This window comes from Pantoea sp. S-LA4, from assembly GCF_054482835.1.
The window spans coordinates 1,894,228-2,009,164 of sequence record NZ_JBTLRC010000002.1 but is presented as its reverse complement, the minus strand read 5'-3'; the positions used below and the strand labels follow the sequence as shown (position 1 = coordinate 2,009,164).

Genomic DNA, 114,937 nt, shown 5'->3' with positions numbered 1-114,937 from the left:
TCTCGCCCACCGGGCATTTTACCGTCAATCCTGAGATTCAACCGGGCGCTCAGCGTTTACACCAGATACGAACACAGTTGGTTGAGCAAAAGGCGGTCTGCGTCTTTGCTGAGCCACAATTCAGGCCAGCAGTCATCGATGCTGTCGCCCGCGGAACGCAGGTGCGTAAAGGTACGCTCGATCCGCTGGGAACAGACATCAGCTTAGCTAAAGATAGCTACGTGAAATTCCTCTCACAGCTGTCGAGCCAGTATGCAAGCTGCCTGAATGGAGCATGAGGAATAGGTAAAAGTGCAGCAGATAGCCCGCTCTGTCGCCCTCGCATTTAATAATTTGCCGCGCCCCCACCGCGTTATGCTGGGTTCTTTAACTGTTGTGACACTGGCCGTCGCCGTCTGGCGGCCTTACGTCTATCACCCCACCGATGATGTGACGCCTATCGTCAAAACCATCGAGCTGGATAAAAACGAACTCCGCACGCTGCTGCCGGAAGCCAGTGAGCCGATTGATCAAAGCACACCGGAGCCGGACGAAGAGCTGCCTGCAGACGACGTCGATACCGGCGTGCCTGACACCCCAGGCGTTCATGAATATACGGTCTCCTCTGGCGATACGCTGAGCAGTGCGCTGAATCAGTATGGCATCGACATCGGCGACATCAATTCGCTGGTGGTCAGCGACCGTGATTTACGCAACCTGCAGGTCGGACAGCAGCTGAGCTGGACCCTGGCCGACGATGGCAGCCTGAAAACCCTGAGCTGGGAGATCTCCCGCCGCGAAACCCGTACCTATGAGCGCACCCCAAAAGGTGGCTTTAAAATGGACGCGGAGTTGCAGAAGGGCGAGTGGCGCAACAGCGTGCTGCAGGGCGAAGTGCGCGGCAGTTTTGCCGCCAGTGCCCAGCGCGCCGGGTTAAGCCGTGCCGAAGCCAGCGGCGTGATTAAAGCGATGCAATGGCAGATGGATTTCCGCAAGCTGCGGGCCGGCGATCAGTTCAGCGTGTTAATGTCACGTGAAATGCTCGACGGCAAAAGCGCCCAGAGCCAGCTGCTGGGCGTACGCCTGCGCAGCGGAGGTAAAGATTACTACGCCTTCCGTGCTGAAGATGGCAAATTCTACGATCGCAACGGCTCCGGCCTGGCGCGCGGCTTCATGCGCTTCCCGACCGTGAAGCAGTATCGCGTCTCCTCTAACTTCAACCCGCGCCGTCTCAACCCGGTGACCGGACGCATCGCGCCGCATAAAGGCGTCGACTTTGCGCTGCCGATCGGCACGCCAGTGCTGGCAGTGGGCGACGGGGAGATCGTAGTGGCGAAGAACGGCGGGGCCGCCGGTAACTACGTGGCGATCCGTCACGGTCGTCAGTATATGACGCGTTACATGCACATGAAGAAAGTGCTGGTGAAGCCGGGACAAAAAGTGAAACGCGGCGATCGCATCGGGCTGTCAGGCAACACCGGCCGCTCAACCGGGCCGCATCTGCACTTTGAAATCTGGATTAACAACCAGGCAGTCAACCCGTTAACGGCGAAGCTGCCGCGGATGGAAGGCCTGACCGGCAAAGATCGCAGCCAGTATATGGCGCAGGTGAAATCCTGGCTGCCGCAGCTGGGGCTGAAATAAGCGTATTTCGCCAAATCGCGCAGAAACCGACGGCAATCCCGTCGGTTTTTTTCTATCTGGCGCACGATGATTGCAAATTTGCCCGTCGTCACTATCATTAGCCGGTCATTGCTTGAGGCGAGTGCATGGAAACCCGAAAAAAAAATAACGCTGAATTTATTCCTGTTTTTGAACGTTCATTTCTCAAACCTAAATACTGGGGAAGCTGGCTGGCGATTGCTGGACTGGCCGGTATGGCGATGTTACCGCCCAAAGTGCGCGATCCGCTGCTGGGTCGTTTAGGCCGCTTTGCCGGCAAGCTGGCGAAAGGCGCACGTCGTCGTGCCCTGATCAATCTCTACTATTGCCTGCCGGAACTGAGTGAGACCCAGCGTGCCGCGCTGGTTGACGAGATGTTCGCCACGGCACCGCAGGCGATGGCAATGATGACCGAGTTAGTGCTGCGCGATCCGGCCCGTATTCGCGAGCGCGTAGAGTGGCATGGCCGTGAGATTATCGATCAGATGCAGGCTGAGCAGCAGAACGTCATTTTTCTGGTGCCACACGGCTGGGCAGTGGATATCCCCGCGATGCTGCTGGCATCGGAAGGGCAGAAAATGGCCGCGATGTTCCATAACCAAAGCGATCCGCTGCTCGATTATGCCTGGAACACCGCGCGTCGCCGTTATGGCGGCCGGTTACATGCCCGCAATGACGGTATCAAACCCTTTATCAGTTCCATCCGTCAGGGCTACTTTGGCTACTATCTGCCCGATCAGGATCATGGCCCGGAGCACAGCGAGTTCGTGGACTTTTTCGCCACCTATAAAGCGACGCTGCCGGCACTGGGCCGTTTGATGAAGCTGTGCCGCGCCCGCGTGGTACCGCTGTTTCCGGTCTATAACAGCGACACGCATAAGCTGGAAATCTATGTGCGGCCACCGATGGACGATCTGCTGGAAGCGGATGACCATCAGCTGGCGCGCCGGATGAATGAAGAAGTCGAAATTTTCGTGCGCCCGCATCCGGAACAGTACACCTGGATACTGAAGCTGCTGAAAACGCGCAAAGGCGACGATATCGAACCCTATTCGCGCAAAGAACTCTACCCGCGCAAATAGCAAAAAGGCCGCGCAAGCGGCCTTTTTCTTACAGTGCTTCCAGCTTACTGCGCCGTTTGCGCTCCCGCATAAACACAATTACCAGACCAAACCACAGCACACCGCTGATAAAGTTAATCAGACAGAACCACAGCGTGCCGCCACTGAAGTAGCCACTTTTCGCCAGTTCAATGCCGATAGCCAGCGTCAGAATGCTGATCATTCCCAGCATCGCCGCCACGCTGCCTTTGCCTTCATCGCTGGCGTAAAGCGTCAGGCGATAGAGTCCGGCATTGACCATGCCCGCGCCAAAGGCGTACAGGCTGAGCCCGGCGGTAATCAGCAGATAGCCGTGACTGTTCATCAGGCTCGCCACCAGCGCCAGGCTCAGCCCGATAAGGATCGGCCAGGCGGCAAACTTCACCGGCTGCTCAATCGGCACCCGTCCAGCCAGCTTACTCAGCGTCAGATTACCGGCGATCATCGCCAGGAAGACCGGCAGCTGCAGCAACGCATACTGCATACGCGACAGCCCTTCGTCATGCATCAGGATCACCGGCGACAGCGCCACCCAGGTGAGGATCGGGATAAATACCAGGCCGATAGCGAACGATCCCGTCATCACCAGCCGATCTTTCATCAGACGACCGTAGTTACGCGCCAGATTCGGCAGCGCAATCGAATGAGTGCGATCGCCGGCGGTTTCCGGCATCACTCGCCACAGCACAACGAAGGCCAGCAGGCTACAGGCAGCGAACAGCCAGAACATGCTGCGCCAGCTGCCGACGGTGAGCCAGGCGGCGCCCGCCAGCGGACCGGCCAGCGGGGCCAGCAGCGCGACGTTGGCCATCAGCGCCATCATTCGTACCGCCAGCGCTTCATCAAACGCCTCCTGAATTGCGGCATAGCCGACCGCACCGATAAAGCACAGGCTGATCCCCTGCACAAAGCGCAGGCTGACAAACTCTTCGATAGAGCTGACCCAGTTAGTCAGCAGACAGGCGGCAGCAAAAAACAGGATACCGAACAGCATGACCGGACGGCGGCCAAACTTATCGGAGAGCGGGCCCAGCAGCCATTGCAGCACCACGCCGCCAATCAGGTAGGCGGTCAGCGAGGTAGAGACCCATTCCGGGCCGACGTTAAATTCTGCCGTGACGATCAGCATACCCGGCTGGATCATGTCATGGGCAATGTAGGTAGCAAATTCGAATAACACTAATGCCAGAGGAAATAACAATACCCGGCCGGTGAGCTGGCTGATGGGGTGAAAACGGGCCATCTGGCCTCCTTGTCAGAAAAGAAAACGCGACTGGCAGGCAGTCGCGTCTTTTATTCTACACTGGCAATCTCAACCCGGTGTCAATTAATCCACGCGCAGCACGCGAGTGGTATTGGTGGTGCCGGTGGCGCCCATGACGTCGCCCTGAGTAACAATCACCAGGTCGCCTGAGACCAGGAAGCCTTTATCACGCAGCAGGTTAACCGCATCGTGCGCGGCCGCCACACCGTCGTTGTTGCTGTCAAAGAACACCGGCGTCACACCGCGATAGAGCGCGGTCAGGTTCAGGGTGCGCTCATGACGTGACATGGCGAAAATCGGCAGGCCGGAGGTGATACGGGAGGTCATCAGCGGCGTACGGCCCGATTCCGTCATAGTGATGATGGCGGTCACACCCTGCAGGTGGTTAGCGGCATACATCGACGACATCGCAATCGCTTCTTCTACGTTGTCGAACTGCACATCCAGACGGTGCTTCGAGACGTTAACGCTGGGGATCTTCTCTGCGCCAAGGCAGACTTTAGCCATCGCCGAAACGGTTTCTGCCGGATACTGACCGGCGGCGGTTTCAGCCGACAGCATCACGGCATCGGTTCCGTCCAGCACGGCGTTGGCCACGTCCATGACTTCTGCACGGGTCGGCATCGGGTTGGTAATCATCGACTCCATCATCTGGGTGGCGGTGATGATGGTGCGGTTGAGCTGGCGGGCGCGACGGATTAAGGCTTTCTGAATCCCGACCAGTTCCGGATCGCCAATTTCCACGCCGAGATCGCCACGCGCGACCATCACCACATCAGAGGCGAGAATAATGTCATCCATCGCTTCCTGACTGGCCACCGCTTCGGCACGTTCTACTTTCGCCACCAGTTTGGCATCGCAACCCGCTTCACGGGCCAGACGACGCGCATAGTTCATGTCTTCGCCACAGCGTGGGAACGAGACCGCCAGATAGTCGACCTTGATTTTCGCCGCGGTGATGATGTCTGCTTTGTCTTTTTCAGTCAGCGCTTCAGCCGACAAGCCGCCGCCGAGCTTGTTAATCCCTTTATTGTTCGACAGCGGTCCACCGACGGTCACTTCGGTGAACACTTTCATCTCCTGCACTTCCAGCACTTTGAGCTGCACGCGACCATCATCCAGCAGCAGGATGTCGCCAGGCACGACGTCGGCTGGCAGACCTTTATAGTCGATACCAACGCGCTCTTTGTCGCCTTCGCCTTTACCCAGGCTGGCATCCAGCAGGAAACGATCGCCGATGTTGAGGAAAACTTTGCCTTCTTTAAAGGTAGAAACGCGAATTTTTGGACCCTGCAGGTCACCGAGGATCGCGACATGGCGACCCAGTTTTGCCGCAATCTCGCGCACTTTATCTGCACGTAGCTGGTGATCTTCTGGCGTGCCGTGGGAGAAGTTGAGTCGAACAACGTTAGCGCCAGCCGCGATGATTTTTTCGAGGTTATTATCACGATCGGTAGCCGGGCCGAGGGTTGTTACGATCTTGGTTCTTCTGAGACGTCTTGACATGAAGGACTCCGTTAACAAATAAGCCGGTCCTGATCTCCGGACGCGGCATGGTTAGCTATTCTATATGATCGATGGGTTGTGATACGACTCACATTGTAAATGTGATGTTAATTATTTTGTTATGTATCTTGTTCCCGAATGGCGTGCTTTTCGTAACGCGACGCTTTCAGCGCCTGTTTAACGCGCTTGAGGTTTTCCCGGAAAGGCGTTCCGCGTTCCAGAGTGAAACCGGTCGCCAACACATCGATCACGGTCAACTGCGCCAGGCGCGACACCATCGGTAGATAGACATCAGTATCTTCCGGTACATCAAGCACTAAAGCCAGCGCGGCTTCGTCGGCAAGGGGCGAGTCGGGAGAGGTGATGGCAATAACGGTGGAACCGTTTACACGGGCCAGGCGAGCCAGTTCTACCATATTTTTTGTGCGGCCAGTATGTGAAATGAGAACAAAAACGTCACCGGCTCGACTATTTATACAACTCATGCGCTGGATCACAATATCGTCCGACCAGAAGACCGGCAAATCAAAGCGCAGAAATTTTGTGAAGGCGTCATGCGCCACCACCGCTGAAGCGCCCAGACCAAAAAAAGCGAGTTTATCCGCCCCGGTCAGCAGCGTGACTGCCTGCTGCAGACTCGCGGCGTCCAGCTGGTTGCGGACCTGTTGCAGGCCAGCCAGCGCCGAATCAAAAATTTTATGGCTGTAGTTTTCCACATCGTCATGCTGCTCTACGCCACGACTGACCCAGCTGCTGCCTTTCACCAGGCTTTGCGCCAGCTGCAGTTTGAAGTCCGGAAAACCGCGCGCGCCTAACCGATGGCAAAAACGGTTGACCGTGGGTTCGCTGACGCCCGCTGCGCGCGCCAGCGTGGCAATGCTGGAGTGCATCGCAGCCTGCGGCGCTGCCAGAATCTGCCCGGCCACTTTCTGTTCCGCTTTACTCAACGCAGCCTGCTGCGCCTCAATCTTTTCCAGCATATTCATAAGTGGATGACCATTATCACTTTTATCGATTTCAATTATTGCTGTCGCTGGCAGCCATTAACAGAGACTATATCGCGTTAGCGCGGGTCGGGCGCAAGGGCGGATAAGCCGGACGCGCTTTTTTTTGGCATACTTTGAGCGGTGCCGGATTTTGCCTGACAACATCAGACACAGAAAAAAGCAGAAATGCGCACGCGTCATCACACGCGCTGACACTATCCGGTACAGAGTTAATGCGGTTGACCCGGCGTGTCGGTTTACCTGGCGCGGGGAAAAAAGTACATTGTGCTGAAAGAAAATAACAACCTGGACCCGGTGGCAGAGGATGCATCACCATCGGATTATCCTGCAACGAGGAGAGGAAAATGGCGGTTACACAAACAGCCCAGGCATGCGATCTGGTGATTTTCGGTGCCAAAGGCGATCTTGCACGCCGTAAACTGTTGCCTTCACTGTATCAGTTAGAAAAAGCGGGTCAGATTCACGAAGAGACCCGCATCATTGGCGTAGGCCGCGCCGAGTGGGACAAAGCGGAATACACCAAAGTGGTACGTGAAGCGCTGGAAACCTTCATGAAGGAGAAGATTGACGAAGCGCTGTGGGATAAGCTCAGCGGCCGTCTCGACTTCTGCAACCTCGATGTGAATGACACCACGCACTTCCCGAAACTGGGCAAGATGCTGGATCAGAAAAAACGCACCACCATCAACTATTTTGCCATGCCACCGAGCACTTTCGGCGCCATCTGTCAGGGGCTGGGCACCGCGAAGCTGAATGCCAAACCGGCGCGTGTCGTCATGGAGAAGCCGCTCGGCACCTCACTGGAAACCTCACAGGAAATCAACGATAGCGTCGGTGAATATTTCGATGAGAGCCAGGTGTTCCGTATTGACCACTATCTGGGCAAAGAGACGGTACTGAATCTGCTGGCACTGCGCTTTGCCAACTCGATTTTCGTCAATAACTGGGACAACCGCACCATCGACCACGTACAGATCACCGTGGCGGAAGAGGTCGGGATTGAAGGCCGCTGGGGTTACTTCGACAAAGCGGGCCAGATGCGTGACATGATCCAGAACCACCTGTTGCAGATTCTGACCATGATCGCCATGTCGCCGCCTTCCGATCTCAGCGCTGACAGCATCCGTGATGAAAAAGTGAAGGTGCTGCGTTCGCTGCGTCGCATCGATCAGACCAACGTGCGTGAGAAAACGGTACGTGGTCAGTACACCGCGGGCTTCGTGCAGGGTAAAAAAGTGCCGGGCTACCTTGAAGAAGAGGGTGCCAATAAATCCAGCGCCACCGAAACCTTCGTCGCCATCCGGGTGGATATCGACAACTGGCGCTGGGCGGGCGTGCCGTTTTATCTGCGTACCGGCAAACGGTTACCGACCAAATGTTCAGAAGTGGTGGTCTACTTTAAAAACCCTGAGATGAACCTGTTTAAAGATTCTTATTCAGAGCTGCCGCAGAACAAGCTGACCATTCGTCTGCAGCCGGATGAAGGGGTGGATATCGAGATCCTGAACAAAGTGCCAGGCCTCGACCACAAGCACAAGCTGCAGACCACTAAGCTGGATCTGAGCTACTCCGAAACCTTCAACCAGTCGCATCTGGCGGATGCCTATGAACGCCTGCTGCTGGAAAGTATGCGCGGCATTCAGGCGCTGTTTGTCCGCCGTGACGAAGTGGAAGCGGCCTGGACCTATGTCGATTCCATCATTGAAGCCTGGGCGGCGGATGGTGATTCTTCCAAACCGTATCAGGCCGGCACCTGGGGCCCGGTTGCCTCGGTGGCGATGATCACCCGCGATGGCCGTTCGTGGAACGAATTTGAATAACGGAACCTCTGAGGCCCGCACTGTGCGGGCCTTTTTTTTGTCCGACGCAAAGGCAGAAAAGTGAACTGGCGTTTCAAAAATCGCGTCGGGCGATGGACGCTCAGGAACCGGATCATGTATGGTAGTGGCGCAATTGACAGGGCAGGAGCCGAGGCTCCATGACCGGGCCGCTAATCCCGGTGTTATCAAGCAAGGGGAAGTGATGAAGAACTGGAAAACAAGTGCTGAACAGATTCTGACCACCGGACCGGTCGTGCCGGTGATCGTGGTAAACAAGCTGGAACACGCGGTCCCGATGGCGAAAGCGCTGGTCGCGGGCGGTGTCCGGGTGCTGGAAGTAACGCTGCGTACGCCGGTGGCGATGGATGCGCTGCGTGCGATGATCAAAGAAGTGCCGGAAGCGATTGTCGGTGCGGGTACAGTGATTAATCCTCAGCAACTGCAGGAAGTGACCGAGGCGGGCGCGCAATTTATCATCAGCCCTGGCGTCACGGAGTCGTTACTGAAAGCTGCCGTTGAAGGCCCGGTTCCGTTGATTCCTGGCATCAGCACCGTTTCAGAACTGATGACCGGCATGGACTACGGCCTGCGTGAGTTCAAATTCTTCCCGGCGGAAGCCAACGGCGGTGTGAAAGCGCTGCAGGCGATTGGCGGGCCTTTCCCGCAGGTGCGTTTCTGCCCGACCGGCGGTATCTCTCCGGCCAACTACCGTGACTATCTGGCGCTGAAAAGCGTGCTGTGCATTGGCGGTTCGTGGCTGGTGCCTAACGATGCGCTGGAAGCGGGCGACTGGGATCGGATTACCCGACTGGCGCGTGAAGCGGTAGAAGGGGCGAAGTAAGTTCTGGCGGTGAGCCGAGGCTCACCGCCTTGATATTATCCCTCGACCTTCACCGCTGCCGCGCTGGCGACCGCACGCGCAATCGCCTGAGTGGTGGTGTCACCGCTGGCCAGCGCCACGCCCAGCCGGCGCTGTCCGCTGATCTCTGGCTTGCCGAACAGACGCAGTTGCAGACCGGCACCCAGCGCCGCCCCGACATTCACGAACTGCACATTCTGGCTGGTCAGCTGCGGCAGGATCACCGCCGACGCAGCCGGACCATACTGGCGAATGCCGCCAATTGGCAGACCGAGGAAGGCCCGGACGTGCAGCGCAAATTCTGACAGATCCTGTGAAATCAGCGTCACCATGCCGGTGTCATGTGGACGTGGCGACACTTCGCTGAAGATCACCTCATCACCGCAGACAAACAGCTCAACGCCAAACAGTCCATATCCGCCCAGCGCCTCAACCACCTGCGCTGCAATCGCCTGCGCCCGCTGCAGCGCCAGATCGCTCATCTGCTGCGGCTGCCAGGATTCACGGTAATCGCCATCTTCCTGACGATGACCAATGGGTGCGCAGAAATGAATGCCGTCCACCGCACTGATGGTCAGCAGGGTAATTTCAAAATCAAAGGTCACGACGCCTTCGACGATCACCCGACCGGCACCGGCACGGCCGCCTTGCTGCGCGTATTCCCATGCGCTGTCCAGCTGGCTGGCATCACGGATAAAGCTCTGGCCCTTGCCGGAGGAGCTCATCACCGGTTTCACGATGCAGGGAAAGCCAATCTCCGCGGCAGCCTGGTCGAAACGCGCTTTGCTGTCGGCGAAGCAGTAACGGGAGGTCGGCAGTGACAGCTCTTCGGCAGCCAGACGACGAATACCTTCACGATTCATGGTCAGCTGTGCCGCCCGGGCAGTCGGCACCACGCGCTGTCCCTGCTGCTCCAGCGCCACCAGGGTGTCGGTGGCGATGGCTTCAATTTCCGGCACCACGAAGTCAGGTTTTTCCTGCGCGATCAGCGCGGCCAGCGCCTCGCCATCCAGCATGTTGATCACATAGCTGCGATGCGCCACCTGCATCGCCGGGGCATCGGCGTAGCGATCAACGGCAATCACTTCCACACCCAGACGCTGACACTCCAGCGCCACCTCTTTACCCAGTTCACCTGAACCTAATAGCATCACACGCGTGGCCGCAGGGCGCAGCGCAGTTCCGAGAGTCGTCATAAATTCACCTAAGCAGTCACAAAATGCGCGCGCAGTATAAACGAAAACGATTGCGTACTCATCTTTCTTACCGAACGCTCCGCCGTTTGCCTTACTTTTCCCGCTCTGACGTTTCCTGACATCTTTTTCGTCAGGATGACGGACTACCATCTTAAACAGGAGTGGATGATGAACAACTGGTTGCAACAAATTCAGTCGGTACTGGCGAAGAAGGGCGGCGACAGCAAGTCTGGCGGTGGTTTAAGCGATATGCTGGCACCGGGCGCGTTGGGCGGCCTGGCGGGTATGCTGATTTCCAGTAAATCGTCGCGCAAACTGTTAACCAAATATGGCGGCAAAGCGCTGATCATTGGCGGCGGTGCTGCCGCAGGCGCGGTGCTGTGGAACAAATATAAGCAGCGGGTCAGCGAAGCGCACCAGAATGAACCTGACTTTGGCGCAGCGCAGACGCCCATTGACCTGCGCGCCGAACGTCTGGTCACAGCGCTGGTATTCGCCGCCAAAAGTGATGGTCATATCGACGATCAGGAACGGGCAGCGATTGAGCAGAATATTCATCAGTCTGGTTACGGTCAGGAGGCGGAACAGCTGATTCAGAAAGCGATGAACCGCCCACTCGATCCGCAGTGGCTGGCCGCCGACGTAAAGAACGAAGAGGAGGCGCTGGAGCTTTACTTCCTGAGCTGCGCGGCAATCGACGTCGATCATTTTATGGAACGCAGTTACCTGTCGGCGCTGGGCGATGCGCTAAAAATCCCGCAGGATGTCCGTGACGGTATTCAGCAGGATATCGTGGCAGAGAAGGCCCGCTTACCCGCCAGTTAATCCCCCACTGGCCACCTCCGGTGGCCAGCTTGCTGTTTCCGTACCAGTTGAAGCTTGGCTTCCTGCGCCTTTGGTGCCACGCTTACAGATCATTACTTTCACGGAGACGGATGTCATGAAAGCACCCATCGCAAAGAAAATACCGCATGAGATGACGCTGCATGGTGAAACGCGCGTCGATAACTACTACTGGCTACGCGACGACAAACGTGAAGATAACGAAGTTCTCGATTACCTGCGGGCTGAAAATAATTATGGCCGTAAAATCATGGCCTCTCAGCAACCGCTTCAGGAGCGGGTACTCAAAGAGATCATCGATCGTCTGCCGCCGGAAGACCATTCGGTGCCCTATGTGAAGAACGGGTATCGTTATCAGAGTCGCTATCAGAGCGGCAATGAATATCCGGCTTACTATCGGCAACCCGCCGACAGCGCGGAGTCTGATGAATGGACCTTGCTGCTCGATGCCAATCAGCGCGCCTCGCACAGTGAGTTTTACACCATGGGCGCGCTGCACATCAGCCCGGATAACCAGGTGATGGCGATGGCAGAAGATTTTCTGTCGCGGCGGCAATATGGCATTCGCTTCCGCAATCTGCACAGCGGCAGCTGGTATCCGGAAGTGCTGAGCAACGCCTCCTCCAGCTTTGCCTGGGGCAACGATTCCCGCACCGTCTACTATGTGCAGAAGCATCCACAGACGCTGCTTTCTTATCAGGTCTGGCGGCATGAGCTGGGAACGCCGCAGTGCGACGATCAGCTGGTGTATGAGGAGAAGGATGATACGTTTCACCTCAGCGTGCATAAAACCACCTCAAAACAGTTCATCCTGATCGCGCTGTACAGCACGACCACCAGTGAAATTCAGCTGATCGACGCTAACTTCCCGGATGCGCTACCGCATGTGTTCCTGCCGCGCCGCCGCGATCATGAGTACAGCCTCGACCATTACGATCACCAGTTCTTTATCCGCTCGAATCGCGACGGCAAGAACTTCGGGCTTTATCGCACCCGATATCTGCCTGAGTCCCGCTGGGAGACGTTGATCCCGGCGCGGGATCATGTGGTGATGGAAGATTTCCAGCTATTCCGTGACTGGCTGGTGGTTGAGGAGCGCCAGCGCGGCCTGACCAGCCTGCGCCAGATTAACTGGGCCAGCGGCGAAAACAGCGGCATCGCGTTTGACGATCCGACCTATGTTACCTGGCTGGCCTATAACCCGACGCCCCGCACCAGTAAACTGCGCTACGGTTACTCGTCAATGACCACCCCGACCACGCTGTTTGAGCTGGATATGGATACCGGTGAACGCCGCATTCTGAAACAGACGGCGGTAAAAGGCTTCGACGCGGACGACTACAAAAGCGAGCATCACTGGATCAAAGTCAGCGATGGCACCGAAGTGCCGGTTTCGCTGGTCTATAACCGTAAATACTATCAGCCGGGCCAGAACCCGATGCTGGTCTACGGCTACGGTGCGTATGGCAGCAGTATGGATGCCGATTTCAGCGTCAGCCGTCTGAGCCTGCTGGATCGTGGCTTTGTCTATGCGCTGGTTCAGGTTCGCGGCGGCGGCGAGTTAGGCCAGCAATGGTACGATGCGGGCCGCCTGCTGAATAAGATGAACAGCTTTACCGATTTTATCGACGTAACCCATGCGCTGGTGGCGCGTGGCATCGGGCATCCCGAACGGCTCTACGCGATGGGTGGCAGCGCCGGTGGCCTGCTGATGGGCGCGGTGATCAATATGGCACCGCAGCGTTTCCACGGCGTGGTGGCGCAGGTGCCGTTTGTGGATGTGGTGACCACCATGCTCGATGAGTCGATCCCACTGACAACCGGCGAATATGATGAGTGGGGCAATCCCAATCAGGCGGAATACTATCACTACATCCGCCAGTACAGCCCTTACGACAATATCGAAGCCAAAGCCTATCCCCATTTGCTGGTGACGACCGGCCTGCACGATTCGCAGGTCCAGTACTGGGAACCGGCAAAATGGGTGGCGAAGCTCAGATCAATGAAAACCGACAATAACCTGTTGCTGCTCTGTACCGACATGGATGCCGGTCACGGCGGCAAGTCCGGTCGCTATAAAGCCTACGAAGGGGTGGCGATGGAGTACGCCTTTATCCTCGGACTGGCGCAGGGGACGCTACCCCCGACCGGAGACTACTGAGCCTCGCTGAGGCATTTCCGCAGCGCCTGCCGTAATGGCGGGCGCAGATCGGCCACGTTATCCAGCATCCATTTCAGGTAGCCCGGATCTTTACGGGCGATCACTGCAATCGCCTGACCACGATATTTGCCGAACGGCAGAACATCGTCGCGCTGCGCCGCCGGTTGCGAGCGCACAATCATCTCGGATGCGCTCCAGCCTGAGGTTTCCATAATGCGTATTAACAGCGCGGCGGTGACATAACAGTCATAGAGCGCGCGGTGCGCATGCAGGTCGGCGGGCGGCGTGACGTCCAGCTTCAGCGAGTGCCGCAGCGCCTGATTGCCATATTTGATGCCCGGCCACAGCTGACGCGCCAGCTGCATGGTGCAGATCCACTCACCGTACATCTCTGGCAACATGCGACGATCGAAGCTGGCGTTATGCGCCACGTAGAAGGCGCTGCCGTGGTAGCGGGAAATCGCCTGTTCAATGGTCGGCTTGTCGGCCACCATCGCTTCGGTAATGCGATGCACCGCCATTGCCTGCCGGCTGATAGGGCGGTCAGGCCGGATCAGATCGCTCATCGGGTTAACAATCTGGCCGTTGATCACATCCACCGACGCCACTTCCACCACGCCGCCCTGCAGGCCGCAGGTTTCGGTATCAATTACGCGTAACATCATTATTTCATCTTCGGTTCATAAGGCAGGCGCGACAGGCTGAGTGACGCCTGGCGATAGTGCATCAGTCGCTGACGAAACCAGTCGCGTAGCGCCTCGGGCTGTTCCTGAGCGACCATCTCTGCGACCACCGGCATATTATAGCGCTCTTTGAACGCCACACCCGCTGCCGCCAAATCGACATTGATTTTGTCTTTCTCTTCCCGGGACAGCCGGGCAAGGTTATGACTCATAGTGTTCTCCTGATGATGTGGGGCAAAAGTAATGTTTTCCCCGGCCTGAATCAAGGGTTAAGGATCGCATCGCTGGCCTCGACACCATAAAACGAGCAGCGTATCCTTTCGCCACGTTTGTCGCGTCAACGGTTGTTAAAAGGATGATCTTATGCAGAAAAAAGCGGTTTCCCGCATGATCGCTGCGCTGGCGGTTGTCGCTGGCCTGAGTTTCAGTCAGTTTGCGCTGGCCCATGCTCATCTTCAGTCATCAAATCCGGCGGCTAACGCGCAGGTGACCTCTTCAGCGGATGTGCTGACGCTGAATTTTAGCGAAGATATTGAGGCGGCATTCAGCGGCGTGACCTTGCTGGATGCGGCACAACAGCCGGTAGCGACCGGCAAAGCGCGAGTCGCGGCGAAACAGGCCAGTCATCTGATTATTGATCTGCCGCAGCCGCTTAAAGCCGGTGACTATCAGGTTAACTGGCATGTGCTGTCGGTTGACGGGCATAAAACCTCAGGAAGCTACCGCTTCAGCGTGAAATAATCGTGGTGGAGACCCTGTGGGTAAGCCTGCGCGGGCTGCATTTTGCCGCCCTGATGCTGCTGACCGCGAGTGCAGGTTACTCTGCGCTACTGGCACCGGCACGCTACCGTCCACGGCTGGCGATTGGCTTAAACCCCTTGTTGCAGTGGAGCGCGTGGCTGGCGCTGCTGAGCGCACTGGCGATGCTGGCCTGCCAGAACGTCTTGATGAGCGGCGACAGCGCCAACCTGGCCGAGGGTGCCATCTGGCTGGCGGTGCTGGGTACCCGCTTTGGCGTTGTGTGGCAATGGGAGATGCTGTTCAGCGTTTTAGCCGTCGCAGGGCTGTGGCTGAACGGGCGACTGCGAGCGCAGACGTTACTGCTGACTGGCGTGCTGCAACTGGCTTCTCTGGCCTTCACTGGACATGCAGCGATGCATGAAGGCTGGCCCGGCCTGTTACACCTGATCAATCAGGCTTTGCATCTGATTGCGGCGGCGTTCTGGGCCGGTGGTTTGTTACCGCTGCTGTTATTGATGCGCGAGGCGCGGCAGATTGAGCGCCGCACGGATGCTATCCGTACCATGATGCGTTTTTCCCGTTATGGTCATCTGGCCGTTGCGTTAACGCTGCTCACTGGCGCGATCAACAGTCTGATGATCCTCGGCTGGCCGCTGACGTGGCCCGATTCACCTTATGTGATATTACTGCTGTGCAAGGTGTTGCTGGTGGCGTTAATGGTGCTGGTGGCGCTGATCAATCGTTACTGGCTGGTGCCACGCTTTCGTCTGGCGGGCAGTGGGACGCAGCAAAAATTTATCCGCATGACCCAGCTGGAACTGCTGCTGGCGTGTGGAGTGGTTGGGCTGGTCAGCGTTTTTGCCACGCTGTCGCCAGCCTGAATATTATTTAAGAGATGCGTAAAGGTAAGTTATGTTGCTGAAGAAAGTGATTCCCGCAGTCCTGTTGTTATCCCTATGCGGCCAGGCGCTGGCGGCGCAGATCATTACCGTCAGCCGTTTTGAAATCGGTAAAGACAAATGGCCGTTTAACCGTGAAGAGGTGATGCTGACCTGTGAAAAAGACGGTTCGCTGTTTGCCATTAACCCCAGCACCCTGATGCAGTATCCGCTGAATGACAAAGCAGAGCAGCTGTTTAAAAACAAACAGGTGAAAGCACAACCGATCAGCGTGATTCAGAGTGAAGATAAAGCGAATCCGGGCCATATGATGAGCCTGCAGCCGATTGTTGAGCGCACCCAGGCGTTGTGCGGTAAATAAACCCGCCGGGTACAGTGCCACGCTGTACCCGAATTCCACTGTTTTCTGCCGTTGCGATCACAAACTGTTCCAGATTCCGGCCTCCAGCCTCGCGCTGACTGGCAAATCCTGTGCGCTGATCTAATCTTAACGTGTAAGGCGAAACCGCCTTCATGAATGCCAACTTTTAGCGCACGGCTCCTTGAGAGCCATTTCCCTGGACCGAATATAGGAATCGTATTCGGTCTTTTTTTGTTTAATTATCAAGATAAAAATCAGATCCACAAGATTCCCTATCCGATATTGTCCTTTCAGACCATCGCAGATTTTCCTCTCCGGAATGGAGATACTTTTCAGTCATCATTTCTGGCTGATGTCCTGCTGTGTTTAGCGAATAATTTGTCACATTCACTTTCAACGGTCGCACCGGCAGTTAACTGATTCCAGAAAAGATGAGGGGATTAATGATTAGCCCGATATCGGCATTGTTCCGCGTTTTAACGAACCCTTCAGCCAGACTATCGGAGTAAAAAAATCATCAGGGCTGATCATACAGATGCTTACGAGACGGCAGGATCAATGCCGGGTATTATGATTTTATCAGAATGAGCTTTATCGGGTCTGACATACAATCGGGTTAAAATCCTTTACAGATTATTGAATTGATCAATTCAAAGGTGTCATGGTAATCCATTATTAATACAATTAATTGCTTATCTCAGGAGGTCAGGTTTATTTGCGTGGGGTTGTGATGCAGACAGGAATTTATAGTCATAAAGGGTTCGTCACACCCATCCTCCCTGACAACTTAACTCAGTTTAAGGCGAATAAAAAAAGAGCAACGCGCACGCAAAAGCCACCTTAACTTTGTTCAGAACGGTCTCCCCGAAAGTTAACTTGAACCTCGGAATTCCAACCGTTAGCGAGTTTTTTTGCTCAATAGATAGCCGTACTTCAGGATACCGTAGCCAGCAGGTTGTGGTTTCTATCACGGTTAAATAAATGCAGATACAAGAAATTTTATCATCCTGTTGCTACGGCGAATCCCCTGTTCAGCAGAGATCAATCTGATAAGTAATTTGAAAAGCCAGGTTACGTCGATAGGCCTTAATTGGTGTTATCCCATTATGATGATTGAGTTCACTATCTATCCTAAGTAACAATTAAGAAGTTGTTGCCAAATATCGCGGTGAAAAATTTGTTACATAAAGCGGTTAATTAAATGCCTGATCATCAGGTGTGCGTCAGGTCTCATTATTTTAGAAGTAATAGGATAAAAATGGTTTTTTTTGTCGCCATTTGAAATTTATTTTTTCCTGTAAATTATTTAATTTCCTTTACTATCAGAGGCTTTACTGGCTTTTATTAAAGCAGGGTTTGATTTTGAGGTCGGTTTGCTTAAATGGTATAAACAACCTGCAGCGCTGCTTCCTTTAAGCTTGATACTTCTTTGGGAGATTTAAAATATGGAAATTTTAAACATTAAGCAGTCAACCTTTGTTGCTGGTACAAGGGGTGCCTGTGGTCCTGCCTATGCTGGTGCCGGCGCCCGACAAAGCCAACAGAGCAGTGGCAATCGCACCGCTGGCAGTAATGGAAATGATGACATTTATGCAGGTACCGATGACTGTGTGATATCAATTGGCTCAGGCGCGTTGGGCGGTATAAAAGGCGAGCCAGCGGGAGCACTCATAGGTGACCTGTCAAACGGGTATGGCGCATGTATTGGTAGCTCAAACAATGGTACTGGGGGAGGGGCATCTCAATCAGGGGCCGGAAACTGCTCTGGTGGAATAGGTGGCGTATGCAATTAGAAAAGCATGCAAAAAAAATCACCTGCCTTATAGATTTTGCGGTAATGGCCCTGTGCATCGTTTTTAATGTGTCTTTTCTGCATGGTGTTTGCCTGTGGGATTCGACGTATTTTGACATACCGAGAGATATTTCCAGATATGCATTATACCTCACTAGCCTTATCGGGGCTGTGACGATAAGTAAAAAGGTCGCTGACTTTTTAATACGATGTATTATAAAATCCTGATGGGCTGAATTTAAAGTCCACCCCGGTGGACTTTTTACTACTTTTTCTCTCACTATTCATAATGCTGAGCCATTAAGCTGGTCGCGGTTATCTGCTCACTAGATATACCATTGGTCGATTTTGCCATTTGGCAAAAATTGAGAGGAGAGTATTTATTGGCGGCGCTGAACGGTCAGGCCTGTTAGTACCAGGCGTTATCGTGATCGGAGAGCCTATTAAAATGTCACCTGACTGCATTTTCTTCTGGAACGAGAGCAATACCAACCCGGCATCAAATTAGGCGGACAGACCAGAGTCCGGCATGCAGCCAAACGCTACTCAGAGCAGTTTGTCACCTGTTGAACAGGTGACAATCGGCATTGGATCGCCAACACTCATAACTTAATCATCTGTGATGCCAACGGTTTCTTCACCGTACTTTATAACCTCTTCGATCAGCTGATACTCACTAAGCAAGCCGCGCTCAACAAGGCACATACATGGCCCGACCTGCGTATCATTCTGATTGATCGGGTTGGCGTCATCTGCAACGTCATGACTGGCCACAAACAGACTCAGCCGGATAGTCAGTACAAAACCATCACATCGCCATCCTCAGCCCGCCAATAAACTTGTTATCACTCGCGTTTGGCTTATCCTTACAGCTCAATCAAAGGGAGGTATGTTTATGAAAGCTGCAATTGCTAACAGTGAGCACCAGGTTGATGTTGTAGAAAAAACTCTGCGCCCGCTGAAGAATGGCGAAGCACGGCTGCGGATGGAGTGCTGCGGAGTTTGCCATACCGATCTGCATGTGAAGAACGGTGACTTTGGCGACAAAACGGGCGTAACGCTCGGGCATGAAGGTATCGGTATCGTGGAGGAAGTGGCGCCCGATGTTACCTCGCTCAAGCCTGGCGATCGCGCCAGCGTGGCGTGGTTCTTTAAGGGCTGCGGACACTGCGAATATTGTAACTCGGGTAACGAAACGCTCTGCCGCGACGTAGTCAATGCCGGTTATACCGTTGATGGTGGCATGGCTGAAGAGTGTATCGTGGTAGCGGATTATTCGGTCAAAGTACCGGAAGGGCTCGACCCTTATGCGGCCAGCAGCGTGACCTGCGCTGGCGTCACCACCTATAAAGCGGTGAAGGTGTCAGAAGTGAAACCCGGTCAATGGATTGCTATTTACGGGCTCGGCGGGCTGGGCAACCTCGCACTGCAATACGCGAAGAATGTCTTCAACGCCAAGGTTATCGCCGTGGATATCAGCGAAGGTCAGCTTGAACTGGCGAAACAGATGGGTGCCGATCTGGTAGTCAACTCCGCTACGCAGGATGCGGCTGCAGTTATTCAGGAAAAAACCGGTGGCGCACATGCGGCAGTGGTGACCGCCGTCGCTAAAGCGGCGTTTAACTCGGCTGTTGACGCGGTCCGTGCCGGTGGTCGGGTTGTCGCGGTCGGGCTGCCGCCTGAAGAGATGAGCCTGAATATTCCGCGACTGGTGCTGGACGGCATTCAGGTAGTGGGCTCGCTGGTCGGAACCCGTAACGATCTGGCTGAGGCTTTCCAGTTTGCTGCAGAAGGGAAGGTGGTGCCTAAAGTCACCAAACGGAAAATCGGCGAAATCAATACCATCTTCGATGAGATGCTTCAGGGAACCATTCGCGGCAGGATGGTGATCGATTTTACCGGTCAGTCAGCCTGATAGCGGAACGTTCGAATCTGTAGCCCGCGCTATGCGGGCTTTTTTACGCCCCAGCACCGCCACAACTGGATGCCAGCAAAGGAAGAGAGTACCAGGTAGGCTTCAACTGCGGGCTGATTCTGCCAGTAAAGCAGAAGTGCAGGTCGGTGCATCTGCTGAACGATAAGAAAAAACCTCGCCGTAGCGAGGTTAATGCGTCAGGCTGCCTTACACCAGGCTGACCGAGAGCAGGGTAATCTCTGCGGTTTGCAGCGACATGTCCTTCTTAATCTCAAACATATAGGCTTCCAGCGCCTCTTCGACATCATGGCCTTCGATGAAAGCATGGGCGGTAACGTGATCTTCGCCTTTCGGCTTTATTACATAAGAAACGAACCACTTCTTATTCTGCATAATCAGCTTCCTTCTCTGTCTTAAATCATTTACCACGTGACCAGCGATGCTGGCTACTCAATCGGGGCGGGATGGAGCAGGTCAATCACGTCATCGATCTCATTGCTGGCCGCGTGGCGATCAAGTGCGACAGCGTAGTAGCGGCCTTTACAGTAGTGCCGCGTCACGGTTACCCGATGACCGGTATCACCATCAGCCTCATCGCCGGTTGCGGTTCGCAGATGCGGCGGGATCACCAGCTCCGTTTCGAGTTCATCAGCTTCGATAATCAGATGACCACCGTCGCTGGAAAGTAGCAGATGCTGAACGCTCATTGTCTCTCCTCTGTTGATCTCATGGGTACCGGAAAAGTGTAGCGCAAGGCTGTGAGGGCGCAGTGGGTGCGGCAAAGGCTTTTGCTGACCAATAAAAAAGCCCCGCTGACGGGGCTTAATGCAGAGAGGGGCACAACGCTGAGATCAGCCAGGCTGGTTGGCCAGTTTAGGTTTCAGCACCCGTTTGCCGATCTGGATACCTGGCTTCTCGACATATTTATACAGCAGCGACGCCAGCGCATAGGTGACCGGAATAGCGGTCACGCAGACGATCAGAAAGCGCACCAGATCGCTTTTAAATTCGATGTCGGTATGGTTAAGCAGCAGAGCGATCAGTGGAATCACAATCAGCAGATGCAGCAGGTAAACCGAAAACGACACGTCGCCCAGCCAGGTGCTCAGGCGGTTATTGAGCAGCTTACGCGGCAGCATAATCAGTCGTGCCATCACGCTGTTTTCGCGGTACTGCCACAGAATCGCGGTCATCCCGACAATCATCAGCGCTTCCATAATCACCTGCAGCTTAATCGCTTCCAGACCAATCGCCACGCTGGCGACCGGGCCCAGTAGCGCATAGGCCACGTAAAGCAGGGATTTACGGCGAATCGCTTCGGCCAGCAGCATTCCCGACAGGAACATGTTGAGCTTAATCAGGATCATCGACGGCATCTCAAAGGCTTCGTAGTAATCCGCCAGCAGATAACGTCCGGCGCAGCACAGCGCCATAATACCAATCAGTGAAGTCGCATAGCCGAATCGCAGCGTCACCAGCATGATGAACGGGAACAGCAGATAGAACTGCATCTCCAGACCAATGCTCCAGTCCGGCAGCACGGTATTGAAGCCATATTCAGGCAACAGGCCAAACAGGAAGCTGAAATGAGTGAGAATATTGGTCAGTGACTGATCGGTGTAACGGGATGACTCGGTCGCGGTGCCTGAGTAGAAATGGGCAATGGTATCGCGCATCTCACCGAACCACGGACCGTAAATCAGGGCGATAATTAGCAACAGGTAATAGAGCGGGGCGATACGGAAAAAACGACGGATCCAGAATTTTTTAATGGTTTCAGCGTGCTGCCACGGCTCTTTTTGCTGGCGCTCAACGTAGTTTTTCGCCATCAGATAACCGGAAAGCAAAATAAACAGATCGACCCCAATCCCCGGTGACGAAATCAGCGTGATATGACAATGCACCAGCAGACTGATATGGCCGACCAGTACCCAAAGAGAGGCGATACCGCGTAACCCCTCCAGCTCCGTTGACCATCCTCGTGTTGCAGACATGAAAAATTCCTCGGTTTCCGTTTTATCCGTCTTTGGGCGCTCACTTAGCCTCAAGGCTGTGATTAAGTAAACGGGGCGACAACAAAGTGGGAAAATTCCGAGCGGAGTTTAACCGGAAAATCGAGGAGAAACAGGCAACAGTCAGCAGTCGCTTAACGACGAGCGACTCGCTGTCGTTAAGCGACGTTAATCATTCGTCAGGCCGCATCAGGCCAGCTTTAACAGGATCATACCGGCCAGCAGCAGGGTTAACCCGGCCCAGCCTTTTCTGTTGAGACGCTGGCCAAATAAGACCCAACCGGCCGCGACCGTGGCGATAATCCCAAAACCACCCCAGACCGCATAGGCCACCGATAATTCGATGCCTTTGACGGCTTGTGCCAGCGCACTAAAGGCCAGCAGTACCGATGCCAGTGAGAGCGCACCAATCAGCGGTTTCTTAAAGCCATTGGAGTATTTAAGAAAAATATTAGCGGCAATTTCCAGCACGATCGCCAGCGCCAGCCAGGCGGGATGAACCAGATCAGCGATGACCATGGCTCACCTCCGGCGTGGCCAGGGTGCCGGTTTTGATCAGCACAATGCCAGCCACCAGCGTCACCAGGCCACCGAGTTTCAGTAGGGTCAGGGTTTCGCCAAACAGCTGCACGCTGAACAGGGTAATCAGCATAATGCCAATCCCTTCCCACAGCGCATAAGCCACGCCTAACGCAATGCGTTTAATGGCGAAGCTCAGCAAGATATAGGAGCAGGTAATCATCCCCAGCATCATCAGGTAGCCCGACTGGCTGCCGCTCAGGCTGGACCATTTCATAAACAGGGTGCCGATAATTTCAGTAGCAATAGCGAGTGATAATATGATCCATGCACGCATGGTTTTTCTCCAGCAACGATAACTATTCCTGCCATCACAACGGTGTCAGCAGACGCAGAATTTAGTCGAAGTGGAAAGGGGACTACAGGGCGCTGCGCCAGTGCCGATCGGCGGCGTTCCAGCCAGAGAGGAAAGGGGTAAAAGTGACAGGGATTGAAATGAACATTCTGCTCATAATATTCACGACGCATCCACTTTGTTGCTTCTCATCAGTGGACGAAGCAGGCCTCCGGTTATAAACACGCCAGATTTATAGCATTTTGCCTGATGGGTAATCAATAGCAGGATATGCTTCGTTTTGGGTTGATTTAGGTTTATCACAATGAAAAGTGATCGCGATAAGGAGGAATATGTTAATCAGAGGTGAAGGTAAAAAACAGCCGGGCAACAAGGTACCCGGCCGGAATTACGTGACAACGTCACTGATTACTCAGCACGCTGCGGTACCTTACGCACCGGGGCATCGCCGGCAACGTAATAGCGGGCGGTGCTACGCGGCAGCGGATCGCGACCACGGATGATATCGGCAATCTTCTCGCCAATCATAATAGTGGTGGCGTTGAGATTGCCGGTGATGATCAACGGCATGATCGACGCATCGACCACGCGTAAGCCTTCGAGGCCATGCACTTTGCCTTCCCCATCGACCACGGACATCTCGTCGTAACCCATCTTACAGGTGCCGCACGGGTGATAAGCGGTTTCGCCGTGGTTACGCACGAACTCATCCAGCTGCTCGTCAGTCTGGCACTCCAGCCCCGGACTGATTTCACGGCCGCGGTATTTATCCAGCGCCGGCTGGTTAATGATCTCACGGGTGATACGAATCGCATCACGGAACTCGTGCCAGTCCTGCTCATGCGACATGTAGTTGAACAGAATGGCCGGATGCCGGCGCGGATCGCGTGACTTCAGGCGAACGTGACCACGGCTCGGTGAGCGCATTGAGCCGACGTGACACTGGAAACCGTGTGCATCGACCGCATTCGAACCGTTGTAGTTAATCGCCACCGGCAGGAAGTGATACTGAATATTCGGCCAGCTGAACTCTTCACGGCTGCGGATAAAGCCACCCGCTTCAAACTGGTTGCTGGCGCCAATTCCGCTGCCGTTGAACATCCATTCGGCACCGATTTTCGGCTGATTCCACCATTTCAGGGCCGGATAGAGCGACACCGGCTCTTTGCATTCATACTGCAGATACATCTCCAGATGGTCCTGCAGGTTTTCACCCACGCCTGGCAGATCGTGCACCAGTGGGATATCAAACTGCTTCAGCAGTTCAGGCGAACCGACGCCGGAACGCTGCAGGATCTGCGGCGAAGCGATGGCGCCAGCGCACAACAGCACCTCGCGACGCGCGGTCACTTTGTTGATGCTGTTGCTGTCACCCTGCAGATACTCCACGCCGACCGCACGTTTGCCGTCGAACACAATCCGATCGGTGGTGGCATGGGTAATGATTTTCAGGTTTGGCCGGCCTTTAGCCTGATCCAGGTAGCCGCGCGCGGTGCTGGAACGGCGTCCCTGTGGCGTCACGGTGCGGTCCATCGGACCAAAACCTTCCTGCTGGAAACCGTTGAGATCGTCGGTGCGCGGATAACCCGCCTGCACACCGGCTTCAATCATCGCTTCAAACAGCACGTTATTGCCCGCTTTTGGCGTCGCCACACAAACCGGACCGTCACCGCCGTGGAACTCATTCGGGCCGATATCGCGGGTTTCCGCTTTACGGTAGTAAGGCAGGCAGTCGGGATAGCTCCAGTGCTCCAGACCGGGCGCGGTGGCCCAGTTGTCGAGATCCATCGCATTACCGCGGATATAACACATGCCGTTAATCAGCGACGAACCGCCCAGACCTTTGCCGCGACCACACTCCATGCGGCGATTGTTCATGTAAGGCTCAGGTTCGGTTTCGTACGCCCAGTTATAACGTTTTCCCTGCAAGGGATAGGCCAGCGCCGCAGGCATCTGGGTCCTGAAATCAAATCGATAATCCGGGCCGCCCGCTTCCAGCAACAGCACATTCACGTTGCTGTCCTCGGTCAGACGGGTGGCCAAAACGTTCCCTGCGGATCCGGCTCCAATAATGATGTAATCAAATTCCATTCATCGTTCCTCAGGTTTTAATGATTAAAATACGGACTGAAAACGCGACAGCTCAACCTGCACTGACTTCACCTGGGTATAGCTTTGCAGCGTCATCAGGCCATTTTCGCGTCCAATGCCGGAGTGCTTGTAGCCGCCGACCGGCATTTCCGCCGCTGATTCGCCCCAGGTATTAATCCAGCAGATGCCAGCTTCGATCTGGTGGATCACGCGGTGCGCCCGGTTCAGATCCTGGGTCACCAGACCGGCAGCCAGACCAAAGTCGGTGTCGTTGGCGCGGCGGATCACCTCTTCTTCGCTGTCGTAGCTCAGGATGGACATCACCGGTCCGAAGATCTCTTCACGGACGATCTTCATCTCATCGCGGCAGTCGGTGAACACCGTTGGTGCCACCCAGGCACCCTGATCGAATTCGCCACCGGTCAGGCGTTTACCGCCGCACAGCAGCCGCGCGCCTTCAGCAATGCCGGATTCGATGTAGCGCATCACGTTATCGCGATGGCTGAAGCTGACCATCGGGCCAAAGTTGGTCTCCGGCTGGCGCAGATCGCCGGCCCGGATGCGGGCGACGCGCTCGCTGATTTTGGCTTCGAACGCCGCCTGCAGTTTTGTCGGAATAAACACCCGGGTACCGTTGGTGCAGACCTGGCCGGAACTGTAGAAGTTCGCCATCATGGCGATGTCAGCCGCCAGATCGAGGTCCGCGTCGTCGAAGATGATCAGCGGCGATTTACCGCCCAGCTCCATGGTGACCTCTTTCAGCGTCGATCCCGCCGCGTTAGCCATTACTTTTTTGCCGCTAACTACGCCGCCGGTAAACGACACTTTATCGATGCCCGGATGTTCGGTCAGCAACTGGCCGGTGACCGAGCCGATGCCCGGCAACACGTTGAATACGCCGTCCGGCAGGCCCGCTTCGGTGTAGATTTCCGCCAGTTTCAATGCGGTCAGTGGCGTGACTTCGCTGGGTTTGAAAATCATCGCGTTGCCGGCCGCCAGTGCGGGTGCGGATTTCCACAGCGCGATCTGAATCGGGTAGTTCCAGGCACCGATACCGGCGACCACGCCCAGCGGTTCACGGCGGGTATAGACGAAAGAGGTGTCACGCAGTGGGATCTGCTGACCTTCCAGCGCCGGTACCAGACCGGCGTAATATTCCAGCACGTCCGCGCCGGTGACGATGTCGACGCTGGCGGTTTCGCTCAGCGGTTTACCGGTATCCAGCATCTCCAGCTCAGCCAGTTCATCGTTACGTTGACGCAGAATATCGACGGCGCGGCGCAAAATGCGTGAACGCTCCATGGCGGTCATCGCGGCCCAGATTTTCTGGCCTTTTCTGGCTGCGGCAACGGCGCGATCAACATCCTGCTGACCGGCAGCGTGAACCTCGGCCAGCACCTCGCCGTTGGCCGGATTGATGGTCTGGAACGTTTCGCCAGACGTCGCGGCAACGTAAGCGCCATCGATGTAGAGTTTCTGCTCGGTAAATCGGGACATGTTATCTCCTTCCGTTATTCGTGCTCGCCAGCCAGTTGCTGACGGATGAATTGGGTAGTCAGTGTGCGGGCTACCACCGGCTTAAACGGCTTCCCGCTCAGCGCGGCGCGTAACCATAAGCCGTCGATCAGGGCGGCCAGCCCATGTGCGGCGAGACGCGCCTGTTCCAGCGGCAGTTCGCGGCGAAATTCGGCGACCAGCGTCGAGTAAAGTCGTCGACTGCTGACCCGCTCAAGTCGATTCAGCTGGGGCTGATGCATACTGCTTGCCCAGAAATCGAGCCAGGCTTTCATCGCGGCGCTGTGCACCTGGGTTTCATCAAAATTGCCGTCGACGATTGCCCGCAGACGCTGCTCTGCCGGGGCATCAGCCAGCGGCTGCAGCCGGGCTGAAACCGCATCGCGCAGCTGGCGCGTCACATCACGCATCGTCGCTTCCAGCAGGCCGTTCTTATCTTTGAAGTAGTGACTGATGATGCCGGTCGACACACCCGCACGGCGGGCAATCTGGGCGATGGTGGCATCGTTAATCCCCACTTCGTTAATCGTGCTCAGGGTCGCATCAATCAATTGCCGACGTCGTATCGGCTGCATCCCCACCTTTGGCATAGCTCCAGCTCCACCCTCAAATCGAGTGCCTATTAAAACTTTTTTTGATTGCACGTTCAATATAAAAAGAAAAGTTGTTAGGATGCTGTTCTTTAAATGTAGCGAAAGCGCAACGGCATTGAGTGCTAAAATAGACTCGTTTGCCGAAGCGGCAAATCAGGAAAAGAGAGTACAACAACAGGCCGCACGGCGCGTCAGCCGCAGGCGGCGACATTTACCCATTGCATATTTTCAGGAAAACTAACCAGAGGTAATCGATGAATAATCCACCTGCCGGTGAAAAAGACAGACTCAATCCCGTTGTGTTCTACACCTCTGCCGGATTGATTCTGACGTTTTCACTTGTGACGATTCTCTACAGCGATCTGGCCGGCGGCTGGATCCTCTCGGCGGTGAACTGGGTCTCAGCGACCTTCGGCTGGTACTACATGCTGGCTGCTACGCTCTACATCGTGTTTGTGCTCTACATGGCCTGTTCACGGTTTGGCTCGATCAAACTGGGGCCGGAGCAGTCCAAACCCGAATTTAGCGTGCTGAGCTGGTCGGCAATGCTGTTTGCCGCCGGTATCGGTATCGACCTGATGTTCTTCTCGGTCGCCGAACCGGTGACCCAGTACATGCAGCCGCCGGAAGGGGCGGGGCAGACGCTGGAGGCCGCACGCCAGGCGATGGTCTGGACGCTGTTCCACTACGGCCTGACCGGCTGGTCGATGTATGCGCTGATGGGCATTGCGCTCGGCTACTTCAGCTATCGCTATAACCTGCCGCTGACCATTCGTTCGGCGCTCTATCCGATATTTGGTAAACGTATCTACGGCCCGATTGGACATACCGTGGATATCGCTGCGGTGGTCGGCACCATTTTTGGTATCGCCACCACGCTCGGCATTGGGGTGGTACAGCTCAATTACGGGCTGAAAGTGCTGTTTGATATTCCGGAAGGGCTGACCGCGCAGACGGCGCTGATTGTGCTGTCGGTGGTGATCGCCACGATTTCAGTGACCTCCGGCGTCGACAAAGGGATTCGTATCCTGTCAGAGCTGAACGTGGTGCTGGCGCTGGGCCTGATCCTGTTTGTGCTGTTCTTCGGTAATACCGAATTTCTGCTGAATGCACTGGTGCTGAACGTCGGCGATTACATCAACCGCTTCATGGGCATGACGCTCAATACCTTTGCCTTTGATCGACCGACGCAATGGATGAATAGCTGGACGCTGTTCTTCTGGGCATGGTGGGTCGCCTGGTCACCGTTTGTCGGGCTGTTCCTGGCGCGTATCTCCCGGGGTCGTACTATCCGCGAGTTTGTGCTCGGTACGCTGATCATTCCGTTTACCTTTACGCTGCTGTGGCTGTCGGTATTTGGCAACGCCGCGCTCTACCAGATCATTCACGGTAATGCCGGTTTTGCTCAGGAAGTGATGGCCCATGCCGAACGCGGTTTCTATAGCCTGCTGGCGCAATACCCGGCGTTTAAACTCAGTGCCTCGGTCGCGACCATTACCGGGATGCTGTTTTACGTCACCTCGGCCGACTCCGGTTCGCTGGTGCTGGGTAACTTCACCTCAAAACTGAAGGATATCAACAGCGATGCGCCAAACTGGCTGCGTATTTTCTGGTCGATTGCGATCGGGGTACTGACGCTGAGTATGCTGATGACCAACGGGATCTCTGCGCTGCAGAACACCACGGTGATCATGGGGCTGCCGTTCAGTTTCGTCATCTTCTTTGTGATGGCCGGACTGTATAAATCGCTGAAGGTGGAGGACCACCGTCGCGCCAGTGCCACGCGTGATACGGCACCTTATCTGGCCCATGCCACCGATCGTCTGACCTGGAAAAAGCGGCTGTCGCGCCTGATGAATTATCCTGGCTCGCGTTATACCCAGCAGATGATGGAAAACACCATCTATCCGGCGATGCAGGAAGTGGCGAAAGAGCTGGAGCTGCGCGGTGGTGGCGTCACGCTGGAAAAAGTGGCACCGGATGATAACAATCCGATTGGCTATCTGGACCTGCGCGTCCACCTTGGCGAAGAGCAGGATTTTGTCTATCAGGTCTGGCCGCAGCAATACTCGGTTCCGGGCTTTACCTATCGCGCCCGCAGCGGTAAATCGACCTATTACCGGCTGGAAACCTTCCTGCTGGAGGGCAGCCAGGGTAACGATTTGATGGACTACAGCAAAGAGCAGGTGATCATCGATATTCTCGATCAGTATGAGCGCCACCTGAACTTTATCCATCTCAACCGTGAGGCGCCGGGCAGTAATATCACCTTCCCGAGCATGTAACTGTCAGCCCGTAAACTCTGTTGTTTACGGGCTTTTTTTATCGCCGGTGCGGCGATCCTGCGTCGCATCGGTGACAAATCGGCTATATTCAGGGCTTACTGGCCTGATGCCTGCCAGCTGTAGACAGGGAGTCGTATGCGTAAAATATTCAGTACGTTTCTGCCGTTGTACACCACCACGCTGCTGATGCTGCTGGGGTCGGGCCTGTTAACCACCTATGTTTCACTCCGGCTCGCCAGTGAGCAGGTCAATGGCGCGCTGATCGGTGCGATTATCGCCGCTAACTACATCGGGCTGGTGATTGGTGGCAAAGTCGGGCACAACCTGATCGCCCGCGTCGGTCATATTCGCGCTTACGTTGCCTGTGCCGGGATTATTACCGCCTCGGTCATTGGTCACGGGCTGACTGATTTTATTCCGCTGTGGGTCTTCCTGCGCCTGATTATCGGGCTGTGCATGATGTGTCAATACATGGTGCTGGAGAGCTGGCTCAACGATCAGGCGGAATCGTCGCAGCGCGGCGTGATTTTTGGTTTTTACATGGTCGCCACCTATCTCGGCCTGAGCGGCGGGCAGGTGATCCTCAGCCTGCAAAGCGGCTTTGACGTCAGCACGCTGCTGATTGTGGCGCTCTGTTTTGCTCTCTGTCTGGTGCCGATTGCGCTCACCACCCGTACCCATGTTCAGCCAATGTCGCCCGCGCCGATGGAGCTCGGCTACTTCATTCGCACCATTCCTAAACTGCTCGGGACCACGCTGGTGACCGGCATGGTCATCGGCGCTTTTTATGGTCTGGCGCCGGTTTACGGCAGCAGTAAAGGCTTTACCACCAGCCAGACCGGCTACTTTATGAGCCTGACTATCTTTGCCGGGCTGGTGTCGCAGTTTCCGCTCAGCTGGCTGTCGGATCGTTATGACCGTCAGCGGCTGCTGTTCTGCATGGCTATCCTGTTTGCCGTGGCCTGCGTGCCGCTGGTGCTGTTGCCGCATCTGACCTTTAACTGGATGATCGGCATCGCCTTTGTCGCCAGTATGATGCAGTTTTCGCTCTATCCGTTGCAGGTGGCGCTGGCGAACGATCAGGTCGCTGCTGAACGGCGGGTCTCGTTAACCGCCTGTCTGCTGATGGCGTTTGGCATTGGTGCCAGTATTGGCCCGCTGGTGATCGGGGCGCTGATACAGCCATTTGGCAGCAATATGCTCTACCTGTTCTTTAGCCTGTGCGCGCTGGTGATTGCCGGACTGAGTTATGTCAAAGCCCCAGGACCGCTGCCCACTACTGAAGTGCCATTGCCGCATGTGGTGATGCCGGATAGCCTCGCCACCTCACCGCTGGGTGCGGCGTTGATCCCCACGCTGGAAGAGGAGGTGATCCAGGCATCAATGGGCAACAGCGAGCCTGAGCCGGACGAAGAGCAGGAAGAGGGGGAAGATCAGCGCGAAGATGCGCCGTTAAAATAACCACAGTCGGGGCGTGGCGGCACCGGTCGCCGCCAGCGCTCCCGGTAAGTTCCAGTGATTGCTCAGATGAGAGGCTCGACAATCGCGCCTCGCCAGGCGAAGCTGGTGAACTCGTCTTCGTCTGGATAAACACCATGCTGGAACTTCGCCCCAACTGTGAACGCTGTGACACCGATTTGCCGCCAGCCTCGACCGAGGCGCGCATCTGCTCGTTTGAATGCACCTTCTGCGCGGCGTGCGCCGAACAGTCACTGAACCATCTCTGCCCCAACTGTGGCGGTGAACTGGTGCGGCGGCCGATTCGTCCGGCAGAAAAGCTGGTAAAATTTCCGGCTAAAACCCGCGCCTGAGCCGTTTCTGGCCCAAATGACACGGGTTATTTTCTGTACAGAATAGTCTTAAGGCGGCGATATCGCTATGATGCAGGTCGTCCCTGACAGAGCTACCACCTTTACTGAGTGCCGGAGATAAGCGCCGGAAGGGACAATCCTTTTCTGGCGCCTGACTGGCTCTCTGTTGCCGCGCAGCCCATCGCCCCGATCTATACTTCAGCTATCGTCCTTAATCCTCCGCTGAAGGTCACACTATGCACTATCACTATCTCAACGGTGAAAACTGGGACAGGATCTGGATTGTCGGCGATCTGCACGGCTGTCGTCGCGAACTTGATGCGCTGTTATTGCGTCATCAGTTCAATCCGCAACAGGATTTACTGCTGTGTACCGGTGACTTAATCGATCGGGGTGAAGAGAGCGCGGGTTGTCTGGCACTGCTTGACGAACCCTGGTTTCGCTGTGTGCGCGGTAACCATGAGGAGATGGCGCTGTCGGCGTTACAGGGTCACGACGTGGCGCTCTGGCAGATGAACGGCGGTGACTGGTTCTGGCAACTGCGCGGTGCGGCACTGATCAGTGCGCGTCACGCTCTGCTGCGCTGTCGTGAACTGCCGCTGATTCTGCATCTGCAGCTTGAGCAGCGTATTATCGTGGTGGCCCATGCCGATTATCCTTCAGCCCGCTACGGCTGGGAAAAACCGCTTAACTGGCAGGATGTGGTGTGGAGTCGCCGCCGGCTGCAGGCGATAGAATCGGGTCAGCGGGGCGCGATTGAAGGCGCCGACGCTTTTTACTTCGGACACACGCCCCTCCAGCAGCCGCTGGAGGTGGATAATCTGCATTACATCGATACCGGCGCGGTGTTTGGCAATCACCTGACGCTGATTCAGCTACAGTGACCTAGCGGAACAGACGCCCGTCACGCACCAGCTCGCGCGGATAACTGTTTTTAATCCGGCTCCCGACTTTTTTCGCCAGCCCCAGCGGTTGCCGCTGCCAGGTGACAATCATCTCATCACGCGTTACCGCCGTTTCCGGATAGATATCGCGGCCGCGATACCACTCTTCAGCTTCTGCGGCGCTGAGTTCAAACGTTTGTTCCGGTGCGGGTTGGGCCAACGCGATCACCGCTTCATGTTGCCAGCGATAGCCTTTAGCAAAGGTTTCGGCCAGTTTCAGGCCAATCCGCGAGAAGCGCACTCTACCCAGCAGCGGTGTCACGGCGGCGGGGAACAGCCAGATCTCTTTATCGCGTTGCCACAGTTCCAGTGAGTCATCCCATTTGATCGAGACAGCGGCAGCGGCCTGCCGGATTTCGCTTTCCAGCTTGCGGCTGAGGTGGGAGAACGGCAGCTTACCGACTTTGTAAGTCGGCGCAGGCAGCGGCTCAACCGGGGCGGTTTTGCGCAACCGCGCCACGAAAAAGCCCTCGCTGTCGAACAGTTGCGGAAAGACGTGCAGATAGCCCTCAGGCGTTGCAGCCTGCGCGGCACCCTCAAACAGCTGATCGAGCGGCATCACCTCGACGGCGTCAGGATAGCGCTGTAGCAGCCAGGCGATGACCTGCTGATTCTCGATCTGATTGAGCGTACAGGTCGAATAGACCAGCGTCCCGCCGGGCTTCAGCGCATGAAAGGCGCTGTCGATCAGGTCGCGCTGGGTCGCGGCTAGCTGTGCGGTACTCTCCAGCGTCCAGTTTTTCAGCGCATCAGCATCCTTTCGCACCACGCCTTCGCCAGAGCAGGGCGCGTCGAGCAGTATCGCGTCAAACTGTTCCGGCAGCGCCGGGCCGAAAACCCGGGCATCAAAGTGGGTCAGGGCGCTGTTGCTGACGCCGCAACGGCTGATATTGGCGTGCAGCACTTTAACCCGGCTGGCGGAAAACTCATTCGCCAGAATGACGCCCTGGTTATTCATCCGCGCGGCAATCTGGGTGGTTTTCGATCCGGGCGCGGCGGCCATGTCCATCACTGCCGTGACCTCAGGCTGTGCATCAAACAGCGCGGTAACCGGCAGCATCGAACTGGCTTCCTGAATATAGAACAGGCCGCTGAGGTGTTCAGCTACGCTGCCGAGCGGCAGGCTCTCATCTTCACGGCTGATCCAGAATCCTTCGCTGCACCACGGCACCGGCGTCAGTTGCCAGCCATAGGGCGCGGTCTGAGTAAGGAAGTCGGCCACGCTGATTTTCAGGGTATTGACGCGCAGGCTGCGGCGCAGCGGTTGCTGGCTGATGGCGATAAATTGTTCGAAGCTGGCATCATCAGGCAGGTTCTGACGCATTAACGCGAGAAAATCAGCGGGGAAAAGCGAAGAGGAGTCTGACACGGGCACATTCCAGTTAAGGCAAAGGCGGCAGTGTAGCATGGAGAATGGAAACGGGCAGCCAGGCTGCCCGTTTCAGGCTAGCTTAGCGTGGAGAGGGGATCGCCGTTCCCCAGTTCCGCCACTCTTTCGGCGCTTCATCCTGCAGCAGGAAATGTTTATCCGGATTCGCCTGTGGTGCCAGCGGCACGGTTGGCGGTGTGGCAAACTGGATGCCGCCCTGAATAAACTGCTGGAAGGTGCCGGTTTTCACCACGCCGCCAATCAGACCAAAGTCGAGGTTATAGCCTGACGCCAGCCAGAAGACCGAGTTGTTACGCACCAGATGCTGATATTTCTTACTGATACGCAGCGCAATCTGCACCCGGTCAGCCATGTTACCCAGCGAGGTGCCGGTCACGGTACCCACTTCCACCCCACGGAACAGCACCGGCGTTCCCAGCGACAGCGATCCGGCTTCGGTAGCATCGACGTAAATGTTCAGACCGTTCAGATAGCGCGAATCGGTAATGGTGCTCTCCTGCAGTTCAAAAGTGCGCGCCGCGCGTCCTTTGCCGGGATCGACGTTGACGTAAGGCTGCAGCAGCGTTTCCAGATGATTCACGCCGGTCGCGGAGATCTCCGGTGATACCACCGAGAAACGGCTGCCGAGGCGGGCGAAATCATCCACATATTCCGGATAGAGCACCGCTTTCGCCACCACCTGATTTTTATCGCTGCTCAGCGACAGCGACTCCACCTGGCCGACATTAATGCCGAGATAGCGAATCGGCATACCGGCCGACAGCTTGCTGGCATCGAAGGTATGCAGCGTGATCTGGCTACCCACTGCGCGCGCCGCAGTTTCCGACGGATAGAGGATGCGTTTGTCGCCTTTGGCTGACAGCGCACCGCTCATATTATCGAAGCTGATCGCGCCTTTCAGCGCGCGGTTAAGCGGCGAAGCCTGTACCGTCAGGCCGCTGCCGTTCAGCTGTACCCGCGCGCCGCCTTCCGCCCAGAAGACGCTTTCGCTGGTCAGCAGCTTGCGGTACTCCGGCTGAATATGCACCGCAATATCAAACGCATCGGCGCGTGGCGTCACCTTCACAATCTCACCGACCTGATACTTGCGGTAGAGCACGATGGAACCGGCCTGCACGTCGGGCAGGCTGGTGGCGGTCAGCGTAAGGGTGGTTGACGGTGCGTCACCAATAATCCCTTCTTTGGCTTTTTCCGCATCGGCAAACAGCGGATAGCGGGTTTTCGGCTGGCCTTTCTGACCGGGCTCAAGGCGAATACCGCCATCAACCCACTCACGGGCGCTGGCTCCCAGCACCTGCATCCCATCCAGTCCGAATTTCACATCCAGCCGGCTGTTAACGATAAATTTGCTGTCGCCATGCACCAGTTCGCGGTTTTCCGGATTGACCGCCACTACGAAGTTGACGCCATTTTCATCCAGCGAGCGCGACATCACCTGGCCAATCTGCATCCCGTGCAGCATCAGCGGCTGGCCCTGATCGATGCCGTAACTTTCCGGCGCGCTGAGTTTTACCGTCAGCACGTCGGGCCTCTGCAGCAGCGACTCATTCGACGCCAGCACGGTATAGTGCTGCTGCGGCGGGCCTTCGCCCGGCACCAGTTCAAAGGTGTTACCGGTCAGCAGCGCGCTGAGGCTGGTATCAGTCAGGCTGATTTTCGGGCTACGCATCTCAATGCGGGTGCCGCTGCGCATCAGGCCCACCACGGAAGGATCGATGGTCAGCTCGCCAGTGACTTTACCGCCGTCCTGCAAATTGAGTTTGGTCAGGGTGCCGACTTCCAGGCCCTGATACATCAGCGGCGTACTGCCCGCTTTGAGATTTTTTCCGTCAGGCAGGTCGAGGGTGATCAGCACCCCGCGCTGGCTGTGGGCCAGATCGGGATAGAGCTGGTAATTCTGATCCGCTTTAGCCGGTTGCGCATCGTCAGGTGAGTCAAAGGCCACCGCACCGTTAACCAGCGCCGCCAGACTCTCCAGCTGCACTTTGGCGCCGCTCAGGCTGACATCAGCATTGACGCCCGACACGTTCCAGAAGCGACTGGTTGTTTTCACCAGATTGGTAAAGCGACGATCGATTAACACATCAATCGCCACGCCATCGGTTTTGTTGTTGATGCTGTAGTCATAGACCCGACCCACCGGAATTTTCCGGTAATAGACCAGCGAGCCGGTGCTCAGCGATCCTAAATCGGGGGCATGCAGGTGGATCAGCAGTTCGCCGGTATTCACCCGATATTTGGGTTGGGTATCCAGGGCGGTAAAGGCTTCGCTCGGCTTGCCTTTGCCCGGCATCATGCCGATATAGTTACCGCCGACCAGCGCATCCAGCCCCGATACGCCCGCCAGAGATGCCTTCGGCGTGACCAGCCAGAACTGGGTATCTTCACGCAGCGCATCACGCATGTCGCTCTTGATGCTGGCTTTGATCTGAATGCTGCGATAGTCATCGCTCAGATTAATGCCCTGCACGGTACCCACTTCCACACCCTGATAGCGAATCGGTGTGCGGCCCGGCACGATACCATCCGCCGTCTGGAAATTGATGGTGATGGTGGTGCCGCGCTCCTGATAATTGGTCCACAGCAGCCAGCAGGCGATCAGCATCGCAATGATCGGCAGCAGCCAGAAGGGCGAAATTTTACGCTTGTTGCGCAGCGTGGCGTTAGTCGGTGTAGTCGGCGTTTCCTGTTGCATGTGCATCCCAGAGCAGGCGGCTGTCCAGCCACTCAACAGACATAATGGTCAGGATCACGGCGGCACCAAAAAACAGCGCTGCCGGTCCCATGGTAAAAGCCAGCAGCTGGTCACGGTTGACCAGCGACATGGTTAACGAAATCACGAACAGATCGAGCATTGACCAGCGGCCAACCCAGTTGACAAATCGCAGTAACCGGATTCGGGTTTTCAGCCCCTGTTCGCAGCGGAAGTGGATGCTTAGCAGCAGCGTCAGCATCACCAGCACTTTGGTGAACGGCACCAGAATACTGGCGATAAATACGATCGCCGCGATGGGAATATTGCCGGAGCCCAGCGAAACGATACCGGAGAAAATGGTGTCTTCGCGCCGTGAACCATTGAGGTAAACCACTGAAATCGGCATCAGGTTGGCAGGGATCAGCAGCACGATAGAGGCAATCAGCGCCGCCCAGGATTTTTGCAGGCTGTGACGGCGGCGGAAGTCGAGCGGCGTGTGGCAGCGCGGACAGCGACCCCGCGCATCCGGCACGCCGGTGTGGTGGCAGTTGAGGCAGACCTGTAGGTCAGCGCGTGCAACATTGCCGGGGCTTTGCGGATAGAAATGATCCCACAGCTGCTCAATGTTGAGATGGATCAGCGTCAGCACACTCAGCACCGTCAGGGCAATATAGGCGGCGAGGCCGTAGCCGAGCTCCAGCGAAGCGTAATCCTGCACTTTGATCGAAGCAACGGCGATACCGATCAGGTAGATATCCAGCATCACCCACTCTTTGAGCTTCTCCAGCATCAACAGCACCGGACGTAAGTTCATTCCCAGCCGATGACCGATACCGAGGTAACAGATGCCCGCCACCAGCGTGACCGGTGCGCCGATGGTGCAAAACGCCACCATTGAGGCGGTCAGCACATCACCCTGCTGGGTCATCTGGATCACGCCTTCCAGCACGCTGGCGTTAATCCGCATGCCAAGCAGCCGGATATCCACCAGTGGCAGAGAAAAAGCGAATGGCATCAATACCATCATCGTGGCGGCCATCGCCATTAATCGGGTCATTGACCAGTCGCGGCCGCTGAGAATTTCTGCATTGCAGCGCGGGCAATGGGCCGACTGATGCGATTTCACATCCGGTAAGGAAAAAAGGGTATCGCATTGCGGACAACGCTGATAACGTGCGTGAGGCAATGTCTGGCTGATAGCGTGAATTTTCATAGGGTGATGCAATCTTCGCTCATCGTAAGTAACACATATCGGTCGTTAAGACAGCGCCTGTGTGCCTGTCTCGGGCATCACGCTTCGATCCACAGAATGCTAAGGGTATAGTAACTAACGCTATGATTCACCTTGTGGCTCTGGATATTTAGTGCTTATTTTTAACGAGCGGGAAATAACCCTGCTCAGATGTCATTGGTAACGGTCAAATAATGAACAAAACTGCCTTTTACGCCGATTTGAATCGCGATATGCGCGCCTTGCTGGCGGGAGAAACGGCGTTCCTCGCCGCAATGGGTAACTTTAGCGCGCTGTTGTATGAACGTCTCGAAGGCGTGAACTGGGCAGGTTTCTACCTGCTGACGGAAGCGGATACGCTGGTGCTGGGGCCGTTCCAGGGCAAAATTGCCTGTGTGCGTATTCCGGTCGGTAAAGGCGTATGCGGTACCGCGCTGGCCGAAGAGAAAGTGCAACGCGTAGATGATGTGCATGCTTTTCCGGGACACATCGCCTGCGACGCAGCCAGTAATGCTGAGATTGTGATTCCTCTGAAAGTGAATGGCACTGTGGTTGGGGTGCTGGACATCGACAGTGTGGAATACAATCGCTTTGACAGCGACGACGAATCGGGGCTGGTCACACTTACTGATGGGCTTTGTGAAGTGCTTGCGAACAGCGACTTAGAAAAATATCTGCAGCTGACGCGCAGCTAATCGACTGGATCACATGGCATTTAGCGATGTTGTCATTATAATGTCGCCTGTTCATGCCTGCGCTGGTCGGCAAACCCGTTGTAATCAGGAAATTTCATGGAAAATCAACCTAAGTTGAATAGCAGTAAAGAAGTCATCAGCTTTCTGGCGGAGCGCTTTCCGCACTGCTTTAGCGCTGAAGGTGAAGCGCGTCCGCTCAAGATCGGTATCTTTCAGGATCTGGTCGAGCGTGTTCAGGGCGAAATGAATCTGAGCAAAACGCAGTTGCGTTCTGCCTTACGCCTTTATACCTCCAGCTGGCGCTATCTGTACGGCATCAAAGCCGGTGCGACCCGTGTCGATCTTGACGGTAACGCCTGTGGCGTGCTGGATGAGCAACACGTAGAGCATGCACGTAAGCAACTGGAAGACGCCAAAGCGCGTGTTCAGGCGCAGCGTGATCAGCAGCGTGCCGCACGTCGTGAAGCAGGCGAAAGCGAAGAGGGCGCCGCACCGCGTCGTCCACGCAAGCCGGCTGCGCGTAAACCTGCCGAAGGCGACGCCGCGCGTAAACCGCGTCCGCAGACCGCAGCAGAACGCCCGACCGTCTCACAGCACCGCAAACCGGCCCCACGCCCGGAGCAGCAAGCCCGACCCATCACTGATACCTCAACTTTGCAGCCCGGCCAGAGTATTAAAGTTAAAGCAGGCAAAAGTGCGATGGACGCGACCGTTCTTGAAGTATCGAAAGACGGCGTTCGGGTCCAGCTCGCTTCCGGCATGGCAATGATTGTGCGCGCAGAACACTTGCAGTTCTGAAACGGAGGCTGACCCCGGCATGAACACCCTTTTTAAAATTGGACTTATTGCGGGCCTGCTGTTGTCAGGCCCTTCCTTTGGCGCGGAGAATATTACCCGCGCCGACCAGATCCCCCAGTTACATGAGGATGCGCAGGACCCGACGGTCAGTGAGCGCGTCACGTCACGCTTTACCCGTTCCCACTACCGCCAGTTCGATCTGAATCAGGACTTTTCAGCGAAAATTTTTGATCGCTACCTGAACATGCTCGATTACAGCCATAACGTGCTGCTGGCCTCGGATGTGGCCCAGTTTGCCAGCAGAAAAACCACCGTCGGCGATGAGCTGCGCAGCGGTAAGCTGGACCTGTTTTACGATCTCTACAATCTGGCCCAGAAACGCCGCTTTGAGCGCTATCAGTATGCGCTGACGGTGCTGGCTCGCCCGATGAATTTTAGCGGCAACGACACCATCGACATTGACCGCGCCAAAGCACCCTGGCCGAAAGATCAGTCTGAGCTGAACGCGCTGTGGGATGCCAAGGTTAAATATGACCAGCTGAGCCTGAAGCTGGCCGGTAAAGACGAGAAAGAGATTCGCGATGTGCTGACCAAGCGCTATAACTTCGCGATCCGTCGTCTGGCGCAGAGCAACAGTGAAGATGTGTTCCAGCTGGCGATGAACGCCTTCGCCCACGAAATCGATCCTCACACCAGCTACCTCTCACCGCGCAACACCGAACAGTTCAATACCGAAATGAGCCTGTCGCTGGAAGGGATCGGCGCGGTGCTGCAGATGGATGACGACTACACCGTGATCAATTCCATGGTGGCGGGCGGTCCGGCTGCGAAAAGTAAAGCCATTACCGTGGGTGACCGCATCGTTGGTGTGGGTCAGCCTGGCAAGCCTATCGAAGATGTGATTGGCTGGCGTCTGGATGACGTAGTAGCAAAAATTAAAGGCCCGAAAGGCAGCAAAGTCCGTCTGGAAGTGCTGCCTGCCGGTAAAGGCACCAAAACCCGCACCGTCACGCTGACGCGTGAGAAGATCCGTCTTGAAGATCGGGCGGTGAAAATGAGCGTGCGGAATGTTGGTAAGCAGAAAGTCGGCGTACTCGATATTCCCGGCTTCTATGTCGGCCTGACTGATGACGTTAAAGTGCAGCTGCAGAAACTGCAAAAGCAGAACGTGGATAGCGTGGTGATCGATCTGCGTACCAACGGTGGTGGCGCGCTGACCGAAGCCGTCTCACTCTCCGGCCTGTTTATTCCGAGTGGCCCGGTGGTGCAGGTGCGTGATAACAACGGTCGGGTGCGCGAAGACAGCGACAACGATGGCGTGGTCTACTATAAAGGCCCGCTGGTGGTGCTGGTCGATCGCTTCAGTGCCTCAGCCTCAGAGATTTTCGCGGCGGCAATGCAGGATTATGGCCGCGCGGTGATTGTCGGTGAGCCGACCTTTGGTAAAGGCACCGTTCAGCAGTATCGCTCGCTGAACCGCATCTACGATCAGATGCTGCGCCCGGAATGGCCAGCGCTGGGCTCGGTCTCTTATACCATTCAGAAGTTCTATCGCATCAACGGCGGCAGTACGCAGCGTAAAGGCGTTACGCCCGATCTGCTGATGCCAACCGGCGTAGAAGCGGCTGAAACCGGTGAGAAGTTCGAGGACAATGCGCTGCCGTGGGACAGCATCAATGCGGCGACCTACGTCAAAACCGGCGATGTGAAACCGCTGGTACCGCAGCTGACCCGTCAGCATGCCGATCGCATCGCTCAGGATCGTGAGTTCCAGTACATCATGAAGGACATTGCCCGTTACAATGCCCTGAAAGATAAACGCAACATCGTGTCGCTCAATCTCGCCCAGCGTGAGAAAGAGAATCACGAAGATGATGCGTCGCGACTGGAGCGGATCAATGCCCGTTATCAGGCCGAAGGCAAAAAACCGCTGAAAAACCTCGATGAACTGCCGAAGGATTATAAAGAGCCGGACCCGTATCTTGATGAGACGGTGAAGATTGCCAACGACCTGGCGCAGCTCGATAAATCTCAGCCCGACGCGCCTGCGGCTAAATAAGCCGCCGTCGCGATGAAAAAGCACCGTTCAGCGGTGCTTTTTTTTTGGAAAAATGGCGTGCCGGTCATCTTTGATAAGCGTCAGTAAACCGATGCAGCAGCGATGCAGAGCGGCGAAGATGACAAAGTGTAAAGTTATGTCTTTTTAGACACTTAAACGTTAAGGTCGCTTGAAAAGCGGCACAATGGACATAGGATATGTATCCGCGCACATGCGCGTGAACCACTGAGGAAGATTAACAAATATGATGCGTATTGCTCTTTTCCTGATGACCAACCTGGCTGTGATGTTGGTTTTCGGGCTGATTCTCAGCCTGACAGGGATCCAGTCAAGCAGTGTTCAGGGCCTGATGATCATGGCGGGTCTGTTTGGCTTTGGCGGTGCGTTTGTTTCACTGCTGATGTCGAAGTGGATGGCACTGCGTTCGGTTGGCGGTGAAGTAATTGAACAGCCGCGTAACGAAACGGAGCGCTGGCTGATGACGACCATTGGACGCCAGGCGCAGCAGGCCGGTATTGCGATGCCGCAGGTTGCGATCTACCACGCGCCGGACATCAACGCTTTTGCAACCGGTGCACGGCGTGACGCCTCGCTGGTGGCCGTTTCCACTGGCTTACTGCAAAACATGAGCCGTGACGAAGCGGAAGCGGTGCTGGCACACGAAATCTCCCACATCGCCAACGGCGACATGATCACCATGACGCTGATTCAGGGTATCGTGAACACCTTTGTGATCTTTGTTTCACGTATTCTGGCGCAGATCGCGGCGGGCTTTATGTCCGGTAACCGTGATGGTGAAGAGAGCAGCAACGGTAATCCGCTGGTCTATTTTGCGGTATCGATGGTGCTGGAACTGGTGTTTGGTATTCTTGCCAGCATCATCACCATGTGGTTCTCACGTCACCGTGAATTTCATGCCGACGCCGGTTCTGCGAAGCTGGTGGGTCGTGAGAAGATGATTGCAGCGTTGCAGCGCCTGAAAACCAGCTATGAACCGCAGGAACCCAGCAGCATGATGGCGTTCTGTATTAACGGTAAAGGCAAATCGTTCAGCGAGCTGTTTATGTCGCATCCGCCGTTAGATAAGCGTATTGAAGCCCTGCGCAGCGGTCAGTATCTGAAGTAAGCGTGATGACAGTATGAAGGCGACCCTCTCGGGTCGCCTTTTTTTATGCCGCGGCGCGGGTCTGGGTCATGCGTGACAGGCTGACCACCGCCGCCACGGTTGAAAAACCACCGGCCAGCAGCAGTGAAGCATGGGTGCCGCTCTGGTCAAACAGGTTAAACATCAGCGCCACCAGTGCCGCACCGATGCTCTGACCCAGCAGGCGGGCGGTGCCGAGCATTCCGCTGGCACCACCGCTGCGGTGACGCGGTGCAGAGGTGATAATGGTGTGATTATTGGGGGACTGAAACAGGCCAAAACCTGCGCCGCATAGCATCATCCGCCAGATAATATCCGCATCGGTAGGCTGGACCGGCAGCATCGCCAGCAGAAACAGTCCGGCCGCAAACATCGCCAGACCGATACCGCCAAGCAGGCCGGCATGGACGCGCTCAATCAGTCGTCCGGCTATCGGGGCAAACACCATGGTCGCCAGCGGCCAGGGCGTCAGCAGCAAACCGGTTGTCACCTCATCGCGGCCCAGCACGTTCTGCAGGAAGAACGGCAATGACACCATGGCCAGCATCTGCGCGCAGAATGAACAGACCGAGGTGCCCATCGACAGGCTGAAAATCGGGATACGCAGCAGATCCACCGGCAGCAGCGGGACCGCCATGTTCAGCTGACGTCGAATAAAGAACAGCCCCACCAGCAGCAACGCCACCAATTCCGCCAGCACCAGCCAGCCATTCTGACCCTGAGCAAAGCCGCTTAAAGCGGATATCAGCAGGCCGAAAAACAGCGCATTCATAATCGCGCTGGGAATATCAAACTTCTGCGAGGTCGCTTTCTGCGGGTTATCCGGCAAGGTACGCAGCGCCAGCCATAGCGCAATTATGCCCAGCGGCACGTTAATCAGAAACAGCCATTTCCAGCTGGCAACGGAGAGAATCGCCGCGGCCACCGTCGGGCCGGCTGCGGTCGATACCGCCACAATCAGCGAGTTGATTGCCATTCCGCGGCCAAGGTAGCGCTGCGGATAAATAATGCGGATCAGCGCAGTATTCACGCTCATCAGGGCCGCGCCGCCAAAGCCCTGCAGCACACGGGCAAAGGTCAGCATATTCAGCGAGGTAGAGAGGGCGCAGAACAGCGAGGTTGCAATAAACAGCGCCAGCCCGGCCTGATAAACACGGCGATAGCCCAGCATATCGCCCAGAAACGACAGCGACAGCAGCGAAACGATAATCGCAATCTGGTAGGCATTGACGATCCATACCGATTCCGCCGGACTGGCATTCAGTTCACGGGAAATGGTCGGTAACGCCACGTTGGCAATCGCACCATCCAGCACGGCCATGGTGATGCCCAGCGCGATGGTCAGAATCGCCCAGTAGCGCTGGGCAACAGGGAGTCCGTCTTGCGGAGTAGAGGTCGGCATAAAGTAGTTACTAAAGAGGGTGAATATCACCATGCTAATGAAATTGCCATGAAAAAGCAGCGCGCAACGTGACAAAAAGTTGTCTTAAAATATGTCTTAGCGCCGGCATCGGCCTCTGCGGCGCTCATGCTTCATCCGCCGATCCCGGCTGCCACTCACCCAGACCGGCGGAATGCCTGGTTTTCCGCGGCTGGGCCAGTGCCGGAAACGCACCGCACGACGCGGTGTTGCTGGCGTCTTACCGGTCACGATTCTGATGGATAAAGGCGGCCTGAGGCGCGAAATCATTTCCGCCGTCGCCAGCCTCGCTCTATACTGACAGTCCGTTCCATTTTTTTTGAAACAGGTTTAACAAGGTGCGCGATGTCCTCTGCTGAAAATGACAAACAGCCCGATTCAGTCTCCTCGGTACTTAAAGTGTTCGGTATTTTGCAGGCACTGGGTGAAGAGCGCGATCACGGTATTACGGAACTCGCGCAGCGCGTGATGATGTCGAAAAGTACCGTTTACCGTTTTCTGCAAACCATGAAGTCGCTGGGTTACGTTACTCAGGAAGGGGAGAGTGAAAAATATTCGCTGACCCTGAAGCTGTTTGAGCTGGGCGCAAAAGCGTTGCAGAACGTCGATCTGATCCGCAGCGCCGACGTGCAGATGCGGGAGCTGTCGCGCCTGACCAAAGAGACGATTCACCTCGGGGCGCTGGAAGAGGACAGCATTGTCTACATCCACAAAATTGATTCACTCTACAACCTGCGCATGTATTCACGCATCGGCCGACGTAATCCGCTGCATACCACCGCCATTGGTAAAGTGCTGCTCGCCTGGCGCGATCGTCAGGAAGTGAGAGAGATCCTGCGCGACGTTGAGTTCAAACGCAGCACCGCCAATACGCTGTTAAGCGCAGAGGCGCTGCTTGAGACGCTGGATCAGGTTAAAATCCAGGGTTACGGCGAAGATAATGAAGAGCAGGAAGAGGGATTACGCTGCATCGCGGTACCGGTGTTTGATCGCTTTGGCGTGGTGATCGCCGGACTGAGTATTTCCTTCCCGACCATCCGTTTTTCAGAAGACGCCAGACAGGACTATGTGGCCATGCTGCACCGCGCAGCACGCACCCTGTCAGCAGAAATGGGGTTTCATCACTACGACTTCTGACAACAGCGGGCCACTGCGCCCGCCGTTTCAAAAATCAGTTATCAATCACTTCTCCGCTCTTCTTCAGTAACGGACAATCGGTAACGCCGATTACGCCACTGTCAGTGTGCAGATATTGCGCGCTGATAAGGCCACGAGCGGTAAGATAACTGCACTGCAATCCCAGACCCGCTGCGTTTTTGGTGCTGCCGGTCAATACGCCGTAACCGGTAAAAAGCATCGCCAGCCAGATGACCGCCAGTAAACCTATTGTCCGAATCAACAGTTTCATTTTGTCTCCTTGTGACAGATAACGCAGCGATCCACATATTGCTGCTGGTCGTGATTGTACCAGCATGCCTCGCTTTTCTGGCCGGATCGATCAGAGATAACTGAAACGGTAAATTCTGTATTCGCGCAAAGCCATTATCTTTTACCAGGCCTGAGGGTAGAATGGGCGGTTGTCGTGTTTTCAGACTTTCCACTAAGGTGTATGAGGCAGTTATGAATGAGTTAGCCGCAAATTCGGGACCACTGGTCAGTTATGGTCTGCTGGTGATAATTTTGATTGTGGCCTTTATCGTCTGGTTCTTTGTCAACCGGGCCAGCGTGCGCGCCGGTGAGCAGATTCATTTACTCGAATTGCTGCTGGAAGAGCAGAAGAAGCAGAACCTGCTGTTACGCCGTCTGGTTGAGGCGCAGCCGGGTTCAGAGAGCAAAAAAACTGAGGAAGATCAGGATAAACGCGATTTCATCCGTCTGATCCCGGAACGTTAATTCCCGCAGGGAGGCTGGATGGCCTGGAAAAATCCGTGGTATGACAGCAGTAAAGCGCATCACACGCCTGAGGGCTTTCGCAATCCGGAACCCGATGCGCGTCAGCCCGGCGATCTGCAACGCTGGCGTCGTGAGCGTAAAGCGCAGGGATTGCCACTGCCGCCGCAGCAGGGCTATGCCGGCTTTAGCGCGCGGTGGTGGCAACCGGCCGATCTGAGCGGCAGCGATGACCGCATCTGGTGGCTGGGACATGCTGCGTTGTTACTTCGGATTAACCAGCGCTATATCCTGATCGATCCCGCGTTATCGCCGCGGGCTTCACCGCTGCGTTTTGCCGGGCCGCCGCGCCGGACGCCTGCACCGTTGCACATCCGCGATTTACCGCAGCTCGATCTGGTGCTGGTCTCACATAATCATTACGATCATCTCGACACCCCGACGATTAAACAGATTATCCGGCGGTTTCCGCAGGTCAGATTTGTGGTGCCGCTCGGCCTGGCTGGCTGGTTCAGCCGTCAGGGTGCCAGAAAGGTGGAGCAGCTGGACTGGTGGCAGTCGCTGCAGATTGACGATCTCTGCATTGATGCGGTACCGGCGCGCCACTGGAGTATGCGAACGCCGCGCGATCGCAATCGTTCACTCTGGTGCGGCTGGGTCATTCGTTCGGCAGGGCTGCGTTTCTGGTTTTCGGGCGATAGCGGCTACAGTGACAATTTGCTGGAGATTGCGACCCGTCTCGGACCCTTCAACCTTGCGGCTTTACCCATCGGAGCCTGGGCACCAAAATGGTTCATGGCGAGCCAGCATATGGACCCGGATCAGGCTGTTGCGCTTTGGCAGGCGGCAGGCAGGCCGTTAACGGTTCCGATCCACTGGGGCGTGTTTGAACTGGCTGATGAATCTTTAGATGCCCCACCGGCCGAACTGAACCGTGCGCTGCAGCGGGCAGGGGAGAAGGAGACCTGTTTTTCTGCCTGGCGAATAGGGGAAAGCCGGGCACTGGATAATACCGACCAGGAATAATCCTAAAGCAGAGGAAATGATTTTAATCAGCCTCTGTTTTATCTGACATCAATTTTTCACTTCAAAAGCAAAATTTCTAATAAGTAAAATCTGAACTGATGCTTTTATTTGGCGCAGCACAAAATGATGAATCCTGTTTTTGGTGCAACGTGCTTTTTATATTTGTACTAAATAAAGTGCGCTGTACAGGATTGGCGCTGCGTTAATCACTTTTGTGGTCTACCGCTTCGCTTATTCTTTTAGCGTTTGCCATATTTGTGAAATAATAATTTCTTATGGTATCCATCATTTTAGCCGAAGCCGGGCGCAGAAGCGTAGGCTACTGCGACTGCAAAGGCATTTGGCGGAATAGCGGAAGCCTTTATTTCATCGGGCCGAAAAGCGCGTCTTCTGTACCAGACGGAACATTCATTGTGAGCACTCTGGCAATTGTGGACAAAGCTTCTCACCTCGTTTAAAAATGGCTTGCCATTATTTTAAGGATATGTGATAACAATTCGTGGGTTAAACGAGGTACAGTTCTGTTTATGCATGGCATCTTCAGTAAAGAAGTTACGAGTAAAGACGTTGACGTTGAATACCGCTTCCTTGCCGAACCTTAATTAGTGCCTCATTCAGTAACGTCTCTGGTTTCTCTGTAGGTCAGCCTTCGGGCTAAATAAACATTCAAAGGAATTTGCAAAATGGCAAAGATTAAAGGTCAGGTTAAGTGGTTCAACGAGTCTAAAGGTTTTGGTTTCATTACGCCTGCTGACGGTAGCAAAGATGTGTTCGTACACTTCTCCGCTATCCAGGGCAATGGTTTCAAAACCCTGGCCGAAGGCCAAAGCGTTGAGTTCGAAATTCAGGACGGCCAGAAAGGCCCGGCAGCAGTAAACGTTACTGCTATCTGATTCGACTCCGACTCGGTGCACTGCACCTCGACACGGAATCTTAAAGCCCTGGCGAATTCGCCGGGGCTTTCTTTATGCTTCCGATGCGCAAACGTAAAGGGTACACTGCGGCGCGTTATCTGCTGCCGGAGTGCCTCATGTCGTTGATCTGCCCCCTTTGCCATTCCCCTCTTATCCTGACTGAGCGCAGCTGGCGCTGTGAAAACCGTCATCAGTTTGACCAGGCGAAAGAGGGCTACGTCAATTTGCTGCCCGTTCAGCATAAACGTTCGCGTGAGCCGGGTGACAGCGCGGAAATGATGCAGGCACGGCGTGAATTTCTGGAGGCGGGCTATTATCAGCCGCTGCGCGACCAGGTGGTCAGCCTGCTGGCCCCGACGCTCTCCCAGCCGGGCAGCCAGATTCTTGATATTGGCTGTGGCGAAGGTTATTACACCGCGGCGCTGGCGGCAGCCAACAGCGAGACGGGTCAGGTTTACGGGCTGGACGTTGCCAGAATGGCGATCCGGCTGGCGGCAAAGCGCTACGCTGAGGTGCTGTTCTGCGTGGCCTCCAGCCAGCGCTTACCCTTTGCCAGCCAGTCGCTGGATGCGATAGTGCGGATTTACGCACCCTGTAATGAAGCGGAGCTGGCGCGGGTGCTGAAGCCCGGCGGCATCGTGCTTACCGTTACTCCCGGCCCGCACCATCTGCAGCAGTTTAAGGCCCTGATCTATCGCGAGGTGCAGTTGCATGCGGCGGAACAAAAAACCTATCCCGATTTTCACCTGCTGGCGCAGCATTCGCTGCGTTATCCGATGGCGCTGACCGGCGCGGCGGCCACCACGCTGTTGCAGATGACGCCTTTCGCCTGGCGAGCGCGTGATGAGGTCTGGCAAACGTTGCAGCAGAGCGACCAGTTCAACTGTGACGCCGATTTCACCCTGACGCTGTGGCAGCGCGACTAACGCGCCTCCACCAGGGTGTTATAGATGCGCTCCAGATCGTCAAGTTGCTGCACCGCCACCAGCAGCCGACGCTGTTCGAGCTGGATCACCAGAATGCCATCTTCAGAAAGATTCATCCCCTCAATCCGCCGGTAATCGATCCAGACGCCGGCATAAAACAAGCCGCCGTTTTTCATCAGCAGTTTTGGCCGGCGTAACCAGAACAGCCAGAACGCCAGAAAGCTCAGCACCATCAGTAAAGACGTGGTGAGCTGCGGGCCGTGATGGCTGACGTTATTCCACAGCAGAATCAGCAGCAGACCAATGAAGATCAGACTGTCGATTTTGTGTCGCCGCTGCAGCGCCACCCGTAAGCGGGTTGGCCCGCGACGACGCGGCAGAATCACCTCATCGTAAATCGCAAACAGCAGCAGGGCGGCAATACAGCCTGCAATCAACATGTCGGTCAATGACATGGAACCTCCTCAAACAGGGTGAGATCAGCCCGTCAGGGCTCAGCTCACCACGCTCAAAAAAGTCGGGAGCCTGGGCTCCCGACCGGCTGGCATTACAGGCCGAGCAGTCCGATCCAGTAACCGAAGATACCGATGGCGAAGAAGCCGACGATAATCCACAGCGCATTGACCTTACGGCGTAACAGCCACATACAGGCGAAGGTCAGCAGCAGCGGCACCACGCCCGGCATCAACTGATCGAGAATCGACTGCACCGTGGTGACAGTGGTTTTGCCGGTTGAGTCGGTAATGCGCGAGACGACCAGTGGAATGTTGACGTGCGTCCACTTGTTCACCAGCGCGCCCATGACAAACAGGCCCAGTATCGAGGCGCCCTCCGTCAGTTTTTGCAGGAAACCGCCGCCCATATCGCTGACGATATCGATCCCTTTGCGATAACCATAGGCCACGCCGTAATAGCGGGTCAGCAGGCGCGCCAGGTTAAACAGCACAAAGAACAGCAGCGGGCCGAGCAGGCTGCCGCTCATCGCAATGCCTGCGCCCAGCGCTGCAAACACCGGACGTACCGTTCCCCAGAAGATCGGATCGCCGACCCCGGCCAGCGGCCCCATCAGACCCACTTTGATACCGTTAATGGCACCATCATCAATCGCGGCGCCATTGGCACGCTGCTCTTCCATCGCCATGGTCACGCCCAGCACCGGGGCCGCCACGTAAGGGTGCGTGTTAAAAAATTCGAGGTGACGCTTGATCGCCTGTTTGCGTTCGTCATTGTTTTCCGGATAGAGACGGCGGATCACCGGCACCATCGAGAAGCAGAAGCCCAGCGCCTGCATACGTTCAAAATTCCACGATCCCTGAAACAGGTTAGAGCGCATAAAGACAGCACGGACGTCACCCGGCGTGAGTTTCTTTTCGACTTTGGTAATATCAACCATGTTCTCACCTGTTCCTTAATCGAGTTCGTTATCGAGATCGTTAGCACTGGCTGGGCCTGCAGGCGCGCCAGCGACCCGGTTGTATTTCGGGCTGAGCTGGATGTAGAGCACCGCCATCACCACACCGATAACGCCAAGCGCGACCAGGTTAAAGTTGGTGAAGGCCGCGGTCACGAAGCCCAGATAGAAGAACGGCATCAGGTAGCCTGCGCGCATCATATTGATGACCATCGCGTAACCAACCACCACGATCATCCCGCCGGCGATGTTCAGGCCATTGGTGACAACGTCAGGAATCGAACTGAGTAAGGCGTGAACCGCGCTGGTTCCGACAGAAATCGCCACAATCAGTGCCGGAATCGCGATACGCATCGCCTGCAGCAGCAGGGCAGAGACATGGATCCAGGAGATAGCGGTGAGATTCCCTTTCTCGGCCGCCTTATCAGCAGCGTGCTGGAACGCCACGGTAATGGTACGTACGATAATCGTCAGCACCTGTCCGGCCGCCGCCAGCGGGATCGCCAGTGCAATACCGGCACCGACGCTTTGACCGCCAGCGATAACCAGAATGGTCGAGATGATGGAGGCGAGTGCGGCATCCGGCGCAACAGCGGCACCGATGTTCATCCAGCCCAGTGCAATCATCTCCAGCGTACCGCCGATGATAATCCCGGTTTTCATATCTCCTAATACGGCACCAATCAGCGTACAGGCGACCAGTGGGCGGTGAAACTGGAACTCATCCAGAATCGAGCCCATACCGGCAATACAGGCGACAATAAAGATCAAAATGATTTGTAGCGAGGTTATTTCCATCATACTTCTTGTCCTCAGCAGGATAACGAAAATGAGCCTGGCGAAGCAGGCGCAGACGGCACTGCGTTACGAATTAACCTTCGCAATCAGATCCATCATTTTCAGTTTCTGGTCGCTGGAAACTTTACGGACTTCCAGTTCAATATTGCGCTCATTCAGTTTACGAAACGCGGCAATGTCCTTTTCATCAACCGAGACGGCATTGTTCACCTGGGTTTTGCCCTGACGGAATGCCATACCGCCAATATTGACGGTTTTAATATCAACACCCTGTTCCACCACCCGAAGTACATCGGTAGGGTTGGTAAACAGCAGCATTACCCGATCCTGACCATATTTCGGGTTATTCCACACCCGCACCATCTTATCGACATCCACGACGTGTGCGGTGACGCCCGGCGGCGCAACCTGCGTCAGCAGCGTTTTACGCACATGATCGTTAGCCACCTCATCGCTGACCACGATAATGCGCTGCACGTTGGTCTCTTTGGTCCAGCGTGTCGCCACCTGACCATGGATCAGGCGGTCATCAATACGTGCCAGCCCGATTTTCATATGGTCACCCGGTGCCATCGGTTTGGCCGGCTGTGCCGGTGCTGCCGCCGGTTTTGCTGCCGCCGGCGCAGGGGCCGCTTCTTTGGCTTTCAGCGCCTTCACGCCTTCACGGCCGGTTTCAACCGCCACGGCAATCAGTTCGTCGAAAGTGGGGTTGTCATCGCGCGCCATCAGGGTTTCGACCAGCATCGGGATATTAACGCCGGCCACCACATCATAATCGGGCTTATCCACCACAATGCGGCTGGCCGCATTAAAGGGACTGCCTCCCCAGGTATCGACTAAAAACAGCACGCCCTGCGCGGTATCCAGCTCCGCCAGCCGCGCCTGATACTTTTCAATCAGCGTTTCTGCATTTTCGCCCGGCACAAAGTCGATCCATCCGACATTTTCCTGCTCGCCTAACAGCATTTCTGCCGTTTTAAGCAGTTGTTCCGCTGCCCAGCCATGTGTACCAATTACAATCGCAATGGTCACTTGCTACCTCCGTTCGCTTGAGATGCTCATCTGAGTCAATGAACTGTATGAGTTACCGCTTCGGTTATGTGAAAATTCTGATCCCGAGGGTTCCGGATAGTGCCGGAAAATCATCGGGTAACCGCGATAAGGTCGTAAAGTCGCGATTTATTTTAGTGATCGAAAAAATAAATTATGTGATGGCTGTCTGCTATTCGCAGCCTGATTAACCGAACCTGCAATTAAATGCGCTCCGTCATTTGATCTGCAGATTGTAAAAATAAGAAAATTTTTTGACGCCATAGCGCGACCTGATACATTAACGATCTGTTTATTATTCAGGAGTAACGGGCCTCAGCCCACCTTTATGGATCGTCACCGACGTCGCTTAACCTGTTCTTTGCGCCTTCCGGCGCGTCATCTATCGCCTGCGGGCGTTTTCACCGCTTTTCCGATTGTCCCTCTGTCACGCTTTAACGCGCTGATACGCATCGGTTCACACTGTTCCTCGTTCGGGAGTCATTAATGGAATTTCTATTCGACCCCTCAATCTGGGCGGGTTTGCTGACGCTTGTGGTACTGGAAATCGTGCTGGGTATCGATAACCTGGTCTTTATTGCCATCCTTGCGGATAAGCTGCCGCCGAAGCAGCGTGATAAAGCACGGCTGATCGGCCTGTCGCTGGCGCTGGTGATGCGTCTGGGCCTGCTGTCGCTGATCTCCTGGATGGTGACGCTCACCACGCCCCTATTCAGCGTAGGCGATTTCAGCTTTGCCGGACGGGATTTAATCCTGCTGGCGGGTGGTCTGTTCCTGCTGTTTAAGGCGACGATGGAGTTGCATGAAAGGCTGGAGAACCGCCAGCTCGACGGTTCGGGTAATCGGGGTTATGCCAGTTTCTGGGCCGTGGTGACGCAGATTGTGGTGCTGGATGCGGTGTTCTCGCTGGATGCGGTGATAACCGCCGTGGGTATGGTGAACCATCTGCCGGTGATGATGACCGCCGTGGTGATCGCCATGGGTGTGATGCTGCTGGCTTCTAAGCCGTTAACCAACTTTGTGAATGCCCATCCGACCGTGGTGGTGCTCTGCCTGAGCTTCCTGCTGATGATTGGCCTGTCACTGGTGGCAGAAGGCTTTGGTTTCCATATTCCTAAAGGTTACCTCTATGCGGCGATTGGCTTCTCGATCCTGATTGAGCTGTTTAACCAGATTGCCCGCCGGAACTTTATTCGCCATCAGTCGCATCGGCCGATGCGTGAACGAACCGCAGAGGCGATTCTGCGGCTGATGGGCGGTCGCAATCGTGCCCAGACGGCGAGCAGCAGCAGTAACGATGAATCTGCGCTCACCGAAGCGATGCCGCAGGAAGCGTTTAAAGATGAAGAGCGCTATATGATTAACGGTGTGCTGACGCTGGCGTCCCGTTCGATTCGCAGCATCATGACGCCGCGCGGTGAGATCTCCTGGGTGGATGCGAATCGTCCGGTGGATGAGATCCGTATTCAGCTGCTGGATACGCCGCACAGCCTGTTCCCGGTCTGTCGCGGTGAGCTGGATGAAATTGTAGGTGTGGTGCGGGCCAAAGAGCTACTGGTGGCGCTGGAGCACGGCGTCGATGTGGCGACCTTTGCCGCCAATACGCCGACCATTGTGGTGCCGGAAACGCTGGACCCGATCAACCTGCTGGGCGTACTGCGCCGGGCCAAAGGCAGTTTTGTGATTGTGACCAACGAGTTTGGCGTGGTGCAGGGCTTGATTACGCCACTGGACGTGCTGGAAGCGATTGCCGGTGAATTTCCGGATGAGGATGAAACGCCGGATATCATCGCCGATGGCGACGGCTGGTTAGTCAAAGGCGGCACCGATTTGCATTCGCTGCAACAGTTGCTCGACTTCCACGAACTGGTCGATCCGGATGAAGATCACGCCTCGCTGGCGGGCCTGCTGATTGCTCAGAAAGGGCAGTTACCGCAGCCAGGCGACGTCATCGATATCACGCCGCTGCACTTCCGGATTATCGAAGCGACCGACTACCGTATCGATCTGGTGCGGGTCACCAAAGATCAGCCGCTGGATGAAGAGGAAGAGCGTTAAGGCGACAGGCGCTGAGGTATTACCGCAAGCGCCGTTAGGGTAACGTCAGCTCGCTTCAATCTGGTCAGCCGCTGCAGGGATGCAGCGGCTTTTTTATTTTATCTACAGTCTGACTCGGGGCAGGCGGGTTGCGCCGCTGCCGTCAGACGGATAACGGTTCAACGTCTGGCTGGTGCCTGGCCAGCCAGCCGGGAAAATCACCGATCGGCATCGGGCGGGCGTAGTAGTAGCCCTGCAGATGATCGACGCCGCGCGCGCGCAGATAGGCGGCCTGTTCTGCGGTCTCGACCCCTTCCGCGACCAGACTGATATTCAGGCGCTGCGCCAGAGAAATCACCATATCGGTCACGGTGGCGTTAATCGCGTCGGTGCCGATAGCGGCGGTAAAGATTTTGTCGATCTTCAGCACGTCGGGCTTCAGGTCCTTGAGGTAGGAGAGCGAGCTGTGGCCGGTGCCGAAGTCATCAATCGCCAGCCGCACGCCAATCTCATGCAGCTGCGCGATAACCGATTGATCGACCACCGGCAGGGCATCCCGTTCGGTTAATTCAACCACCAGTTTCGGTATCGGATTAGCTGGCCACCACAGGTTTTGCAGATCCTGCAGGATGGCGCGATCGCGAAAATGACTGGCCGCCACGTTAATCGCGATGTGGAAACCCGGGCAGTTGGGCAGATGGGGCAACTGCTTCACCACCTCATTCAGCACAAAACGGGTGAGCGGCTTAATCAGGTTCTGTCGTTCTGCGAGCGGAATAAAGACATCAGGCGCGATCCAGCCCTGACGGGCATTATGCCAGCGCAGCAGTAACTCAATGCCGTCACACTCACCGCTTCTGGCGTTAATCAGCGGCTGGCAATAGACCATGAACTCATTGGCGGTGATGCCATAGCTGATTTGCCAGCTCAGACTCATGCGATTGGCGGTGGCCAGCCAGACGATATACCCCATCAGCAGGCTAAGCAGCAGCGCCAGCGGCAGCTGCGACGGCAGCGTGTGCAGTGCCAGCCGGGTCGGTGAAGGACCATACAGCGTCAGGGAATAAGGGTAGCGTAGCGAGGCCTGGTTATAGGTCACCTCATCTTCGGACGGCTGCGTCGGTTCAATCAGCGGATTGCCATATTCCAGACTCTCTCCGTTAACGTTGAAGACGGCGCGCTCCACCCACGGCAACTGCGGCTCCAGCAGATAATTACTCATCATTTCGATGTTAACCACCTGCAAAATACCCGAGCGATTATCCAGGCTTCTCGGCGTCCACAGCAATAGTATTGGCGAACCCTTTAATAAATAATTATCCGTGGCGAGCGTCATCCGCTGGCCGTTAAAGGCCAGATCCGGATAGGTGTCGCTAAACGGAATGGCTCGCGGGCCAAAGATGCTGGAACAGTAAATCGCGTCATTATCGACCAGCAGCATGGCGCGCACCGTCTGCAACGCCGATATTTTCTCAATCAGCGGGAAGCGCACGTCCCGACAGGGTACACCCACCAGCCCGAGCGTGTTATTGGCAGAGACATCAAGCGGTGAGAACATCCGGTCAAAACGCAGAATGGCTTTATCGGCGAAATCCATCGCCTGCTGCTCAATTCGCGACTTCTCTTCTATATAACGAAATGCCAGCGTCAGAATCAGCACCACGGTGGCGATTGCCAGCGCAATCAGCAAACGCTTGCGTCTGAATTGTCCAACAAATTGCTGGGCCATGAGCATCAGTAACCACCTTCCCAAAAAACCAGAAAAAAGCCAAAAATAACGGGGTTGTTATCGGCACGGCCTAATCAACATTGAGGCCGGAAAGCAGAAAAGCGGGTCTGAAATGTTGCGCGACCAGGACGGTCGCGCGGAAATCACTCTACCGGTTTAGGCTGCGCTGAGATAGCGCAGGATGCGGATTTTATTACAGTTGCGCAATAATTAAACAGTGAAACGTTTCGCTTAATCGCATTGCACTTTAATTGCCAGACCGCCGCGTGACGTTTCACGGTATTTGGCGTTCATGTCTTTGCCGGTTTCATACATGGTTTCGATCACCTTATCCAGCGAGACGCGCGGTTCACTGGTGCGGCGCAGGGCCATGCGTGCGGCGTTAATCGCTTTAACCGAGGCGATCGCGTTACGCTCAATGCACGGGACCTGCACCTGGCCCGCGACCGGATCACAGGTCAGACCCAGATTATGTTCCATGCCGATCTCCGCAGCCACGCAGACCTGCTCCGGGCTGCCGCCCAGCAGTTCCGCCAGACCGGCAGCCGCCATCGAACAGGCGACACCCACTTCGCCCTGGCAACCCACTTCCGCACCGGAGATTGAGGCATTCATTTTATACAGCACGCCAATGGCGCCAGATGCGAGGAAGTAGCGCAGAAAAATATCGGGCGTGACCGGCTCAATAAAGTGATCGTAATAAGCGAGGACCGCCGGCACGATACCGCAGGCGCCGTTGGTCGGCGCGGTGACCACCCGGCCACCGGCCGCATTCTCTTCATTCACCGCCAGCGCGAACATATTGATCCAGTCGATAACGATCATCGGATCGTTAGAGTGCTTAGAGGAGGAGATCAGCAAGCGACGCAAAGAGGCAGCACGACGCGGCACGCGCAGCGGACCAGGCAGCACGCCTTCGGTATTCAGACCGCGATCGATACAGGCCTGCATGGTCTGCCAGATGGTGGCGAAGTAGGCGTGGATCTCGTCGCGGCTGTGCAGCGCCAGTTCATTTTTCATCACCAGCCCGGATAACGACAGCCCGGTTTCGCGGCAGTGCGCCAGCAGATCTTTGGCGGAGTGAAACGGCCAGGGAACCGAGACTTCATCCAGCGCCGACTGCCCGAAATGCTCCTCATCGACGATAAAACCGCCGCCCACCGAGTAGTAGGTTTTCGACAGAATCAGCAGGTCACCGGCGAAGGCCAGCAGGCGCAGACCGTTTTCATGCAGCGAGAGGTTTTCGCTGCGGAACACCATGCCGCCCTCGCGCGGGAAATCAACCTCATGCGCCCCTTTGGCCAGCAGCAGACGTTCGCGCTCTGCGACATCTTTAATAAAAGCGGGGATGGCATCAATATCGACGGTGTCAGGGGATTCACCCGCCAGACCCATAATAATGGCGATATCGGTATGGTGGCCTTTACCGGTCAGCGACAGCGAGCCGTAAACATCCACCGCAATGCGCGTCACCTCCTGCAGCTTTCCCTGTTCGGATAACAAATCCACAAACTGCTTTCCCGCTTTCATCGGGCCGACAGTGTGCGAACTTGATGGGCCAATACCCACTTTGAACATGTCGAAAACACTAATCACAGGTGACACTCCTCACAAATTATTCTCAGTCTGCCGGGGCAGTTTATGGCGCTAATAGTAATAGTCATGCCGGGGAAAAGAGCAGCTTTTCGCATGAAATAAACTTATTAAAAGCGATAGAAAAAATTATAGCGCGGCCAGCGGCTCAGCAGGCCGGAATCGGGCAGGTAAAGGGCGAAAGTGAGCGTCAGAACGCAATTTGCTCGCTCAGCGAACGGATAATGCCGGCGGTCATGCCCCAGACCAGATAATCCTGGTAGCGGGAGAGCCAGACCGGATGACGTACGCCCGCCCGGTGGACCTCCAGCGCGCTGTAGCGGCTGAGCCGTAAGGCTTCGGCCAGCGGCATTTCAAAGGCGCTTCGCACTTCATCCGGATTGATCTGCAGCCGGAGATCGGGCGGGATGATCCCCAGCACCGGCGTGACCTGAAAGCCGGTACTGCTGGTGACGGCAGGCAGCGTACCCAACACTTCGACCTGCTGCGGGTCGATACCCACCTCCTCCTGGGCTTCCCGCAGGGCGGTGGCGATCAGCGAGGCGTCGGACTCATCCTGCATACCACCAGGAAACGCGACCTGGCCAGCATGTTTGCGCAGCGCATGGGAGCGTTGCGTCAATAACAGGCCAGGTTCAGGCCGCGCCACAATCGGTACCAGCACGGCGGCGTGCCGTCCGGCAAGGCGTTGTGTATTGTGTTGCGGCGGCTGCAACAGGAAACGGCTGCGAAACGTGTCAAGCGTCAGCGCCATTCAGACCCCCTGAGCCAGCGCCGGCAGAATGCGGCTCACTTTATCCAGCGTCTCCTGATATTCCGCTTCCGGTTCGCTGTCGGCGACGATGCCACCGCCCGCCGCGCAGTAAAGTTGCTGGCCTTCAGCAATCAGCGTACGGATGGTGATGCTGGTGTCCATGCGGCCGCACAGGCTGAGATAGCCAATACTGCCGCACCAGGCATTCCGACGATGCGGTTCCAGCTCATCGATAATTTCCATCGCCCGGATTTTCGGTGCGCCGGTGATGGAGCCACCGGGGAAACAGGCGCGCAGCAGATCGGTCGCCTGCAATGTGTCCGGCAGTTGCGCCCGCACCGTACTGACCAGATGGTGTACGGCTGGAAAGGGTTCAACTACAAACAGTTCCGGCACGCTGACGGAGCCCGGCACGGCCACACGGCCAATGTCGTTGCGCAGCAGATCGACGATCATCAGATTTTCGGCCCGATCTTTCTCTGCATTTTGCAGCGCGTCGGCCTGTTGCCGATCGGCGACGGGATCGGCACAGCGTGGACGGGTGCCTTTGATCGGTCGGGTTTCGATCTGTTTTTCATTCAGCGACAGAAAGCGCTCCGGCGACAGGCTGAGGATCACGCTTTGCGGCAGACGCAGGAAGGCGCTGAACGGTGCGCGATTGGCGCGGTTCAGCGCACAAAATGCCTGCCATTCATCGCCCTGATAACCGGCCTGAAAACGCTGGGCCAGATTGACCTGATAACAGTCGCCCGCCTGGATATAGGCCTGAACAGCGGAAAAACGCGCGGCGTAGGCGGCGTAATCCAGGTTGGATTGCCAGCGGCTGGTCAGGCTGAACGGGACGGCGTCACGCTCAGGCCACTGCGCCAGCCAGGCGGCACGGGCCTCGATATCCTGCAAGGCCAGCAGCGTCAGCGTCTGGCGATGGTGATCGGCGATTAATGCCCAGTCATAAATGCCCACCGCCATATCCGGGGTAGTGAGATCGGCCTGCGCCTGCTGCGGCAACTGCTCAAACCGGCGGCCCAGATCGTAGCCGAACAGGCCCAGCGCGCCTCCCTGAAACGGCAGGGCCGCATTGGCAAGGGGCGTCACACCCAGCGCATCGCATTGCTGCTGAAGCAGCAACAGCGGATCTTCGCGGGACTCAATTGTGCCGCTGGCATCGGTAATCTGCGTGATGTCACCCCGGGTCACCAGCGTGGCGCGGGGATCGGCGGTAAGAATGTCAAACCGGTTGTCGCTGTGGTCGGCATTGGCAGAAGAGAGCAGCATGGCCCACGGCTGTTCGGCAATCGGGGCAAAACGCTGATTGAGCGCATCCGGGGTATAATCAAGGCTGAGGGTTTTAACAATCATCAGGCAGACAAATCAGCAAGCAAAGAGGTCGCCAGACTGCCATATTTTTTCCCGACTGGCACCTGTTTGTTCCGCGTGTGATAATCGCTGCCCCAAAGCAGGAGTGAAACATGTTTAAAGGATTACCGGCTCTCTCTCATGAGCAACAGCAACAGGCCGTCGAACGCATTCAGGAACTGATGGCGGGAGGCCTGTCGAGCGGCGAAGCGATCGCCCAGGTGGCTCAGGAAATTCGACAAAACCATAAAGGTGAACAGGTCCGGGCGATGTTCGACGACGAAGACGAAGACGAGGAAGAATAACGCCCGGCGAGCTTAGCGTGCGGCGATAATCTTTATTTCGATTTTATATTTCGGGTTCATTAAACCTGCCTGAACCGTGCAGCGTACTGGCGCGTTATCCGGGGAAACCCAGGCGTCCCAGGCGCGGTTCATTGCGGGCAGGTCCGCTTTGTCCACCAGAAACAGGGTGGCGTCCAGTATCTTACTCTTATCGCTGCCCAGTCGCGTCAGCAGGGCATCAATCACCGCCAGCGCATTGGCTGTCTGCGCTTCAGCATCAGCATCCAGATTTTCCGGCACGCTGGTGTAATAGATAGTGTCGTTGTGAATCACAGCTTCGGACATACGATGTTCCGGATCGATGCGGGTAATACTCATCTTTTTCTCCCTGGTTTGATGGGCATTAGCCTGGCACATTCCTTATGCTGCTGTCATCTCTTCGCCTCACAGGCAGCGCCTGACGATAGCCTGCCGGTCAGCCATTACCTGAGGCGCCATATTGAAGGTGGTGAAAAATTTCACCTCCGCACCCTGTGGCTGTGGCGTCACATCGGCAAAGATCGAATCTTCCCAGGTCAGGATGGTGATCTGTTCACCCTGCGGCTGAGTATGGGTGGTGTTATCTCTGGCGATGACCTCGGTGGTGGACCAGCCGCGATAAATACAGTCGCTGAGCAGTGGCACCGTGCGGGCGCTTTGTCCCTGGAATAGCGGTTGATTCAGCCGGGCTTGTTCCGGTGTCGGCGCCTGACAACCACAAATCAGCAGGACGCCGAAAAGAGAACCGATGCGGAAATGAGTCATAACGTTCCTCCCCCTGAGACAGGCAGTGCGGTAGAGGCGGTCTGCAGGAATCTGCCGACGGCGCATCACCTTACCGGCGCGCAGGCGAAAGGTAAGCTGATGTCATGATTATAATCTGTGCGCTTATTTCCTCGCTGCAATCCCTCGCATTTGGTAGCTGCATCACACTGTCTGGCGCAGTGAAGGGCGCAGACCCGTGCCGCGTTCAACAGAAGGGGCGCACCCGGCACGGAAAAATGATATAAATCAGCCGTAAATGGCGCCACAGGATGAGGATCAAAGCATGGCGAATACGCAGTATCTTTTTTGGGTCATGGCAGGCGCGCTGACGCTGCTGTTTATTGTGGTCTCAGCCTTTGTCGGGTTGTCGCGTGGCGCAAAGCAGGGCTTCATTACCTTTGCCGTGCTGTTTGTTCTGATGCTGGCCGGGGCATTGTATATTCATCATTAGCGGTAATGGCCGCCGGTTTATTTCCGCTTAGCTCACAGTTCCAGCCAAAAACGGGCGGGAGAAGGTGCCGGTTAACTATGCTGAGATCAAATAGCAGCACTGCTATTTATCACCGGAGGTAATTATGTCTGAACGTCCTGATTACGATGAACCGCTGCCAGATGACGCTGAAATCTATCCGGAAGATGAAGAAGAGGATGAGGAGCCCGGCCAGGACCCGTTAGAAAAAGATATTTAATCGGCCCTGTTCGCCCGACGTTGCATAACTAGCCTGATCCGCAGGCAGTAGATGTAACAACATCAATGCGTTATCCCGACAAAACCGCCGCCGAGGCGGTTTTGTTGTTTCTGCTGATCCGCCGGTAGCCAACTGGCTCAATGAACCGTAAAGGGCGCGTCACTCTCATCCCGGCAGGGTAGCCAGCCTGTTTATTAGCGCCGACATTGTTAACAAAAATTATCTTTAATGCGCATTCGGGACCGACTATATCGGCTGAAACCGGCTCTGCCTCTGCTATTCGCTTGCCGTCTCAAAGTTAACAGGAATATCATTTTTCGCTCCGGCATTAAGACGATAAAACAGGGATTAAGAAATGAAATTAAAGGGGATGTTCAGTCTGGTTCTGGCGCTGTCCACCTTCAGCGCAGTAAGTGCTGAGGCTCCGCACTGGACGTATGAAGGTCAGGCGGGTCCGGAGCACTGGAGTCAGTTAACCAACGATTTCCACATCTGCCATGAAGGCAAGTCTCAGTCACCCATCAACATTAAAGATCCGATTGAAGGACATTTACAGCCGCTGAATCTGCATTACCTTAGCTCAGCAGAGAAAGTGATCAACAACGGTCATACCATTCAGGTCACTGTCGCTGATGAAGACACCTTTGTGCTGGATAACGAAAAATTTATCCTCAGGCAGTATCACTTCCACACGCCGAGTGAAAACCAGATCAATGGTCACACCTTTCCGCTGGAAGCCCACTTTGTACACAGTAAAGAGGATGGCGATCTGGCTGTTGTCGCGGTGATGTTTGAAGTAGGAAAAGAAAATCCGGCGCTGGTACCGTTAATTGCTGCCATGCCGAAAGAGGAAAATCAGCAGAACAGTATTGATCGTGAAGTCGATTTACGCGCCCTGTTCCCGGAAGATCTGCACTATTATCGTTTCAGTGGTTCACTGACTACGCCACCCTGCAGTGAAGGGATACGCTGGCTGGTGCTGAAACAGCCGGTGACGCTCTCTCAGGCTCAGCTTGACGCCTTTAAACAGGCACTCAAAACCACCAATAATCGTCCATTGCAGCATCTGAATGGTCGTATGATTGTTGAATAATCTCTGATTGTCGATCGCGGGCTGACTGCCTCAATGCCCGATATCCCATCGGGCGTAGCAGACGCGTTCTTCAGGCGGCCACGAGCCGCCTTTTTCATGTCTTCCTGATACCAGCAGCGCTGGCGGAAGCCGCTGCTCAGCGCGCTGCAAAGGATTAACCTGCTGATTACCCTCCATTTTGCTTTGTGAATTTAATACTGACATAATTACAGTGTTTTTGCCGTTCTTTGAGAGGGTATGTGGCAGACGATTTTGCAGTTGATGGCGCGCTGGCGCAGGCGATAGCGGGCTTTAAGCCGCGCGAAGCGCAGCGTGAGATGGCGCAGGCGGTTTCCGACGCCGTAAAAGAGCAGGGCGAACTGGTGGTCGAAGCGGGTACCGGCACCGGTAAAACCTATGCTTATCTGGCACCCGCGCTGCGGGCCGGCAAGAAAGTGATCGTCTCGACCGGATCGAAAGCCCTGCAGGATCAGCTGTATGGACGCGATCTGCCCACCATGATCGATGCACTCAAATTTAAAGGGAAAACCGCCTTGCTGAAAGGGCGCTCCAACTATCTCTGTCTGGAGCGGCTGGAGCAGCAATCGATGGCGGGCGGGGATCTTACTGTCCAGGCGCTGACCGACCTGGTGACGTTACGTAGCTGGTCGTCGCAGACGGTGGATGGCGATATCAGCAGCTGCGCCGGCGTGACGGAAGACAGCCCGGTCTGGCCGCTGGTCACCAGCACCAACGATAACTGTCTGGGCACCGACTGCCCGCGCTATAAAGAGTGCTTTGTCGTGAAGGCACGTAAGCGGGCCATGGATGCGGATGTGGTGGTGGTAAACCATCATCTGTTTCTCGCCGATCTGGTGGTCAAGGAGGGCGGCTTCGGTGAGTTGATCCCGGAAGCGGATGTGATGATCTTTGATGAGGCCCATCAGCTGCCCGATATCGCCAGCCAGTATTTCGGCCAGCAGCTCTCCAGCCGGCAACTGCTCGACCTGGCAAAAGATATTATTACCGCCTACCGCACCGAAGTGCGTGACGTGCAGCAACTGCAGAAGTCCGCCGATCGCCTGGCGCAGTGCGCGCAGGACTTTCGCCTGTCATTAGGCGATCCAGGCTACCGCGGCAATCTGCGCGAACTGCTGAGCGATAACACTATTCTGCGCATGTTCACGCTGCTGGATGATGCGCTTGAGCTCTGTTACGACGTGATCAAACTGTCGCTGGGACGTTCAGCGCTGCTTGATGCGGCGTTTGAACGGGCGGCGCTCTATCGTGGCCGGCTGAAGCGGCTGCGCGCCATCAACGAGCCGGGCTACAGCTACTGGTATGAATGCACTTCGCGTCACTTTATCCTCGCCCTGACGCCGCTGTCAGTGGCTGAACGCTTCCGTGAAGTGATGGATAACCGTAAAGCCGCATGGATCTTCACTTCGGCCACCCTGGCGGTGGATGAGAAGATGGATCACTTCGCCGAGCGGCTGGGCGTCAACGCCGCAAAAAGTTTGATTCTCAACAGCCCGTTCGATTATGCGCAGCAGGCCCTGTTATGCGTGCCGCGCAACCTGCCTGAACCTAACCGGCCCGGCGGCGCTCGCCAACTGGCTGCCATGATGAAACCGCTGATTGATGCCAACAAAGGGCGCTGTTTCTTTCTCTGTACTTCGCATCTGATGATGCGTGAGCTGGCGGCGGAGTTTCGCGCCTCTATGACGCTGCCGGTACTGGTGCAGGGTGAAACCAGCAAAGGTCAGTTGCTGAAGCAGTTTATCGACAAAGGCAATGCCTTACTGGTGGCGACCAGCAGTTTCTGGGAAGGCGTCGACGTACGTGGCGACGCGCTCTCGCTGGTTATCATCGATAAACTGCCGTTTACCTCACCGGAAGATCCGTTGCTGAAGGCGCGGATGGAAGATTGCCGCATCCGCGGCGGCGATCCGTTTAACGACGTGCAGCTGCCGGATGCGGTGATCACGCTGAAGCAGGGCGTCGGGCGACTGATCCGGGATACCGACGATCGTGGCGTTCTGGTGATTTGCGATCAGCGGCTGGTATCGCGTCCTTACGGTGCGCTGTTTCTCAACAGTCTGCCGCCGACGCCGCGCACCCGCGATATAGCACGCGCCATCGCCTTTGTACGTCAGCAACCGGACGCCTGATTTTATGGTAAGATGCGCGCCGTTTTCATTCTCCTGAGGTGGTCATGTCAGCCCGAATTTTAGCGCTGGATACGGCGACAGAAGCCTGTTCAGCGGCCTTGCTGAATCAGCAACAGATTGATGCCCGATTTGAGATCGCCCCGCGCGATCATACGCAGCGCATATTGCCGCTGATTGAAGAGTTACTGCTGGCGCAGCAGCTCGACCTGACGCAACTCGACGCGCTGGCCTTTGGCCGCGGTCCCGGCAGTTTTACCGGCGTACGCATCGGTATTGGTATCGCCCAGGGGCTGGCGCTGGGTGCAGCGCTGTCGATGATCGGCATTTCTACCCTGGCTACGCTGGCTGAAGGTGCCTGGCGTCTGCAGGGCGCGACCCGCGTTTTAGCCGCCATTGATGCGCGAATGGGGGAGGTCTACTGGGCCGAGTATCAGCGTGACGAAAATGGTGTCTGGCAGGGCGAAACCAGCGAAAGCGTATTATCCCCTGAGGCCGCACTGGCCAGGATGCAGGCGCTATCCGGCGAATGGATGACTGCCGGTACCGGCTGGCAAGCCTATCCTGCACTGCAGCAGGGTCATGCGCTGACGCTGCATGCCAGTGAGGTCACGCTACCGGCGGCAGAAGATATGCTGCCGCTGGCCGTCATTGCCTTGCAGCAGGGCAAGACGCTGCAGCCGGAAAATGCCGAGCCAACTTATCTGCGTAATGAGGTGGCATGGAAAAAGTTGCCAGGCCGCTAGATCGCACGCAACTTATTGTTATGCGTCCAGTCTAAGCCATTACGTAACTGGAGAACGCCTATGTCAATGTGCGCTAAAGGGCTAACGGGTCTGCTACTGACCTGTACGCTGGTTTTAACAGGTTGTGTGTCGATTCCTGACACGCTGCAGGGCAGTTCACCACAGCCGCAACAGGATTTGTTGCGGGTAATGAACGATCCGGCCATCTATACCGGCCAGGAATCGCGTTTTGGCGGCAAAGTCGTGAATGTCACCAACCTCAATGGCAAAACCCGGCTGGAGATCGCCACGCAGCCGCTGGATGAGAGTGCCCGGCCCCGGCTGGGTGCCGCTTCGGTAGGGCGTATCTATGCCGACATCCACGGTTTCGTTGATCCCGTGGATGTGAAAGATCAGTTTGTCACGGTGCTGGGAACCATCAAAGGCACCGAGCCGGGTAAAATCGGTGAGGCGAATTACAAATTTGTGGTGATTGACGTGCGGGGTTATCAGCGCTGGCATCTCACCCGACAGGTGACGACACCGCCGCAGCCGATCGATCCGTGGATCTGGTATGGCCCGACGCGTCATCGCCCTGGCTACTGGGGACCGAATCCCTACTGGGGAATGTACAGCAGCGGCCCGGCCCAGGTAGAAACGATTCTGACTGAGTAACCCGTAGTGCCCTTTTTTTAGCCCGGTAGCGCTGCTCGCCGCCGGGCTTTTTATTTGGCTGTTTTAACAGCACGAAATTTAGTGATGGACTTCGCAACCTCAACATGCCGAAGCAGGCAAACTGGTACAATCAGTTAAAATATTGTTAACAAACCAGATTGGCTGAGGCAGCGATGGAAATACAACATGATTATCGGGGTGGATCCTTGAATAAGGTTTGGCTGAAACGCTACCCGGCAGATGTGCCTGCCGAAATAAGTGCAGATCGTTATACTTCGCTGGTGGATCTGTTTGAGCAGGCCGCAAAACGCTACGCCGATCAACCTGCCTTCTGGAACATGGGTCAGAAGATGACCTACCGCCAGCTGGAAGAGAAAAGTCGCGCTTTCGCCGCTTATCTGCAACAGCAACTGGGACTGAAAGCGGGCGACCGGGTCGCCCTGATGATGCCGAACCTGCTGCAGTATCCGGTGGCACTGTTTGGTGTGCTGCGTGCTGGCATGGTGGTGGTCAACGTCAACCCGCTCTATACGCCGCGCGAGCTCAAGCATCAGCTGAATGACAGCGGTGCCAGCGCCATCGTTATTGTGTCGAATTTTGCCCACACGCTGGAAAAAGTGGTGGCAGAAACCGCTGTTCGCCATGTGATCCTGACCCGGATGGGCGATCAGCTGGCGCCGGTAAAAGCTACGCTGGTTAATTTCGTGGTTAAATATGTCAAACGACTGGTGCCCAAATACCATCTGCCAGGCGCGATCTCATTTCGTGAGGTGATGGAGGCCGGCGCCACGTTGACTTATCAGCGGCCGACGGTGACCAATGACGACCTCGCTTTTCTGCAATACACCGGCGGCACCACCGGCATTGCCAAAGGCGCGATGCTGACTCACCGCAATATGCAGGCCAACCTTGAACAGACCAAAGCCACCTACGGTAAAGTGCTGCGTGACGGTAAAGAGTGCGTGGTCACGGCGTTGCCGCTTTATCATATCTTCGCTCTGACGGTAAATGGCCTGCTGTTCCTGGAACTGGGCGGGCAGAATCTGCTGATCACCAATCCACGCGATATTCCCGGCTTTGTGAAAGAGCTGGCGAAATTTCCCTTCACCGCTATCACCGGCGTCAATACCCTGTTTAACGCTCTGCTGAACGATGAGCAGTTCAATAAGCTCGATTTCAGTACGCTGCGGTTGTCAGCCGGTGGCGGGATGGCGGTGCAGAAAGCGGTGGCAGAACGCTGGGAAAAGCTGACCGGCCACTATCTGCTGGAGGGCTACGGCCTGACCGAGTGTTCACCGCTGGTATCGGTGAACCCTTACGACATCAGCTGTCACACCGGCAGTATTGGTTTGCCGGTTCCCTCAACCGACGTGTTGATCGTTGATGATAATGGTAATGAGGTGTCACCGGGTGAACCGGGCGAACTCTGTATCCGCGGTCCTCAGGTGATGCTCGGCTACTGGCAGCGTCCTGATGCCACCGAGGAGGTGCTGAAAAATGGCTGGCTCCACAGCGGCGATATTGTTACCGTTGATCAGGAAGGCTTTATTCGCATCGTCGATCGTAAAAAAGATATGATTCTGGTCTCCGGCTTTAACGTCTATCCGAATGAGATCGAAGATGTGCTGATGCAACATCCCAAAGTGCGTGAAGCGGCCGCTATCGGCGTGCCCAGCGATCTTTCCGGCGAGGCGGTCAAAGTCTGCGTGGTGAAGAAAGATCCCTCACTGACCAAAGAGGAGTTGCTTGATCACTGCCGCCGTCAGCTGACCGGATACAAGGTGCCAAAAATCATCGAGTTTCGTGAGGAGCTGCCAAAAACCAACGTTGGCAAAATTCTGCGCCGCGAATTGCGCGACGAAGTGAAACCCAGTGCAAGCTAAGCGCTGGAAAGATTCAGGTCAGACGCCGGCATGTCCGGCGTTTTTACTTTTTTAACATGGAGCGCCGCACGTTGTTAGCTGCGGTGGAAAAAACCAGACGTGAACTACTCTCTGATCGACCAGGATGAACAGCTGGCTGAAGTCTGCCAGAAAGCGCGCCAGCAATCGGCTGTCGCGCTGGATACTGAATTTGTCCGCACCCGGACCTACTACCCGCAACTCGGTTTGATCCAGCTGTTCGATGACCACCAGCTTGTGCTGATCGATCCCCTCGCGATCCGTGACTGGTCGCCGTTTATTGCCTTACTCACTGATACCGCGGTGACCAAATTCCTGCACGCCGGTGGCGAAGACCTGGAAGTGTTCCTGCACCGTTTTGGTGTGCTGCCACAGCCGATGATCGATACCCAGATTCTGGCAGCGTTCTCCGGCCAGCCGCTTTCCTGGGGCTTTGCCTCAATGGTAGCCCACTTTACCCAGGTCGAGCTGGACAAGAGCGAGTCGCGTACCGACTGGTTAGCGCGCCCGCTCACCGAGCGTCAATGTCAGTATGCGGCGGCCGATGTTCACTATCTGCTGCCCATTGCTCGTCAGCTGATGGTGCAGACTGAGGCGGCCGGCAACATGGCCGCCGCACTCAGTGAGTGTGACAACCTCTGTCAGCGTCGTCTTGATACTCTGGCACCTGAGGAAGCGTGGCGTGAGATCACCAATGCCTGGCAACTGCGTCCGCGTCAGCTGGCGGCGCTGCAGCGGCTGGCCGCGTGGCGTCTGAAGCTGGCGCGTGAAAAAGATATGGCGGTTAACTTTGTGGTGCGTGAAGAGCATCTGTGGAAAGTGGCGCGCTTTATGCCAGGTTCGCTGGGCGAACTGGACCATCTCGGCCTGTCAGGGCACGAGATCCGTTTCCACGGCAAAACCCTGGTGGCGCTGGTGGCAGAAGCCCAGGCGCTGGATGAGAGTGAATTGCCCGCCGCGCTTGGCAATCTGATCGACCATCCGCATTACAAGCAGGTGTTTAAAGCGATGAAAGCGCTGGTACAGCAGGTCAGCGAGCAGAGCGGATTCAGCCAGGAGTTACTGGCGTCACGGCGTCAGATCAATCAGGTGCTGAGCCAGCACTGGGGCCTGAAGCCACAGGGACGTCAGCCGGAGTTACTGACCGGATGGCGCGGGGAACTGCTGAAACCCGGCATTGATGAGATTCTGGCCGGAGTGTGACCGATAAAATTTCCCCTGCTACTGCGCAGGGGAAATTCAGGAAACGGTCAGCGTCATTTAGTCACTTCTTCCGTTTCCGGTAGCGTGACGTTCAGCTCCAGAATAGAGATGTCGTCACCTTTCTGATCGAGCTGAACCGTGACCATTTCCGGATCGATTTTGACATACTTACAAATCACTTCCAGAATGTCGCGCTTGAGCTGCGGAAGATAGTGGGGCTCACTGTCGCCCCTTCTGCGTTCTGCCACAATAATCTGCAGCCTTTCCTTGGCTATATTGGCAGTGTTCTTCTTCCGGGATAAAAAGAAATCGAGTAATGCCATGGTTTATCCCCCGAACAGGCGTTTCAGGAAACCCTTCTTCTCTTCTTCAATAAAGCGGAAGGGGCGTACTTCACCGAGCAACCGTTCAACGGTATCGGCATAGGCTTTGCCAGCATCTGATTCACCATCGAGGATCACCGGCTCGCCCTGGTTAGAGGCACGTAACACCGATTGATCTTCCGGAATCACGCCGACCAGAGGAATGCGTAAGATTTCCAGCACGTCTTCCATGCTCAGCATATCGCCACGGTTCACCCGGCCAGGGTTATAGCGGGTCAGCAGCAGGTGCTCCTTAACCGGCTCCTGGCTGTTTTCTGCGCGACGGGACTTGGAAGAGATAATACCGAGAATACGGTCAGAGTCACGCACCGACGAGACTTCCGGGTTGGTGGTGATAATCGCTTCATCAGCGAAATAGAGCGCCATCAGCGCGCCGGTTTCAATCCCTGCCGGAGAGTCGCAGACGATAAAATCAAACTCCATCGCCGCTAAATCGTTGAGGACTTTTTCGACACCTTCGCGGGTCAGGGCATCTTTATCGCGGGTCTGTGACGCAGGCAGAATGTAGAGTTGCTCGGTGCGCTTATCGCGAATCAACGCCTGATTCAGCGACGCATCGCCCTGAATCACGTTGACGAAATCGTAGACCACGCGTCGTTCACAACCCATGATCAAATCCAGGTTACGCAGACCGATATCGAAATCGATAACGACCGTTTTTTTGCCTTTCTGCGCTAAACCGGTGGCGATGGCCGCGCTTGACGTGGTCTTACCAACGCCCCCTTTACCGGATGTAACTACAATAATGCGTGCCATAAATGTTGATTTCCTTAACAAAAGAAAAGGGGCCTAATTAAGTGTCTGGATGGTGAGCGCGCCATCCTGCAGGCAAAGGCGCGCCGCTTTACCAAAAAAAGCTTCGGGGATCTGATCCATGATCCAGTATTCGCCAGCAATCGAGACCAGCTCTGCCGCCAGATTGGTACAAAAAATCTGGCAATCCCGGTCTCCGCCAGCGCCGGCGAGCGCCCGACCGCGCATCATGCCGTAAATATGAATGTTGCCGTCCGCAACCAGTTCGGCACCGGCACTGACGCTGCTGGTGATGATTAAATCCGCGTCACGAGCATAAATTTGCTGACCAGAACGCACCGGGGTATTCACGATGCGGGTTTTGGCCGCCAGCGGTTCAGCCACCACCGGCTGAGGTTCAGGTGCGGGAGCATCGCTGCGGCTTTTCGCCTCTTTGCCCTCCGCCAGAACCGGCAGGCCTGCGCGTGAAATCATGCGTTTCAACGCATCATCTTTACAGCCGCTCACGCCGACAATGCGCAAACCGGTGGCGATAATCGCCTGCTGTAGCTGCTTCCAGTTAATATCGGCACTTAAAGCCGCAACGTTCAGCACCACCGGGGCGTTTTTCAGGAAATCCGGAGCCTGGTCAATCTTGTCCTGAAGTGCCTTACGAATCACCGCGGGATCGTGGTGATGCAGATGGACGACAGATAGGGTGAAACTGCTACCTTTGAATTCGATTGGCGTTTGCGACATCTGTCCCGACTCAGTCCTGTTTTCACTACCGTTGGCTAAGCGACGATAAAATCATCATTAAAGCGCCAACGGTGAATATTCGAAGTTCTGCAAGCATGTTATAGTTACAGCTATATTCAGACAAGCCTCAACGCTGGTTAATTCGAGTAAAAAATATGTTTTGTGTGATCTACAGAAGCCCACTGCGCGACCAGACTTATCTTTATGTTGAAAAAAAAGACGATTTTTCTCGCGTACCGCCCGAATTGCTGAAAGGCTTTGGCAAGCCTCAGCTGGCAATGGTGCTGAAGCTGGCGGGCCGCGACAGGCTGGCTAATGCGGATATCAATAAAGTTAAGCAGGGATTGAGTGAGCAGGGCTATTATTTACAACTGCCGCCGCCGATAGAAAGTCTGCTTACCCTTCATCTGCAGACCGATAAAAAAGTTTAATTCGGATTCATCTGTAAATATTAATCCTGTCGCGCTGAAGCCGTCAGGTTTAATATTTTTTTGTCCCCGCTAAAATTAAACGTACTGCTTATCTATCCAGTTATTTTTAAATCGCCTGCCTGATATTTAGCGTCATTTGTGCATTTATTCATCACTTCCGCGCTCTGATTCACGCTTTTTGACAAATTCTGCTCACCTGACCGCAAAAAGCGTCTTATTATCAGGCGATGAGGTTGGCATTTCGATCAACTCATCAGCAAACATCAACCCGCCAGCCACGCTGGCATCACACCTAACCTACGCAGGGGATGAGCATGTATCAGCATCGTAACTGGCAAGGTGCTCTGTTGGATTTTCCGGTCAGCAAAGTGGTTTGCGTTGGCAGCAACTATGCGAAACACATCAAGGAAATGGGCAGTGCCACGCCAACTGAGCCGGTGATTTTTATCAAGCCGGAAACCGCTCTGTGTGATTTACGCCAGCCGCTCTCGATTCCGGATGCGTTTGGCGAAGTCCATCATGAAGTTGAACTGGCCGTGCTGATCGGCGCGACCCTGAAGCAGGCATCTGAAGCGCATGTGGCGCAGGCGATTGCGGGTTATGGTGTGGCGCTCGACCTGACGCTGCGTGACCTGCAGGCCGGACTGAAAAAAGCCGGACAGCCGTGGGAAAAATCCAAGGGATTCGATAACTCCTGTCCGATTTCCGGCTTTATCCCGGTGGCCGAATTTAGTGACGATCCGCAAAATACTGAACTGAAACTGCGGGTCAATGGCGAGGTGCGCCAGCACGGTTCTACCGCGGATATGATCCATAAAATCCTGCCGCTGATTGCGCACATGAGTCAGTATTTCACCCTGCGCGCTGGCGACGTGATCCTGACCGGAACGCCGGAAGGGGTCGGTCCGATGCGTTCCGGCGACACGCTGGAAGTGTCACTGGCTGGTCACGGCATCAGCACGCGCGTTCTGTAAAAACTTGCATCGCCGCACCAGAGGCTTTATAAGGTGCGGTTTACGCTAAACCCGGACAATCATCATGACTGACACCCCTTTCTGGCAACACAAACGCCTGGCACAAATGAGCGATGAGGAATGGGAATCCTTGTGTGATGGTTGCGGGCAGTGCTGTCTGAACAAATTGCAGGATGCGGATACCGATGAGATCTACTTCACCAACGTCGCCTGTAACCAGCTCAACATCAAAACCTGCCAGTGCCGCAACTATGAGCGTCGCTTTGAATATGAAGAGGATTGCATCAAGTTGACGCGGGAAAACCTCACCACGTTCAACTGGCTGCCGCGCACCTGCGCCTATCGCCTGTTGGGTGAGGGCAAGCCGTTGCCTGCGTGGCATCCGCTGCGTGCAGGCTCAAAAAATGCGATGCACGCCCAGCGCATTTCGGTGCGATATATTGCGGTGCGGGAGAGTGAAGTACGCGACTGGGAAGATCACATCATTGATCGACCAGATCGCAACGGCTAAGCGCCGGAAAGAATTAAAAAAGGCTGCCAATGGCAGCCTTTTTTATGGCGTCAGCGGCTAAAGAGATCGCGACGTTTGGCTTTAAACGGCTGAGCAATCAGCACCAGCAGCGCCACCAGCAGATAACCGGCGAAAACCACAATCATCCACTGCGGCATACTGAGCGTCAGGAAGCTCCAGCTGCGATCTGCGCAATCACCGCTGGCGAGGAACACGGACGGCAGCCACTTATCCAGCGGTAAGCCGCTCGGGAAGCGGGCAGCAAAATCACAGGTGGTAAAAGGATTAGGATGCAGCTGAATCATGGTGTGTTCATAGGAGAGACGCAGTCCCTGCCAGGCGCTGTAGATCCATAATGCCAGCGCGGCCAGTCTTAATGGCGTTTTTGGCGCAATGGCACCGACCAGACCGGCACCCATCACGCCGAACAGCGCGTTGCGCTCATAGATACACATCACACAGGGTTTGAGCCCCATAACATGCTGGAACCACAACGCAGTGAGTTCCAGCGCCAGCGCCGTCAGGGCCAGTAATAACCAGGCTCCACGACCGCGAGAACATTGATTCAGATATCGTAACATATTGCATTCCCTGTAAACGTCAATGTCACGCAGTGTAAACCAAAAGCGCCGTCAAACCAGCCTGGGCCAGGGAAAAATCATGTTCAAATATGACCTGAACCTGATCCAGACCAGGGAAAGCGTTGATCAGTGTGGCGGTAACAACCATCCCATGTTGAGCATACTGTCAGTCAGCGGCTGCAGCAGAAAATGGATAGACAGATAGCCGACCAGCGACAGGACCACCGTAAACGGCAGGGCCATCCAGACCATCCGCCCATATGAGAGGCGAATCAGCGGTGCCAGTGCCGAAGTCAGCAGGAACAGGAACGCCGCCTGACCGTTCGGGGTAGCGACCGAAGGGAGATTGGTACCGGTATTAATCGCTACCGCCAGCAACTCAAACTGCTGCGCGTCAATCGCGCCACGATCAAAGGCATGACGTGCTTCATTGATATACACCGACCCGACAAAAACGTTATCGGAAATGGAAGAGAGCAGGCCATTAAAGACGTAGAACCATTTGAGCTGGGCCTCAGGCTCCGCGCTGAGAACGAATGAGACCAGCGGCGCAAACAGCTGTTGCTCAATAATCACCGCCACAATCGCAAAGAACACCGTCAGCAGCGCCGTGAAAGGCAGGGCTTCAGTGAATGCCTGGCCGATGGTGTGCTCATCGGTGATGCCGCACAGCGCGGTCGCCATAATGATCACCGACAGGCCAATCAGTCCCACTTCGGCCAGATGAAAGGCCAGCGCGATAATCAGCCAGATCCCAATTGCCGCCTGAATCCACAGTTTGATGGTGTCCTGACGGGTACGCTGGGCAGCCTCCTGTTTTTCGCTCTCCTCCAGCAACTGACGTACGCTGGCGGGCAGGGTTACGCCGTAGCCAAACCATTTACACTTTTCTACCAGCACACTGGTCAGGATGCCGCATAGCAGCACCGGAACGGTCACCGGCGCCATACGCAGGAAAAATTGGGTAAAGTCCCAGCTGGCGGCATGGGCAATAATCAGGTTTTGCGGCTCGCCGACCATGGTCATCACGCCACCCAGCGCGGTACCGACGCCCGCCTGCATCATCAGGCTGCGCAGAAATGCCCGAAACTGCTCCAGCGTCTCACGTTGTGCCAGCGGGTGATGCTGATTTTGTGGATCGGAGGCGACGCGGTGATAGATCTGATAAAAACTGACGGCGACGCTGATCACAACTGCCAGCACCGTTAGGGCATCAAGGAAGGCGGAGAGAAAGGCGGCGGCCAGGCAGAAGGTGACGCCGAGCAGCACTTTTGACTGAATCGACAGCAGCAGCCGGGTAAAGACAAACAGCAGCAGCTGCTTCATAAAGAAAATGCCGGCCACCATAAAGATTAACAGCAGCAGCACTTCCAGGTTGTTTGCCAGCTCGGTTTTAACCTGCTCCGCGCTGGCCATGCCGATGAAAATAGCTTCCAGCGCCAGCAGACCACCAGGCAGCAGCGGATGGCATTTAAGCGCCATACCCAGGGTGAAAATAAACTCTGCTACTAATAACCAACCCGCAGCAAACGGGCTGACAAAAGCGTAAATTAATGGATTAACGATCAGAAAAGCCAGCATTAATCCCTTATACCAGTTGGGAGACTGGCCAAGAAAGTTCCGTTTTAACGCCTGCCCATAAGTCATATCCATCGGAATAAGTATCCTGTTGTTGTGTATCGATTTTGCTGCAAAGAATAATCTTTAGCAGGGTCTGGCGCAAATCGCGGCAAATTCGCCGTGAGGCAGGCCTGAAAATGGTACCTGCATCCGGTTTAAATAGTTGCGCAGGCTATATCCGCTATAGGGCGTCTGGTATGATGAGTGCCCATTACGATTAAGAAAGCAACGAGAACACACTGCTATGGTCATAAAGGCTCAGAGTCCAGCGGGATTTGCTGAAGAGTATATTATTGAAAGCATCTGGAACAGCCGCTTTCCGCCAGGGTCGATTCTTCCTGCTGAACGTGAGCTTTCTGAATTGATTGGGGTTACGCGCACCACATTACGTGAAGTGTTGCAGCGGCTGGCGCGTGATGGCTGGCTCACCATTCAGCACGGAAAACCGACCCGGGTTAACGACTTCTGGGAAACGTCCGGACTGAACATTCTGGAAACGCTCGCCCGTCTCGATCACGACAGCGTGCCGGTGTTAATCGATAACCTGCTGTCGGTTCGCACCAACATCTCCTCCATCTTTATCAGTCGCGCGCTGCGCCACCATCCGGAGAAAGCGCGTGCCGTGCTGGAGACCGTCGCCAGTGCCGACGATCAGGCGGATGCCTACACTGAACTCGACTATCGGGTGTTCCGCGGTCTGGCCTTTGCTTCAGGGAACCCGATTTACGGTCTGATCCTGAATGGACTGAAAGGGCTCTATACCCGCGTCGGTCGTCACTACTTCTCTAATCCGGAAGCTCGTCAGGTGGCGCGTGATTTCTATCTCTCGTTACTGGCGCTGTGTGACAAAGAGCCGGGCCAGGATGAAATTGTAGATGCGGTGCGCCACTACGGGCGTCGCAGCGGAGAAATCTGGCACAGTATGCAGAAAAGTATGCCAGACGATCTCAGCAGTAAACGTTAAAAAACCGGGCATCTCGCCTCAGGCTCGTCCGTTAAGGTTAAATTTGCAAAGGCTGTCACGGTTAAACGTGGCAGCTTTTTTTTGGGTGAGTATGCCGGAGTGCGGGCCTGCGCACCGCTGCTGCTGCCGGGCCGTCCTCGCGCCGCTGCGCGGTTCCTTCGGCTTTGACGTCGTGCCGACGGACCGTTCGGGGCCCTCCCTTGCCGGCCCAGAACTCTCCACGCTTCCCGGCGTGGCGTTCTGGCCCAACGTCACGCCTCAGCGCTGCGGATAGCCCTTTCAGCAGCAGAGGCGCTCAGGCCTTCACGCTCGTGCCCTTTTTAACAACACGCACTGAAGTTTCAGAGCAGGCTGGGGCCGCTCAGGGGCAGGCAATCCGCAGCGCTGAACATTGGCCAGCAGAGTCCGCAGGACGCGGGCGAAAGGCGGGGCGGCACAGGATGTGCCATCCCCGACGGACCGTCAGGCAGAGGAATGAAGTGAAGGCGCAGCGGCGCGAGGACCGCCAGTCCCTGAGCTGCGCCAGAGTGCGCTATCACCGATCGCTTAACTAACGAGCATCAGAGACCGCGTCCGGTTTTTTTTAAAGTCACAGCGGCGAGCCGCGTGACGGATTACGATCCAGCAATTCGACGCTGCCATCCTCGTTCTGTTGTTCCAGAATCACGTCAAAGCCCCACAAACGATGCACATGCTTCAGCACTTCGCGCCGGCTCTTATCCAGCGGCGTGCGGCTTTGCGGCACATAGCGCAGCGTCAGTGAGCGGTCACCGCGCAAATCCACATTGTAGACCTGAATGTTCGGTTCAAGATTGCTCAGGTTGTACTGTGCAGAGAGCTGCTGGCGAATGGCCCGATAACCGGCTTCATCGTGAATAGCGGCGATCTCAAGAAAGTTATTGCGGTCATCATCCAGCACGGTAAACAGGCGGAAATCGCGCATCACTTTCGGCGACAGGAACTGGCTGATAAAGCTCTCGTCCTTGAATTCACGCATCGCGAAGTGCAGAGTTTCCAGCCAGTCCGAACCGGCAATATCCGGGAACCAGTAGCGATCTTCTTCGGTGGGTGACTGACAGATACGCTTGATGTCCTGGAACATCGCGAAGCCTAAAGCATAGGGGTTAATGCCGTTGTACCACTGGCTGTTATAGGGCGGCTGAAACACCACGTTGGTGTGACTGTGCAGGAACTCCATCATAAAGCGTTCCGACACTTTGCCTTCGTCATACAGATGATTCAGGATGGTGTAGTGCCAGAACGTGGCCCAGCCTTCGTTCATCACCTGAGTCTGCTTTTGCGGATAGAAATACTGGCTCACTTTGCGCACGATGCGCAGGATCTCACGCTGCCACGGCTCCAGCAGCGGCGCGTTCTTCTCCATAAAGTAGAGCAGGTTCTCCTGTGGTTCAGAGGGATAACGCGCCGCTTCAACCTGTACCGTCTCTTTTTCACGCCGTGGCAGGGTGCGCCACAGGGTATTCACCTGGCTCTGCAGATACTCTTCCCGACTCTTCTGTCGCGCTTTCTCCTCCTGCAGCGAGATCTTCTGCGGCCGTTTATAACGGTCAACGCCGTAGTTCATCAGCGCATGGCATGAGTCGAGCAGCCGTTCGACTTCTTCAACGCCGTAACGCTCCTCGCAGTCACTGATGTAATTCTTCGCAAACAGCAGGTAATCAACGATCGAACCGGCATCCGTCCAGCTGCGGAACAGGTAATTATTTTTGAAGAAAGAGTTGTGACCGTAACAGGCGTGCGCCATCACCAGCGCCTGCATGGTCATGGTGTTCTCTTCCATCAGATAGGCGATGCAGGGATTGGAGTTAATCACAATCTCGTAGGCTAACCCCTGCTGACCATGCTTGTAGCGCTGTTCGGTTTCAATAAACTTTTTACCGAATGACCAGTGGGAATAATTGATCGGCATACCGACGCTGGAATAAGCGTCCATCATCTGCTCAGAGGTGATCACTTCGATTTGGTGCGGATAGGTATCGAGCCGGTAGAGTTTCGCCACGCGGTCGATCTCGGCTAAATAGACATCCAGTAGTTCGAATGTCCAGTCTGGTCCGTCATTGAGTCGTTTGCTGTCCTTGATGGGATCGTCAAAGATTGTCGTCATAGCGCACCTCTTTTTTTGCAAACTGGCTGACCCGAAAGGCAACCCGTTCCGGTTATTTAAGGCTTCATCCTGAGAAAGGGAACCCGAAAAAAACTGAGCGAACACAACAATGATAGCCCACTGTCGCTTATCCGAAATGCGAACTCAAATGAATTCTTTGGCAGAAAATCATTCATAGTGGAATGAAGTGGAATTTAATAGCCTTTAACTCGACCATGATTTTAAAATCCAGCATATAATCCTGTTTATAAGTTGTTTGTATGGGGTTGAATGATTCTCCTGCCAAAAGCAGATTTAACTGCTGTTGTTGTCATTTATTTCTGGTCAGGAGTGATATGGCGCATAAATCTCTGTATTTTGCCGCCTGATATGATTTTAGTTACCTGCTAAGTAAAAAAGATGTGAAATAGTTGCTGGAATTTAGAGGTGATTTCCGCTGAGTGAATCCGCTGAATGTCGCCTGATGAATAGTGAATTATGCTTTTACATGCCGGTGGGGGACATATGCACGTTGTGATTCTGGGAAGTGGTGTGGTGGGTGTGGCGAGCGCGTGGTATCTGGCGCGTGCCGGACATCAGGTGACGGTTATCGATCGTCAGCCTGCCGCGGCGCTGGAGACCAGCGCAGGCAATGCCGGTCAGATTTCGCCGGGCTATGCGGCACCCTGGGCTGCACCGGGCGTACCGTTGAAAGCGGTTAAGTGGATGTTCCAGCGTCATGCACCGCTGGCGGTGCGGCTGGATGGCAGCAGCTTCCAGCTGGAGTGGATGTGGCAGATGTTGCGTAACTGCGATATCAACCACTATCAGCAGAATAAAAGCCGGATGGTACGCATCGCTGAATATAGCCGTGATTGCCTGAAAGCCCTGCGTGCTGAAACCGGCATCGCGTATGAAGGACGGCAGGGCGGCACGCTGCAACTGTTCCGTACGCAACAGCAGTACGACAGTGCCAGCAAAGATATCGCGGTGCTGCGTGACGCGGGCGTGCCCTACGAATTGCTGCAGGCACATGAGCTGGCACGCGTCGAGCCGGCACTGGCCGCCACCCAGCATAAACTGACCGGCGGTCTGCGCCTGCCTAACGATGAAACTGGCGACTGCCAGTTGTTTACTCAGCGGCTGGCAAAAATGGCTGAGGAGGCGGGCGTGGTTTTCCGCTTCGGGACACCGATTGATCATCTGCTGCGTGACGGTAACCGCATCTACGGCGTGAAGAGTGGCGAGGAGATCGTTAAAGCGGATCAGTATGTTGTGGCGCTGGGTTCCTATTCCACCGCGCTGCTGCGTAACGTGGTGGATATTCCCGTCTATCCGCTGAAAGGCTATTCACTCACCATCCCGATTAAAAATCCGGATGCTGCGCCGGTCTCAACTATTCTCGATGAAACCTACAAAGTTGCGGTAACCCGTTTTGACGATCGTATTCGGGTCGGCGGAATGGCGGAAATTGTTGGTTTTAACACCAGACTGACTGAAGCACGGCGGGAAACGCTGGAGATGGTGGTCAGTGATCTCTATCCTGAAGGCGGTCATCTGGCCCAGGCCAGTTTCTGGACCGGCTTGCGTCCAATGACGCCCGATGGCACGCCGATTGTCGGTGCCACACCGGTGTCTAACCTCTGGCTCAATACCGGTCACGGGACGCTGGGCTGGACAATGGCGTGCGGTTCGGGTCAGCTTCTTGCCGATCTGATCTCCGGTATTCAACCGGCGATTGCCGCCGATGACCTGTCGGTGTTCCGTTACTTACCCGGTTTTGTGGCCAGCGCCGCGCCGCTGCGTAACGCCAACGCTACTCGTTAAGCTTTCAGGGAGAGGAAGGATGTCACGTCCGATTGTCGCTACCATTAATCAGCAGGCATTACGGCATAACCTGGCGGTGGTTCGCCAGGCCGCACCTGCATCCCGCGTCTGGTCGGTGGTTAAGGCTAACGCGTATGGTCATGGTCTGGCCCGCGTCTGGGAAAGTCTGGCTACCACCGACGGCTTTGCGCTGCTGAATCTGGAAGAGGCGATTCTGTTGCGCGAGCAGGGCTGGAAAAAGCCGATCCTGCTGCTGGAAGGCTTTTTTCAGCCGGACGATCTGCACCTGATCGATCGCTATCGTCTCACCACCAGCGTACACAGTAACTGGCAGATTAAAGCGCTGGCTAATGCAACGCTGTCGGCACCGATCGATATCTATCTCAAAGTCAACAGCGGCATGAACCGGCTGGGCTTTCGTCCTGAGCAGGTTAATGCGGCGTGGCAAAAATTGCGCGCGCTTAACAACGTGGCTGAGATAACGCTGATGGCCCATTTCGCGGATGCGGAAAATCCCGACGGCTTAATCGCCCCGCTGCAGCGTATTGAACAGGCGGCTGAGGGGCTGACCTGTCCGCGATCGCTCGCTAACTCCGCCTGCACGCTGTGGCATCCCGATGCCCATTATGACTGGGTTCGTCCCGGTATTATTCTCTATGGCGCGTCACCGAGCGGCGACTGGCAGGATGTTGCCGGCAGCGGACTGACGCCGGTAATGACGCTGAGCAGTGAGATCATCGGTATCCAGCAGTTACAGGCGGGCGATGGCGTCGGTTATGGCTACCGTTATCATGCGGCGCAGGCGCAGCGGATTGGCGTGGTAGCCTGTGGCTATGCGGATGGTTACCCACGTCACGCACCCAACGGCACACCGGTCAGCGTCGATGGCGTGATGACGCAGGTGGTAGGCGCGGTGTCGATGGATATGATCACCGTCGATTTAACGCCCTGTCCGCAAGCCGGCATCGGCTCGCGGGTGGAGTTATGGGGCGAACAGGTGAAGATCGATCAGGTGGCAAAAGCGGCCGGAACGGTCGGATACGAGCTGATGTGCGCGCTGGCACCTCGCGTTCCGGTTCAGCTCAGTTAAGAGTGATTAAGCGCGGTCACCCGGCCGCGCATCTTCCGGCTGCAGCGCCAGGCGATCAACGCCAGCATGGCACCCAGCAGCATCATCAGACTCAGTGAGAGCTTCTCAGCCAGCGGCAGCGCCACAATCACCAGGCTGCCTGCCGCACCGCCCGCCATCTGAATAAATCCCTGTAGCGCGGATGCCACGCCAGCCTGTTGCTGATAGGGCTCCAGCGCATAGCTGGTCGCGGGACCGACGGTGAACGCCAGACCCGCCACCGAAACCGCGACCGGAAACATATACAACGCCCAATGGCTCTGCATCGATGCCGGAAACAGCATCATTCCCGCCAGCAGCAACAGCGCACCCAGCAGCATCGTGACAAAGCCCATCGCCAGACAGAAAGGCCGTCCCGCTTTGCGGATGGTTTTATTGACGAAGACGCTGACGAACATGATCCAGAAGCCGTTGGCACCAAAGGCAAAAGAGAACTCAATCGGTGATAAGCCGCCTTCGGTCATCAATACCTGTGGAGCCAGAGAGACATAGGTCAGCACCATGCCCAGTGCGCCCGCGTTGGCAAAAGCAAACGCCAGGAAGCGAGGCTGACGTAAAATGGCGGCATACTGCGCAATCGGCAATCCTTTCACCCGCAGGGTATCGGCCGGGCGCGTTTCGGGCAGCCAGACAATGACCAGCAGCATAATCAGCGCGCCGTAGCCGCACAGGAACCAGAAGGGCGCGCGCCAGTCGAACGCGCTGGCCAGCAGGCCGCCCAGCAGGGGAGCCAGTGCCGGAACGATATTTAATGCGCCATTCAGAAAGCCATAGGCGCGTGCCGCCTCATCACCGCTCAGGCGATCGCGTACGCCGCTGAAGGCGACGACCGCGCTGCAACAGACGCCACAGCCCTGCACCAGACGGGCAAGCAGAAACAGCGGAAATGAGGTGGCGGTAGCAGCAATGGCGCTGCCAGCGATGTAGAGCGCCAGGCCCAGCAGGGCAATCGGCTTACGGCCATAGTTATCCACCAGCGGGCCAGTCACCAGTTGTCCCAGCCCCATCACCAGCAGAAACAGCGGGATGGTGGTCTGCACCAGGTTAACCGGCGTATTCAGCCCTTCCGCAATCTGCGGCAGCGTGGGCAAATAGAGATCAATGCCTAAAGGTGCCAGCAACACCAGGCTCAATAACAGTAGAGTAAATTTTTGCATAACGACCAGAGGGTGAACGTTCTGTTAAAAAACGAGCCGCAGAGGGTAATGATTCACAACAAAAAAAGATAGAGGAGAAGATGCGGAAGTTGCGATGCCTGTGCGAAACAGGCATCGCTTACTGTCAGTTAGTAGGCACCATCACGACGCAGTACCACGCCAGCGGTTTTGAACAGGATGGCGATATCGGTCCACAACGCCCAGTTTTTCACATACCAGGAGTCAAAGTAGACGCGGGTATCGTAATCAATGTCATTACGTCCGCTGACCTGCCACAAGCCGGTCATGCCAGGCTTCGCCATCAGATAGTAATCAACATCACCGGCATAGCGCTCCAGTTCCGCTTCAATCACCGGGCGCGGTCCCACCAGGCTCATCTCGCCACGGATGACGTTCCACAGCTGCGGCAACTCATCGAGGCTGGTTTTACGCAGGAAGCCACCGATTTTGGTGATGCGCGGATCATTTTTAAGTTTGAAGTCCTTATCCCACTCAATACGCGCGGCTTCGCTGGTGGCCAGCAGATTTTCCAGCACCTCTTTCGAGTTGGTCACCATGGAACGGAATTTCAGGCACTTAAACTTTTTACCATCCTGACCGACGCGCTCATGGCCATAGATAGCATTGCCGCCATCGCGCTTCACCATGTAGCAGAGCAGGGCAAAAATCGGGCCGAGGAACAGCAGCAGCATTGACGCGACAATAATATCAAAGGCGCGCTTCAGGAACCGCGAGGAGTGCTTAGCCAGATTATTACTGACCCGCAGGATCATCACTTCATGGCTGAAGATAAATGACATATCGGTACCATAGAGCGGCACACCGCGCAGGGTCGGGATCACCGAGACGGAACGACAGTTCATCTTCGACAGGAACTTCAGCCAGCGATCACGCATAGGCTGCTGCTCATACTCCATCGCCACAATGAACTGCACGTTGTCGCGGTCGATGGTTTGCCAGTTAATATCTTTCCAGGTGATAACCGGGACGCCATTAACGCTTTGCTCGGCGGGCACATCGTCTACCGAGATAAACGCCTGTACGTTATAGCCCAGGATCTCTTCGCTTTGCAGCGCCGCGTAGGCCTCGGTGGCATTCCGGCCGGAGCCGATAATGATCGTCTCTTTCTGCCACTGACCGGCTTTATTAATCGCGCGCTTCACTACGGCACGCATCAACGGCAGCAGCAGCAGGGCATAAGTCCAGCTGAACACCCACACCATGCGGGAGAAATCCCACTTCGAAAAAGCGATCAGGGCGAGATCGAGCAGGGAGAAAACGAAAAGTGTCTTAACGATCTCTTTCAGCTCGAACCAAAAAGGTTTGCGATAGGTGTAGTGGCGCAGGCGTACCCAGAACCAGCCGGTACACATGACGGACATAATAAATTGTGCAACAAAACGATATTCAATTTGTTGCGGGGGAATAAATGTATCCAGCTCTCCCCAAATACCCTGAACAGTGGCGGCCGATAAAAACAACGCCAGATTAAGTGCAATCAGATCGGAAAAACTCAGGGCGAACTTTACGATGATATTTTTTCGCGTTCCGCTCCAGGAGCGGCTCGGGTTATTCATTATCAATGTACTTGCCATAAAACCTGCTCTCTTTCTCAAGTAAAAGATGGCCTGACCAGAATCAAGTACGCGCTCAGGAGTGGGCTACTGAAAAAATTAAAAAATCATTTTCAGTCTGTTGCAGTCAGTACAGCCAAAAGAAGCTGCGAAAAGAGTGACGGATAAAGCGTGATGTCACTCACGAAATATTGCAGCGTTGAGTATGAGTATGCAGGAGTTATTTGACAGAGTTAATACGGAAAAAATCTGAAAACGTTAAAACTGATTAAAGTTTTAAAGTCATAATTCTATGTTTAATAAGGATAAAATAAGAGAAGGGGTGGTTATAACCAAACTGTTTAAGACTGTTTTTAGGAATTACCGCCAAATCTCTCGACCGGCGGTAGTGAAGTCAACTCAGGCGGGCTTCTTTAAAATCCAGCGGTCCTGCTGTTTATCATAATGACCAATTTGCAGATTGACCGGTTCCCCGTCGATCCAGGCCGGAATGCTGGTGTCACGATCCCAGCCATCAAGTTGCGTAATTAAGCCGGGATTGGTATCACAGGGGATGCTGACGGTGTCGGGGTTCTCACTGTCAAGATCGGCATCCACAATCTCATAACGACCAATTTTAACCACGTGTCCCATTCATTTCTCCTGTTTAAGCGGGCTTGAACTCTTAGCTTAGTGCATCAGCAGAAAATAACGGGGCAGAATGATTAGGATTATTCCTTCTCTTCAGCCGGGCGCACACCAATCTTCACAATACGGTTATCTTCTTTCTCGGCCACGGTCCAGGTCAGCTGGTTCCATTCCACCTGATCGCCAACCACCGGCGCGCCGCCCAGCATACTCAGCATCAGCTGCCCCAGCGACTGCTGGTCATTGGTCTCCTCGTCCAGTTCCAGACCGTATATCTGCGCCACATCACGCAGCCGGGCTTCCGCATCAAGGATAAAGTCACCAAAGAAGCGCTGATCGAGCGAAACCGGCGGCGACTGACTGAACATCTTGCCCAGCGCCGGCAAATCGCGCTCGCGGCCAATCACGCAGATAACGTCGTTCTCTTTCAGGCGAGTGCCGCCATTGGGATGCATCAGCACATTGTCGCGGAACAGCGCCGCAATCCGGGTTTCACGCGGCATCTGTAAATCGCGCAGCGCGGCACCGACGCACCATTTGTCGGCGCTGAGCTGATAAACGAACTGCTCCCACGGATTCTCCGGATGGATATCCAGGCCTACCCGACTGATCGGTGAGGCCGTTGGCGGGACCACCACTTTGGCTTTTTTCGCGGCAAAGCCCAGTGAGGTACCTTGCAGCATCAGCGAGACCAGCACCACAAAGAAGGCGATATTGAAATAAAGTGAGGCGTTCTCCAGTCCGGCCATCATCGGGAACACCGCCAGAATAATCGGCACGGCACCGCGCAGGCCGACCCAACTGATAAAGAAGCGCTCGCGGGTGGTAAAACTGCGGAACGGCAACAGGCCGATAAACACCGAGAGCGGGCGCGCCACCAGAATCAGCCACAGCGACAGAATCATCGCCGGCACGGCGATATGCCACAAATCAGAAGGCGTCACCAGCAGGCCGAGCACGATGAACATCCCGATCTGACTCAGCCAGGCCATGCCGTCGAAGGTCTGCAGGATGCCGTGACGGTTACGAATCGGGCTGTTACCCAACAGGAAGCCGCACAGATAGACCGCCAGAATGCCGCTGCCTTCCAGCACCGTGGTCAGGGCGAACACCAGAATACCGCCGCTCAACGCCAGCAGCGGGTAGAGCCCGCCCGCCAGGCTGATGCGGTTGATTAACTGCTGCAGCGCCCAGCCGCCGCCGAGGCCTAACACAATGCCCAGCCCGAACTGCTGCACCAGGTGAACCAGGAACATCCAGTCAAGCCCGGTCTGGCCTTGCTCAATCATCTCAATCAGGGTAATGGTCAGAAACACCGCCATCGGGTCGTTGCTGCCCGATTCAATCTCCAGGGTTGAGCTGACGCGCTCGTTCAGGCCCTTATCGCCCAGCAGCGAGAATACCGCCGCCGCATCGGTAGAACCGATAATCGCGCCAATCAGAAAGCCCTGCATCATATCGAGATTAAACAGCCAGGCGGCCACCACGCCGGTTAAGCCCGCGGTAATCATCACGCCGACGGTAGCCAGCGACAGGGCGGGCCCCAGCGCTACCTTAAACGAGCTGGCTTTGGTTCGCATCCCGCCATCCAGCAGGATGATAGCCAGCGCCAGGTTAGAGATCAGGTAAGCGGCGGGGTAGTTATCAAAGGCAATGCCGCCGATGCCATCCACGCCGGTCAGCATACCCAGCGCCAGGAAGATAACCAGGATAGGAATACCCAGGCGTGAGGAGAAAGAGCTGAGCAAAATGCTCGAGGCTACCAGCACGGAACCGATGATAAACAGACTGTAAACAATGGTGTGGTTCAAACCCGGGCTCCTGAGTTATGGCGTTGCGTGGCTGCAAAGGGTGACAAATGTCCATGCTATCCCTAAAAGATAATGTTTTATCAAAGAGTTGTCATGGTCAAATTGAAAATTATACCAATTGTTAACTGGCTTATGGAATCAGATTAATGTGAAGAATGAGGGAGTTGGCAGGCAAGCGGCAGAAAAGCCACTCTTTTAGCAGGTTATTCGGCAGATAAAAAACAAGCCGGTGATAAGCCGGCTTGGTTGATCAGGCTTCGGTCGCCTGTTTATGAAACAGAGAACGGAACACTGGATAGATATCTTCCGGTTCGCGAATATGCTCTATCGCGAAGTTATCGAACATCGCCTGCAGATGTTCATACTCGCGCCACAGGGTCTGATGCGCGCGGCGGGTAATTTCGATATAGCTGTAGTAACGCACCACCGGCAGGATGTTCTTCGCCAGGATTTCGTGACACAGCGGCGAATCATCGGCCCAGTTGTCGCCGTCCGAGGCCTGCGCCGCATAGATATTCCACTGCGCCGGATCGTAGCGATCTTTGACCACCTCATCCATCAGCTTCAGGGCGCTGGAAACGATGGTGCCGCCGGTCTCCTGCGAATAGAAGAACTCCTGTTCATCCACCTCTTTCGCCTGAGTGTGATGGCGGATATAAACCACATCCACGTTCTTGTAGGTCCGGCTCAGGAACAGATAGAGCAGAATATAGAAACGCTTCGCCATATCCTTGGTCGCCTGATCCATGGAACCGGAAACGTCCATTAAACAGAACATCACCGCCTGGCTGGAAGGCTCCGGGCGTTTCTCGAAGTTTTTATAACGCAGGTCGAAGGTATCGATAAACGGCACGCGTTCGATGCGCGCGCGTAATTCGGCGATATCCTTACGCAGCCGCTCCTCCTCAAGCAGCTGTGCCGGTTCCGATTTTTCCACCATGCTGAGCGTCTCTTCCAGCTCGTGCAGCATCCGGCGTTTACCTGCCGTCATCGCCGTGCGGCGCGCCAGCGAGTTCTGCAGCGAACGCACCACACTGATGTTGGCAGGAACGCCGTTGGAGGTGTAACCGGCGCGGTGGGTTTTGTATTCATTCAGCTGACGATGCTGATTCCGACGCAGATTGGGCAGAGCCAGATCCTCAAACAGCAGATCGAGATACTCATCTTTCGAGATCTGAAAAACAAATTCATCCTGACCTTCACCATCCTGGCTGGCGTTGCCCTGACCACTGCCGCCGCCACCGCCACCTTGAGGTCGCTCAATGCGGTCATTCTGCACAAAATGGTCGTTTCCGGGATGCACGCGGTGACGATTCCCGCCGCGTCCCTGATGGAAGATCGGCTCATTGATGTCATCAATGGGTATTGAAACAGATTCACCGCTGCTGACGTCGGTAACCGAGCGTTTGTTAATGGCCTCGGAGATCGACTGCTTGATTTGCGACTTATAACGGCGCAAGAAACGCTGGCGGTTGACCGCGCTCTTGTTTTTACCGTTAAGCCGGCGATCGATGAAATAGGCCATAGTGTTCCCCCAAACTACATTGCAAGCAGGTCGGGCATGCCCGACCTTTAGATGACCGGTACCGCAATACCGGCTTGCTTACAGACTTTTATCAGGACGATTTACGCACACGCAGATACCATTCACACAGCAGGCGTACCTGTTTGCGGGTATAGCCTTTTTCCATCATGCGATCGACGAAATCATCATGTTTCTTCTGCTCATCGGTCGAGGTCTTGGTATTGAATGAGATGACCGGCAGCAGCTCCTCCGTATTTGAGAACATTTTCTTCTCAATCACGGTGCGCAATTTCTCGTAACTGGTCCAGTTCGGATTGCGACCGTTATTGTGTGCCCGCGCGCGCAGCACGAAGTTGACGATCTCATTACGGAAATCTTTCGGGTTACTGATGCCCGCAGGCTTCTCAATCTTCTCCAGTTCCGCATTCAGCGATTCGCGGTCAAACAGCTGACCGGTATCGGGATCGCGATATTCCTGATCCTGAATCCAGAAGTCGGCATAGGTGACGTAGCGATCAAAGATGTTCTGACCATACTCGGAATAGGATTCCAGGTAAGCGGTCTGAATCTCTTTGCCGATGAACTCCGCATATTTTGGAATCAGGTAACCTTTCAGGTGCTCAAGGTATTTTTCCGCCTGATCCTGCGGGAACTGCTCACGCTCGATCTGCTGTTCAAGCACATAGAACAGGTGAACCGGGTTGGCCGCCACTTCGGCATGGTCGAAGTTGAAGACCCGTGACAGGATCTTAAAGGCGAAACGGGTCGACAGACCGTTCATGCCCTCATCAACGCCGGCGTAATCGTGATACTCCTGCCACGATTTCGCTTTCGGGTCGGTATCTTTCAGGCTTTCGCCGTCATAGACCCGCATTTTGGAGTAGATGCTGGAGTTTTCCGGATCTTTCAGGCGCGACAGAATCGAGAACTTAGCCAGTGTTTCCAGCGTACCAGGTGCGCATGGCGATGTTGCCAGCTCACTGTGGTTCAGCAGTTTCTCGTAAATTTTGATCTCTTCAGAGACCCGCAGGCAATAAGGCACTTTGACGATGTAAACACGGTCAAGGAACGCCTCATTGTTTTTGTTATTACGGAAAGTGACCCATTCAGATTCGTTGGAGTGCGCCAGAATGATGCCGTTAAACGGCAGCGCTGAGATCCCTTCGGTCCCGTTGTAGTTACCTTCCTGGGTGGCGGTCAGCAACGGATGCAGCACTTTAATCGGTGCCTTGAACATCTCGACAAATTCCATGATGCCCTGGTTCGCGCGGCACAGTGCGCCAGAGTAACCATACGCATCAGGATCGTTTTGCGCGTGATTTTCAAGTTTGCGGATGTCCACTTTACCGACCAGCGCCGAAATGTCCTGGTTGTTCTCGTCGCCTGGCTCGGTTTTCGCGATCGCCAGTTGCTCAAGAATCGACGGCCAGACTTTCACTACTTTGAAGCGGGAGATGTCACCACCAAAGTCGTGCAGGCGTTTAGCGGCCCACGGCGACATGATGGTGCCAAGGTAACGGCGCGGCACGCCATACTCTTTTTCAAGAATGTGCGCATCCTCCTGCGGATTAAACAGACAGAGCGGATGGTCATTGACCGGGCTGCGTTCGCCATCTGCGCTCAGCACATAGATAGGGACGCGCTGCATCAGCGATTTAAGCCGCTCAGCCAGCGAGGATTTACCGCCGCCGACCGGCCCCAGCAGATAGAGGATCTGCTTCTTCTCCTCCAGTCCCTGAGCGGCATGTTTCAGGTAGGAGACGATCTGTTCAATCGCTTCCTCCATGCCGTAAAACTCCTCGAACGCCGGATAGCGTCCCATCACACGGTTGGAGAATATTCTGGAAAGGCGTGGCTCCTGAGCAGTGTCGACCATTACTGGCTCACCGATTGCCATTAACAGTCGCTCTGCAGCGTTGGCGTATGCACTGCGATCTTGCTTACAGATGGCAAGAAATTCCTGCAGTGTGAACTCTTCGTCCTTGGCAGCTTCATAACGCTGACGATAGTGATCGAATATATTCATAGCGATGCCCGTCCTTTCGTTTTTAGCACAGGTAAGGAGCGTAATTAGAGGCTCATGCAGCTCCCGGAAGATATTCTCTATTGAGTACAGCAACCCTTATGCCAACCTGATCATTTTTATCGGGATACACAACTTTACTGGTTACTCTGCTCGTACATATTGTCTGGTCTTACTTCTAACTGTAGATGGCTTCTAAGAAATTTCCTCCATGGCTGTGGGTGAATGAGGGTGAGATCAACAGCATAATCAGTCTGAGGTGAGGCAGGTATGCGCCTCTGATGAGTTAACTTAACGTGATTTTAACCTTTAATGCCACTTTCTACGGCTGGGCGCTTAAAGGATTTCGATATAAGTTAATCCAGTCGCAAAAAAACGTTAGACTTCATGTTTGATTGTTATATTTATGGAATGAATAAATTGTGAACCAATTCAAACTTAAGGCGCTTGTTGCACTTTTACCTTGTTATTTACTCTCTGGCGGCGTAAATGCCGCACCGCTTTCGGTCGGGGCTTCAGTCATCTATGCCGAGTCGCCTTATCGCGGCGGCCAGGACCGTTATCTGCCGGTTCCGGTGATCAATTACGAGGGTGAGAACTTCTGGTTTCGTAGCCTGCAGGGCGGTTACTACCTGTGGAAAGATCCTCAGAACCAGCTGTCACTGACGCTGCTCGGTTCACCGCAGGAGTACAAGCCCAGCGACAACGACCTGGGTGATATGAAAGGGCTGGATAAACGCCGCATGACCCTGATGGCGGGCGCAACATACCGTCACACAGCCGACTGGGGTATCGTTCGTACCGCACTGCTGGGCGACGTGCTGAACAACAGCAACGGTATGATCTGGGATTTAACTTACCTCTATCGCTTTGAAATGGGCGACTTCAGTCTGACGCCAGGCATTGGTGCGATGTGGAACAGTGCCAATCAAAACCGCTATTACTACGGTGTTTCCGGCCATGAAAGCGCCCGCACCGGCATCAGCCGTTACAATCCGGATGACAGCTGGTCACCTTATGTCGAACTGAGCGCCAGCTATCAGATTTCGACGCAGTGGAACGTCGGCGTGGTCGGCCGCTATACCCGTTTCGACAGCGAAATCAAAGATAGCCCGATGATCGACAAAAGCGGCCAGGCGACACTCTGGACCGGCGTCAGTTACAGTTTCTGATAACGCACTAAAAGAGGGCATTTTATGCCCTCTGTTCTTTTATGGGGCCTCAGCATGGGGCGGGAGAGCGAAATGCGCAACATCATGAATTTTGCCGGCCACAGCGATCTGCCGGTGATTGGTCAGGGCAGCTGGTATATGGGCGAGAATCCCGCTCAGCGCGCGGCGGAAGTCGCTGCACTTCAGCACGGGCTGGCGTGTGGTCTGCGCCTGATCGATACCGCCGAGATGTACGCCGACGGCGCAGCCGAAGAGGTGGTCGGCGAAGCGTTACAGGGTCGTCGTGATCAGGCGCTGGTGGTGTCAAAAGTGTACCCGTGGAATGCCGGTGAACATGATGCCATCGAGGCTTGTGAGCGTAGCCTGCAGCGGCTGAAAACAGACTACCTCGACCTCTATCTTCTGCACTGGCGCGGTAATATCCCGCTGGAAGAGACGGTGCGGGCGATGGAACAGCTGCAGCAGCAGGGTAAAATCCGCTACTGGGGCGTCTCTAATTTCGATACCGATGACATGGCTGAGCTGTGGGATGAAGCGGGTGGGACGCAGTGCGCGACCAATCAGGTGCTTTACCATCTCGGCTCACGGGGCATTGAATATGATCTGTTGCCCGCCTGCCAGCAGCGTAACCTGCCGATTATGGCCTATTGTCCGCTGGCGCAGGCCGGACGGCTGCGCGATAACCTGTTCAGCGACCCGCAACTGGCGCAGCTTGCACAGCAAAAGGGCATTAGCGTGGCCCAGCTCCTGCTTAGCTGGGTGATCCGTCAGCCTGGCGTTATTGCTATCCCTAAAGCCAGTTCTGTCGCTCACGTAGAGGAAAATGCGGCGGCGCTGAACGTGGTGCTGACTGACGACGATCTCACCCTCATCAACCAGCGTTATCCGGCACCGCAGCATAAGTTACCGCTCGACGTGGTTTAAGCCTTAACCGCGTCGCCGCTGAGCTTTTTTTTCAGGCGGAAGGTGGTCGCCAGGCGGGCTGGTTTTTCGCCTGCACTGCGCAGCGGCTTATTGATGCGCGCTGTCTCAACGCAAACCATGGTCTTATAACCTTCATTCGGCATATCGGCCATGCTGCAGGAGAGCTCAACTCCTGGATTCCACGTCACAACGTCACTGTGATGGTGGTGATAGACCTCGATCTGGCGCTGTGCAGCCGGATCGTTAATCACTGAGCAATCTTCAGCCGCGGTAAAAATGCGATCAATCCGGCCTGGATAGCGTTGCTTGCCGTCGCTGCTGCCGATCTCGCCCTGATTCACCTTATCGATGTAGGTTTCACCCAGGCCCGACACTTCAATGCCGCTGATATCGCTGACGGTGAAATAGCTGTGCAGGGCGGCGGTGGCTTCAAAATCGCCATGCGCTTCCAGTTCAATTTCACAGTGCTGACCCAGCCGGAAACGGGCGATGAGAGTGAACTCATGTGGCCACAGCTTCAACGTCTGAGGATTGCTTTCCAGCACCAGCGTCAGCATCACGCCATCTTCATTTTCATCATGGGCGGACAGCGTCCACGGCTGATTGCGGGCAAAACCGTGTGCCGGTTCACCTGCCGGACCAAACCAGGGCCAGCAGATTGGTACGCCGCCGCGAATGGCTTTGCCGGGCGAAAACAGACTTTTATCGCTGAGCCACAGAACTGGTTGCTCACCGCTGGGCTGCCAGGCGATCAGATGAGCACCCTGCAGCGTAATGGCTGCACGCACTTTCGGATGACTGACGACAATCGCCGGCAGTTCGCCGACCTGACGCTGCGAGAGGTAAGGGGAGATCTGGGTAACGACCGGCAGAGAAAACAGTTTATCTTGCATGTTCGATTCCTTCCTGAGCGGATCAAAAAAAGGGCGACCGAAGTCGCCCTTATTCTCAATGATGTCTGGCTGCCTTATTTAGCAGAAACCAGCGCAATCAGGTCGAGAACTTTGTTTGAGTAGCCAGTTTCGTTGTCGTACCAGGAAACCAGTTTCACAAAGTTGTCGTTCAGCGCGATACCCGCTTTAGCGTCAAACACTGAAGTCAGGATTTCGCCGTTGAAGTCAGTAGAAACCACATCATCTTCAACATAGCCCAGCACGTCTTTCATCTCACCTTCTGCAGCCGCTTTGATAGCCGCACAGATTTCTTTGTAAGAAGCCGCTTTTTCCAGACGCACGGTCAGGTCAACAACGGAGACGTTAGGGGTTGGTACGCGGAATGCCATACCGGTCAGTTTGCCGTTCAGTTCTGGCAGGACTTTACCCACTGCTTTCGCTGCGCCGGTTGAAGAAGGGATGATGTTCTGAGACGCGCCGCGGCCGCCGCGCCAGTCTTTGTGAGACGGGCCATCAACGGTTTTCTGAGTCGCGGTGGTGGCGTGAACAGTGGTCATCAGACCTTCAACGATACCAAACTTGTCGTTGATCACTTTTGCCAGTGGCGCCAGGCAGTTAGTGGTGCACGATGCGTTAGACACGATGTCCTGGCCCTGGTATTTGTCGAAGTTTGCACCGCGAACAAACATTGGGGTGTCATCTTTAGAAGGACCGGTCAGAACAACTTTCTTCGCGCCTGCAGTGATGTGTTTACGTGCGGTTTCGTCGGTCAGGAAGATACCGGTTGCTTCAGCAACAACGTCAACGCCCACTTCGTCCCACTTCAGGTTAGCCGGATCTCTCTCAGAGGTAACACGGATTTTCTTGCCGTTAACAACCAGTGCGCCATCCTGAACTTCTACGGTGCCGTCGAAACGACCATGCGTAGAGTCATACTTCAGCATGTACGCCATGTAATCCGCGTCCAGCAGGTCGTTGATTGCAACGATTTCGATGTCAGAACGCTGTTGAGCAGCACGGAAAACGATGCGACCGATACGGCCAAAACCGTTGATACCTACTTTGATAGTCATATATTCCACCAGCTATTTGTTAGTGAATAAAAGGTTGCCTGTAAAATTACAAAAACCTTACCAGGCGTCAAGCGGAATCGTGTCAATTGTTGCGACAAATCAATTCGCCTGAGAGGAATTATTCGATGCGCAACCGCTTGCGTACCGCCAATTGTATCGCGCTTCGTTTAATCAATCGCCGAATATATAGGGATGCCCCGGATAAAAGGTGATCGAAGTCACAAATCCGGGCTGTGAGAGTCGGACTGAAAGGGTGAGCACGAAAAAAGACCCGTCTTATGTTGATCATTTGTTAGAATAGTAGTCGAAATTTTCAGATTGGCACCCTTCCGGAATCTTAAAAATGGCTAAAGACACCGCACCCGAAGCAAAAATTTCGCAGCTGACAGAAATGCAGCGTTATGTTACCCAGCATCGCGGAACGGAGCCGCCTTACAGTGGCGCACTGCTGCATAACAAACAGGAAGGTATTTATCACTGCCTGGTCTGCAACGCGCCGTTGTTTCTGTCAGAGACCAAATATGATTCAGGTTGTGGCTGGCCGAGCTTTTATCAGCCGGTGAGCGACGACGCGATTCGTTATATTGAAGATGACTCACACGGCATGCAGCGCATTGAGATCCGCTGTGGTCAGTGTGATGCGCATCTGGGACATGTCTTCCCGGATGGCCCGCAGCCGACCGGGGAACGCTATTGTGTTAACTCTGCCTCATTGAATTTCACCGATGAGCAGGGTGAGCAGACGAAAGGATAAAAGCGATGAAGCAGCAACTGGAAGCGATGCTTGCCGCAATGACGCCAGAAGTCTATCAGCGACTGGCGACCGCGGTGGAGATTGGTAAATGGCCGGATGGCGTAGCGCTGACGCAGGAGCAGCGTGAAAACTGCCTGCAGCTGGTCATGATGTGGCAGGCGCGGCATAACGACAGCCCGCAACACATGACCATCGGCAAGGGCGGTGAGATGGTGACGAAGTCGAAAAGAGAACTCAAAGAAGAGTTTGGTATCGATTCAGACGTCACCCGCATCCAGCTGCACTGAGGGAGTCGGGTCACCGCTAATGGATGACCCGCATCCTGGCAGAAAACTGGCACGACGCCGTAAGGCTGGTCAGTTAAGCGACCGGTGATAACGCCGTCGGGTGCCGCTCAGGGGCTGGCGCTCCCCGCATCGCTGTGCGGTTCCTTCACTTCATTCGCCTGCCTGAAGGAGCGCCGGGGATGGCACATCCTGTGACGCCCCGCCTTTCGCCCGCCTTCTGCGGACTCTGCTGGCTAATGTTCAGCGCTGCGGATTGCCTGGCCCTGATCGGCATCAGCCTGCTCCGAGGCTTCAGTGTGTGTGGTTAAAAAGGGCGCTCACGCCCGCACGCCCGCCCAGAAAAAAAGCTGCCACGTTTGACCGTGACAGCTTTTGCAAATGTAACCCTAACTGACGAGCATTACGCAGTGATGCGGCCTTTTTTCATATCAGAATCGCGCCCTGCGCGGTCATTTGTGCAAAGGCGATCTCGCTGTCCTCAGGGTTGAGATTCACCCCGCGACAGCCTTCTTTCACTACCTCAACGTGATAGCCCAGCTCCAGCGCGTCCAGCACGCTGTATTTCACGCAGTAATCAGTCGCCAGCCCCAGCATCACCAGATGGGTAATGCCGCGTTCGCGCAGCCAGCTGTCGAGTTCGGTTTTACGGCGATGGCCGTTATCGAAAAAGGCGCTGTAGCTGTCCACGTCCTGATCCTGACCTTTATGGAAGATCGCATCGAACAAGCTGCGGTCTAGTCCGGGATGGAAATCAGCGCCAGCCGATCCCTGAATACCGTGATCGGGCCACCAGATCTGTGCCAGGCCATTTAACTCGCCGAGCGTGTAGACCGGTTCGCCAGAGACTGAGGCAAAACTGCCGTGATCGGCGGGATGCCAGTCCTGCAGCGCCACCACACATTCCCCGTTCTGATGAAAGGTGCGGGCATAACGGTTGGCGATGTCAACGGTCTGGTCGCCCTGGTGAACGGCCATCGGGCCGCCAGGGCAAAAATCATTCTGGATATCAATAATGATGAGTGCGCGTTTCATTACAAGTCGCTCCGTCTCAGTCTTCTGTCAGTTCGCCGCGCAAATTTTGCTGCATTTTGCCGCGTATTTCATCGGCAGAGAGGTTCTGGCTGAGTAAAAAGTGCAGCTTGGTCAGCGCTGCCTCAACCGTCAGATCCGAACCGCTGATAACGCCAGCATGCTCCAGCGCATTGCCGGTGGCGTAGCCACCCATATTGACCTTGCCTGAAATACACTGCGTCAGATTCACCACCACAATTCCGCGCTCGCTGGCCTGCTGGAGCTCTGCCAGAAACTCGGCATTTTGCGGCGCATTACCGACGCCGTAAGAGCGCAGAATCAGCGCTTTAACAGGCTGACGCAGGAAGTTGCGCACCACATCTGCCGAGATGCCGGGATAGATAGTGACGACACCAATCGGCTGCGGCGTAATCGTGTGAACAATCAGTTCGCCCTGACCCTGTGGGGCGGCCGGCGTATTCAGGCGGCGGATATGAATACCGGCTTCCAGCAGCGCAGAGAGGTTAGGCGAGGCAAAAGCGTTAAAGCCATCGGCATGGGCTTTGGTGGTTCGGTTGCCACGATAGAGCGTATTGTTGAAAAACAGCGAGACTTCGCTGATCGGATAATTTGCCGCGACATAGAGTGAGTTCAATAAGTTCTGCTGCCCATCTGAACGTAGCTCTGCCAGCGGAATCTGCGAACCGGTAACGATAACCGGTTTAGCCAGATTCTCCAGCATGAAGGAGAGGGCTGACGCGGTAAACGCCATAGTATCGGTGCCATGCAGAATCACAAAACCATCGTAGCGATCGTAATTCTGACGGATATCTTCGGCGATAGACTGCCAGTCCTGCGGCGTCATGTCAGAAGAGTCGATCAGCGGCTGATACTCATGAATGGTGAAATCAGGCATTTCGGGGCGGTGGAACTCCGGCATGTTAGCCAGCTGCTGCTGCAGATGACCGGAGACCGGAATATATCCCTGCGCCGAGCGCTGCATACCAATGGTACCGCCAGTGTAGGCTACGTAGATGTTTTTCTTTTGCATTAGAGAACTCAGACTTGCCGTAAAACGCGCAGTATAAGGGGAATGGCGAGGAAATGCAGCCCGACCCATGGCCGGGCTGCGAGGTTTATCGCAATGTTGACTTACCGCACGTCGCCGCAGTTCAGGCAGAAGGCGTAACGGTTCTGGGGATCGTTGAGGTGATCGAACAGTCCGGGTTGCGCTTTCATCGCGCCCATCACATCCAGCATCGGCGCCGGCAGCCAGGCTTTCAGCGGATCCGGCAGTACGGCGCGCACCGAGGCGTTCACCTGGTTCAGCATCATATCAAAGAAGCTCGGGTCATCCTGATACCAGCTCAGCTGCGGTTTGCTGACCTTCGCCAGTTCACCGGCTTTCTTCACCGCATCGTCAAAGTCACCCAGCGCATCGACCAGACCATTGGCCTTAGCGTCGCTACCGGTCCAGACATGACCCTGCGCAATGGCGTCGATCTGCTCCGGCGTCCTGTTGCGTGACTTCGCCACCAGACCAACAAAGTTGCGGTAGCCGTTTTCGATGGTCAGCTGCATAAGCTGCTGAACTTCGGTTGGCAACGCTTTGGTGGTGGAGATATCCGCCAGCGGCGAGGTGGCGACACCGTCGGTGTGCACGCCTATCGCATCCAGGCTGTTTTCCAGCGTGTTGATCACGCCAAAAATACCGATAGAGCCGGTCAGGGTGCTCGGGTTCGCCACGATGTAGTTAGCAGGGGTTGAAATCCAGTAGCCACCGGAAGCGGCCATACCGCCCATTGAGACCACGATCGGCTTACCGGCTGCATGTGCGGCCGCCAGCTCTTCACGAATCGCTTCGGAGGCCGTCACGCTGCCGCCAGGGCTGTTCACCCGCAGAATGATGGCTTTAATTTTTGGATCAAGACGCGCATCGCGGATTTGTGCGGCAGTGGTGTCACCTCCGACGTTTCCGGGCGTCTCTTCACCGTCCATGATCGCGCCACTGGCCAGCACCACCGCAATGTTGCCATCCTGCTGCGTCGAGGCCGGTTTGACACTGTAGTCATAGATGCTGACGCTGCGATAATCGTTGCTCTGCTTATCCAGGCCAAAGGTTTTCACCAGCTCCTGATCGGCGGCGGCACGGGAACCCAGCACATCCACCAGCTTATTATCCAGCGCATACTGCGCGGTATCACCTTTTACGGCGTTCAGTCCGGCAATCATCGCCGTGGCACCCGGGAACAGCTGCTCTGGCGTAATCTGGCGATTCGCTGAGACAGTATTCAGGTAGTTCTGCCACAGCTGACCCACCCAGCGGCTATCCGCATCGCGCGCGGCAGGAGACATATCGTCACGCAGGAAGGGTTCGACCGCGGATTTATAGGTGCCGACGCGGAAGACGTGTGAGGTGACTTTCAGTTTTTCCAGCAGGGTTTTGTAATACAAACCATTAGTGGCGAAACCGTGCAGATCGACCGCGCCCTGTGGCGACAGGTAGATTTTGCTGGCGTAGCTGGCGAGATAATATTGCGCCTGGCTATAGCTGTCGCCCAGCGCATAAATCGGTTTGCCGCTGTCGCGGAATTCACGCAGCGCTTTACCGACATACTGCAGCGAAGGCTGATCGCCACCGGCAAAGTCGCGCAAATCCAGCACCATACCTTTGATGTTGCTGTCCGTTTTGGCCTGACGGATCGCATCGACCACGTCAAACAGCGAATTTTCCTGCAGGCGGTCACTGCTGGCACCCAGCAACTGACGGCCAATTTTACTCAGGCGATTGCTGACCGAAGGCTTATCCACCAGCACGCCGCTGAGATCGACCCGCAGCGCGCCTTGCTGCATGGGTGCCGAGCTGTTACCCGAACCGCTGACCTGCAACCAGATGCCGACACCTGCCACAATCAACAAAATCAGAAAAATATTCAGGATAAATTCCCTGACAAAATTTAATACCCGCCAGGTCCAGCGAAACAGACCTGCAATTATTCGCCACAATGTGCGCATCAGACTCTCCATATTCATGTAGCCGGAAGTGGCCGCCGCGCGTACCAGGCTTCCCCGACGAGCTCATCCTAAAGAGCAGCGTGCTAAAAGTCAGCAGGAATTCACCGCTGACTGTTACAAAAAATCTGCCTGTGCCAGGATTACTGCAACATTAATACGATCGGGAGAAAAAACATGGATGCACTGGAGTTACTGGTTAACCGTCGTTCGGCGTCACGTCTGACCGAACCGGCACCTGCCGGCGAGGCGCTGGAAAATATTCTGCGCGCCGGTATGCGCGCACCGGATCACGGCACGCTGCAACCCTGGCGCTTTATTATTGTTGAGAATGAGGGGCGCGATCGGCTGAGTCAGCTACTGGAGCAGGCGGCACGCGATAAACAACTGGATGAGAAGGCGATCAACAAGGCCAGTCAGTCGCCGTTTCGCGCACCGATGATCATCACCGTGGTGGCACACTGTGAACCGCACCCGAAAGTACCGCGCTGGGAGCAGATCGCCTCAGCCAGCTGTGCCGTGATGGCAATGCAGATGGCCGCGGCAGCACAGGGATACAACGGTATCTGGCGCAGCGGCCCCTGGACTGACGACGTGGCGGTGCGTCAGGCATTTGGCTGCCGGGAGCAGGATGCCATTGTCGGCTTCCTCTATTTAGGCACGCCACAGCTCAAATCCAGCACCACGGTACTCCCGCCCGACACCGCGCCTTTCGTCAGTTACTTCTGATCCCGATCCTTTCCCACCATGCAGGGCTTTCTCTGGCCCTGCTGATTGAACGGTTCCTGTGCGAATGATCGCTAACCCAGCCTGTGACGCTTACGCCAGACGTCTTGCCAGGCTAACATAGCCGCCATGATTGCAGCCGACAGCTACCAATCGGTTATCCCTGTTATTCCCTGATGTTAAGGATTACCTGATTCAATGCGTTTGTTTATTGCGGAAAAACCCAGTCTTGGGCGTGCTATCGCCGATGTGCTGCCAAAACCCCATCGACGCGGTGATGGATATATCGCCTGTGGTAACGATCAGGTGGTCACCTGGTGTGTCGGACATCTGCTGGAGCAGGCGCAGCCCGACAGCTACGACAGCCGCTATGCGCGCTGGTCGCTGGCCGACCTGCCGATTATTCCGGAAAAATGGCGACTCCAGCCGCGCCCGTCGGTGGCGAAGCAGTTAAAAGTGGTGGAGGGCCTGCTGGCGCAGGCCAGTGAAGTCGTCCATGCCGGTGACCCGGATCGGGAAGGTCAGTTGCTGGTGGATGAGGTGCTCGACTATCTGAACCTGCCGGCCGAAAAACGCAGCCGGGTACAGCGCTGTCTGATCAACGATCTCAATCCACAGGCGGTGGATCGCGCGGTTAACCGCCTGCGTGAAAACCGGGAATTTATTCCGCTCTGCGTCTCGGCACTGGCGCGTGCGCGCGCTGACTGGCTCTACGGGATCAACATGACCCGCGCCTGGACGCTGCTGGGACGTAATGCCGGCTATGATGGCGTGCTGTCAGTGGGACGGGTACAGACACCGGTGCTCGGGCTGGTGGTACGACGCGACGAAGAGATTGAGAACTTCCTGCCGAAAGATTATTTCGAGGTGAAAGCCCATATCGTCACGCCTGACGAGGTACGATTTGTCGCCAGTTGGGTGCCGAGCGAGGCCTGTGAACCGTGGCAGGATGAAGAGGGGCGTCTGCTGAAGCGGGCGCTGGCCGATCACGTTGTGGCGCGCATTACCGGCCAGCCGGCAGCGGTGACCGCCTACAGCGATAAGCGCGAAAACGAAGGCGCACCCTTGCCGTTTTCCTTATCCAGCCTGCAGATTGAGGCGGCGAAGCGTTACGGCCTGAGTGCGCAGACGGTGCTCGATACCTGTCAGCGGCTGTATGAAACCCACAAGCTGATTACCTATCCGCGTTCTGATAGCCGTTATCTGCCGGAAGAGCATTTTGCGGGGCGTCACGCAGTCCTGAATGCCATTCAGGCCCATCAGCCGCAGCTGACGCCACCGGCGGATTTTGATGCCGATCGCCGTAATCGCTGCTGGGATGACAAAAAGGTCGATGCGCACCACGCCATCATCCCGACCGCGCGCGCCGGTTCGGTAAAGCTCAGCGAAAATGAGCAAAATATCTATGCGCTGGTGGCACGCCAGTATCTGATGCAGTTCTGCCCGGATGCGGTGTTCCGTAAATGCATCATTGAGCTGGAGATCGCGGGCGGCAAATTCGTCGCCAAAGCGCGCTTTCTGGCGGAGGCGGGCTGGCGGGCGCTGCTCGGTAACAAAGAGCGTGATGAAGAGAATGATGGTATGCCGCTGCCGGTGGTCGCCAAAGGGGATGAACTACTGTGTGAGCGTGGCGAGGTGCTGGCGAAGCAGACTCAGCCACCGCGCCCGTTTACCGATGCCACCATTCTTTCCGCTATGACCGGGATTGCCCGCTTCGTTCAGGATAAAGAATTAAAGAAAGTGCTGCGTGCGACCGATGGTTTAGGGACGGAAGCGACGCGAGCCGGCATTATCGAATTGCTGTTTCGCCGTGGCTTCCTGGTGAAAAAGGGGCGCTATATTCACTCAACTGAGGCTGGCCGCGCCCTGATTCACTCGTTACCCGATCTGGCTGCCCGTCCGGATATGACGGCACAGTGGGAATCGACCCTGACCCGCATCAGCGAAAAAGCCTGCCGCTATGATGAGTTTATGCAGCCGCTGGTGCAGACCCTGACCGGGCTGATCCATCAGGCGCGGCAGCAGCCTGCGGTGCATGCGTTTCGGGGATTACCGTCCACCGGGCAAAAGCGTCCGGTGCGCAAAACAAAGCGTAAAGTCAAGGAGACGGAATGAGGCGTTATTCACTATTAATGGTACTGGCTTTGTCGCTGACCGCCGGTGCAGTGCAGGCTAACAGTCGTCATCAGCCGCCACCGGTCAGCGATAATGGCGTCAATACCGACGTGGTGGTGGACCTGCCGCCGGAAGTCTGGACCCAGGGGCAACGGCGTCAGCCGGACTGTATCAGATGCTGTATCTTTGAGGATCGTAACTACAGCGAAGGCTCGGTAGTCAAGTCAGAAGGGGTACTGCTGCAGTGCGCCCGCGATGAGCATTCGTTAGGCACCAATAATCTGATCTGGAAAATCGTTAAATAAGCATCGCGTGGCATTGCGCCACGCGTTCTTCAGTTCAGCGCGCAGTCAGAAGCTAAAGGTGGACCAGATCGGCGCGTGGTCCGACGGTTTTTCCATACTGCGGATCTCATAATCGATGCCGGTCTCAACGCAGTGTGACGCCAGGTTTTTACTCGCCAGCACCAGATCGATACGCAGCCCACGGTTATCATCAAATCCTTTCGAACGGTAATCGAACCACGAAAAACGATCGGTGGTTTCTGGATTATGCGCCCGCCAGGTATCCACCAGCCCCCAGCCCATCAACCGATCCATCCATTCACGCTCTTCCGGCAGGAAGGAACATTTACCGGTACGCAACCAGCGCTTGCGACTCTCTTCGCCGATACCAATGTCGAGATCGGTGCTGCTGATATTCATGTCACCCATGATCAGGACCGGTTTATCGGCGGGCAAATCCTCGGTCAGAAAATGCTGCAGATCGCGATAAAATTTCTCTTTAGCCGGGAATTTGGTTGGATGGTCGCGACTTTCTCCCTGCGGGAAATAGCCGTTGATCACGGTGATATCGCCGATTGGGCTGGGGATTTCGGCCATAATCAGCCGGCGCTGGGCATCTTCATCATCACCGGGAAAGCCACGGCGTACCGCCACCGGCTGCACCTTTGTCAGCAGGGCAACGCCGTAATGGCCTTTCTGTCCGTGATAGAAGACGTTGTAACCGAGCTTCGCCACCTCTTCCAGCGGAAACATATCGTCGTGGACTTTTGTTTCCTGCAGGCCAATCACGTCCGGGTTATGTTGCTCGACCAGCGCCTGGAGTTGATGCGGACGGGCGCGCAAGCCATTGATGTTGAATGAAACAAATTTCATGGGATTGACCATTTTTCAGCGAGTAATAGGCTGGGATGGTAGCGATTTTTACGCATAAAGTCATGGCAGAAGAGGGGAAGATTGTGCAAAAGCGGGCAGAAGGTGAGGGCGTGTCAGGCAGAACAGGAAGCGTTGATATCAGTCCGGGAATTGGGTGCAACATACGAGATGGTGGTGGGAGAAGGATTATTCGGCGCGTTTCGCCTCACCCTTCGGGCCGCGCTGAAGCGCGTTGTCTCGCGATGCTCGACCCGAACCTTAGTCGAAGGTTCTCATCCCTCTCCCCGCAGAACAGGAAGTTTTGGTGTCAGTCCGGGAATTGGGTGCAACATGCAAGATGGTGGTGGGAGAAGGATTCGAACCTTCGAAGTCTGTGACGGCAGATTTACAGTCTGCTCCCTTTGGCCGCTCGGGAATCCCACCTGGGATAGCTAATGCTGGCAAAAAGACGATTCAGATTCAGATGGTGGTGGGAGAAGGATTCGAACCTTCGAAGTCTGTGACGGCAGATTTACAGTCTGCTCCCTTTGGCCGCTCGGGAATCCCACCATGGCCTGAATCATTCTGTCTTAAAGCGGGGCGCATCATACCAAATGCGATAGGGGTGTAAAGCGCCCATCGGCAAAACAGCAACTGTTTGCCCACTTTTTGCCCGTAGCGCTGAATCTGCAGGCAATTCAGCGTCCGGGGTGATTAAAGAATAATCGTTCGGTTGCCGTAGACAAAGACGCGCTGCCCCAGCACTTTGTAAAGCGCACGGCTTAACACGTTTTTCTCGACGTCACGGCCGGCACGCATCATCTCTTCGGCGGTGTAGCTGTGATCGACATTAATGACGTCCTGCATAATGATCGGACCTTCATCAAGGTTGTCGTTCACATAGTGCGCGGTGGCGCCGATAATTTTCACGCCGCGCTCGTAGGCCTGATGGTAAGGGCGAGCACCGATAAAGGCGGGCAGGAACGAATGATGAATGTTGATAATCTGGTTAGGGTAACGCTGGACGAACGACGGCGTCAGGACGCGCATATATTTTGCCAGCACCACATAGTCGGGCTGATAGCGGTCGATCTCTTCCACCATCCGGTTGTCATGCTCATCACGCGTCAGGCCTTCATGGCTGACCAGCACAAACGGGATATCGAAACGCTCTACCAGTGAACGCAGCGTGTCATGGTTGCCAATAACTGCGGCAATCTCCATATCCAGACCGCCAAAAGCGCTCTTCATCAGCAGATCGCCAAGGCAGTGCGCCTCTTTGGTCACCAGGATAACCACGCGGCGGCGGCCAGCGCTGTGCAGCTCACGCACCGAACCCTGCGGCAGGGCGCTATCAAGATCGGCCAGCAGTGTGTTGTCGTTAAAAATCCCTTCCAGCTCTGTGCGCATGAAAAAGCGCCCGGTGCGATGATCAACAAACTCGTTGTTCTGCACGATATTCAGCTCGTGCTTGTAACAAATATTGGTGATTTTGGCGATCAGACCTTTTGCATCGGGACAAATGGTACGTAAAACTTTTCTTTGCATGGTTTGCGCTTGCATCTCAATCAGAGTCCTGTCAAAGCATTTAAGGGTAGAACCGTTGCGGCCGTCAGCGGCTCAGCCACAACATTTTTTGTATTTTTTGTCGGTGCCGCATGGGCAGCGATCGTTGCGGCCAATCGGCGGCGTCGTTCCGTCGACATAGTACCAGCGTTGATCCTCACGAAGAAAGCGTGAACACTCATGAATGGCCTGAATGGTCATTTTCTCGCGGTATCGCGCAAAAAAGGTAACGAAAGCCTCATTCTCATGGCTTCCATGATTACAACGAGTTACATTCAGGCTAAGCCATTCGGTACCCGGAAAACTTTCGGATAAAAGCCCTGCCAGCGCCGGCTGACGTTTGGCAGGATGCCAGGTGGCAACCAGATAATCTGCATTCTGCTGAACATACGCACAATAACGTGAACGCATAAGTTGTTCAGCTGTAACAGGAATTTGGGTACCCTTGAGAAAGGGCTCGCAACATACGCTATACTGCTCTCCGCTACAACATGGGCAGATGTCTGACACGTGATCTCCTGAGAGTAATGAGTCGGAATAACCAGCGCGCTATGTTAGCTGACCCCACGTTGTGACGCTATGTATTGACGGCAGGACCAGATACAGATGAGAAAGGTAAAAATTGGATTGGCTCTGGGTTCTGGAGCGGCCAAAGGATGGGCGCATATCGGGGTCATCAAAGCCCTTGAGCACGCCGGAATTGAAGTGGATGTCGTCGCTGGCTGTTCCGTCGGTGCGCTGGTGGGCTCAGCCTATGTCAATAACCGCTTGCCGCTAATGGAAAAATGGGTCAGCGCGTTTCGCTACTGGGATGTCATTCGCCTGATGGATGTGTCGTGGCAGCGCGGTGGCTTGTTGCGCGGCGAGCGGGTGTTTAATCATGTCCGGCAGTTAATCCCCAACGACACCATTGAAACCTGCGGTAAACCCTTTGGCGTGGTCGCCACCAACCTCAGTACCGGTCGGGAACTGTGGCTGACCGAAGGTGATTTACATCAGGCGGTGCGCGCATCCTGTAGTATGCCAGGCTTATTACCGCCCGTGGGCTACAATGGGTATTGGCTGGTGGATGGCGCCGTCGTCAATCCGGTGCCCGTTTCGTTAACGCGCGCCCTGGGCGCAGACATTGTTATTGCCGTTGATCTACAGCATGACGCGCACCTGATGCAGCAGGATCTGTTTTCCGTGACACCTCAGAACAGTGAAGAAGAAGCCGCTGCGGTGGCATTGAGCTGGAGCGGAAAGCTGAGACAGCGTCTGGTGAATTTTAGCCAGCGTCGTGCGTCCCAGACACCGGGAGCGATGGAGATCATGACCACCTCTATCCAGGTGCTGGAAAATCGCCTGAAGCGAAATCGTATGGCAGGCGATCCGCCCGATGTCCTGATCCAGCCCGTCTGTCCGCAAATTTCGACGCTGGACTTTCACCGGGCTGAAGAGGCTATCGAGGCAGGCAAGGCCGCCGTTGAGAAGAAAATGGATGAACTGTTACCACTGGTCCGTGGCAGATAATCAGGTTGTTCATTCACAGATGTTACTTCGGGCAATTCTGAAAGGCGCAACTGCGTTTTATGAACCACTATTGAAATATCTGGTACGCAGGGGGAAAGAATGGAAAAACCACTAATCGGCAAAAAGATACTCATTGTCGAAGATGAGGCTGTTTTCCGTTCGTTGCTGGACCAATTTTTGTTATCGATGGGTGCTGTGACGTTACAAGCGGAAGATGGTCTGGAAGCAATTGCACAACTACAGCAGCATACTGTCGACCTGATAATTTGCGATCTGGAGATGCCGCGCATGAGTGGCATTCAGTTCGTGGAGCATATCCGTACCCGTGGCAATGCGGTGCCCATTTTGATCATCTCGGCCACTGAAAACATGTCCGATATCGCGCATGTGCTGCGGCTTGGGGTGCAGGATGTGCTGCTCAAGCCACTGAAAAATTTTGAACGCTTCCGTGAAGCGGTCTATGAATGCCTCTATCCCTCAATGTTCACCTCTAAAGTGGAGGAGGATGAGCAGCTGTTCCAGGACTGGGATGCGCTGGTACGCGATCCGAAAGCCGCCGCCAAGTTGCTCAAGCAGCTCCAGCCGCCGGTGCAACAAACCATTGCGAACTGTCGGGTCAACTATCGTCAGCTCACCATGGCCGAGCAGCCTGGTCTGGTGCTCGATATCGCAGCCCTCTCTGATAAAGACCTGGCGTTTTACTGTCTGGATGTAACCAGGGCTGGCGACAATGGCGTGCTGGCTGCGCTTCTGTTGCGGGCGCTGTTCAATGGCTTGCTGCAGGAGCAGTTGTCAGGGCAAAAACAGCGGTTACCGGAGCTCAATGGTCTGCTCAGACAGGTCAATCTGCTGCTGCGTCAGGCCAACCTCAGCGGCCAGTTCCCGTTACTGGTGGGTTACTACCATCGTGGTTTAAAAAATCTCATCCTGGTTTCAGCCGGTTTAAACGCCACGCTGCATGTTCATGCCCATCAGATTCAGCTCAGTAATGGTGTCCCGCTTGGCACGATGGGAAGCACCCATCTTAACCAGATCAGCCAGCGCGCAGATAACTGGCAATGCCACGTCTGGGGCGCGGGCGGACGCATTCGCCTGATGTTATCGGCTGAAGAATAAACCACAAAAATTAATTTAATCTGGCGCTGGAGACAGGGCCAGAAGTTAGCTTTACACTTGGGTAATAGTCTTAATTTCGACGGTTTCAGTTCTTCCAGGATAAATCCGTTCGATACTAACTGATATACTCATTTCCGAATTTAAACCGACATATCAAGTATTAACTTGAACGGCCTATAAGAGAGGTATCTTAATGTCTGCCTATAAGTCCAAAGTAAAAAAAGCGGTAATCCCGGTAGCGGGTCTGGGTACGCGCATGCTCCCAGCCACTAAAGCGATTCCGAAAGAGATGTTACCGCTGGTTGATAAGCCGTTAATCCAGTATGTCGTTAACGAGTGTATTGCTGCGGGCATCAACGAAATCGTTCTGGTGACCCACTCCTCTAAAAACGCCATCGAAAACCACTTCGATACCAGCTTCGAACTGGAATCTATGCTGGAAAAACGCGTTAAGCGTCAGCTGCTGGATGAAATCCAGTCAATCTGTCCGCCACACGTCACCATCATGCAGGTCCGTCAGGGCATCGCTAAAGGTCTGGGTCACGCTGTAATGTGTGCACACCCACTGATCGGTGATGAGCCCTTTGCGGTCATCCTGCCAGACGTCATCATCGACGAATACGAATCTAACCCAACCAAAGATAACCTGGCAGAGATGCTGAGCCGTTATGAAGAGTCTGGCCGCAGCCAGATCATGGTTGAGCCGGTTGCTGACGTAACCGCTTACGGTGTGGTCGATTGCCAGGGCGCAGAACTGAACCCAGGCGACAGCGCACCTATGGTCGGTGTGGTTGAGAAGCCTAAAGCGACAGAAGCGCCATCAAACCTGGCCGTTGTGGGTCGTTATGTTCTCTCCTCTGACATCTGGCCACTGCTGGCAAAAACGCCTCCAGGTGCAGGCGGCGAAGTTCAGTTGACTGACTCTATCGCTATGCTGATGGAAAAAGAGACCGTTGAAGCTTATCACCTGAAAGGTGTGAGCCATGACTGCGGTAACAAACTGGGCTACATGCAGGCTTTCGTTGAGTACGGTGTTCGTCATCCGGTATTGGGCAAAGATTTTTCTGAATGGCTCGATGGCGCAGTTGGCAACAAAAAGTAATTCATAAACACAGGATAACTCGATGAAAGTCACTGTATTTGGTATCGGCTATGTCGGTCTGGTTCAGGCTGCGGTGTTGGCCGAAGTCGGACATGACGTTCTCTGCATTGATGTCGACGAAAAGAAAGTCGAAAATCTGAAAAAAGGCATCATTCCTATTTTCGAACCAGGTTTAACGCCGCTGGTAATGTCAAATTACGAAGCGGGTCGTCTCAAGTTCAGCACTGATGCTGAAATGGGCGTAAACCATGGTGTTATGCAGTTTATTGCAGTCGGTACGCCCCCGGATGAAGACGGCTCTGCCGATCTGAAATATGTGACCGCTGTAGCGCGCACCATTGCGCAATACATGAACGATCACAAAGTGGTTATCGACAAATCAACCGTTCCGGTTGGCACAGCAGACAAAGTACGTGCTGTGATGACGGAAGCGCTTCAGGCGCGTGATGCTAACATCACTTTTGATGTGGTCTCGAACCCTGAATTCCTCAAGGAAGGCGCGGCAGTGAATGACTGCATGCGTCCTGAGCGCATCGTTGTCGGCACCGATAATGACGAAGTGGTTGAACTGTTACGCGAGCTCTACGAGCCGTTTAACCGTAACCACGATCGTATGATCATGATGGATATCCGTAGCGCAGAGCTGACCAAGTACGCCGCGAACTGCATGCTGGCGACCAAAATCAGCTTTATGAACGAGATCTCCAACCTGGCTGAGCGCTTAGGCGCGGATATTGAAAAAGTCCGTCAGGGTATCGGCTCCGATCCCCGCATTGGCTACCACTTCATCTATCCGGGCTGTGGCTACGGCGGTTCCTGCTTCCCGAAAGATGTGCAGGCGCTGATCCGTACCGCTGAGTCTATCGGCTACAAGCCTCGCCTGCTGCAGGCGGTGGAAGATGTCAATGACAGCCAGAAGACCAAGCTGCCAACCTTCATCAAGCGCCATTTCGGTGACGATCTGAGCGGCAAGACCTTTGCGCTCTGGGGTCTGTCATTCAAGCCGAATACTGACGATATGCGTGAAGCCTCCAGCCGTGTACTGATGGAAACGCTGTGGGAAGCGGGTGCCTCTGTTCAGGCATTCGATCCGGAAGCAATGGATGAAGCGCAGCGCATCTACGGTCACCGCAGCGATCTGAAGCTGATGGGAACCAAAGAAGCGGCACTGCAGGGCGCTGACGGCCTGGTCATCTGTACGGAGTGGCAAAACTTCCGTGCGCCTGACTTTGACGTCATCAAAAATGCACTGAAAGAACCCGTGATTTTTGATGGTCGTAACCTGTATGATCCAGAGCGTACCAGCAAACGCGGATTCGTTTATTATGCAATCGGCCGCGGAGCGTCTATTCAAATTGCGTAATTAACGAGGGATTTATGAACTTTCTGGTCACCGGCGCCGCAGGCTTTATTGGTTTTCATGTTAGCCAACGTCTGCTGGCCGCCGGTCACCAGGTTGTCGGAATCGACAACCTGAATGATTATTATGACGTAAATCTTAAGCATGCTCGCCTTAACCTGATCAAACCCGATCCTGCGTTTAGCTTTATTGAAATGGATCTGGCTGACCGTGACGCTATGGCGTCACTGTTTCAGCAGCATTCATTCCAGCGCGTTATTCATTTAGGCGCTCAGGCAGGCGTTCGCTATTCCATCGAGAACCCACATGCCTACGCCGATGCCAACCTGATTGGTCACCTCAACATTCTTGAGGGCTGTCGCCATCATAAAATCGAACATCTGCTTTATGCTTCTTCCAGCTCTGTTTATGGCCTGAATCGTAAAATGCCTTTCTCAACCGAAGATAGCGTTGACCATCCGGTCTCGTTATATGCGGCGACCAAGAAAGCCAACGAGTTAATGTCACATACTTACTCGCATCTCTACCAGTTGCCGACGACCGGACTGCGGTTCTTTACCGTTTATGGTCCGTGGGGCCGGCCGGATATGGCATTATTTAAATTCACCCGGGCGATGATTGCCGGTGAAGCGATTGATGTTTATAACCAGGGCCAGATGAAACGCGATTTCACCTATATTGATGACATTGCGGAAGCCATTGTTCGCCTGCAGGATGTTATTCCCGAGGCGGATGAAAAGTGGACGGTAGAAAACGGCTCGCCAGCCACCAGTTCGGCACCTTACCGCGTCTACAATATCGGTAACAGCCAGCCGGTAACGCTGATGAGCTATATTGAAGCCATCGAGAAAGCGCTGGGTATTACGGCCATCAAGAACCTGATGCCGATGCAGCCGGGTGATGTGCTGGAGACCAGCGCAGATACGGAAGCGCTGTTTAAGGCAATTGGCTTTAAGCCACAGACCAGCGTGGAAGAGGGCGTGAAGCGCTTTGTTGACTGGTATCGGGATTTTTATCAGGTCTGATGCAAAATAAAAAAGGAAGCCAGCGCTTCCTTTTTTTTCGTTTAACGCTTATTACCTTCAGCGTCAGCCCCGCTGATTTTCAGCGAGGTTAGGGATATTAAAGTAAAAAATCGTCCAGCTGTTTGCCTTGTTCTTCCAGCGCTTTTTTAATCACGGCGGGTGTGCGGCCCTGACCGGTCCAGGTTCTGGATTCGCCTTTTTCATCAACGTAATGATATTTTGCCGGACGTACTGAACGGTTACCTTTTCCTGCACCCTTCATATCTGACAGAGAGCTAAGCAATTCATTCGGGTCAATGCCATCCGCCAGCAGCATTTCACGATACTGATTCAGTTTACGTGCGCGCTCGGCACTTTCCGCCTGAGTCAGCGACTCTTCTTCGCGGCGTTCTTTTACCACCACTTCAAGCTTTTCCAGCATCTCTTCCAGCGAGTCTACCGGATACTCTCTGGCCTGGGCACGCAGCGTACGGATATTATTAAGAACTTTTAGTGCTTCGCTCATTGTCCTGGTCTCTGAATAATAAAAAAGTTGTTTTGCCCGACAATAGTAGAGGCGGTAATAAATAACTTCAACACAATTTAAAAAATATAGCGTCAGTAAATATATAAATAGAGTCGAAACAAAAGTCATGCTTCAGAGAAATTTACTTTTTCCTTGTTTAAGATTATTTCTTCACCGGTTTTAAAAGAAGTAAATTTAATACATTAATGAAGGGGGTGAAAATTGCCGCCTGCGGTGGCTGGCTAAACCCAGCCCGGCTGCGCGCCGTGAAGCCAGCAGGACGACGGGGTGCCAGCAATGCGGCTCCGTTTGATCACTATTCAGCGGCCAATCCCCTCGGTTTGGCGGCACTTTATGCTAATATGCGCGCCATTCCGTTTAGTCCTGATGAAGAACCCGCTGCTATGGCTCAACTCTATTTCTACTACTCTGCGATGAATGCAGGAAAATCGACCGCCTTACTTCAGTCCTCTTATAACTATCAGGAACGCGGTATGCGGACGCTGGTCTATACCGCGGAAATTGATGACCGCTTCGGCGCTGGCACGGTAAGCTCCCGCATTGGTCTCTCGTCGCCTGCCTTGCTCTATAACGCAGAGACGTCCCTCTACCGCGATATCGCCAGCGAACATGCTGCGCAGGCTATTCACTGCGTGCTGGTCGATGAGAGTCAGTTCCTGACCCGTGAGCAGGTCAAAGCCCTGTCCGACGTGGTGGATAATCTCGACATCCCGGTGCTCTGCTATGGCCTGAGAACAGATTTCCGCGGGGAGCTGTTTACCGGTAGCCAGTATCTGCTGGCATGGGCAGACAAGCTGGTGGAGCTGAAGACAATTTGCCACTGTGGCCGCAAAGCCAGCATGGTGCTGCGGCTCGACAGCGAGGGTAAACCCTTTAGCGAAGGAGAGCAGGTGGTGATTGGGGGCAACGAACGCTATATCTCGGTGTGTCGCAAACATTACAAACAGGCGATAGAGCAGGGGTCGTTGCAGGCGATCTATGGCGCTCAGACACCGCTCAACTGATGGTGTGGTGACAGGCATAAAAAAACCCGCCGCAGCGGGTTTTTATTTACTTATCGGTCAGAACGCATCGATCAGACTTTTTTCGCTTTCTTCTCGACTTTCACGCCTTTAACTGGCTGTTCGGCCACGGCTTCAGCGACGCTGGAGAAGGGCTCAACAAATTCGCGGCCATAATAGGTGTCCAGCATAATTTGTTTCAGCTCAGCAATCAGCGGATAACGTGGGTTAGCGCCGGTACACTGGTCATCAAAGGCATCATCTGCCAGCTTATCCACTTTCGCCAGGAAGTCCGCTTCTGCCACACCCGCTTCGCGAATAGAGGTTGGGATACCCAGTTGGGTTTTAAGCTCATCCAGCCACGCCAGCAGTTTTTCAATTTTCTGCGCGGTGCGGTCGCCCGGTGCCGACAGGCCTAAGTGGTCGGCCACTTCTGCGTAGCGACGACGTGCCTGCGGACGGTCATACTGGCTGAAAGCAGTCTGTTTAGTCGGGTTGTCGTTTGCGTTGTAGCGAATGACGTTGGCGATTAACAGCGAGTTAGCCAGGCCGTGCGGGATATGGAACTCTGAACCCAGTTTATGCGCCATGGAGTGACAAACCCCAAGGAAGGCGTTGGCAAAGGCGATACCGGCGATGGTGGCTGCATTGTGCACACGTTCACGCGCTACCGGATTTTTCGCACCTTCAGCATAGCTGGCGGGCAGATTCTCTTTCAGTAATTTGAGTGCCTGCAACGCCTGACCGTCAGAGTATTCATTCGCCAGCACTGAAACATAGGCTTCCAGAGCGTGAGTAACCGCATCCAGACCGCCGAAGGCGCAGAGCGAACGCGGCATATCCATCACCAGGTTGGCATCGACAATCGCCATATCCGGGGTTAATGCATAGTCAGCCAGTGGGTATTTCTGGCCGGTAGCATCATCGGTCACGACCGCAAACGGCGTCACTTCTGAACCGGTACCGGAGGTAGTGGTGATCGCTACCATGCGCGCTTTCACGCCCATTTTCGGGAATTTGTAGATACGTTTACGGATATCCATGAAACGTAACGCCAGCTCTTCGAAATGTGTTTCCGGATGCTCGTACATCACCCACATGATTTTCGCCGCATCCATCGGTGAACCGCCGCCCAGCGCGATAATCACGTCAGGTTTGAAGCTATTCATCTGCTCTGCGCCTTTACGCACGATGCTCAGCGTCGGGTCAGCTTCCACTTCAAAGAACACTTCTGTCTCAACGCCGTGCGCTTTCAGTACGCGGATCACCTGGTCTGCATAGCCGTTGTTGAACAGGAAGCGGTCAGTGACGATGAACGCACGTTTGGCGCCATCCGTAGCCACTTCTTCCAGCGCAATTGGCAGAGAGCCCCGACGGAAGTAGATGGATTTAGGAAGTTTATGCCACAACATATTCTCAGCTCGCTTGGCGACAGTTTTGGTATTGATCAGATGTTTCGGACCGACGTTTTCAGAGATGGAGTTACCGCCCCATGAACCACAACCCAGCGTCAGAGAAGGTGCCAGTTTAAAGTTGTAGAGGTCGCCGATACCGCCCTGAGAAGCCGGGGTATTGATCAGGATACGTGCGGTCTTCATTTTGTCGCCGAAATAGTGCACGCGCTCAGTCTGGTTGTCCTGGTCAGTATAGAGACAGGAGGTGTGACCGATGCCGCCCATCGCCACCAGTTTTTCCGCTTTATTAACCGCGTCGTGGAAATCTTTCGCCCGGTACATCGCAAGCGTAGGTGACAGTTTTTCGTGGGCAAAAGGCTCAGACTCGTCCACCAGCTGCACTTCACCAATCAGAATCTTGGTGCTCGGAGGAACGGTAATGCCCGCCATCTCAGCAATTTTAAACGCTGGCTGACCGACGATGGCGGCATTCAGGCCACCGTTTTTCAGAATGATGTTCTGCACTGCACTTAACTCAGCACCCTGCAGCATATAGCCGCCGTGACTGGCAAAGCGTTCACGCACCGCATCATAGGCCGAATCAACCACAATCACTGACTGCTCAGAGGCGCAGATCACACCGTTATCGAAGGTTTTCGACATCAGGATAGAGGCGACAGCGCGTTTCACATCGGCTGTTTCATCAATCACTACAGGTGTATTACCGGCACCGACACCGATGGCAGGTTTACCGGAGCTGTAAGCCGCCTTCACCATGCCTGGACCACCGGTTGCCAGAATCAGGTTGATGTCAGGGTGATGCATTAACTGATTAGAGAGCTCAACCGAAGGGGCATCAATCCAGCCGATAATATCTTTAGGTGCGCCGGCCGCGATGGCTGCCTGCAACACGATATCCGCCGCTTTATTGGTGGCGTCTTTGGCACGAGGATGGGGTGAAAAGATAATGCCGTTACGGGTTTTGAGGCTGATCAGGGCTTTAAAAATGGCGGTGGAAGTGGGGTTAGTGGTCGGAACGATACCGCAGATCAAACCAATAGGCTCAGCGATAGTGATGGTACCGAAGGTGTCGTCGGTGGCTAACACACCGCAGGTTTTTTCATCTTTGTAAGCGTTATAGATATATTCAGAAGCAAAATGATTTTTGATCACCTTATCTTCGACGATGCCCATGCCGGATTCGGCAACGGCCATTTTAGCAAGGGGAATTCGGGCATCTGCGGCGGCAAGCGCGGCAGCACGGAAAATGGCGTCAACCTGTTGTTGGGAAAAGTTGGCGTATTCACGCTGTGCTTTTTTTACACGTTCAACCAGTGCATTAAGTTCAGCGACATTAGTAACGGCCATGGTGTTCTCCTGAAGGAAGTTAAACTTTTTTAGTAAACAATCCTGCGTCCTGAGTATAGTCCCGCCTGGCTAGCGCGTCGGATTGGGCCAGAACGCCCGGATTTTCAACTGTTTACTAAACTAGTCTGCTCTCACAGCAGCGATGATGAACATCGATACCGTTAATACTTCCGTTGCGAAAAGATTACCTGGTTTGAGGTAGGGCAATTTTGATGCAGATCAATTTAAACCCAAGCTGACACCTTTCAGCCGCACTTTTCAGCGCCTGCTTGCTAAAACCGGTTACGCCTCTGGGCAGCTGGCTTGCAGCGGCTAAAACCAGCAGCTTTTTATTGTCTGGTAAAATGCGCTAAAACGCAGGGCGATTGGCAGAATAAATAGCTGTCTGCACATCTGGCATCAGGGCGCGTTTTCACTTACATTAGGCGCGTTTTCCTCCCCCGTGGTACGGAGTCTGTCGTGAACCCTGCGCTATTAGATTTATCAGGCTATATAAAATTTTTTGTCGGTCTCTTTGCGCTGGTTAACCCGGTAGGGATTATTCCGGTCTTTATCAGCATGACCCGCTATCAGGGCGTAACTGAGCGTAATAAAACCAATCTGACGGCTAACCTCGCGGTGGCGATCATTCTGTGGACATCGCTGTTTCTCGGCGATGGGATTTTGCATATTTTCGGCATCTCGATTGACTCGTTCCGCATCGCTGGCGGCATCCTGGTGGTCACTATTGCCATGTCGATGATCAGCGGCAAGCTGGGTGAAGATAAGCAGAATAAGCAGGA

General features: G+C 55.1%; 106 protein-coding genes, 2 tRNA genes and 1 other RNA gene (2 of these 109 running past the window's edge). 54 read left to right on the top strand and 55 right to left on the bottom strand.

Going from position 1 to position 114,937, the window contains the following annotated elements; all coding sequences use genetic code 11:
• The 3 genes from znuA to lpxM all read left to right on the top strand — a co-directional run.
• Nucleotides 1–278 carry the 3' end of a zinc ABC transporter substrate-binding protein ZnuA gene (gene znuA, locus ACX3P5_RS10275; protein WP_233987940.1) on the top strand. Its footprint begins 670 nt before the window's first position, so the window shows 278 of its 948 coding nt (coding positions 671–948); its start codon lies beyond the left edge, outside the window; its stop codon occupies nt 276–278.
• A 13-nt stretch (nt 279–291) separates the two neighbouring features.
• On the top strand, nt 292–1,623 hold the full coding sequence (mepM, locus tag ACX3P5_RS10270) for a murein DD-endopeptidase MepM (RefSeq protein WP_233987941.1): 1,332 nt from the start codon (nt 292–294) through the stop codon (nt 1,621–1,623).
• Nucleotides 1,624–1,748: 125 nt separating this feature from the next.
• Nucleotides 1,749–2,723 (top strand): lauroyl-Kdo(2)-lipid IV(A) myristoyltransferase, encoded by a 975-nt coding sequence (lpxM, locus tag ACX3P5_RS10265; protein WP_233987942.1) that lies wholly within the window; start codon nt 1,749–1,751, stop codon nt 2,721–2,723.
• A gap of 28 nt (nt 2,724–2,751) precedes the next feature.
• Here lpxM and ACX3P5_RS10260 read toward each other — a convergent pair whose 3' ends face one another.
• From ACX3P5_RS10260 to ACX3P5_RS10250, 3 genes are all read right to left on the bottom strand, one after another.
• Nucleotides 2,752–3,984 (bottom strand): MFS transporter, encoded by a 1,233-nt coding sequence (locus ACX3P5_RS10260; protein WP_233987943.1) that lies wholly within the window; start codon nt 3,982–3,984, stop codon nt 2,752–2,754.
• 84 nt (nt 3,985–4,068) lie between these two features.
• A complete protein-coding gene (gene pyk / locus ACX3P5_RS10255) occupies nt 4,069–5,511 on the bottom strand; it encodes a pyruvate kinase (protein ID WP_233987944.1) in 1,443 nt (480 codons plus the stop codon).
• Nucleotides 5,512–5,630: 119 nt separating this feature from the next.
• Nucleotides 5,631–6,497, bottom strand: coding sequence for a MurR/RpiR family transcriptional regulator (locus tag ACX3P5_RS10250; RefSeq protein ID WP_458968655.1), 867 nt, complete (start codon nt 6,495–6,497; stop codon nt 5,631–5,633).
• A gap of 365 nt (nt 6,498–6,862) precedes the next feature.
• Between ACX3P5_RS10250 and zwf the strand changes: the two genes are divergently transcribed.
• Together zwf and ACX3P5_RS10240 are read left to right on the top strand one after the other, a co-directional pair.
• Entirely contained in the window at nt 6,863–8,338 is a 1,476-nt protein-coding gene (gene zwf, locus ACX3P5_RS10245) for a glucose-6-phosphate dehydrogenase (protein ID WP_031377491.1), read from the top strand.
• A gap of 202 nt (nt 8,339–8,540) precedes the next feature.
• On the top strand, nt 8,541–9,179 hold the full coding sequence (locus ACX3P5_RS10240; protein ID WP_094119984.1) for a bifunctional 4-hydroxy-2-oxoglutarate aldolase/2-dehydro-3-deoxy-phosphogluconate aldolase: 639 nt from the start codon (nt 8,541–8,543) through the stop codon (nt 9,177–9,179).
• A 35-nt stretch (nt 9,180–9,214) separates the two neighbouring features.
• Here the strand turns inward: ACX3P5_RS10240 and purT are convergent, their stop codons facing one another.
• Nucleotides 9,215–10,393, bottom strand: coding sequence for a formate-dependent phosphoribosylglycinamide formyltransferase (gene purT, locus ACX3P5_RS10235; protein ID WP_458968654.1), 1,179 nt, complete (start codon nt 10,391–10,393; stop codon nt 9,215–9,217).
• 168 nt (nt 10,394–10,561) lie between these two features.
• Here purT and ACX3P5_RS10230 point away from each other — a divergent pair, with 168 nt between their 5' ends.
• Nucleotides 10,562–11,218, top strand: a complete 657-nt coding sequence (locus ACX3P5_RS10230; RefSeq protein ID WP_094119983.1) for a tellurite resistance TerB family protein — start codon at nt 10,562–10,564, stop codon at nt 11,216–11,218.
• A 115-nt stretch (nt 11,219–11,333) separates the two neighbouring features.
• Nucleotides 11,334–13,397, top strand: a complete 2,064-nt coding sequence (locus ACX3P5_RS10225) for a prolyl oligopeptidase family serine peptidase (RefSeq protein WP_458968653.1) — start codon at nt 11,334–11,336, stop codon at nt 13,395–13,397.
• Here ACX3P5_RS10225 and exoX read toward each other — a convergent pair.
• Both exoX and ACX3P5_RS10215 read right to left on the bottom strand, forming a co-directional pair.
• Nucleotides 13,391–14,059 (bottom strand): exodeoxyribonuclease X, encoded by a 669-nt coding sequence (gene exoX, locus ACX3P5_RS10220; RefSeq protein ID WP_458969179.1) that lies wholly within the window; start codon nt 14,057–14,059, stop codon nt 13,391–13,393. The two genes, ACX3P5_RS10225 and exoX, sit on opposite strands and share 7 nt — an antisense overlap.
• A gap of 2 nt (nt 14,060–14,061) precedes the next feature.
• Nucleotides 14,062–14,292, bottom strand: coding sequence for a DNA polymerase III subunit theta (locus ACX3P5_RS10215; RefSeq protein WP_094119981.1), 231 nt, complete (start codon nt 14,290–14,292; stop codon nt 14,062–14,064).
• 151 nt (nt 14,293–14,443) lie between these two features.
• On the opposite strand from ACX3P5_RS10215, the gene copC reads away from it, so the two are divergent.
• The 3 genes from copC to ACX3P5_RS10200 are packed head-to-tail and all read left to right on the top strand — an operon-like array spanning nt 14,444 to nt 16,081.
• Nucleotides 14,444–14,821: a copper homeostasis periplasmic binding protein CopC gene (gene copC / locus ACX3P5_RS10210; RefSeq protein ID WP_458968652.1), complete on the top strand. Its 378-nt coding sequence runs from the start codon at nt 14,444–14,446 to the stop codon at nt 14,819–14,821.
• 5 nt (nt 14,822–14,826) lie between these two features.
• Entirely contained in the window at nt 14,827–15,702 is an 876-nt protein-coding gene (copD, locus tag ACX3P5_RS10205; protein ID WP_458969178.1) for a copper homeostasis membrane protein CopD, read from the top strand.
• A gap of 31 nt (nt 15,703–15,733) precedes the next feature.
• A complete protein-coding gene (locus ACX3P5_RS10200) occupies nt 15,734–16,081 on the top strand; it encodes a YebY family protein (protein WP_233987949.1) in 348 nt (115 codons plus the stop codon).
• 2,401 nt (nt 16,082–18,482) lie between these two features.
• Here the strand turns inward: ACX3P5_RS10200 and ACX3P5_RS10195 are convergent.
• Nucleotides 18,483–18,647, bottom strand: a complete 165-nt coding sequence (locus ACX3P5_RS10195; RefSeq protein ID WP_458968651.1) for a hypothetical protein — start codon at nt 18,645–18,647, stop codon at nt 18,483–18,485.
• A gap of 121 nt (nt 18,648–18,768) precedes the next feature.
• On the opposite strand from ACX3P5_RS10195, the gene adhP reads away from it, so the two are divergent.
• Nucleotides 18,769–19,788: an alcohol dehydrogenase AdhP gene (gene adhP, locus ACX3P5_RS10190; protein ID WP_233987950.1), complete on the top strand. Its 1,020-nt coding sequence runs from the start codon at nt 18,769–18,771 to the stop codon at nt 19,786–19,788.
• A 207-nt stretch (nt 19,789–19,995) separates the two neighbouring features.
• Here the strand turns inward: adhP and ACX3P5_RS10185 are convergent, their stop codons facing one another.
• The 8 genes from ACX3P5_RS10185 to betI form a co-directional block, all read right to left on the bottom strand.
• Nucleotides 19,996–20,181, bottom strand: coding sequence for a hypothetical protein (locus ACX3P5_RS10185; protein WP_233987951.1), 186 nt, complete (start codon nt 20,179–20,181; stop codon nt 19,996–19,998).
• 53 nt (nt 20,182–20,234) lie between these two features.
• Nucleotides 20,235–20,495: a hypothetical protein gene (locus ACX3P5_RS10180; RefSeq protein WP_233987952.1), complete on the bottom strand. Its 261-nt coding sequence runs from the start codon at nt 20,493–20,495 to the stop codon at nt 20,235–20,237.
• A 144-nt stretch (nt 20,496–20,639) separates the two neighbouring features.
• The gene (locus tag ACX3P5_RS10175) at nt 20,640–21,782 is read right to left on the bottom strand and encodes an acyltransferase family protein (RefSeq protein ID WP_458968650.1); all 1,143 of its coding nucleotides are present in this window, start codon (nt 21,780–21,782) and stop codon (nt 20,640–20,642) included.
• Nucleotides 21,783–21,989: 207 nt separating this feature from the next.
• Nucleotides 21,990–22,319, bottom strand: coding sequence for a multidrug/spermidine efflux SMR transporter subunit MdtI (mdtI, locus tag ACX3P5_RS10170; protein WP_233987954.1), 330 nt, complete (start codon nt 22,317–22,319; stop codon nt 21,990–21,992).
• Nucleotides 22,306–22,656, bottom strand: coding sequence for a multidrug/spermidine efflux SMR transporter subunit MdtJ (gene mdtJ, locus ACX3P5_RS10165; protein ID WP_458968649.1), 351 nt, complete (start codon nt 22,654–22,656; stop codon nt 22,306–22,308). Before mdtJ ends, mdtI begins: the two co-directional genes overlap by 14 nt.
• A 426-nt stretch (nt 22,657–23,082) precedes the next feature.
• The gene (gene betA / locus ACX3P5_RS10160; protein ID WP_262287672.1) at nt 23,083–24,765 is read right to left on the bottom strand and encodes a choline dehydrogenase; all 1,683 of its coding nucleotides are present in this window, start codon (nt 24,763–24,765) and stop codon (nt 23,083–23,085) included.
• Between the two features lie 24 nt (nt 24,766–24,789).
• Nucleotides 24,790–26,262, bottom strand: coding sequence for a betaine-aldehyde dehydrogenase (betB, locus tag ACX3P5_RS10155; RefSeq protein ID WP_458968648.1), 1,473 nt, complete (start codon nt 26,260–26,262; stop codon nt 24,790–24,792).
• Nucleotides 26,263–26,276: 14 nt separating this feature from the next.
• Nucleotides 26,277–26,870 carry a transcriptional regulator BetI gene (gene betI, locus ACX3P5_RS10150; RefSeq protein ID WP_233987958.1) on the bottom strand — a complete coding sequence of 198 codons (594 nt, stop codon included), beginning with the start codon at nt 26,868–26,870 and terminating at the stop codon, nt 26,277–26,279.
• Between the two features lie 257 nt (nt 26,871–27,127).
• Here betI and ACX3P5_RS10145 point away from each other — a divergent pair, with 257 nt between their 5' ends.
• The 4 genes from ACX3P5_RS10145 to ACX3P5_RS10130 all read left to right on the top strand — a co-directional run bounded on the left by ACX3P5_RS10145 (nt 27,128) and on the right by ACX3P5_RS10130 (nt 31,853).
• Nucleotides 27,128–29,158, top strand: a complete 2,031-nt coding sequence (locus ACX3P5_RS10145; RefSeq protein ID WP_233987959.1) for a choline transporter — start codon at nt 27,128–27,130, stop codon at nt 29,156–29,158.
• Nucleotides 29,159–29,293: 135 nt separating this feature from the next.
• Entirely contained in the window at nt 29,294–30,619 is a 1,326-nt protein-coding gene (locus ACX3P5_RS10140) for an MFS transporter (RefSeq protein WP_233987960.1), read from the top strand.
• Between the two features lie 134 nt (nt 30,620–30,753).
• Nucleotides 30,754–30,969 carry a DUF1272 domain-containing protein gene (locus ACX3P5_RS10135; RefSeq protein WP_233987961.1) on the top strand — a complete coding sequence of 72 codons (216 nt, stop codon included), beginning with the start codon at nt 30,754–30,756 and terminating at the stop codon, nt 30,967–30,969.
• 236 nt (nt 30,970–31,205) lie between these two features.
• Nucleotides 31,206–31,853 carry a metallophosphoesterase gene (locus tag ACX3P5_RS10130; RefSeq protein ID WP_458968647.1) on the top strand — a complete coding sequence of 216 codons (648 nt, stop codon included), beginning with the start codon at nt 31,206–31,208 and terminating at the stop codon, nt 31,851–31,853.
• A gap of 1 nt (nt 31,854) precedes the next feature.
• Here ACX3P5_RS10130 and rsmF read toward each other — a convergent pair whose 3' ends face one another.
• Genes rsmF through yebS form a run of 3 tightly spaced genes read right to left on the bottom strand, consistent with a single transcriptional unit; the run spans nt 31,855 to nt 37,211 of the window.
• Nucleotides 31,855–33,321 (bottom strand): 16S rRNA (cytosine(1407)-C(5))-methyltransferase RsmF, encoded by a 1,467-nt coding sequence (rsmF, locus tag ACX3P5_RS10125; protein ID WP_458968646.1) that lies wholly within the window; start codon nt 33,319–33,321, stop codon nt 31,855–31,857.
• Nucleotides 33,322–33,364: 43 nt separating this feature from the next.
• Nucleotides 33,365–35,998: a PqiB family protein gene (locus ACX3P5_RS10120; RefSeq protein WP_233987964.1), complete on the bottom strand. Its 2,634-nt coding sequence runs from the start codon at nt 35,996–35,998 to the stop codon at nt 33,365–33,367.
• Complete coding sequence (yebS, locus tag ACX3P5_RS10115; protein WP_458968645.1) at nt 35,967–37,211, bottom strand: membrane integrity lipid transport subunit YebS; 1,245 nt, start codon at nt 37,209–37,211, stop codon at nt 35,967–35,969. The genes ACX3P5_RS10120 and yebS overlap by 32 nt, the downstream gene beginning before the upstream one ends.
• Nucleotides 37,212–37,423: 212 nt before the next feature.
• On the opposite strand from yebS, the gene ACX3P5_RS10110 reads away from it, so the two are divergent.
• From ACX3P5_RS10110 to htpX, 4 genes are all read left to right on the top strand, one after another.
• Entirely contained in the window at nt 37,424–37,924 is a 501-nt protein-coding gene (locus ACX3P5_RS10110) for a GAF domain-containing protein (protein ID WP_233987966.1), read from the top strand.
• Between the two features lie 96 nt (nt 37,925–38,020).
• Entirely contained in the window at nt 38,021–38,722 is a 702-nt protein-coding gene (proQ, locus tag ACX3P5_RS10105) for an RNA chaperone ProQ (RefSeq protein ID WP_458968644.1), read from the top strand.
• A gap of 19 nt (nt 38,723–38,741) precedes the next feature.
• Entirely contained in the window at nt 38,742–40,781 is a 2,040-nt protein-coding gene (prc, locus tag ACX3P5_RS10100; RefSeq protein WP_293002763.1) for a carboxy terminal-processing peptidase, read from the top strand.
• A 244-nt stretch (nt 40,782–41,025) separates the two neighbouring features.
• Complete coding sequence (gene htpX, locus ACX3P5_RS10095) at nt 41,026–41,907, top strand: protease HtpX (RefSeq protein WP_233987968.1); 882 nt, start codon at nt 41,026–41,028, stop codon at nt 41,905–41,907.
• Between the two features lie 43 nt (nt 41,908–41,950).
• Here htpX and ACX3P5_RS10090 read toward each other — a convergent pair whose 3' ends face one another.
• Complete coding sequence (locus ACX3P5_RS10090; protein WP_458969177.1) at nt 41,951–43,327, bottom strand: MFS transporter; 1,377 nt, start codon at nt 43,325–43,327, stop codon at nt 41,951–41,953.
• A gap of 363 nt (nt 43,328–43,690) precedes the next feature.
• On the opposite strand from ACX3P5_RS10090, the gene kdgR reads away from it, so the two are divergent.
• Nucleotides 43,691–44,482, top strand: coding sequence for a DNA-binding transcriptional regulator KdgR (kdgR, locus tag ACX3P5_RS10085; RefSeq protein ID WP_233987970.1), 792 nt, complete (start codon nt 43,691–43,693; stop codon nt 44,480–44,482).
• Nucleotides 44,483–44,516: 34 nt separating this feature from the next.
• Here kdgR and ACX3P5_RS10080 read toward each other — a convergent pair whose 3' ends face one another.
• Nucleotides 44,517–44,753, bottom strand: a complete 237-nt coding sequence (locus ACX3P5_RS10080) for a YobH family protein (RefSeq protein ID WP_233987971.1) — start codon at nt 44,751–44,753, stop codon at nt 44,517–44,519.
• A 212-nt stretch (nt 44,754–44,965) separates the two neighbouring features.
• Between ACX3P5_RS10080 and ACX3P5_RS10075 the strand changes: the two genes are divergently transcribed.
• The 5 genes from ACX3P5_RS10075 (at nt 44,966) to rlmA (ending at nt 48,101) form a co-directional block, all read left to right on the top strand.
• Nucleotides 44,966–45,238, top strand: coding sequence for a YebO family protein (locus tag ACX3P5_RS10075; protein ID WP_233987972.1), 273 nt, complete (start codon nt 44,966–44,968; stop codon nt 45,236–45,238).
• Between the two features lie 18 nt (nt 45,239–45,256).
• Entirely contained in the window at nt 45,257–46,261 is a 1,005-nt protein-coding gene (locus tag ACX3P5_RS10070) for an MBL fold metallo-hydrolase (protein WP_233987973.1), read from the top strand.
• A 527-nt stretch (nt 46,262–46,788) separates the two neighbouring features.
• The gene (locus tag ACX3P5_RS10065; RefSeq protein ID WP_143811575.1) at nt 46,789–46,863 is read left to right on the top strand and encodes a DUF2627 domain-containing protein; all 75 of its coding nucleotides are present in this window, start codon (nt 46,789–46,791) and stop codon (nt 46,861–46,863) included.
• Between the two features lie 81 nt (nt 46,864–46,944).
• Entirely contained in the window at nt 46,945–47,154 is a 210-nt protein-coding gene (gene cspE, locus ACX3P5_RS10060; RefSeq protein WP_003852684.1) for a transcription antiterminator/RNA stability regulator CspE, read from the top strand.
• A gap of 137 nt (nt 47,155–47,291) precedes the next feature.
• Complete coding sequence (gene rlmA / locus ACX3P5_RS10055) at nt 47,292–48,101, top strand: 23S rRNA (guanine(745)-N(1))-methyltransferase (protein ID WP_336755347.1); 810 nt, start codon at nt 47,292–47,294, stop codon at nt 48,099–48,101.
• Here the strand turns inward: rlmA and ACX3P5_RS10050 are convergent.
• From ACX3P5_RS10050 to manX, 4 genes are all read right to left on the bottom strand, one after another.
• Nucleotides 48,098–48,556, bottom strand: coding sequence for a DUF986 family protein (locus tag ACX3P5_RS10050; RefSeq protein ID WP_458968643.1), 459 nt, complete (start codon nt 48,554–48,556; stop codon nt 48,098–48,100). The genes rlmA and ACX3P5_RS10050 overlap by 4 nt on opposite strands.
• A 92-nt stretch (nt 48,557–48,648) precedes the next feature.
• Nucleotides 48,649–49,494, bottom strand: coding sequence for a PTS mannose transporter subunit IID (locus ACX3P5_RS10045; RefSeq protein ID WP_031374635.1), 846 nt, complete (start codon nt 49,492–49,494; stop codon nt 48,649–48,651).
• Nucleotides 49,495–49,509: 15 nt separating this feature from the next.
• A complete protein-coding gene (locus ACX3P5_RS10040; RefSeq protein WP_031374634.1) occupies nt 49,510–50,310 on the bottom strand; it encodes a PTS mannose/fructose/sorbose transporter subunit IIC in 801 nt (266 codons plus the stop codon).
• A 66-nt stretch (nt 50,311–50,376) separates the two neighbouring features.
• A complete protein-coding gene (manX, locus tag ACX3P5_RS10035; protein ID WP_233987976.1) occupies nt 50,377–51,342 on the bottom strand; it encodes a PTS mannose transporter subunit IIAB in 966 nt (321 codons plus the stop codon).
• 504 nt (nt 51,343–51,846) lie between these two features.
• On the opposite strand from manX, the gene ACX3P5_RS10030 reads away from it, so the two are divergent.
• Nucleotides 51,847–53,418 (top strand): TerC family protein, encoded by a 1,572-nt coding sequence (locus tag ACX3P5_RS10030; protein ID WP_233987977.1) that lies wholly within the window; start codon nt 51,847–51,849, stop codon nt 53,416–53,418.
• Between the two features lie 142 nt (nt 53,419–53,560).
• Here the strand turns inward: ACX3P5_RS10030 and ACX3P5_RS10025 are convergent, their stop codons facing one another.
• The 4 genes from ACX3P5_RS10025 to pabB form a co-directional block, all read right to left on the bottom strand.
• Nucleotides 53,561–55,132 (bottom strand): EAL domain-containing protein, encoded by a 1,572-nt coding sequence (locus tag ACX3P5_RS10025; RefSeq protein ID WP_336755346.1) that lies wholly within the window; start codon nt 55,130–55,132, stop codon nt 53,561–53,563.
• A 225-nt stretch (nt 55,133–55,357) separates the two neighbouring features.
• A complete protein-coding gene (locus ACX3P5_RS10020; RefSeq protein WP_336755344.1) occupies nt 55,358–56,722 on the bottom strand; it encodes an L-serine ammonia-lyase in 1,365 nt (454 codons plus the stop codon).
• A gap of 187 nt (nt 56,723–56,909) precedes the next feature.
• Nucleotides 56,910–57,473 carry a CoA pyrophosphatase gene (locus ACX3P5_RS10015; RefSeq protein WP_336755343.1) on the bottom strand — a complete coding sequence of 188 codons (564 nt, stop codon included), beginning with the start codon at nt 57,471–57,473 and terminating at the stop codon, nt 56,910–56,912.
• Nucleotides 57,474–58,832: an aminodeoxychorismate synthase component 1 gene (pabB, locus tag ACX3P5_RS10010; protein WP_458968642.1), complete on the bottom strand. Its 1,359-nt coding sequence runs from the start codon at nt 58,830–58,832 to the stop codon at nt 57,474–57,476.
• Nucleotides 58,833–58,942: 110 nt separating this feature from the next.
• Between pabB and ACX3P5_RS10005 the strand changes: the two genes are divergently transcribed.
• Entirely contained in the window at nt 58,943–59,134 is a 192-nt protein-coding gene (locus tag ACX3P5_RS10005; RefSeq protein WP_458968641.1) for a YoaH family protein, read from the top strand.
• Between the two features lie 12 nt (nt 59,135–59,146).
• Here the strand turns inward: ACX3P5_RS10005 and ACX3P5_RS10000 are convergent, their stop codons facing one another.
• Nucleotides 59,147–59,491: a RidA family protein gene (locus ACX3P5_RS10000; protein WP_233987983.1), complete on the bottom strand. Its 345-nt coding sequence runs from the start codon at nt 59,489–59,491 to the stop codon at nt 59,147–59,149.
• A 66-nt stretch (nt 59,492–59,557) separates the two neighbouring features.
• Entirely contained in the window at nt 59,558–59,917 is a 360-nt protein-coding gene (locus tag ACX3P5_RS09995; RefSeq protein ID WP_458968640.1) for a hypothetical protein, read from the bottom strand.
• Nucleotides 59,918–60,200: 283 nt separating this feature from the next.
• Here ACX3P5_RS09995 and ACX3P5_RS09990 point away from each other — a divergent pair, with 283 nt between their 5' ends.
• The 7 genes from ACX3P5_RS09990 (at nt 60,201) to rnd (ending at nt 68,350) form a co-directional block, all read left to right on the top strand.
• Nucleotides 60,201–60,368, top strand: coding sequence for a hypothetical protein (locus tag ACX3P5_RS09990; protein WP_233987985.1), 168 nt, complete (start codon nt 60,201–60,203; stop codon nt 60,366–60,368).
• A gap of 593 nt (nt 60,369–60,961) precedes the next feature.
• Entirely contained in the window at nt 60,962–61,699 is a 738-nt protein-coding gene (locus tag ACX3P5_RS09985; protein WP_336755340.1) for a carbonic anhydrase, read from the top strand.
• Nucleotides 61,700–61,938: 239 nt separating this feature from the next.
• Nucleotides 61,939–63,849, top strand: a complete 1,911-nt coding sequence (locus ACX3P5_RS09980; RefSeq protein WP_233987987.1) for an ATP-dependent DNA helicase — start codon at nt 61,939–61,941, stop codon at nt 63,847–63,849.
• A 44-nt stretch (nt 63,850–63,893) separates the two neighbouring features.
• A complete protein-coding gene (tsaB, locus tag ACX3P5_RS09975) occupies nt 63,894–64,592 on the top strand; it encodes a tRNA (adenosine(37)-N6)-threonylcarbamoyltransferase complex dimerization subunit type 1 TsaB (protein WP_458968639.1) in 699 nt (232 codons plus the stop codon).
• A gap of 60 nt (nt 64,593–64,652) precedes the next feature.
• Nucleotides 64,653–65,246, top strand: coding sequence for a Slp/YeaY family lipoprotein (locus ACX3P5_RS09970; RefSeq protein ID WP_233987989.1), 594 nt, complete (start codon nt 64,653–64,655; stop codon nt 65,244–65,246).
• A 206-nt stretch (nt 65,247–65,452) separates the two neighbouring features.
• A complete protein-coding gene (gene fadD, locus ACX3P5_RS09965; protein WP_233987990.1) occupies nt 65,453–67,129 on the top strand; it encodes a long-chain-fatty-acid--CoA ligase FadD in 1,677 nt (558 codons plus the stop codon).
• Between the two features lie 99 nt (nt 67,130–67,228).
• A complete protein-coding gene (rnd, locus tag ACX3P5_RS09960) occupies nt 67,229–68,350 on the top strand; it encodes a ribonuclease D (RefSeq protein ID WP_233987991.1) in 1,122 nt (373 codons plus the stop codon).
• A 53-nt stretch (nt 68,351–68,403) separates the two neighbouring features.
• Here the strand turns inward: rnd and minE are convergent, their stop codons facing one another.
• Genes minE through minC form a run of 3 tightly spaced genes read right to left on the bottom strand, consistent with a single transcriptional unit; the run spans nt 68,404 to nt 70,224 of the window.
• Entirely contained in the window at nt 68,404–68,673 is a 270-nt protein-coding gene (gene minE / locus ACX3P5_RS09955) for a cell division topological specificity factor MinE (RefSeq protein ID WP_031374622.1), read from the bottom strand.
• A gap of 3 nt (nt 68,674–68,676) precedes the next feature.
• Nucleotides 68,677–69,489 carry a septum site-determining protein MinD gene (minD, locus tag ACX3P5_RS09950; RefSeq protein ID WP_031374621.1) on the bottom strand — a complete coding sequence of 271 codons (813 nt, stop codon included), beginning with the start codon at nt 69,487–69,489 and terminating at the stop codon, nt 68,677–68,679.
• A gap of 33 nt (nt 69,490–69,522) precedes the next feature.
• Nucleotides 69,523–70,224: a septum site-determining protein MinC gene (gene minC / locus ACX3P5_RS09945; protein WP_233987992.1), complete on the bottom strand. Its 702-nt coding sequence runs from the start codon at nt 70,222–70,224 to the stop codon at nt 69,523–69,525.
• A gap of 155 nt (nt 70,225–70,379) precedes the next feature.
• Between minC and ACX3P5_RS09940 the strand changes: the two genes are divergently transcribed.
• The 3 genes from ACX3P5_RS09940 to ACX3P5_RS09930 all read left to right on the top strand — a co-directional run bounded on the left by ACX3P5_RS09940 (nt 70,380) and on the right by ACX3P5_RS09930 (nt 72,140).
• Nucleotides 70,380–70,655, top strand: a complete 276-nt coding sequence (locus ACX3P5_RS09940) for a YcgL domain-containing protein (RefSeq protein WP_233987993.1) — start codon at nt 70,380–70,382, stop codon at nt 70,653–70,655.
• A 314-nt stretch (nt 70,656–70,969) separates the two neighbouring features.
• The gene (locus ACX3P5_RS09935) at nt 70,970–71,629 is read left to right on the top strand and encodes a fumarylacetoacetate hydrolase family protein (RefSeq protein WP_233987994.1); all 660 of its coding nucleotides are present in this window, start codon (nt 70,970–70,972) and stop codon (nt 71,627–71,629) included.
• Nucleotides 71,630–71,693: 64 nt separating this feature from the next.
• Nucleotides 71,694–72,140 carry a YcgN family cysteine cluster protein gene (locus ACX3P5_RS09930; protein ID WP_233987995.1) on the top strand — a complete coding sequence of 149 codons (447 nt, stop codon included), beginning with the start codon at nt 71,694–71,696 and terminating at the stop codon, nt 72,138–72,140.
• Between the two features lie 50 nt (nt 72,141–72,190).
• Here ACX3P5_RS09930 and dsbB read toward each other — a convergent pair whose 3' ends face one another.
• Both dsbB and nhaB read right to left on the bottom strand, forming a co-directional pair.
• Nucleotides 72,191–72,721 (bottom strand): disulfide bond formation protein DsbB, encoded by a 531-nt coding sequence (dsbB, locus tag ACX3P5_RS09925; RefSeq protein ID WP_233987996.1) that lies wholly within the window; start codon nt 72,719–72,721, stop codon nt 72,191–72,193.
• A 126-nt stretch (nt 72,722–72,847) separates the two neighbouring features.
• Nucleotides 72,848–74,374, bottom strand: a complete 1,527-nt coding sequence (gene nhaB / locus ACX3P5_RS09920; protein ID WP_458968638.1) for a sodium/proton antiporter NhaB — start codon at nt 74,372–74,374, stop codon at nt 72,848–72,850.
• Nucleotides 74,375–74,585: 211 nt separating this feature from the next.
• Here nhaB and fadR point away from each other — a divergent pair, with 211 nt between their 5' ends.
• A complete protein-coding gene (gene fadR, locus ACX3P5_RS09915; RefSeq protein ID WP_233987998.1) occupies nt 74,586–75,305 on the top strand; it encodes a fatty acid metabolism transcriptional regulator FadR in 720 nt (239 codons plus the stop codon).
• Nucleotides 75,306–75,894: 589 nt separating this feature from the next.
• Here the strand turns inward: fadR and ACX3P5_RS09910 are convergent.
• Nucleotides 75,895–77,430 (bottom strand): SpoVR family protein, encoded by a 1,536-nt coding sequence (locus ACX3P5_RS09910; RefSeq protein ID WP_233987999.1) that lies wholly within the window; start codon nt 77,428–77,430, stop codon nt 75,895–75,897.
• Between the two features lie 504 nt (nt 77,431–77,934).
• On the opposite strand from ACX3P5_RS09910, the gene ACX3P5_RS09905 reads away from it, so the two are divergent.
• Together ACX3P5_RS09905 and dadX are read left to right on the top strand one after the other, a co-directional pair.
• Nucleotides 77,935–79,236 carry a D-amino acid dehydrogenase gene (locus ACX3P5_RS09905; RefSeq protein WP_458968637.1) on the top strand — a complete coding sequence of 434 codons (1,302 nt, stop codon included), beginning with the start codon at nt 77,935–77,937 and terminating at the stop codon, nt 79,234–79,236.
• A gap of 19 nt (nt 79,237–79,255) precedes the next feature.
• Complete coding sequence (dadX, locus tag ACX3P5_RS09900; RefSeq protein WP_458968636.1) at nt 79,256–80,326, top strand: catabolic alanine racemase DadX; 1,071 nt, start codon at nt 79,256–79,258, stop codon at nt 80,324–80,326.
• On the opposite strand, the gene ACX3P5_RS09895 is transcribed toward dadX, so the two are convergent.
• The 6 genes from ACX3P5_RS09895 to yeaG form a co-directional block, all read right to left on the bottom strand.
• On the bottom strand, nt 80,323–81,522 hold the full coding sequence (locus ACX3P5_RS09895; RefSeq protein ID WP_336755334.1) for a multidrug effflux MFS transporter: 1,200 nt from the start codon (nt 81,520–81,522) through the stop codon (nt 80,323–80,325). The genes dadX and ACX3P5_RS09895 overlap by 4 nt on opposite strands.
• Before the next feature lie 128 nt (nt 81,523–81,650).
• Nucleotides 81,651–83,117 carry an undecaprenyl-phosphate galactose phosphotransferase WbaP gene (gene wbaP, locus ACX3P5_RS09890; RefSeq protein WP_233988003.1) on the bottom strand — a complete coding sequence of 489 codons (1,467 nt, stop codon included), beginning with the start codon at nt 83,115–83,117 and terminating at the stop codon, nt 81,651–81,653.
• Between the two features lie 378 nt (nt 83,118–83,495).
• Nucleotides 83,496–83,729 (bottom strand): DUF1480 family protein, encoded by a 234-nt coding sequence (locus ACX3P5_RS09885; protein ID WP_094121422.1) that lies wholly within the window; start codon nt 83,727–83,729, stop codon nt 83,496–83,498.
• Between the two features lie 77 nt (nt 83,730–83,806).
• Entirely contained in the window at nt 83,807–85,534 is a 1,728-nt protein-coding gene (locus tag ACX3P5_RS09880; protein ID WP_233988004.1) for a potassium/proton antiporter, read from the bottom strand.
• A 250-nt stretch (nt 85,535–85,784) separates the two neighbouring features.
• The gene (locus ACX3P5_RS09875; RefSeq protein WP_233988005.1) at nt 85,785–87,059 is read right to left on the bottom strand and encodes a YeaH/YhbH family protein; all 1,275 of its coding nucleotides are present in this window, start codon (nt 87,057–87,059) and stop codon (nt 85,785–85,787) included.
• 91 nt (nt 87,060–87,150) lie between these two features.
• On the bottom strand, nt 87,151–89,085 hold the full coding sequence (gene yeaG / locus ACX3P5_RS09870) for a protein kinase YeaG (protein ID WP_233988006.1): 1,935 nt from the start codon (nt 89,083–89,085) through the stop codon (nt 87,151–87,153).
• Between the two features lie 419 nt (nt 89,086–89,504).
• Between yeaG and ACX3P5_RS09865 the strand changes: the two genes are divergently transcribed.
• Complete coding sequence (locus ACX3P5_RS09865; protein WP_336755330.1) at nt 89,505–90,254, top strand: MipA/OmpV family protein; 750 nt, start codon at nt 89,505–89,507, stop codon at nt 90,252–90,254.
• Between the two features lie 72 nt (nt 90,255–90,326).
• Nucleotides 90,327–91,178: an aldo/keto reductase gene (locus ACX3P5_RS09860; RefSeq protein WP_458968635.1), complete on the top strand. Its 852-nt coding sequence runs from the start codon at nt 90,327–90,329 to the stop codon at nt 91,176–91,178.
• Here the strand turns inward: ACX3P5_RS09860 and ACX3P5_RS09855 are convergent.
• Together ACX3P5_RS09855 and gapA are read right to left on the bottom strand one after the other, a co-directional pair.
• Nucleotides 91,175–92,071: a D-hexose-6-phosphate mutarotase gene (locus ACX3P5_RS09855; RefSeq protein WP_233988009.1), complete on the bottom strand. Its 897-nt coding sequence runs from the start codon at nt 92,069–92,071 to the stop codon at nt 91,175–91,177. The genes ACX3P5_RS09860 and ACX3P5_RS09855 overlap by 4 nt on opposite strands.
• A gap of 74 nt (nt 92,072–92,145) precedes the next feature.
• Nucleotides 92,146–93,144: a glyceraldehyde-3-phosphate dehydrogenase gene (gapA, locus tag ACX3P5_RS09850; protein ID WP_069728542.1), complete on the bottom strand. Its 999-nt coding sequence runs from the start codon at nt 93,142–93,144 to the stop codon at nt 92,146–92,148.
• 343 nt (nt 93,145–93,487) lie between these two features.
• On the opposite strand from gapA, the gene msrB reads away from it, so the two are divergent.
• Nucleotides 93,488–93,898, top strand: coding sequence for a peptide-methionine (R)-S-oxide reductase MsrB (gene msrB / locus ACX3P5_RS09845; RefSeq protein ID WP_159859181.1), 411 nt, complete (start codon nt 93,488–93,490; stop codon nt 93,896–93,898).
• Nucleotides 93,899–93,903: 5 nt separating this feature from the next.
• A complete protein-coding gene (locus ACX3P5_RS09840; RefSeq protein WP_233988010.1) occupies nt 93,904–94,185 on the top strand; it encodes a YeaC family protein in 282 nt (93 codons plus the stop codon).
• A gap of 423 nt (nt 94,186–94,608) precedes the next feature.
• Here ACX3P5_RS09840 and pncA read toward each other — a convergent pair whose 3' ends face one another.
• The 3 genes from pncA to sppA form a co-directional block, all read right to left on the bottom strand.
• Nucleotides 94,609–95,217 carry a bifunctional nicotinamidase/pyrazinamidase gene (pncA, locus tag ACX3P5_RS09835; protein ID WP_233988011.1) on the bottom strand — a complete coding sequence of 203 codons (609 nt, stop codon included), beginning with the start codon at nt 95,215–95,217 and terminating at the stop codon, nt 94,609–94,611.
• A gap of 16 nt (nt 95,218–95,233) precedes the next feature.
• Nucleotides 95,234–96,247 (bottom strand): asparaginase, encoded by a 1,014-nt coding sequence (gene ansA / locus ACX3P5_RS09830; RefSeq protein WP_233988012.1) that lies wholly within the window; start codon nt 96,245–96,247, stop codon nt 95,234–95,236.
• Nucleotides 96,248–96,348: 101 nt separating this feature from the next.
• Nucleotides 96,349–98,211, bottom strand: a complete 1,863-nt coding sequence (gene sppA, locus ACX3P5_RS09825; RefSeq protein ID WP_458968634.1) for a signal peptide peptidase SppA — start codon at nt 98,209–98,211, stop codon at nt 96,349–96,351.
• Nucleotides 98,212–98,385: 174 nt separating this feature from the next.
• Between sppA and ACX3P5_RS09820 the strand changes: the two genes are divergently transcribed.
• From ACX3P5_RS09820 to ACX3P5_RS09810, 3 genes are all read left to right on the top strand, one after another.
• Complete coding sequence (locus tag ACX3P5_RS09820; RefSeq protein WP_233988014.1) at nt 98,386–98,937, top strand: NAD(P)H nitroreductase; 552 nt, start codon at nt 98,386–98,388, stop codon at nt 98,935–98,937.
• A gap of 195 nt (nt 98,938–99,132) precedes the next feature.
• Complete coding sequence (locus ACX3P5_RS09815) at nt 99,133–101,049, top strand: DNA topoisomerase III (protein ID WP_233988015.1); 1,917 nt, start codon at nt 99,133–99,135, stop codon at nt 101,047–101,049.
• Entirely contained in the window at nt 101,046–101,354 is a 309-nt protein-coding gene (locus ACX3P5_RS09810; RefSeq protein WP_233988016.1) for a YnjH family protein, read from the top strand. Before ACX3P5_RS09815 ends, ACX3P5_RS09810 begins: the two co-directional genes overlap by 4 nt.
• 45 nt (nt 101,355–101,399) lie before the next feature.
• Here the strand turns inward: ACX3P5_RS09810 and xthA are convergent, their stop codons facing one another.
• The 6 genes from xthA to ACX3P5_RS09780 all read right to left on the bottom strand — a co-directional run bounded on the left by xthA (nt 101,400) and on the right by ACX3P5_RS09780 (nt 104,261).
• Entirely contained in the window at nt 101,400–102,206 is an 807-nt protein-coding gene (xthA, locus tag ACX3P5_RS09805; protein WP_458968633.1) for an exodeoxyribonuclease III, read from the bottom strand.
• Between the two features lie 169 nt (nt 102,207–102,375).
• Nucleotides 102,376–102,503, bottom strand: a non-coding RNA gene (locus tag ACX3P5_RS09800) — RtT sRNA.
• A gap of 41 nt (nt 102,504–102,544) precedes the next feature.
• Nucleotides 102,545–102,629 (bottom strand) — tRNA-Tyr (locus ACX3P5_RS09795).
• 41 nt (nt 102,630–102,670) lie between these two features.
• A tRNA-Tyr gene (locus ACX3P5_RS09790) sits at nt 102,671–102,755 on the bottom strand.
• Between the two features lie 144 nt (nt 102,756–102,899).
• Nucleotides 102,900–103,748 (bottom strand): formyltetrahydrofolate deformylase, encoded by an 849-nt coding sequence (purU, locus tag ACX3P5_RS09785; protein WP_233988018.1) that lies wholly within the window; start codon nt 103,746–103,748, stop codon nt 102,900–102,902.
• Nucleotides 103,749–103,805: 57 nt separating this feature from the next.
• Nucleotides 103,806–104,261 carry a YchJ family protein gene (locus ACX3P5_RS09780; protein ID WP_233988019.1) on the bottom strand — a complete coding sequence of 152 codons (456 nt, stop codon included), beginning with the start codon at nt 104,259–104,261 and terminating at the stop codon, nt 103,806–103,808.
• Between the two features lie 96 nt (nt 104,262–104,357).
• Here ACX3P5_RS09780 and rssA point away from each other — a divergent pair, with 96 nt between their 5' ends.
• The 5 genes from rssA to ACX3P5_RS09755 all read left to right on the top strand — a co-directional run bounded on the left by rssA (nt 104,358) and on the right by ACX3P5_RS09755 (nt 109,866).
• A complete protein-coding gene (rssA, locus tag ACX3P5_RS09775; RefSeq protein WP_233988020.1) occupies nt 104,358–105,263 on the top strand; it encodes a patatin-like phospholipase RssA in 906 nt (301 codons plus the stop codon).
• A gap of 99 nt (nt 105,264–105,362) precedes the next feature.
• Nucleotides 105,363–106,379, top strand: a complete 1,017-nt coding sequence (rssB, locus tag ACX3P5_RS09770) for a two-component system response regulator RssB (protein ID WP_094120535.1) — start codon at nt 105,363–105,365, stop codon at nt 106,377–106,379.
• A gap of 193 nt (nt 106,380–106,572) precedes the next feature.
• The gene (gene galU / locus ACX3P5_RS09765; RefSeq protein WP_094120536.1) at nt 106,573–107,481 is read left to right on the top strand and encodes a UTP--glucose-1-phosphate uridylyltransferase GalU; all 909 of its coding nucleotides are present in this window, start codon (nt 106,573–106,575) and stop codon (nt 107,479–107,481) included.
• Nucleotides 107,482–107,503: 22 nt separating this feature from the next.
• A complete protein-coding gene (locus tag ACX3P5_RS09760; protein WP_233988022.1) occupies nt 107,504–108,844 on the top strand; it encodes a UDP-glucose dehydrogenase family protein in 1,341 nt (446 codons plus the stop codon).
• A gap of 14 nt (nt 108,845–108,858) precedes the next feature.
• Entirely contained in the window at nt 108,859–109,866 is a 1,008-nt protein-coding gene (locus tag ACX3P5_RS09755) for an NAD-dependent epimerase (RefSeq protein WP_233988023.1), read from the top strand.
• Nucleotides 109,867–109,963: 97 nt separating this feature from the next.
• Here ACX3P5_RS09755 and hns read toward each other — a convergent pair whose 3' ends face one another.
• On the bottom strand, nt 109,964–110,371 hold the full coding sequence (gene hns / locus ACX3P5_RS09750) for a histone-like nucleoid-structuring protein H-NS (protein ID WP_233988024.1): 408 nt from the start codon (nt 110,369–110,371) through the stop codon (nt 109,964–109,966).
• A 404-nt stretch (nt 110,372–110,775) separates the two neighbouring features.
• Here hns and tdk point away from each other — a divergent pair, with 404 nt between their 5' ends.
• Entirely contained in the window at nt 110,776–111,396 is a 621-nt protein-coding gene (tdk, locus tag ACX3P5_RS09745) for a thymidine kinase (protein ID WP_094120539.1), read from the top strand.
• Between the two features lie 71 nt (nt 111,397–111,467).
• Here the strand turns inward: tdk and adhE are convergent, their stop codons facing one another.
• Nucleotides 111,468–114,155, bottom strand: a complete 2,688-nt coding sequence (adhE, locus tag ACX3P5_RS09740; RefSeq protein WP_233988025.1) for a bifunctional acetaldehyde-CoA/alcohol dehydrogenase — start codon at nt 114,153–114,155, stop codon at nt 111,468–111,470.
• A 459-nt stretch (nt 114,156–114,614) separates the two neighbouring features.
• On the opposite strand from adhE, the gene ACX3P5_RS09735 reads away from it, so the two are divergent.
• Nucleotides 114,615–114,937 carry the beginning of a YchE family NAAT transporter gene (locus tag ACX3P5_RS09735; RefSeq protein WP_233988026.1) on the top strand. The gene runs 325 nt beyond the window's last position, so the window shows 323 of its 648 coding nt (coding positions 1–323); it begins with the start codon at nt 114,615–114,617; its stop codon lies off the right edge, out of view.

Excerpts from the sequence above, each read along its gene's own strand:
- xthA (WP_458968633.1), bottom strand. The coding sequence starts at position 102,206 with ATGAAATTTGTTTCATTCAACATCAATGGCTTGCGCGCCCGTCCGCAT.
- mdtI (WP_233987954.1), bottom strand. The coding sequence starts at position 22,319 with ATGGTCATCGCTGATCTGGTTCATCCCGCCTGGCTGGCGCTGGCGATC.
- ACX3P5_RS10230 (WP_094119983.1), top strand. The coding sequence starts at position 10,562 with ATGAACAACTGGTTGCAACAAATTCAGTCGGTACTGGCGAAGAAGGGC.
- purU (WP_233988018.1), bottom strand. The coding sequence starts at position 103,748 with ATGCAAGCGCAAACCATGCAAAGAAAAGTTTTACGTACCATTTGTCCC.
- nhaB (WP_458968638.1), bottom strand. The coding sequence starts at position 74,374 with ATGGATATGACTTATGGGCAGGCGTTAAAACGGAACTTTCTTGGCCAG.
- lpxM (WP_233987942.1), top strand. The coding sequence starts at position 1,749 with ATGGAAACCCGAAAAAAAAATAACGCTGAATTTATTCCTGTTTTTGAA.
- ACX3P5_RS09855 (WP_233988009.1), bottom strand. The coding sequence starts at position 92,071 with ATGCAAGATAAACTGTTTTCTCTGCCGGTCGTTACCCAGATCTCCCCT.
- rsmF (WP_458968646.1), bottom strand. The coding sequence starts at position 33,321 with ATGCTACACTGCCGCCTTTGCCTTAACTGGAATGTGCCCGTGTCAGAC.
- zwf (WP_031377491.1), top strand. The coding sequence starts at position 6,863 with ATGGCGGTTACACAAACAGCCCAGGCATGCGATCTGGTGATTTTCGGT.
- ACX3P5_RS10080 (WP_233987971.1), bottom strand. The coding sequence starts at position 44,753 with ATGAAACTGTTGATTCGGACAATAGGTTTACTGGCGGTCATCTGGCTG.
- rssA (WP_233988020.1), top strand. The coding sequence starts at position 104,358 with ATGAGAAAGGTAAAAATTGGATTGGCTCTGGGTTCTGGAGCGGCCAAA.
- ACX3P5_RS09990 (WP_233987985.1), top strand. The coding sequence starts at position 60,201 with ATGGCGAATACGCAGTATCTTTTTTGGGTCATGGCAGGCGCGCTGACG.
- dsbB (WP_233987996.1), bottom strand. The coding sequence starts at position 72,721 with ATGTTACGATATCTGAATCAATGTTCTCGCGGTCGTGGAGCCTGGTTA.
- minD (WP_031374621.1), bottom strand. The coding sequence starts at position 69,489 with ATGGCACGCATTATTGTAGTTACATCCGGTAAAGGGGGCGTTGGTAAG.
- pabB (WP_458968642.1), bottom strand. The coding sequence starts at position 58,832 with ATGATTGTTAAAACCCTCAGCCTTGATTATACCCCGGATGCGCTCAAT.
- ACX3P5_RS09820 (WP_233988014.1), top strand. The coding sequence starts at position 98,386 with ATGGATGCACTGGAGTTACTGGTTAACCGTCGTTCGGCGTCACGTCTG.
- sppA (WP_458968634.1), bottom strand. The coding sequence starts at position 98,211 with ATGCGCACATTGTGGCGAATAATTGCAGGTCTGTTTCGCTGGACCTGG.
- ACX3P5_RS09995 (WP_458968640.1), bottom strand. The coding sequence starts at position 59,917 with ATGACTCATTTCCGCATCGGTTCTCTTTTCGGCGTCCTGCTGATTTGT.
- ACX3P5_RS10005 (WP_458968641.1), top strand. The coding sequence starts at position 58,943 with ATGTTTAAAGGATTACCGGCTCTCTCTCATGAGCAACAGCAACAGGCC.
- pyk (WP_233987944.1), bottom strand. The coding sequence starts at position 5,511 with ATGTCAAGACGTCTCAGAAGAACCAAGATCGTAACAACCCTCGGCCCG.
- hns (WP_233988024.1), bottom strand. The coding sequence starts at position 110,371 with ATGAGCGAAGCACTAAAAGTTCTTAATAATATCCGTACGCTGCGTGCC.
- betB (WP_458968648.1), bottom strand. The coding sequence starts at position 26,262 with ATGTCCCGATTTACCGAGCAGAAACTCTACATCGATGGCGCTTACGTT.
- ACX3P5_RS09970 (WP_233987989.1), top strand. The coding sequence starts at position 64,653 with ATGTCAATGTGCGCTAAAGGGCTAACGGGTCTGCTACTGACCTGTACG.
- ACX3P5_RS09910 (WP_233987999.1), bottom strand. The coding sequence starts at position 77,430 with ATGACGACAATCTTTGACGATCCCATCAAGGACAGCAAACGACTCAAT.
- ACX3P5_RS09810 (WP_233988016.1), top strand. The coding sequence starts at position 101,046 with ATGAGGCGTTATTCACTATTAATGGTACTGGCTTTGTCGCTGACCGCC.
- ACX3P5_RS10185 (WP_233987951.1), bottom strand. The coding sequence starts at position 20,181 with ATGCAGAATAAGAAGTGGTTCGTTTCTTATGTAATAAAGCCGAAAGGC.
- ACX3P5_RS09985 (WP_336755340.1), top strand. The coding sequence starts at position 60,962 with ATGAAATTAAAGGGGATGTTCAGTCTGGTTCTGGCGCTGTCCACCTTC.
- ACX3P5_RS10215 (WP_094119981.1), bottom strand. The coding sequence starts at position 14,292 with ATGAGTCATAACCTTGCCCGGCTGTCCCGGGAAGAGAAAGACAAAATC.
- betA (WP_262287672.1), bottom strand. The coding sequence starts at position 24,765 with ATGGAATTTGATTACATCATTATTGGAGCCGGATCCGCAGGGAACGTT.
- ACX3P5_RS09815 (WP_233988015.1), top strand. The coding sequence starts at position 99,133 with ATGCGTTTGTTTATTGCGGAAAAACCCAGTCTTGGGCGTGCTATCGCC.
- gapA (WP_069728542.1), bottom strand. The coding sequence starts at position 93,144 with ATGACTATCAAAGTAGGTATCAACGGTTTTGGCCGTATCGGTCGCATC.
- ACX3P5_RS10075 (WP_233987972.1), top strand. The coding sequence starts at position 44,966 with ATGAATGAGTTAGCCGCAAATTCGGGACCACTGGTCAGTTATGGTCTG.
- dadX (WP_458968636.1), top strand. The coding sequence starts at position 79,256 with ATGTCACGTCCGATTGTCGCTACCATTAATCAGCAGGCATTACGGCAT.
- ACX3P5_RS10200 (WP_233987949.1), top strand. The coding sequence starts at position 15,734 with ATGTTGCTGAAGAAAGTGATTCCCGCAGTCCTGTTGTTATCCCTATGC.
- msrB (WP_159859181.1), top strand. The coding sequence starts at position 93,488 with ATGGCTAAAGACACCGCACCCGAAGCAAAAATTTCGCAGCTGACAGAA.
- ACX3P5_RS10040 (WP_031374634.1), bottom strand. The coding sequence starts at position 50,310 with ATGGAAATAACCTCGCTACAAATCATTTTGATCTTTATTGTCGCCTGT.
- copC (WP_458968652.1), top strand. The coding sequence starts at position 14,444 with ATGCAGAAAAAAGCGGTTTCCCGCATGATCGCTGCGCTGGCGGTTGTC.
- ACX3P5_RS10260 (WP_233987943.1), bottom strand. The coding sequence starts at position 3,984 with ATGGCCCGTTTTCACCCCATCAGCCAGCTCACCGGCCGGGTATTGTTA.
- galU (WP_094120536.1), top strand. The coding sequence starts at position 106,573 with ATGTCTGCCTATAAGTCCAAAGTAAAAAAAGCGGTAATCCCGGTAGCG.
- proQ (WP_458968644.1), top strand. The coding sequence starts at position 38,021 with ATGGAAAATCAACCTAAGTTGAATAGCAGTAAAGAAGTCATCAGCTTT.
- ACX3P5_RS10175 (WP_458968650.1), bottom strand. The coding sequence starts at position 21,782 with ATGTCTGCAACACGAGGATGGTCAACGGAGCTGGAGGGGTTACGCGGT.
- ACX3P5_RS10130 (WP_458968647.1), top strand. The coding sequence starts at position 31,206 with ATGCACTATCACTATCTCAACGGTGAAAACTGGGACAGGATCTGGATT.
- yebS (WP_458968645.1), bottom strand. The coding sequence starts at position 37,211 with ATGAAAATTCACGCTATCAGCCAGACATTGCCTCACGCACGTTATCAG.
- ACX3P5_RS10145 (WP_233987959.1), top strand. The coding sequence starts at position 27,128 with ATGAATAATCCACCTGCCGGTGAAAAAGACAGACTCAATCCCGTTGTG.
- mdtJ (WP_458968649.1), bottom strand. The coding sequence starts at position 22,656 with ATGCGTGCATGGATCATATTATCACTCGCTATTGCTACTGAAATTATC.
- adhP (WP_233987950.1), top strand. The coding sequence starts at position 18,769 with ATGAAAGCTGCAATTGCTAACAGTGAGCACCAGGTTGATGTTGTAGAA.
- ansA (WP_233988012.1), bottom strand. The coding sequence starts at position 96,247 with ATGCAAAAGAAAAACATCTACGTAGCCTACACTGGCGGTACCATTGGT.
- ACX3P5_RS10140 (WP_233987960.1), top strand. The coding sequence starts at position 29,294 with ATGCGTAAAATATTCAGTACGTTTCTGCCGTTGTACACCACCACGCTG.
- ACX3P5_RS09935 (WP_233987994.1), top strand. The coding sequence starts at position 70,970 with ATGTATCAGCATCGTAACTGGCAAGGTGCTCTGTTGGATTTTCCGGTC.
- ACX3P5_RS10180 (WP_233987952.1), bottom strand. The coding sequence starts at position 20,495 with ATGAGCGTTCAGCATCTGCTACTTTCCAGCGACGGTGGTCATCTGATT.
- ACX3P5_RS09875 (WP_233988005.1), bottom strand. The coding sequence starts at position 87,059 with ATGGCCTATTTCATCGATCGCCGGCTTAACGGTAAAAACAAGAGCGCG.
- cspE (WP_003852684.1), top strand. The coding sequence starts at position 46,945 with ATGGCAAAGATTAAAGGTCAGGTTAAGTGGTTCAACGAGTCTAAAGGT.
- ACX3P5_RS09930 (WP_233987995.1), top strand. The coding sequence starts at position 71,694 with ATGACTGACACCCCTTTCTGGCAACACAAACGCCTGGCACAAATGAGC.
- pncA (WP_233988011.1), bottom strand. The coding sequence starts at position 95,217 with ATGAAACGCGCACTCATCATTATTGATATCCAGAATGATTTTTGCCCT.
- ACX3P5_RS10000 (WP_233987983.1), bottom strand. The coding sequence starts at position 59,491 with ATGAGTATTACCCGCATCGATCCGGAACATCGTATGTCCGAAGCTGTG.
- purT (WP_458968654.1), bottom strand. The coding sequence starts at position 10,393 with ATGACGACTCTCGGAACTGCGCTGCGCCCTGCGGCCACGCGTGTGATG.
- ACX3P5_RS10090 (WP_458969177.1), bottom strand. The coding sequence starts at position 43,327 with ATGCCGACCTCTACTCCGCAAGACGGACTCCCTGTTGCCCAGCGCTAC.
- wbaP (WP_233988003.1), bottom strand. The coding sequence starts at position 83,117 with ATGGCAAGTACATTGATAATGAATAACCCGAGCCGCTCCTGGAGCGGA.
- ACX3P5_RS10240 (WP_094119984.1), top strand. The coding sequence starts at position 8,541 with ATGAAGAACTGGAAAACAAGTGCTGAACAGATTCTGACCACCGGACCG.
- ACX3P5_RS09885 (WP_094121422.1), bottom strand. The coding sequence starts at position 83,729 with ATGGGACACGTGGTTAAAATTGGTCGTTATGAGATTGTGGATGCCGAT.
- prc (WP_293002763.1), top strand. The coding sequence starts at position 38,742 with ATGAACACCCTTTTTAAAATTGGACTTATTGCGGGCCTGCTGTTGTCA.
- rssB (WP_094120535.1), top strand. The coding sequence starts at position 105,363 with ATGGAAAAACCACTAATCGGCAAAAAGATACTCATTGTCGAAGATGAG.
- minC (WP_233987992.1), bottom strand. The coding sequence starts at position 70,224 with ATGTCGCAAACGCCAATCGAATTCAAAGGTAGCAGTTTCACCCTATCT.
- yeaG (WP_233988006.1), bottom strand. The coding sequence starts at position 89,085 with ATGAATATATTCGATCACTATCGTCAGCGTTATGAAGCTGCCAAGGAC.
- ACX3P5_RS09940 (WP_233987993.1), top strand. The coding sequence starts at position 70,380 with ATGTTTTGTGTGATCTACAGAAGCCCACTGCGCGACCAGACTTATCTT.
- minE (WP_031374622.1), bottom strand. The coding sequence starts at position 68,673 with ATGGCATTACTCGATTTCTTTTTATCCCGGAAGAAGAACACTGCCAAT.
- ACX3P5_RS10070 (WP_233987973.1), top strand. The coding sequence starts at position 45,257 with ATGGCCTGGAAAAATCCGTGGTATGACAGCAGTAAAGCGCATCACACG.
- ACX3P5_RS09895 (WP_336755334.1), bottom strand. The coding sequence starts at position 81,522 with ATGCAAAAATTTACTCTACTGTTATTGAGCCTGGTGTTGCTGGCACCT.
- betI (WP_233987958.1), bottom strand. The coding sequence starts at position 26,870 with ATGCCAAAGGTGGGGATGCAGCCGATACGACGTCGGCAATTGATTGAT.
- ACX3P5_RS09905 (WP_458968637.1), top strand. The coding sequence starts at position 77,935 with ATGCACGTTGTGATTCTGGGAAGTGGTGTGGTGGGTGTGGCGAGCGCG.
- tdk (WP_094120539.1), top strand. The coding sequence starts at position 110,776 with ATGGCTCAACTCTATTTCTACTACTCTGCGATGAATGCAGGAAAATCG.
- ACX3P5_RS10225 (WP_458968653.1), top strand. The coding sequence starts at position 11,334 with ATGAAAGCACCCATCGCAAAGAAAATACCGCATGAGATGACGCTGCAT.
- ACX3P5_RS09760 (WP_233988022.1), top strand. The coding sequence starts at position 107,504 with ATGAAAGTCACTGTATTTGGTATCGGCTATGTCGGTCTGGTTCAGGCT.
- htpX (WP_233987968.1), top strand. The coding sequence starts at position 41,026 with ATGATGCGTATTGCTCTTTTCCTGATGACCAACCTGGCTGTGATGTTG.
- ACX3P5_RS09860 (WP_458968635.1), top strand. The coding sequence starts at position 90,327 with ATGCGCAACATCATGAATTTTGCCGGCCACAGCGATCTGCCGGTGATT.
- tsaB (WP_458968639.1), top strand. The coding sequence starts at position 63,894 with ATGTCAGCCCGAATTTTAGCGCTGGATACGGCGACAGAAGCCTGTTCA.
- exoX (WP_458969179.1), bottom strand. The coding sequence starts at position 14,059 with ATGTTACGCGTAATTGATACCGAAACCTGCGGCCTGCAGGGCGGCGTG.
- ACX3P5_RS10135 (WP_233987961.1), top strand. The coding sequence starts at position 30,754 with ATGCTGGAACTTCGCCCCAACTGTGAACGCTGTGACACCGATTTGCCG.
- rlmA (WP_336755347.1), top strand. The coding sequence starts at position 47,292 with ATGTCGTTGATCTGCCCCCTTTGCCATTCCCCTCTTATCCTGACTGAG.
- ACX3P5_RS09840 (WP_233988010.1), top strand. The coding sequence starts at position 93,904 with ATGAAGCAGCAACTGGAAGCGATGCTTGCCGCAATGACGCCAGAAGTC.
- kdgR (WP_233987970.1), top strand. The coding sequence starts at position 43,691 with ATGTCCTCTGCTGAAAATGACAAACAGCCCGATTCAGTCTCCTCGGTA.
- ACX3P5_RS09755 (WP_233988023.1), top strand. The coding sequence starts at position 108,859 with ATGAACTTTCTGGTCACCGGCGCCGCAGGCTTTATTGGTTTTCATGTT.
- fadR (WP_233987998.1), top strand. The coding sequence starts at position 74,586 with ATGGTCATAAAGGCTCAGAGTCCAGCGGGATTTGCTGAAGAGTATATT.
- ACX3P5_RS10045 (WP_031374635.1), bottom strand. The coding sequence starts at position 49,494 with ATGGTTGATATTACCAAAGTCGAAAAGAAACTCACGCCGGGTGACGTC.
- ACX3P5_RS10250 (WP_458968655.1), bottom strand. The coding sequence starts at position 6,497 with ATGAATATGCTGGAAAAGATTGAGGCGCAGCAGGCTGCGTTGAGTAAA.
- ACX3P5_RS10110 (WP_233987966.1), top strand. The coding sequence starts at position 37,424 with ATGAACAAAACTGCCTTTTACGCCGATTTGAATCGCGATATGCGCGCC.
- adhE (WP_233988025.1), bottom strand. The coding sequence starts at position 114,155 with ATGGCCGTTACTAATGTCGCTGAACTTAATGCACTGGTTGAACGTGTA.
- ACX3P5_RS10015 (WP_336755343.1), bottom strand. The coding sequence starts at position 57,473 with ATGGCGCTGACGCTTGACACGTTTCGCAGCCGTTTCCTGTTGCAGCCG.
- ACX3P5_RS10050 (WP_458968643.1), bottom strand. The coding sequence starts at position 48,556 with ATGTCATTGACCGACATGTTGATTGCAGGCTGTATTGCCGCCCTGCTG.
- ACX3P5_RS10120 (WP_233987964.1), bottom strand. The coding sequence starts at position 35,998 with ATGCAACAGGAAACGCCGACTACACCGACTAACGCCACGCTGCGCAAC.
- ACX3P5_RS10025 (WP_336755346.1), bottom strand. The coding sequence starts at position 55,132 with ATGCTCATGGCCCAGCAATTTGTTGGACAATTCAGACGCAAGCGTTTG.
- ACX3P5_RS10030 (WP_233987977.1), top strand. The coding sequence starts at position 51,847 with ATGGAATTTCTATTCGACCCCTCAATCTGGGCGGGTTTGCTGACGCTT.